The sequence below is a fragment of the Nocardia sp. NPDC058499 genome (genome assembly GCF_042719915.1).
In the GTDB taxonomy this organism is placed as follows: Bacteria; Actinomycetota; Actinomycetes; order Mycobacteriales; family Mycobacteriaceae; genus Nocardia.
Map to the genome: position 1 here is coordinate 323,492 of NZ_JBHXMZ010000004.1, position 113,370 is coordinate 436,861.

General features: G+C 67.5%; 107 protein-coding genes, 4 tRNA genes and 2 pseudogenes (1 of these 113 running past the window's edge). 74 read left to right on the forward strand and 39 right to left on the reverse strand.

Features of this window, described 5'->3' with window-relative positions; all coding sequences use genetic code 11:
* The first annotated feature begins 107 nt into the window (after positions 1-107).
* Positions 108-1,160 (forward strand): NAD(P)-dependent alcohol dehydrogenase, encoded by a 1,053-nt coding sequence (locus ACFWPH_RS15150; RefSeq protein WP_378751300.1) that lies wholly within the window; start codon positions 108-110, stop codon positions 1,158-1,160.
* 709 nt (positions 1,161-1,869) lie between these two features.
* Positions 1,870-2,985, forward strand: a complete 1,116-nt coding sequence (locus tag ACFWPH_RS15155) for a S1C family serine protease (RefSeq protein ID WP_378751302.1) — start codon at positions 1,870-1,872, stop codon at positions 2,983-2,985.
* Positions 2,986-3,005: 20 nt separating this feature from the next.
* Here the strand turns inward: ACFWPH_RS15155 and ACFWPH_RS15160 are convergent, their stop codons facing one another.
* The 10 genes from ACFWPH_RS15160 to ACFWPH_RS15205 all read right to left on the reverse strand — a co-directional run bounded on the left by ACFWPH_RS15160 (position 3,006) and on the right by ACFWPH_RS15205 (position 11,346).
* Positions 3,006-3,572, reverse strand: a complete 567-nt coding sequence (locus ACFWPH_RS15160; RefSeq protein WP_378751304.1) for a vitamin K epoxide reductase family protein — start codon at positions 3,570-3,572, stop codon at positions 3,006-3,008.
* The gene (locus tag ACFWPH_RS15165; protein ID WP_378751306.1) at positions 3,569-4,315 is read right to left on the reverse strand and encodes a DsbA family protein; all 747 of its coding nucleotides are present in this window, start codon (positions 4,313-4,315) and stop codon (positions 3,569-3,571) included. The genes ACFWPH_RS15160 and ACFWPH_RS15165 overlap by 4 nt, the downstream gene beginning before the upstream one ends.
* A gap of 139 nt (positions 4,316-4,454) precedes the next feature.
* Positions 4,455-5,300 carry a polyphosphate kinase 2 family protein gene (locus tag ACFWPH_RS15170; protein WP_378751308.1) on the reverse strand — a complete coding sequence of 282 codons (846 nt, stop codon included), beginning with the start codon at positions 5,298-5,300 and terminating at the stop codon, positions 4,455-4,457.
* A 10-nt stretch (positions 5,301-5,310) separates the two neighbouring features.
* Positions 5,311-6,051, reverse strand: a complete 741-nt coding sequence (locus ACFWPH_RS15175; RefSeq protein WP_378751310.1) for an ESX secretion-associated protein EspG — start codon at positions 6,049-6,051, stop codon at positions 5,311-5,313.
* Complete coding sequence (locus ACFWPH_RS15180; protein ID WP_378751312.1) at positions 6,048-6,623, reverse strand: hypothetical protein; 576 nt, start codon at positions 6,621-6,623, stop codon at positions 6,048-6,050. Before ACFWPH_RS15180 ends, ACFWPH_RS15175 begins: the two co-directional genes overlap by 4 nt.
* Complete coding sequence (locus tag ACFWPH_RS15185; RefSeq protein WP_378751314.1) at positions 6,616-7,020, reverse strand: hypothetical protein; 405 nt, start codon at positions 7,018-7,020, stop codon at positions 6,616-6,618. The genes ACFWPH_RS15180 and ACFWPH_RS15185 overlap by 8 nt, the downstream gene beginning before the upstream one ends.
* A 149-nt stretch (positions 7,021-7,169) precedes the next feature.
* Complete coding sequence (locus tag ACFWPH_RS15190; protein WP_378751316.1) at positions 7,170-7,853, reverse strand: class I SAM-dependent methyltransferase; 684 nt, start codon at positions 7,851-7,853, stop codon at positions 7,170-7,172.
* Positions 7,850-9,091 carry a saccharopine dehydrogenase family protein gene (locus tag ACFWPH_RS15195; RefSeq protein ID WP_378751318.1) on the reverse strand — a complete coding sequence of 414 codons (1,242 nt, stop codon included), beginning with the start codon at positions 9,089-9,091 and terminating at the stop codon, positions 7,850-7,852. Before ACFWPH_RS15195 ends, ACFWPH_RS15190 begins: the two co-directional genes overlap by 4 nt.
* A gap of 38 nt (positions 9,092-9,129) precedes the next feature.
* Positions 9,130-10,533: an AarF/ABC1/UbiB kinase family protein gene (locus tag ACFWPH_RS15200; RefSeq protein ID WP_280459827.1), complete on the reverse strand. Its 1,404-nt coding sequence runs from the start codon at positions 10,531-10,533 to the stop codon at positions 9,130-9,132.
* 126 nt (positions 10,534-10,659) lie between these two features.
* Positions 10,660-11,346 (reverse strand): TetR/AcrR family transcriptional regulator, encoded by a 687-nt coding sequence (locus tag ACFWPH_RS15205; RefSeq protein WP_378751321.1) that lies wholly within the window; start codon positions 11,344-11,346, stop codon positions 10,660-10,662.
* A 574-nt stretch (positions 11,347-11,920) separates the two neighbouring features.
* On the opposite strand from ACFWPH_RS15205, the gene ACFWPH_RS15210 reads away from it, so the two are divergent.
* From ACFWPH_RS15210 to ACFWPH_RS15230, 5 genes are all read left to right on the forward strand, one after another.
* The gene (locus tag ACFWPH_RS15210; RefSeq protein WP_378751323.1) at positions 11,921-13,273 is read left to right on the forward strand and encodes a DUF445 domain-containing protein; all 1,353 of its coding nucleotides are present in this window, start codon (positions 11,921-11,923) and stop codon (positions 13,271-13,273) included.
* 97 nt (positions 13,274-13,370) lie between these two features.
* Complete coding sequence (locus tag ACFWPH_RS15215) at positions 13,371-13,865, forward strand: helix-turn-helix domain-containing protein (protein WP_378751325.1); 495 nt, start codon at positions 13,371-13,373, stop codon at positions 13,863-13,865.
* Positions 13,862-14,536 (forward strand): heparin-binding hemagglutinin, encoded by a 675-nt coding sequence (locus ACFWPH_RS15220; protein WP_378751327.1) that lies wholly within the window; start codon positions 13,862-13,864, stop codon positions 14,534-14,536. Before ACFWPH_RS15215 ends, ACFWPH_RS15220 begins: the two co-directional genes overlap by 4 nt.
* Positions 14,537-14,637: 101 nt before the next feature.
* Positions 14,638-14,901, forward strand: a complete 264-nt coding sequence (locus tag ACFWPH_RS15225; protein ID WP_378751764.1) for a DUF2516 family protein — start codon at positions 14,638-14,640, stop codon at positions 14,899-14,901.
* A gap of 65 nt (positions 14,902-14,966) precedes the next feature.
* A complete protein-coding gene (locus ACFWPH_RS15230; protein ID WP_378751329.1) occupies positions 14,967-16,013 on the forward strand; it encodes an alpha/beta fold hydrolase in 1,047 nt (348 codons plus the stop codon).
* A gap of 25 nt (positions 16,014-16,038) precedes the next feature.
* Here the strand turns inward: ACFWPH_RS15230 and purU are convergent, their stop codons facing one another.
* Together purU and ACFWPH_RS15240 are read right to left on the reverse strand one after the other, a co-directional pair.
* On the reverse strand, positions 16,039-16,923 hold the full coding sequence (purU, locus tag ACFWPH_RS15235; RefSeq protein ID WP_378751331.1) for a formyltetrahydrofolate deformylase: 885 nt from the start codon (positions 16,921-16,923) through the stop codon (positions 16,039-16,041).
* Between the two features lie 187 nt (positions 16,924-17,110).
* On the reverse strand, positions 17,111-17,644 hold the full coding sequence (locus ACFWPH_RS15240) for a GNAT family N-acetyltransferase (protein WP_378751333.1): 534 nt from the start codon (positions 17,642-17,644) through the stop codon (positions 17,111-17,113).
* A 98-nt stretch (positions 17,645-17,742) separates the two neighbouring features.
* On the opposite strand from ACFWPH_RS15240, the gene deoC reads away from it, so the two are divergent.
* Positions 17,743-18,411, forward strand: a complete 669-nt coding sequence (deoC, locus tag ACFWPH_RS15245) for a deoxyribose-phosphate aldolase (RefSeq protein WP_378751335.1) — start codon at positions 17,743-17,745, stop codon at positions 18,409-18,411.
* A 421-nt stretch (positions 18,412-18,832) separates the two neighbouring features.
* Here the strand turns inward: deoC and ACFWPH_RS15250 are convergent, their stop codons facing one another.
* The 4 genes from ACFWPH_RS15250 to ACFWPH_RS15265 all read right to left on the reverse strand — a co-directional run bounded on the left by ACFWPH_RS15250 (position 18,833) and on the right by ACFWPH_RS15265 (position 21,512).
* Positions 18,833-19,558 (reverse strand): DUF2993 domain-containing protein, encoded by a 726-nt coding sequence (locus ACFWPH_RS15250; RefSeq protein WP_378751337.1) that lies wholly within the window; start codon positions 19,556-19,558, stop codon positions 18,833-18,835.
* 130 nt (positions 19,559-19,688) lie between these two features.
* Positions 19,689-20,480, reverse strand: coding sequence for a class I SAM-dependent methyltransferase (locus ACFWPH_RS15255; protein WP_378751339.1), 792 nt, complete (start codon positions 20,478-20,480; stop codon positions 19,689-19,691).
* A complete protein-coding gene (locus ACFWPH_RS15260) occupies positions 20,456-20,965 on the reverse strand; it encodes a DUF2505 domain-containing protein (protein WP_378751341.1) in 510 nt (169 codons plus the stop codon). The genes ACFWPH_RS15255 and ACFWPH_RS15260 overlap by 25 nt, the downstream gene beginning before the upstream one ends.
* A 58-nt stretch (positions 20,966-21,023) precedes the next feature.
* On the reverse strand, positions 21,024-21,512 hold the full coding sequence (locus ACFWPH_RS15265; RefSeq protein ID WP_378751343.1) for a DUF2505 domain-containing protein: 489 nt from the start codon (positions 21,510-21,512) through the stop codon (positions 21,024-21,026).
* A 90-nt stretch (positions 21,513-21,602) separates the two neighbouring features.
* On the opposite strand from ACFWPH_RS15265, the gene ACFWPH_RS15270 reads away from it, so the two are divergent.
* A complete protein-coding gene (locus ACFWPH_RS15270) occupies positions 21,603-22,643 on the forward strand; it encodes a UDP-N-acetylmuramate dehydrogenase (protein WP_378751766.1) in 1,041 nt (346 codons plus the stop codon).
* 88 nt (positions 22,644-22,731) lie between these two features.
* Here the strand turns inward: ACFWPH_RS15270 and ACFWPH_RS15275 are convergent, their stop codons facing one another.
* The gene (locus tag ACFWPH_RS15275; RefSeq protein ID WP_378751345.1) at positions 22,732-23,466 is read right to left on the reverse strand and encodes an SDR family NAD(P)-dependent oxidoreductase; all 735 of its coding nucleotides are present in this window, start codon (positions 23,464-23,466) and stop codon (positions 22,732-22,734) included.
* 180 nt (positions 23,467-23,646) lie between these two features.
* On the opposite strand from ACFWPH_RS15275, the gene ACFWPH_RS15280 reads away from it, so the two are divergent.
* From ACFWPH_RS15280 to ACFWPH_RS15315, 8 genes are all read left to right on the forward strand, one after another.
* Positions 23,647-24,471 carry an alpha/beta fold hydrolase gene (locus tag ACFWPH_RS15280; RefSeq protein WP_378751347.1) on the forward strand — a complete coding sequence of 275 codons (825 nt, stop codon included), beginning with the start codon at positions 23,647-23,649 and terminating at the stop codon, positions 24,469-24,471.
* A 115-nt stretch (positions 24,472-24,586) separates the two neighbouring features.
* Positions 24,587-25,927, forward strand: coding sequence for a D-inositol-3-phosphate glycosyltransferase (gene mshA, locus ACFWPH_RS15285; RefSeq protein WP_378751349.1), 1,341 nt, complete (start codon positions 24,587-24,589; stop codon positions 25,925-25,927).
* Complete coding sequence (locus ACFWPH_RS15290; protein ID WP_378751351.1) at positions 25,924-26,421, forward strand: YbjN domain-containing protein; 498 nt, start codon at positions 25,924-25,926, stop codon at positions 26,419-26,421. The genes mshA and ACFWPH_RS15290 overlap by 4 nt, the downstream gene beginning before the upstream one ends.
* Before the next feature lie 171 nt (positions 26,422-26,592).
* Positions 26,593-27,519, forward strand: a complete 927-nt coding sequence (locus tag ACFWPH_RS15295) for an ROK family protein (protein WP_378751353.1) — start codon at positions 26,593-26,595, stop codon at positions 27,517-27,519.
* Between the two features lie 559 nt (positions 27,520-28,078).
* Positions 28,079-28,816, forward strand: a complete 738-nt coding sequence (locus ACFWPH_RS15300; protein ID WP_062977960.1) for a phosphoglyceromutase — start codon at positions 28,079-28,081, stop codon at positions 28,814-28,816.
* A gap of 594 nt (positions 28,817-29,410) precedes the next feature.
* The gene (locus ACFWPH_RS15305) at positions 29,411-31,462 is read left to right on the forward strand and encodes a CocE/NonD family hydrolase (protein WP_378751356.1); all 2,052 of its coding nucleotides are present in this window, start codon (positions 29,411-29,413) and stop codon (positions 31,460-31,462) included.
* A 219-nt stretch (positions 31,463-31,681) separates the two neighbouring features.
* Positions 31,682-32,917, forward strand: a complete 1,236-nt coding sequence (locus ACFWPH_RS15310) for a sensor histidine kinase (RefSeq protein WP_378751358.1) — start codon at positions 31,682-31,684, stop codon at positions 32,915-32,917.
* Positions 32,914-33,603, forward strand: a complete 690-nt coding sequence (locus ACFWPH_RS15315) for a response regulator (protein WP_378751360.1) — start codon at positions 32,914-32,916, stop codon at positions 33,601-33,603. The genes ACFWPH_RS15310 and ACFWPH_RS15315 overlap by 4 nt, the downstream gene beginning before the upstream one ends.
* A gap of 37 nt (positions 33,604-33,640) precedes the next feature.
* On the opposite strand, the gene ACFWPH_RS15320 is transcribed toward ACFWPH_RS15315, so the two are convergent.
* Together ACFWPH_RS15320 and ACFWPH_RS15325 are read right to left on the reverse strand one after the other, a co-directional pair.
* A complete protein-coding gene (locus ACFWPH_RS15320; RefSeq protein WP_378751361.1) occupies positions 33,641-33,958 on the reverse strand; it encodes a hypothetical protein in 318 nt (105 codons plus the stop codon).
* A 135-nt stretch (positions 33,959-34,093) separates the two neighbouring features.
* Positions 34,094-34,960: a hypothetical protein gene (locus tag ACFWPH_RS15325; protein WP_378751768.1), complete on the reverse strand. Its 867-nt coding sequence runs from the start codon at positions 34,958-34,960 to the stop codon at positions 34,094-34,096.
* Positions 34,961-35,094: 134 nt separating this feature from the next.
* Between ACFWPH_RS15325 and ACFWPH_RS15330 the strand changes: the two genes are divergently transcribed.
* From ACFWPH_RS15330 to ACFWPH_RS15370, 9 genes are all read left to right on the forward strand, one after another.
* Positions 35,095-36,123 carry a hypothetical protein gene (locus tag ACFWPH_RS15330; protein ID WP_378751363.1) on the forward strand — a complete coding sequence of 343 codons (1,029 nt, stop codon included), beginning with the start codon at positions 35,095-35,097 and terminating at the stop codon, positions 36,121-36,123.
* Positions 36,120-37,799 carry a hypothetical protein gene (locus ACFWPH_RS15335; RefSeq protein WP_378751365.1) on the forward strand — a complete coding sequence of 560 codons (1,680 nt, stop codon included), beginning with the start codon at positions 36,120-36,122 and terminating at the stop codon, positions 37,797-37,799. Before ACFWPH_RS15330 ends, ACFWPH_RS15335 begins: the two co-directional genes overlap by 4 nt.
* 12 nt (positions 37,800-37,811) lie before the next feature.
* Positions 37,812-38,681: a sugar phosphate isomerase/epimerase family protein gene (locus ACFWPH_RS15340; protein ID WP_378751367.1), complete on the forward strand. Its 870-nt coding sequence runs from the start codon at positions 37,812-37,814 to the stop codon at positions 38,679-38,681.
* Positions 38,682-38,998: 317 nt separating this feature from the next.
* Complete coding sequence (locus ACFWPH_RS15345) at positions 38,999-39,901, forward strand: thioesterase family protein (protein WP_378751369.1); 903 nt, start codon at positions 38,999-39,001, stop codon at positions 39,899-39,901.
* A 124-nt stretch (positions 39,902-40,025) separates the two neighbouring features.
* Positions 40,026-40,844: a pyrroline-5-carboxylate reductase gene (proC, locus tag ACFWPH_RS15350; protein ID WP_378751371.1), complete on the forward strand. Its 819-nt coding sequence runs from the start codon at positions 40,026-40,028 to the stop codon at positions 40,842-40,844.
* 163 nt (positions 40,845-41,007) lie between these two features.
* Positions 41,008-41,238 (forward strand): helix-turn-helix domain-containing protein, encoded by a 231-nt coding sequence (locus ACFWPH_RS15355; RefSeq protein ID WP_086007797.1) that lies wholly within the window; start codon positions 41,008-41,010, stop codon positions 41,236-41,238.
* A 206-nt stretch (positions 41,239-41,444) separates the two neighbouring features.
* Complete coding sequence (locus tag ACFWPH_RS15360) at positions 41,445-41,546, forward strand: 30S ribosomal protein bS22 (protein ID WP_003402602.1); 102 nt, start codon at positions 41,445-41,447, stop codon at positions 41,544-41,546.
* Between the two features lie 184 nt (positions 41,547-41,730).
* Positions 41,731-42,813, forward strand: coding sequence for an NAD-dependent epimerase/dehydratase family protein (locus tag ACFWPH_RS15365; protein ID WP_378751373.1), 1,083 nt, complete (start codon positions 41,731-41,733; stop codon positions 42,811-42,813).
* The gene (locus ACFWPH_RS15370; protein WP_378751375.1) at positions 42,810-43,823 is read left to right on the forward strand and encodes a lysophospholipid acyltransferase family protein; all 1,014 of its coding nucleotides are present in this window, start codon (positions 42,810-42,812) and stop codon (positions 43,821-43,823) included. Before ACFWPH_RS15365 ends, ACFWPH_RS15370 begins: the two co-directional genes overlap by 4 nt.
* A gap of 418 nt (positions 43,824-44,241) precedes the next feature.
* Here ACFWPH_RS15370 and ACFWPH_RS15375 read toward each other — a convergent pair whose 3' ends face one another.
* Positions 44,242-45,264 (reverse strand): HAD family hydrolase, encoded by a 1,023-nt coding sequence (locus ACFWPH_RS15375; protein ID WP_378751377.1) that lies wholly within the window; start codon positions 45,262-45,264, stop codon positions 44,242-44,244.
* A gap of 108 nt (positions 45,265-45,372) precedes the next feature.
* On the opposite strand from ACFWPH_RS15375, the gene ACFWPH_RS15380 reads away from it, so the two are divergent.
* The 10 genes and pseudogenes from ACFWPH_RS15380 to ACFWPH_RS15425 all read left to right on the forward strand — a co-directional run bounded on the left by ACFWPH_RS15380 (position 45,373) and on the right by ACFWPH_RS15425 (position 54,262).
* A complete protein-coding gene (locus ACFWPH_RS15380) occupies positions 45,373-45,636 on the forward strand; it encodes a glutaredoxin family protein (protein WP_378751379.1) in 264 nt (87 codons plus the stop codon).
* 248 nt (positions 45,637-45,884) lie between these two features.
* Positions 45,885-46,844 (forward strand): redox-sensing transcriptional repressor Rex, encoded by a 960-nt coding sequence (locus ACFWPH_RS15385; RefSeq protein WP_378751381.1) that lies wholly within the window; start codon positions 45,885-45,887, stop codon positions 46,842-46,844.
* Complete coding sequence (locus tag ACFWPH_RS15390) at positions 46,841-48,268, forward strand: glutamyl-tRNA reductase (protein WP_378751383.1); 1,428 nt, start codon at positions 46,841-46,843, stop codon at positions 48,266-48,268. The genes ACFWPH_RS15385 and ACFWPH_RS15390 overlap by 4 nt, the downstream gene beginning before the upstream one ends.
* Positions 48,265-49,446, forward strand: coding sequence for a hydroxymethylbilane synthase (gene hemC / locus ACFWPH_RS15395; RefSeq protein WP_378751385.1), 1,182 nt, complete (start codon positions 48,265-48,267; stop codon positions 49,444-49,446). Before ACFWPH_RS15390 ends, hemC begins: the two co-directional genes overlap by 4 nt.
* Positions 49,443-51,005 carry a bifunctional uroporphyrinogen-III C-methyltransferase/uroporphyrinogen-III synthase gene (locus ACFWPH_RS15400; RefSeq protein WP_033247002.1) on the forward strand — a complete coding sequence of 521 codons (1,563 nt, stop codon included), beginning with the start codon at positions 49,443-49,445 and terminating at the stop codon, positions 51,003-51,005. The genes hemC and ACFWPH_RS15400 overlap by 4 nt, the downstream gene beginning before the upstream one ends.
* Before the next feature lie 56 nt (positions 51,006-51,061).
* A pseudogene (locus ACFWPH_RS15405) lies at positions 51,062-51,284 on the forward strand (bifunctional uroporphyrinogen-III C-methyltransferase/uroporphyrinogen-III synthase); the annotation flags it as partial.
* Between the two features lie 258 nt (positions 51,285-51,542).
* On the forward strand, positions 51,543-52,526 hold the full coding sequence (hemB, locus tag ACFWPH_RS15410) for a porphobilinogen synthase (protein WP_378751388.1): 984 nt from the start codon (positions 51,543-51,545) through the stop codon (positions 52,524-52,526).
* On the forward strand, positions 52,514-53,023 hold the full coding sequence (locus ACFWPH_RS15415; protein ID WP_280416307.1) for a hypothetical protein: 510 nt from the start codon (positions 52,514-52,516) through the stop codon (positions 53,021-53,023). The genes hemB and ACFWPH_RS15415 overlap by 13 nt, the downstream gene beginning before the upstream one ends.
* Positions 53,024-53,378: 355 nt before the next feature.
* Positions 53,379-53,888: a hypothetical protein gene (locus tag ACFWPH_RS15420; RefSeq protein WP_378751390.1), complete on the forward strand. Its 510-nt coding sequence runs from the start codon at positions 53,379-53,381 to the stop codon at positions 53,886-53,888.
* A gap of 128 nt (positions 53,889-54,016) precedes the next feature.
* The gene (locus tag ACFWPH_RS15425) at positions 54,017-54,262 is read left to right on the forward strand and encodes a hypothetical protein (RefSeq protein WP_378751392.1); all 246 of its coding nucleotides are present in this window, start codon (positions 54,017-54,019) and stop codon (positions 54,260-54,262) included.
* A gap of 10 nt (positions 54,263-54,272) precedes the next feature.
* Here the strand turns inward: ACFWPH_RS15425 and ACFWPH_RS15430 are convergent, their stop codons facing one another.
* Positions 54,273-54,668, reverse strand: a complete 396-nt coding sequence (locus tag ACFWPH_RS15430; RefSeq protein ID WP_378751394.1) for a hypothetical protein — start codon at positions 54,666-54,668, stop codon at positions 54,273-54,275.
* 172 nt (positions 54,669-54,840) lie between these two features.
* Between ACFWPH_RS15430 and hemL the strand changes: the two genes are divergently transcribed.
* The 7 genes from hemL (at position 54,841) to ccsB (ending at position 61,537) form a co-directional block, all read left to right on the forward strand.
* Entirely contained in the window at positions 54,841-56,175 is a 1,335-nt protein-coding gene (gene hemL / locus ACFWPH_RS15435; RefSeq protein ID WP_378751396.1) for a glutamate-1-semialdehyde 2,1-aminomutase, read from the forward strand.
* Between the two features lie 146 nt (positions 56,176-56,321).
* Positions 56,322-56,948, forward strand: a complete 627-nt coding sequence (locus ACFWPH_RS15440; RefSeq protein ID WP_378751770.1) for a histidine phosphatase family protein — start codon at positions 56,322-56,324, stop codon at positions 56,946-56,948.
* 232 nt (positions 56,949-57,180) lie between these two features.
* Positions 57,181-57,735: a TlpA disulfide reductase family protein gene (locus tag ACFWPH_RS15445; RefSeq protein ID WP_280463365.1), complete on the forward strand. Its 555-nt coding sequence runs from the start codon at positions 57,181-57,183 to the stop codon at positions 57,733-57,735.
* Positions 57,732-57,983, forward strand: coding sequence for a hypothetical protein (locus tag ACFWPH_RS15450; protein WP_378751398.1), 252 nt, complete (start codon positions 57,732-57,734; stop codon positions 57,981-57,983). Before ACFWPH_RS15445 ends, ACFWPH_RS15450 begins: the two co-directional genes overlap by 4 nt.
* A complete protein-coding gene (locus ACFWPH_RS15455) occupies positions 57,980-58,864 on the forward strand; it encodes a cytochrome c biogenesis CcdA family protein (RefSeq protein ID WP_378751400.1) in 885 nt (294 codons plus the stop codon). The genes ACFWPH_RS15450 and ACFWPH_RS15455 overlap by 4 nt, the downstream gene beginning before the upstream one ends.
* Entirely contained in the window at positions 58,861-60,477 is a 1,617-nt protein-coding gene (locus ACFWPH_RS15460; protein WP_378751402.1) for a cytochrome c biogenesis protein ResB, read from the forward strand. Before ACFWPH_RS15455 ends, ACFWPH_RS15460 begins: the two co-directional genes overlap by 4 nt.
* A 91-nt stretch (positions 60,478-60,568) precedes the next feature.
* Entirely contained in the window at positions 60,569-61,537 is a 969-nt protein-coding gene (gene ccsB, locus ACFWPH_RS15465; protein WP_378751404.1) for a c-type cytochrome biogenesis protein CcsB, read from the forward strand.
* A 507-nt stretch (positions 61,538-62,044) separates the two neighbouring features.
* On the opposite strand, the gene ACFWPH_RS15470 is transcribed toward ccsB, so the two are convergent.
* Both ACFWPH_RS15470 and ACFWPH_RS15475 read right to left on the reverse strand, forming a co-directional pair.
* The gene (locus ACFWPH_RS15470) at positions 62,045-62,245 is read right to left on the reverse strand and encodes a hypothetical protein (protein WP_378751406.1); all 201 of its coding nucleotides are present in this window, start codon (positions 62,243-62,245) and stop codon (positions 62,045-62,047) included.
* A 162-nt stretch (positions 62,246-62,407) separates the two neighbouring features.
* A complete protein-coding gene (locus tag ACFWPH_RS15475; RefSeq protein ID WP_280416297.1) occupies positions 62,408-62,623 on the reverse strand; it encodes a BldC family transcriptional regulator in 216 nt (71 codons plus the stop codon).
* Positions 62,624-62,783: 160 nt separating this feature from the next.
* On the opposite strand from ACFWPH_RS15475, the pseudogene ACFWPH_RS15480 reads away from it, so the two are divergent.
* The 3 genes and pseudogenes from ACFWPH_RS15480 to ACFWPH_RS15490 form a co-directional block, all read left to right on the forward strand.
* Positions 62,784-63,143, forward strand: a pseudogene (locus ACFWPH_RS15480) (DUF4229 domain-containing protein); the annotation flags it as partial.
* Positions 63,144-63,211: 68 nt separating this feature from the next.
* Positions 63,212-64,297, forward strand: a complete 1,086-nt coding sequence (locus ACFWPH_RS15485; RefSeq protein WP_378751408.1) for a PLP-dependent cysteine synthase family protein — start codon at positions 63,212-63,214, stop codon at positions 64,295-64,297.
* A 129-nt stretch (positions 64,298-64,426) separates the two neighbouring features.
* A complete protein-coding gene (locus tag ACFWPH_RS15490; protein ID WP_378751410.1) occupies positions 64,427-67,879 on the forward strand; it encodes a BTAD domain-containing putative transcriptional regulator in 3,453 nt (1,150 codons plus the stop codon).
* An 18-nt stretch (positions 67,880-67,897) separates the two neighbouring features.
* Here ACFWPH_RS15490 and ACFWPH_RS15495 read toward each other — a convergent pair whose 3' ends face one another.
* Together ACFWPH_RS15495 and ACFWPH_RS15500 are read right to left on the reverse strand one after the other, a co-directional pair.
* On the reverse strand, positions 67,898-68,722 hold the full coding sequence (locus ACFWPH_RS15495) for an ABC transporter permease (RefSeq protein WP_378751412.1): 825 nt from the start codon (positions 68,720-68,722) through the stop codon (positions 67,898-67,900).
* Positions 68,719-69,702 carry an ATP-binding cassette domain-containing protein gene (locus ACFWPH_RS15500; RefSeq protein WP_378751414.1) on the reverse strand — a complete coding sequence of 328 codons (984 nt, stop codon included), beginning with the start codon at positions 69,700-69,702 and terminating at the stop codon, positions 68,719-68,721. The genes ACFWPH_RS15495 and ACFWPH_RS15500 overlap by 4 nt, the downstream gene beginning before the upstream one ends.
* 107 nt (positions 69,703-69,809) lie before the next feature.
* Between ACFWPH_RS15500 and ACFWPH_RS15505 the strand changes: the two genes are divergently transcribed.
* The 3 genes from ACFWPH_RS15505 to ACFWPH_RS15515 all read left to right on the forward strand — a co-directional run bounded on the left by ACFWPH_RS15505 (position 69,810) and on the right by ACFWPH_RS15515 (position 71,448).
* The gene (locus tag ACFWPH_RS15505; RefSeq protein WP_195058543.1) at positions 69,810-70,031 is read left to right on the forward strand and encodes a helix-turn-helix domain-containing protein; all 222 of its coding nucleotides are present in this window, start codon (positions 69,810-69,812) and stop codon (positions 70,029-70,031) included.
* Positions 70,032-70,598 (forward strand): Clp protease N-terminal domain-containing protein, encoded by a 567-nt coding sequence (locus ACFWPH_RS15510; protein WP_280459821.1) that lies wholly within the window; start codon positions 70,032-70,034, stop codon positions 70,596-70,598.
* Between the two features lie 469 nt (positions 70,599-71,067).
* Positions 71,068-71,448, forward strand: a complete 381-nt coding sequence (locus tag ACFWPH_RS15515) for a phage holin family protein (protein WP_062978010.1) — start codon at positions 71,068-71,070, stop codon at positions 71,446-71,448.
* A gap of 4 nt (positions 71,449-71,452) precedes the next feature.
* Here ACFWPH_RS15515 and ACFWPH_RS15520 read toward each other — a convergent pair whose 3' ends face one another.
* Complete coding sequence (locus tag ACFWPH_RS15520) at positions 71,453-72,325, reverse strand: 1,4-dihydroxy-2-naphthoate polyprenyltransferase (protein ID WP_378751418.1); 873 nt, start codon at positions 72,323-72,325, stop codon at positions 71,453-71,455.
* Between the two features lie 139 nt (positions 72,326-72,464).
* Here ACFWPH_RS15520 and ACFWPH_RS15525 point away from each other — a divergent pair, with 139 nt between their 5' ends.
* Entirely contained in the window at positions 72,465-72,752 is a 288-nt protein-coding gene (locus tag ACFWPH_RS15525) for a hypothetical protein (RefSeq protein ID WP_378751420.1), read from the forward strand.
* Positions 72,753-73,144: 392 nt separating this feature from the next.
* Here the strand turns inward: ACFWPH_RS15525 and menE are convergent, their stop codons facing one another.
* The 3 genes from menE to ACFWPH_RS15540 form a co-directional block, all read right to left on the reverse strand.
* Positions 73,145-74,308 (reverse strand): o-succinylbenzoate--CoA ligase, encoded by a 1,164-nt coding sequence (gene menE / locus ACFWPH_RS15530; RefSeq protein WP_378751422.1) that lies wholly within the window; start codon positions 74,306-74,308, stop codon positions 73,145-73,147.
* Between the two features lie 296 nt (positions 74,309-74,604).
* Complete coding sequence (locus tag ACFWPH_RS15535) at positions 74,605-74,988, reverse strand: VOC family protein (protein WP_378751424.1); 384 nt, start codon at positions 74,986-74,988, stop codon at positions 74,605-74,607.
* Between the two features lie 97 nt (positions 74,989-75,085).
* Positions 75,086-75,979 carry a 1,4-dihydroxy-2-naphthoyl-CoA synthase gene (locus tag ACFWPH_RS15540; protein WP_378751426.1) on the reverse strand — a complete coding sequence of 298 codons (894 nt, stop codon included), beginning with the start codon at positions 75,977-75,979 and terminating at the stop codon, positions 75,086-75,088.
* 106 nt (positions 75,980-76,085) lie between these two features.
* On the opposite strand from ACFWPH_RS15540, the gene ACFWPH_RS15545 reads away from it, so the two are divergent.
* From ACFWPH_RS15545 to ACFWPH_RS15565, 5 genes are all read left to right on the forward strand, one after another.
* On the forward strand, positions 76,086-76,742 hold the full coding sequence (locus tag ACFWPH_RS15545; RefSeq protein ID WP_378751428.1) for a PaaI family thioesterase: 657 nt from the start codon (positions 76,086-76,088) through the stop codon (positions 76,740-76,742).
* A gap of 185 nt (positions 76,743-76,927) precedes the next feature.
* A complete protein-coding gene (locus ACFWPH_RS15550; RefSeq protein ID WP_378751430.1) occupies positions 76,928-77,374 on the forward strand; it encodes a DUF6918 family protein in 447 nt (148 codons plus the stop codon).
* A gap of 179 nt (positions 77,375-77,553) precedes the next feature.
* Positions 77,554-79,185: a 2-succinyl-5-enolpyruvyl-6-hydroxy-3-cyclohexene-1-carboxylic-acid synthase gene (gene menD, locus ACFWPH_RS15555; protein ID WP_378751432.1), complete on the forward strand. Its 1,632-nt coding sequence runs from the start codon at positions 77,554-77,556 to the stop codon at positions 79,183-79,185.
* A 288-nt stretch (positions 79,186-79,473) separates the two neighbouring features.
* Positions 79,474-80,082, forward strand: coding sequence for a TIGR03086 family metal-binding protein (locus tag ACFWPH_RS15560; protein ID WP_378751434.1), 609 nt, complete (start codon positions 79,474-79,476; stop codon positions 80,080-80,082).
* Between the two features lie 392 nt (positions 80,083-80,474).
* Positions 80,475-81,155, forward strand: a complete 681-nt coding sequence (locus ACFWPH_RS15565; RefSeq protein WP_280416660.1) for a GAP family protein — start codon at positions 80,475-80,477, stop codon at positions 81,153-81,155.
* A 26-nt stretch (positions 81,156-81,181) separates the two neighbouring features.
* Here the strand turns inward: ACFWPH_RS15565 and ACFWPH_RS15570 are convergent, their stop codons facing one another.
* A complete protein-coding gene (locus ACFWPH_RS15570) occupies positions 81,182-81,802 on the reverse strand; it encodes a TetR/AcrR family transcriptional regulator (protein ID WP_378751437.1) in 621 nt (206 codons plus the stop codon).
* A gap of 80 nt (positions 81,803-81,882) precedes the next feature.
* Here ACFWPH_RS15570 and ACFWPH_RS15575 point away from each other — a divergent pair, with 80 nt between their 5' ends.
* The gene (locus ACFWPH_RS15575) at positions 81,883-82,935 is read left to right on the forward strand and encodes an aldo/keto reductase (protein WP_378751439.1); all 1,053 of its coding nucleotides are present in this window, start codon (positions 81,883-81,885) and stop codon (positions 82,933-82,935) included.
* On the opposite strand, the gene ACFWPH_RS15580 is transcribed toward ACFWPH_RS15575, so the two are convergent.
* From ACFWPH_RS15580 to ACFWPH_RS15595, 4 genes are all read right to left on the reverse strand, one after another.
* Positions 82,929-87,278 carry a molybdopterin-dependent oxidoreductase gene (locus ACFWPH_RS15580; RefSeq protein ID WP_378751441.1) on the reverse strand — a complete coding sequence of 1,450 codons (4,350 nt, stop codon included), beginning with the start codon at positions 87,276-87,278 and terminating at the stop codon, positions 82,929-82,931. The two genes, ACFWPH_RS15575 and ACFWPH_RS15580, sit on opposite strands and share 7 nt — an antisense overlap.
* A 127-nt stretch (positions 87,279-87,405) precedes the next feature.
* Positions 87,406-88,113, reverse strand: coding sequence for a demethylmenaquinone methyltransferase (locus ACFWPH_RS15585; protein ID WP_378751443.1), 708 nt, complete (start codon positions 88,111-88,113; stop codon positions 87,406-87,408).
* A gap of 357 nt (positions 88,114-88,470) precedes the next feature.
* Positions 88,471-89,613, reverse strand: a complete 1,143-nt coding sequence (locus ACFWPH_RS15590) for a glycosyltransferase family 4 protein (RefSeq protein WP_378751445.1) — start codon at positions 89,611-89,613, stop codon at positions 88,471-88,473.
* A 5-nt stretch (positions 89,614-89,618) separates the two neighbouring features.
* Positions 89,619-90,107: a DUF3592 domain-containing protein gene (locus ACFWPH_RS15595; protein ID WP_280416667.1), complete on the reverse strand. Its 489-nt coding sequence runs from the start codon at positions 90,105-90,107 to the stop codon at positions 89,619-89,621.
* A gap of 673 nt (positions 90,108-90,780) precedes the next feature.
* On the opposite strand from ACFWPH_RS15595, the gene ACFWPH_RS15600 reads away from it, so the two are divergent.
* The gene (locus ACFWPH_RS15600; protein WP_378751447.1) at positions 90,781-91,287 is read left to right on the forward strand and encodes a DUF2505 domain-containing protein; all 507 of its coding nucleotides are present in this window, start codon (positions 90,781-90,783) and stop codon (positions 91,285-91,287) included.
* 183 nt (positions 91,288-91,470) lie between these two features.
* Here ACFWPH_RS15600 and ACFWPH_RS15605 read toward each other — a convergent pair whose 3' ends face one another.
* Genes ACFWPH_RS15605 through ACFWPH_RS15615 form a run of 3 tightly spaced genes read right to left on the reverse strand, consistent with a single transcriptional unit; the run spans position 91,471 to position 93,672 of the window.
* The gene (locus ACFWPH_RS15605; RefSeq protein ID WP_378751773.1) at positions 91,471-91,923 is read right to left on the reverse strand and encodes a VOC family protein; all 453 of its coding nucleotides are present in this window, start codon (positions 91,921-91,923) and stop codon (positions 91,471-91,473) included.
* A gap of 18 nt (positions 91,924-91,941) precedes the next feature.
* Complete coding sequence (locus tag ACFWPH_RS15610; RefSeq protein WP_378751449.1) at positions 91,942-92,394, reverse strand: helix-turn-helix transcriptional regulator; 453 nt, start codon at positions 92,392-92,394, stop codon at positions 91,942-91,944.
* A gap of 6 nt (positions 92,395-92,400) precedes the next feature.
* Entirely contained in the window at positions 92,401-93,672 is a 1,272-nt protein-coding gene (locus tag ACFWPH_RS15615) for a geranylgeranyl reductase family protein (RefSeq protein WP_378751451.1), read from the reverse strand.
* A gap of 135 nt (positions 93,673-93,807) precedes the next feature.
* Here ACFWPH_RS15615 and ACFWPH_RS15620 point away from each other — a divergent pair, with 135 nt between their 5' ends.
* Together ACFWPH_RS15620 and htpX are read left to right on the forward strand one after the other, a co-directional pair.
* A complete protein-coding gene (locus ACFWPH_RS15620) occupies positions 93,808-94,830 on the forward strand; it encodes a polyprenyl synthetase family protein (RefSeq protein WP_378751453.1) in 1,023 nt (340 codons plus the stop codon).
* 287 nt (positions 94,831-95,117) lie between these two features.
* Positions 95,118-95,990, forward strand: coding sequence for a zinc metalloprotease HtpX (gene htpX, locus ACFWPH_RS15625; protein WP_378751455.1), 873 nt, complete (start codon positions 95,118-95,120; stop codon positions 95,988-95,990).
* A gap of 6 nt (positions 95,991-95,996) precedes the next feature.
* On the opposite strand, the gene ACFWPH_RS15630 is transcribed toward htpX, so the two are convergent.
* On the reverse strand, positions 95,997-96,488 hold the full coding sequence (locus ACFWPH_RS15630; RefSeq protein ID WP_280414279.1) for a YajQ family cyclic di-GMP-binding protein: 492 nt from the start codon (positions 96,486-96,488) through the stop codon (positions 95,997-95,999).
* Positions 96,489-96,695: 207 nt separating this feature from the next.
* On the opposite strand from ACFWPH_RS15630, the gene ACFWPH_RS15635 reads away from it, so the two are divergent.
* From ACFWPH_RS15635 to ACFWPH_RS15705, 15 genes are all read left to right on the forward strand, one after another.
* A tRNA-Tyr gene (locus ACFWPH_RS15635) sits at positions 96,696-96,781 on the forward strand.
* A 186-nt stretch (positions 96,782-96,967) separates the two neighbouring features.
* A tRNA-Thr gene (locus tag ACFWPH_RS15640) sits at positions 96,968-97,040 on the forward strand.
* Between the two features lie 69 nt (positions 97,041-97,109).
* Positions 97,110-97,182, forward strand: a tRNA-Met gene (locus ACFWPH_RS15645).
* Positions 97,183-97,226: 44 nt separating this feature from the next.
* Positions 97,227-97,397, forward strand: coding sequence for a 50S ribosomal protein L33 (gene rpmG / locus ACFWPH_RS15650; protein ID WP_011211653.1), 171 nt, complete (start codon positions 97,227-97,229; stop codon positions 97,395-97,397).
* 350 nt (positions 97,398-97,747) lie between these two features.
* Positions 97,748-98,770, forward strand: coding sequence for a fused (3R)-hydroxyacyl-ACP dehydratase subunits HadA/HadB (locus ACFWPH_RS15655; RefSeq protein ID WP_378751775.1), 1,023 nt, complete (start codon positions 97,748-97,750; stop codon positions 98,768-98,770).
* Between the two features lie 279 nt (positions 98,771-99,049).
* Positions 99,050-99,122: transfer RNA gene (locus ACFWPH_RS15660), tRNA-Trp, on the forward strand.
* Positions 99,123-99,154: 32 nt separating this feature from the next.
* The gene (gene secE, locus ACFWPH_RS15665) at positions 99,155-99,520 is read left to right on the forward strand and encodes a preprotein translocase subunit SecE (RefSeq protein WP_378751457.1); all 366 of its coding nucleotides are present in this window, start codon (positions 99,155-99,157) and stop codon (positions 99,518-99,520) included.
* A 120-nt stretch (positions 99,521-99,640) separates the two neighbouring features.
* The gene (gene nusG, locus ACFWPH_RS15670) at positions 99,641-100,417 is read left to right on the forward strand and encodes a transcription termination/antitermination protein NusG (RefSeq protein ID WP_378751459.1); all 777 of its coding nucleotides are present in this window, start codon (positions 99,641-99,643) and stop codon (positions 100,415-100,417) included.
* Between the two features lie 86 nt (positions 100,418-100,503).
* Positions 100,504-100,938: a 50S ribosomal protein L11 gene (gene rplK, locus ACFWPH_RS15675; protein WP_033246964.1), complete on the forward strand. Its 435-nt coding sequence runs from the start codon at positions 100,504-100,506 to the stop codon at positions 100,936-100,938.
* Positions 100,939-101,096: 158 nt separating this feature from the next.
* Positions 101,097-101,816, forward strand: coding sequence for a 50S ribosomal protein L1 (rplA, locus tag ACFWPH_RS15680; RefSeq protein ID WP_378751462.1), 720 nt, complete (start codon positions 101,097-101,099; stop codon positions 101,814-101,816).
* Positions 101,817-102,201: 385 nt separating this feature from the next.
* Positions 102,202-102,741: a 50S ribosomal protein L10 gene (rplJ, locus tag ACFWPH_RS15685; RefSeq protein ID WP_033246962.1), complete on the forward strand. Its 540-nt coding sequence runs from the start codon at positions 102,202-102,204 to the stop codon at positions 102,739-102,741.
* A 75-nt stretch (positions 102,742-102,816) separates the two neighbouring features.
* Positions 102,817-103,197 carry a 50S ribosomal protein L7/L12 gene (gene rplL / locus ACFWPH_RS15690; RefSeq protein ID WP_378751464.1) on the forward strand — a complete coding sequence of 127 codons (381 nt, stop codon included), beginning with the start codon at positions 102,817-102,819 and terminating at the stop codon, positions 103,195-103,197.
* A 312-nt stretch (positions 103,198-103,509) separates the two neighbouring features.
* Complete coding sequence (locus ACFWPH_RS15695; RefSeq protein WP_174375623.1) at positions 103,510-104,598, forward strand: ABC transporter ATP-binding protein; 1,089 nt, start codon at positions 103,510-103,512, stop codon at positions 104,596-104,598.
* A gap of 542 nt (positions 104,599-105,140) precedes the next feature.
* Complete coding sequence (locus ACFWPH_RS15700; protein WP_378751466.1) at positions 105,141-108,665, forward strand: DNA-directed RNA polymerase subunit beta; 3,525 nt, start codon at positions 105,141-105,143, stop codon at positions 108,663-108,665.
* Between the two features lie 105 nt (positions 108,666-108,770).
* Complete coding sequence (locus ACFWPH_RS15705) at positions 108,771-112,724, forward strand: DNA-directed RNA polymerase subunit beta' (RefSeq protein ID WP_378751468.1); 3,954 nt, start codon at positions 108,771-108,773, stop codon at positions 112,722-112,724.
* Between the two features lie 231 nt (positions 112,725-112,955).
* On the opposite strand, the gene ACFWPH_RS15710 is transcribed toward ACFWPH_RS15705, so the two are convergent.
* Positions 112,956-113,370 carry the 3' portion of a TetR/AcrR family transcriptional regulator gene (locus tag ACFWPH_RS15710; protein ID WP_378751470.1) on the reverse strand. 263 nt of this gene lie beyond the right edge of the window, so 415 of the gene's 678 nt are visible here — the last part of the coding sequence; its start codon lies off the right edge, out of view — the gene reads right to left on this strand; the stop codon is at positions 112,956-112,958.

Below are 113,370 nucleotides of genomic sequence, written 5' to 3' on the forward strand. Positions count from 1 at the left end.
GTTCAGCACTCGACGCAATGCGGCGCAGCCGCGAGCATCGAGTGCTGAACGACCACGCAAAGGGGGGCCAAAACCCGCGCGGCCGAAGGCCGCGCCAAAATTACAGCATGAGTAGTGTTGCCGCGTATGCCATGGCCGGGCCCGATGCCGCGTTCGAGAAGGTCACCATCGAGCGCCGGGAACTGGGGCCGCACGATGTGCTGATCGATATCGCCTACGCCGGGATCTGTCATTCCGATATCCATACCGCGCGTAATGAATGGGGTGGCGCCGGATATCCATGCGTTCCGGGGCACGAAATCGCCGGTACGGTGGCGGCGGTCGGGTCGGCGGTGAGCCGTCATCAGGTCGGTGACCGGGTGGGGGTCGGTTGTATGGTCGATTCCTGCGGGGTGTGCGAACCGTGCCTCCAGGAGGAGGAACAGTACTGCCTGCGCGGTGCGGTGATGACCTACAACAGCCGCGTCCCCGAAGAGGTGCAGCCCGGCGGGCACACCCTGGGCGGTTACGCCACTCAGGTCGTGGTGACCGAGAACTTCGTGCTCGGAATTCCGGAGGGTATCGACCTGTCTGTGGCAGCGCCGCTGCTGTGCGCCGGGATCACCGTGTATTCGCCGCTGCGGCATTGGGAGGCCGGGCCGGGTAAGCGGGTTGCGGTTATCGGAATGGGCGGTCTCGGGCATATGGCCGTGAAGATTGCCGCGGCGCTCGGTGCCGAGGTGTCGGTTCTCAGCCATTCCCTGAGCAAACAGGAAGACGGGAAACGATTCGGCGCCCAGCACTACTACGCCACCAGCGATAAACAGATCTTCCGGGATCTGCGCAGCCACTTCGACCTGATCATCAACACCGTTTCCGCCGATCTGCCGATCAACGACTATATGAAACTGCTGCGCCTGGACGGCACGCTCGTCGTGCTGGGGCTGCCGGAGCAGCCGCTGACGGTGCAGCCGAAGGTGTTGGCCGGGCGGCGGCGGTCGCTGGCCGGGTCGATGATCGGCGGTATCGCGCAAACACAGGAAATGCTGAATTTCTGCGCCGCTCACGGAATCGGTGCGGAAATCGAGGTTATTTCCGCGGACGAGATCGACGGTGCCTATGAGCGGGTTGTGGCCAGTGATGTGCGGTACCGATTCGTGATCGATACCGCGACCATATGATGCCCGGCCCGGGGTGAATTCGGCCGGCCCCGGGCGCCTGGATCGACCGCTGTCGAACAATGTGGGCTTCTCCACGGAGGCCTTTCTCCACATGTGGAGAAGCCTGTGGAAAACCCCGCCGGGCTTGTGGATGGGCGGGCGTAGTTGTGGATGGATTTCCGAGGGCATTCGAGGGCCGAGACCGTGAATCTATTGATTCGATGACCGATGGATAACGGCCGGGGCGCGATTTCCGCCCCGGCTTTTTCTCGCTTTCCGTACGGGAAAACGACCTGTCAGCGGGTTGTTTCGGCCGCCGTTGCCGTGCACCGCCGGCCCACCGCTGTGACGCGGGCGTGACCGTGGCCGGCGTCTGGATAACGAATCCACAGGTCAGGCCGCAGGTTGTGCTCAGGCGTCACCCCCCCTGTGGATAACTGGGGAAGCCTGTGGATAACTTCTCCACCCGCAGGTAGTAGCGCGGCTCGACCGAATAAATCCTCCCGGCGCCCGCCGACTTGGGAGACACTTGAGCCATGGCTTCGCCCGATCCGAACGCGCCCAGCGGCGCCGCCGAGTCTTACGAGGCCCTGCAAGGTTTTGGCCCGCGTGGTCGTTCAGCGCTCGATGCAATGCGGCGCAGCCGCGAGTGTCGAGTGCTGAACGACCACGCCAAGGGGGGCCGAAACCCGCGCCGCCGAAGGCGGCGCAAATAAACACAGGAGGCTCGTTGGACGACCAGTGGCAGGGCACCGGGCCCGGGCGGCCGGGTGGCGGCGGGCGTGTGCTCGTCACCGTGTTCGCCGTCGTGCTGGCACTCGGGGCTCTTTTCGGGTACCGGGGTGAGCTGCCCGGGCTCGCCCGCCCGGGGCCGGATGTGGCGGTGGCTCCGGCACGGCCGATGCCGCGGCCGCCGATGGACACCGACGACGTCACCCGGGACGTCTCGCCGGTGCTGGTGAACATCACCGCCACCACCCGGGCGTTCGGGGCGGCAGCGGCCGGATCGGGCATCGTTCTCACCGGCGACGGCCAGGTGCTGACCAGTCATCATGTCGTCAAGGGTGCGAAAGCCGTCCAGGTCAGCCGGGTCGCGGACGGGGCGGTGTACAACGCCCAGGTCCTCGGGTACGACGCCCGCGCCGATATCGCGTTGCTCTCGCTCACCGGAGCCGCCGGCCTGGCGTCCGCCCGGATCGGCAGCTCGTCCGATCTGCGGGTCCGGGACGAGGTCGTGGCGATCGGCAATGCCGGTGGCAGCGGTACCGCCACCGCCGTTCCCGGCCGGGTCAGCGATCTGGACAGCACGATCATGGCGGTGAACGAACAGGATTTCTCGCGCCAGGCGCTCACCGGGATGCTGGAGATCGAGGCGCCCGTCACCTCCGGGCAGTCCGGGGGTGCGCTGGCCGATCACACCGGTGCGGTGGTCGGCGTGATCGCCGCGGCCTCCGGGGAGCGGGAGCCGCCGCCGGGAGATGCCGCCGACCCACCGAACGGGTACGCGGTCCCGATCGATGCGGCCATGCGGGTGGTGCGCCAGATCCGGTCGGGAACGCCCACCGAATCGGTGCATATCGGCCCCGCCGCGACCCTCGGTGTGGTGATTTCCGATGCGAGCCCGCGCGGTGCGCGCATCGATATGGCGATCCCGGGACTACCCGGCCAGAGCGCGGGGCTGGCCAGCGGTGAGATCGTGACCTCCATCGACGGCCGGGCGGTTACCAGCGCCCGGGCGCTGCGCACGGCCATCGATACGCGCCGGCCGGCCGAGGTGGTGCGGTTGGGGGTGCTGGAAACCGACGGTGACAAGCGGGTCGTATCGGTGCGGTTGGCGCCTGGATAGGGCCCGCCCGCGGCCGGTGATCAGAACAGCGACAGCCAGTAGTCCTGGAATCGCAGGAACACCAGCACCAGCACCAGCGCGTAGAACACGGCCACGAAGGTCCAGCGCCATTCGGCGACCACCCGCAGCGCCCCGCGGTCGTTACCCCACAGCTGTCCGGTGAGCACCGCGAGCAGCGGGGTGATGATCGCCCAGACCACCATGCAGTACGGGCACAGCGCGTTGATCCGGTACAGGCTCTGGAAGATCAGCCAGCAGATGAACAGGGTGCCCGCCGCCGTCCCCAGCCACAGACCCGCCCAGACCCAGCGGGGCAGGCCGACCCCGGCGACCGACAGCACCGCCAGCGTGACGACCACCGAGAACCCGACCACGCCGATGATCGGGTTCGGGAACCCCAGGACTTGCGCCTGATCGGTGACCATCACCGACCCGCAGGACAGCACCGGGTTGAGGCTGCACGACGGGACATACCCGGGTTCGCTGAGCAGTTTGAAATCTTCGACCAGCAGGACCAGCGACGCCACCCAGCCGGCCAGGCCGGTCAGGAGCATGATCCAGGCGGCCCGCGGCGAGGTCGTGATCACCGGCCCGCAGCCGCCTGGATCGCGGTGGTCAAGGCAGCGGTGTCGAAACCGGTCTTGTCCTGGTTGAGGGTGAGATTCACCTGCTCACCGTTGACGAACACGGTCGGCGTTCCATCGATACCCTCGGCCAACGACTGGTCCGACATCTCCGCGACGTAGTCGTTGTAGGTGCCGTCGCTGATGCACTTGTCGACCGCGGGGTCGGTGTAACCGGCCTGGTGCGCGATATCGATGAGCTGCTCGTCCGACAGGCCCGCCCCGCCCTCGGGCGGCTGATTCCGGAACATCAGCTCCAGCCAGTCCGGGTATTTTTCGGTGCCCTGGTCCGCGACGCAGTAGGACGCGTTCGCCGAACGGGTGGAGTAGTTGGTGCTGGACATCTTGTCCAGATACCCGACGATGTTGTATTCGATCTGCGCGGTGCCGTCGGCCACCGACTGCTTCAGTAGCTCGCTGTGATCGGCTTCGAATTGCTGACAGACCGGGCACTGCATATCGGCGACGATGCGTACCGTCGCGGGGGCCTCGGGCTGCCCGATCCGGATGGCGCCGTTCTCGGTGGCCGCGGCCGGTACCGGTCCGTCGTAGTCGGAACCGGAGTTGCGCACGGCCAACCCGATCCCGATCGCGGCCACCAGTGCCACCAGGACCGCGGTGACGCCGACCTGTATCGCGATCTTGCGATTGCGTTCCGCGCGCTGGGCTGCCGCCAGCGGATTCGGCCGCCCGGGTTTCTTGCTCACCGTGCGTTCACCACGCCTTTCGCTACCTGGATGCCCCACCCGGTGGTAGGCCCGGCGGGGGCGGCCGGATACCCGGCGCACCGCCCCCATCATTGCCCGGCTTGCTGAGAGTTTCCACAACCCGCCGCGTGCGGTCCGGTCAGGCGCGCTCTAGGCGGCGTAATTCGGCCGCCGGATCGAACGTGGGGGGCGGCCAGTTCAGGTCCAGTCCGCGCATGGCTTCGATCAGCAGTTCGGTGACGGCCAGCCGGGCGTACCATTTCGCATCGGCCGGTACCACGTACCAGGGTGCGTACTCGGTGCCGGTGCGGTCCAGTATCGCCTGGTAGGCCTGCTGGTAGGCGGGCCAGTAGCCGCGTTCGTCGATATCGCCGGGGCTGAACTTCCAGTATTTGTCGGGTCGCTGCAGGCGTTGCCGCAGCCTGGCCTTCTGTTCGTCCAGGGAGACGAACAGCGCGACCTTCACCAGCGTCGTACCGTTGTCCACCAGTTCCCGTTCGAACCGGTTGATCTCCTCGTAGCGTCCCTGCCAGACCTCCTCGGGGACCAATCCGTGCACCCGCGCGACCAGCACGTCTTCGTAGTGCGACCGGTCGAACACGCCCAGCTGCCCACCGCGGGGCAGGGCGCGGCGGATCCGCCACAGAAAGTGGTGCTGTTTCTCCTCCTCGGTGGGCACACCGAAGGCGGCGTGGTCCACGCCCTGCGGGTCCACCGAGCCGATCACGTGGCGCACGATCCCGCCTTTGCCGGCGGTATCCATTCCCTGCAGGACCAGCAGCACGCTGCGCCGATCACCGGAGCGCCCGTTGGCGTAGAGCTTCTCCTGTTCGCCGGCCAGTACCCGGCCGCGTTCGGTGAGCAGCCGTTTACCCGCCGGCTTGTCGCCCTGGAAACCGGGTCGGGCGGAGGTGTCGAGGCCGGCGATCCGCAGGCCGTCGGCGCGCAGTGCCCGGCTCGCGGGTTCGTTCCAGTACTCGGCCATCGCAGCAGTATCACAGGCGGGGCGTTCTGGCGCGGATACCGGCCAGACCGAGCAGTTTCCCGGCGAATTCGGTATCGCCGACCGGGTCCAGGATCAGGACGTCGGCGGTGGTCAGCAGATAGCGTCCGTCACCGCGGATATCCAGCCAGCTGCGATGCCGGGTGGGCGGCGACATCGGATCGTCCGGGGCGACGGTGACGGTGAGGAAACCCCGGGAATCCACCGGTTCCCGCAGTGTTTTCCGGAACAGCGCCGCGTCACCGGCTGCGTCGCGACCGGGAATCGGCGCATCGGTGAGTACTGCTTCCTGCGGTTCGCGCAGCGGTCCGTGGGTGCCGCGGCGGGCCGAACCGATCAGCGCGACCAGCCGGCCACCGAGCTCGTGCGCTTGGCACATCTGCACGGTGACTCTGGTGGCGGTGGCGTGTAGGACGGCGGCGTGGTGCTCTATCACGGCGGCGAAGCCGAGGATCTGCTCGGTTTCCGGCGATTCGCCGTTACGGGGGAGCACCGAGCGTTCTCCGGAGAGGGTGACGGCGGTGGCGTCCGGGCGGGCGCAGAGCATGAGCGCGGCTGCCAGATCGGGGTCGGCCTGTCTGGCGAACCGCTGGGGTAATCGCAGGGCGGCCAGTTCGGATTCGGTGCGGACAACGCTGGCCGGTGCCAGGTTCACCGGGTAGGGCCGGCGCTCCAGGCCCGTCTCGGCGGCCCAGACGTAACTGAATTCGTCGGGGGTGAATATCCATTTCACCGGTGCGGGCTCCCACGATCGGCGCCGGTGGACGTATCGGGGAACCTGGGCACCCGATCCCCGGAAGCCGGGAGTGTGGACAGGTAGATGGTGGTCATCGCCTCCTGCGCGTCGGCCGTGGCCGCGGCCGAGGCGATATCGTGGTCCATCCGCCGCCGGCCGCCGTGAACGGCCTCGGCCGCCGGGTCGTCGAGCGGGCGGTACGGTTGCGGAGCGACCAGCGCGGCCCGCAGTGTTTGCGCCGCATCGGAATTACCCGTCATGATCCGCTGCAGCGCCCGGCAGACATTGTGGGTCGCCTCACCGGTGCGGATGAAATCCTGGGTGGCCTGCCACGCGGCGGTCGCCGTGTGTCCGGACCAGCCGCCGAATTCCCGGCGCGCGGTGTCGGCGAAGGTCGCGAAGGCTGCGGCCACGGCGTCGGCGTTCGATTTCCAGGCAGTGGCCGATGCGCCGAGGGCGGTGGGGTCGAGTACCTCGTGGACGCGGTCCCAGATCTCCTGATGGGTGAAGCTGCCGAAGCATTCGCGTTCGGGCGCGAAAGGCGGATCCAGTTCGGCGAATTCAGCCATTTCCACTCCCTTCGGCTTGCGCGGCGACGGCGAGCGCGGCCCGGTTCGCGAGATCGGCCTCGGTGAGCCGGCCCGCGGCCGCCAGATAGGCCGCTTTGAACCGGAGGGCGGTTTCCTGCAATGCCGTGAGGGTGTCCAGGTACTCGATGGACTTACCGGCGAAGCCGGCGGCGAGGGCGTGCCCGGTGGGCAGATCGGGAAAACCCGCGGTACCGGGGGCCGCGGCGAGTTGCCGGCCCCCGGCCCGGGCCGCTTCCAGATCCGAGACCAGCGCATCGCAGGCGGCCGCGAGGCGCAGGGCGACATCGTCGGTGAGGGTGAAGGAATCCGTGCCGCCGGCCGTGGCCGCGGCGTACAACCGCCGGGCCACACCCTGGCCCAGTTCCGGGAGCGACATCTGGAATCTCCCTTCCGGACCGGTGGTACGACCCGTGACTCTACCGACGGGTAGCCCGCGGTGCCCGCGAAGACCTGCCGTGGCGGGGGATCGCACTGTGAAATGGCGCACGAGACAGGTGTTTTGCACAGCGCGGCCGCGTCGCCGCGTCAGACCCCGCTGTTCGAGGTGGCGGACCGTCCCTCGTGCCGCGGGGCGCCGGCCGCCGGCTTCACCGCGGTGAGGTACTGCAGGAACCGGTGCATCTGCTGATCGATATCGACCAGCCCGGCCGCGGCGAACAGATCGGGGAAGGTCTGGCCGCCGAACATGCGCAAACCGCTGACCGCGGCGGTGCGCCGGGTCAATTCGCCGAACGCGTTATCGGGGCGGTAGCTGGTGGTGACCGCCAGCCGGCCACCCGGGGCCAGCACCCGGATCATCTCCCGGGCCGCGTCCAGTGGGTCGGGGATCAGGTACAAAGCGCCGAAACAGCAGACGGCATCGAAGGTGCCGTCCGCGAACGGCAGATACCGGGCGTCGCCGCGCACATAACCTGCCCGCGGCCCGGCATTGTCGGCCAGTGCGCGGGCCAGCATCGGCGGTGAGTAATCGATACCGGTCACATATCCGTCCGCGGGCACGTGCTCGCTGAGATAACGCGTGAAATTACCCGGTCCGCAGGCGATATCCAGAACGCGCCGGGCTGTGCCCAGCCGCAGCGATTCCACCGCGAAGCGGCGATCGGCCCCGGTGCTGCGACCTGAGGCTAGGTAGAAAAGCGTGGGCCGCCAGGCCCGTTCGTACACCGCCGCCAGCGCCGGGGCGTTCATCGTGCGCCGGGCGAGATTCATACCAGCGGCTCCACATCGATGGTCATTCCGGCGGCCCGCAGGCGTTCGGTCAGGACATCGCCCATGGCGGCGGCCGGGGTGAGGATGCCCGCGATATCCGGTTTCGGGTCGAACGCCAGCGCCAGCCCGCTCTCGCCGAGCAGGACCGCGGTCGCCTTGTAACCCGGATCGCCCTGGCCGGCGAAGGTCGCGAGATAGCGTGCGCCCGAGGTGGTGCGGGTATAGGTGCGCATCCGGAACCAGCCGTTCTCCCGGGTCCGCTCGCCGGGACCGGTACCGGGCGCGGGCAGGATCCGGTCCAGCAAGGCGCGGCCGGCGCGGAACCGGGACAGCAGGCCACCGGCCGCGATACCCGCCACCACACCGCCGGAGATACCGGCCGCAACCACGGGCGCCAGCCGCGAATTACCCGCGCCCATGGTTTCGCGGTAGCGGAAGTTCTTGCCGTACACCCAGCCGAGCAGGCCGTTGCTGCGGCGCACGATCTTCGTGTTGTGGGCGGCCATGACGAATGTGCCCACCCAGCCGTTCAGACTCGGGTCGATCTCGCGGGCCCGTTCCAGGACGAGATCGGATTGCCGGCCGACCTCGGGATCCATGGATTTATCGGGGCTCAGCGAATACGGATGGCTCAGGACCGCGCCCTTGGATTTGTCCGCGGCGACAGCCTCCATCATCGCGCGCCCCGAATCGATCGTGCCGCCGCTCACCCCGCCGCGCAGGGTGGCGATCAGCGTGGTATCGCCGAGTTCGCCGGTATTGTCCGCGACCGTACGACGGTAGAGCTGGTAGACACTCAGATCCGACGGCACCGAATCGTAGCCGCAGGAATTCACGATCTTGGCGCCGGTGCGCGCGGCCTCGTCGTGATACGAGTCGATCGCCTCCCGGATGAACAGCGGTTCACCGGTCAGGTCCGCGTAATGCGTGCCGGCTTTCGCGCAGGCGGCGACCATCGGCATCCCGTACCGCAGATACGGGCCCACCGTAGTGATCACCGCGGTGGTGCGGGCGGCCAGCGCGTCCAGGGAATCCTGGTCGGTACTGTCGGCCACCACCAGACCCCACTCGTGCGCGCCGATCTCGTCGCGGACGGCCGCGAGCTTGTGTTCGGAGCGCCCCGCCAGCGCGATCCGCGCCGTCGCTGGGGCGGCGCCCAACAGGTACTGGGCGGTGAGTTTGCCGACGAAACCGGTCGCGCCGAAAACGACCAGGTCGAATTCGCGTGTATCCGTCATGAAATGAACCCCTCGTGGATGTGCTGTCGTGGACGCGGTCAGCCGGTGCGGCGCCTACCGCGTTTGCGCGGCCGGCGCCGGTCCAGCCATTCCCGGTGGATCCGGCCGAGTTCGGTGACCGGCTCGTCGCCGTACAACCATTCCCGGGCGATCCGATGCCAGTTCGCCGTGGCCTCCAACTGTCCCAGCATCCCGAAGGTCAGGAAATCGGCGCGCCGCGAGAACAGATGTTCCGGGGGTAGATTCTGCTGTTTCATCCCGGTGAATTCGCTCGAGCGCGGGTCGACGGCGAGGAGGAACGCACCGCTGGCCAATTCCGGGGTGATGGTGAGTTCCTGGTCCACCAGACACCATTCGGATGCCGAGAGCACATATTCCAGGCATTCCTCGACGCCGATCTCGTCGGTCGAATCGATGACCCCGCGCTGGACCATCAGATCCCGCAGATCCGCACCGCGATCCTCCGCGGCCGCACACAGGCAGATCGCCTCGAACCGCACATGTTCCGGATCCATCCGGTTGAACAGCCCGAAATCCAGGAAACCGACCCGGCCGTCCTCGGCGAGCAGGACATTCCCGGGATGTGGGTCGCCACAGAATTCGTTGAACGTGAAAAGCGAACCCACATAGAAGCGGTAGATGATCTCGCCGACGCGGTCGCGTTCGGCCCGCGGCATGGCGCGAATATCCTCGAAGGCCGTTCCGGCCAGATATTCGGTGACCAGCACCCGCTGCGTACTGTGCTCGAGCACCGGCTGTGGAACCACGATGAACGGGTGGCCGGCGTAGAGCGCCGCGATATCGCGCTGGGTTTCGGCCTCGATGTGATAGTCGAGCTCGGATTCCATGTTCAGCCGCAGCTCGTCGAGTACCGCGGGGGTCACCCAGGGCATGGCCGACTGCAGGACCCGCCGGAACATGGTCAGATTCTTGAGGTCGGCCCGCACGGCGGCATCGATCCCCGGGTACTGCACCTTCACCGCGACCTGCCGGCCGTCGTGCAACCGCGCCAGATACACCTGCCCGATCGAGGCGGCGGCGATCGCCTCCGGTTCGAACTCGGCGAACACCGCGTCCAGCGGCTGCCCGTAGTCCTCCTCGATCACCGCGCGCATCGCCTCGAACGACACCGACGGCGCGGCATTACGCAGAACCGCCAGCCGTTTCTGGAATCGCTCGCGGTGATCCGGCGGGACCAGGTCGAGATCGAGCACCGACATCATCTGGCCCAGCTTCATGGCCACGCCCTTCATGGTGCCCAGCACCATGACCAGCTGTTCGGTACTGCGCAGAATCGACTCCTCGGCCATCCGCGCCCGCACCGCCTCCGAGCGGCCGCGCATCGAGAGCCGGGCGCGCTGGGTGCGCACCATCGACCCCGCGGCGACCGCGCCCAGTTTGGTGCCGCGGGCCAGCCGGGAAGTCGGCACTTGTTTCGCCATCGAGGTACCTCCGTTGGTGCCGACGCGCGCCTACGGTGGCCGGAGAACTCAGCCGGTTCTCCGCCGCCGCACGGCAATCAGACTAGCCAAACCGGCGGGGTTGTCGAGCCCGGCGAGCCGGGTGGCTCAGACGGCCTGGTCGCCGGAGGGGATCGGCGGCAGCACGTGTTCCTGGGCGCCGAACTTGTCGCGTGAACCGCCGGCGCGGGCCATCCCCTCGATGGCGCTCCACACCATCATGGTGAGGTAGTCGATCACCTCGTCGCGATCCATCGACTGGTTGGTGGTCCACCAGTGGGTGGCGAGCTGGATACCGCCGACGATCACGTACGACCACAGCATCACCCCCTCGGTTTCGATACCGAGGGCGCTGCCGCGTTCGGTGATGGCGGCCGCCACCACCTCGGCGAACAGCCGCTCGAAATCGGCCAGCGAGGACGGGTCACCGGAACCGGTGCCCATGATGAACCGGTAGACCTCGGGGTCTTCGTCGACCGCACCCACGTATTCGGCCAGCGCGGAACGCACCAGCTGGTACTCGTCGGCGTCCAAACTGATCGCCCCGTACACCCGGGGCATCAGGGTGATCTCGATGAACCGCTGCATAGCGGCATTGACCAGATCGTTCTTATCGGCGAAATAGCGGTACAGGACGGTTTTGGAGACGCCGATCTCGGCGGCGATCTCGTCCATCCCGGCACTACCGCCGCGGGTACGCACCGCCGCCAGCGTGCCGTCGACGAGTTCCTCCCGCCGATTGATCTTGTGCTGGCGCCAGCGGCGTTTCCGCCCGTCGGTCCGCGGGGCACGCACCGGCGCCGATCGATCGGCGGGATTCCCGATATCGAGCAGGTCATCGGTGGACAGCGTGGGCTCCTAGGTCCGTACGGTTCGGTGCCTCCACTGTAGGCTGTGTTATTTCGGCGCGCTGGCGCGCGCGGGTTTTGGCCCCTTTGGTCCATGCGTTCAGCACGCGATACTCGCGCCTGCGGCGCATTGTCTCGCGTGCTGAACGCATGGACGGGCCAAAACCTCTGAGGGCCTCGCTGGACTCGGTGGCCGCCGTTGGTCACGTTCACGTGGTTCGTTCCAGGGGAAGCCTTGATCTCCCCCTTTTCCAAGCATCCGTATGGGTCACGACTCCGGGGTGGGGCCCGCCCGGTTCTGGAGCGACGGAGCGGGGGAGCGAAGCGGAGGAGCGGAGGAGTGAAGAACCGGGCCTCCAAGGGCCCCACCCTCGAGACGCGGAGCGTCTCCAAAATTACAGCCCGCCCCTTCGCGGATGCTCCACTGCGAGAGACGGAGGGTCTACTCCGAGACCGGCATCACGAGCCCCCCACCCCCGCGCTGCCGGAGCCGCCGGCGAACAAACAGCAGAATGGGGGGTATGCAGAAAGCGACCGGCAGCAGTGCGGTGCTCGATTCCGCTCCCGCGACTCCCGGCCCCGGCGGTTCGGCGCAACCACCGGGCGTCTTCTCGACACTCACCGATGACGCGGCCAAACGGCGTGACCTGCGGCGGATGAAGGTCGTGGCCACCGGGCTGCTGGCGGTGGCGACCGTCATCTACCTGGTGTGCCGCTGGCTGGAGTCACGCGGTGGTGCCGGTGACTGGGTGGGCTATGTGCGGGCCGCGTCGGAGGCGGGGATGGTGGGCGCGCTGGCCGACTGGTTCGCGGTGACGGCGTTGTTCAAGCATCCGCTGGGCCTGCCGATTCCGCATACCGCGATCATCCGGCGTAAGAAAGACCAGCTCGGCGCCAGTCTGGGCAACTTCGTCGGCACCAATTTCCTCTCGCCGGAGGTGGTCACCGCGAAGGTGAACTCCGCCCAGATCCCGTGGCGGGTAGGGCGCTGGATGGCGAATCCGGCCAATGCCGCGCGGGTGGCGGACGAGAGTTCGACGATTCTGCGTGCGGTGGTCGGAGTGCTCCGGGACGAAGACGTGGAGCAGGTGATCGATAACACGATCGTGAAACGGATCGCCGAACCGCAGTGGGGTCCGCCGATCGGCCGGGTGCTGGCCGAACTGCTGGCCGACAACCGCCAGCTGCCGCTGGTGGATCTGCTGGCCGAGCGCGCCCACCAGTGGGCGCTGGGTAGTCAGGAGACGGTCGACCGGATCGTCATGGGGGAGGCCCCGCAGTGGGCGCCGAAGTTCGTGAACGTGCTGCTCTCGGAGAAGGTGTACCGCGAGCTCGTCGAATTCACCTGGAAGGTGCGTTCGACCCCGGATCACGAGGTCCGGCTGGCTGCGAACCGGTTCCTCGAGGAATTCGCCCATGACCTGCAGTACGACGAGGCGATGATCGCCAAGGCGGAGCGGATCAAAACCCAGATCATGGGGCGGGAGGAGATCACCGGCCTGGCCGAGGCCACCTGGCGGGCGGCCAAGCGGCTGATCCTGGAATCCGCCGACGATCCGGACAGCACGTTGCGCCGGAAGGTGGCGGAGAACGTGCAGCAGCTGGGTGAGCGGTTGCGCGACGATACCGATGCCCGCGCCAAGGTGGACGGGTGGATCGAACGCGGGGCCCGCTATCTGGCCGCCAACTATGCCGACGAGATCGCCACCATCGTCAGCGATACCGTCGCCCGCTGGGATGCGGAAGAGGCCAGTAAGAAGATCGAGGTCCAGGTGGGTCGTGACCTGCAGTTCATCCGTATCAACGGCACGGTGGTGGGCAGTCTCGCGGGTCTGTTGATCTACACCGTCTCCCATCTGATGTTCGGCGGATGACGCCGGCGCGGGAGTATTCGGATTCTGCTAGCAGAAGTGCTTGCTATTGCTAGCACCCTGTTCTATCGTTGCGTACGTACAAGCCAGAAGGTGAGTGATGGCCGAAGAGCCCCACGTTTCCGCTCAGTACACCGACGATCCGGCGGCCACCGCCGGCGGCGGCGACAAGGCAGCCCGCGTGGTGAACGCGGCGCAGGACATCGGCGGGTTCATCCGGGCACAACGCGAGGCCGCGCAGGTCTCGCTGCGACAGCTCGCCCAGCTGGCGGGGGTCAGCAACCCGTATCTCAGCCAGATCGAGCGCGGTTTGCGAAACCCCTCCGCCGAAGTGCTCACGCAGATCGCCAAGGCGCTGCGGGTCTCTTCGGAGGTGTTGTACGTGCGCGCCGGCTTCCTAGAGCAGCGGGCGCACAGTCCCGTCCGGGATGCCCTGCTGGCCGATACCGCGATCAGCGAGCGGCAGAAGCAGGTCCTCCTGGACATCTACGAATCGTTCCGCCGGGAGAACGGGCCGGAGGAAACGATCGCCCGGGACAGCGTTGTTCCACCACCGAACACCGACGCTCCGCCACGCCAGGAGAACGATAAATGACCGAGAAGAACACCACTGTGAAACCGCTGTTCGCCACCGTCGGTGCCACGGACGCCGTCTACGCCGCTGTTCTCGACGCGGTGACCCAGGTGCGGGAACGCGCCACCGACGTCAACGGCCGTGTCGACGAGGCCCGCGAGCGGTTCGCCGGCCTGCCCGCCGATGTGCAGACCCAGTTCGAGCAGATCCGGGCGCGGCTTTCCGAGCTGCCCTCGGAACTGCCCGAGGATCTGGCCGAGCTGCGCGAGAAGTTCACTTCCGAGGAGCTGCGCAAACTGGCCGAGCAGTACTACCGCCAGGTGCTCGACCTCTACTCCGATCTGGCCGTCCGCGGTGAGGAAACCGTGGAGCGGCTGCGCGCGAACCATCTGGTCGAAGAGCAGGTGGGCCGGGTCGAGAGCCTCTACAAGGACGCCAGCGGCCGGGCCGAGGAAGTGATCGACCGGGTGTCGGGCCTGATCGCCCGGTCCGGCAAGACTCCGGCGGAGGCTGCGCCGGTGGTGGAGGCGGAAGCTCCTTCCGCACCCGACGTCGTCGACGCCGAAGTGGTGGAGCCGGCCCCCGCGCCCGAACCGGCTCCGGCTCCGGAACCGGCGAAGAAGGCGCCCGCGGCCAAGAAGACCGCCGCGAAGAAGACGCCGGCCAAGAAAGCCGCCCCCAAGTCGGTCTGACCTGCCGATGTGGGCTCGCGCCCCCGTGCACCTGTGGTGTACGGGGGCGCTGCTCCTATCATGGTGGGGTGCAGCAGGTGTATGGCTTGACCGGGTGGATCATGGCCGCGCTGTGGCTACTGGCGATCAGCGCGACTGTGTTCGCGCTGGTGCATGCCGTGCGCCAGCGTTCGGACGCGTTCACCGCGGTCGACAAACTGACGAAACCGATTTGGCTGGGCATTCTCGGCGCGGCCGCGCTGCTGATGCTGCTCAGTTTCCCCTCGCTGGGGTTGCTGGCGTTCATCGCCATTATCGCGACCGGTATCTACCTCGCCGATGTGCGGCCGAAGGTGGACGAGGTTCAGCGCGGTCCCCGCTGGTAGGTGTCCGGCTGGCGAGGTCCACTCCTGCGCGTTACTGTGTCAGTTAGTAACACAAAGGAGTGTCGATGCGTGCGATGATGTCGGAATTCTGGGGCGCCCTCGCTCATCAAATCGATGGAATCTTCGAGGTGCACCGGGCCGGCCTGCGCAGCCGCGGCGGATACCGCAACCCCGCGCTCAACCCGCCGAGCACGGAACATCAGGTCATCGACGTGCGGGCCGCCGACGGAGCCCGGCTGCGCGTGCACGCCTACGGTCCGGAAGACGCGCAGCCCATGGTGTTGATCCACGGCTGGACCTGCTGCCTCGAATACTGGAACCCGCAGATCAACGCCTTCGCCGGGGAGTACCGGGTGATCGCCTTCGATCTGCGCGGGCACGGGGAAAGCGAATTCGGCCGGCCCGATCAGCTGGACTGCCACCTGCTCGCCGACGATCTCTGCGCGGTCCTCGACGCCGTGCTGCGGCCGGGGCAGCGGGCGGTGGTCGTCGGGCACAGCCTCGGCGCGATGACAGTGCAGGCATGGGCCGGAAAATATCCACAGCGAGTGCTCGATCAGGCCGTGGCAGTCGTGCTGGCCAACACCGGGCCGTATGCCCTGGTGGACGAGACCACCGTCGTGCCGTTCTTCAACCGGCCGCTACCGCTGCTGAACCGGAAGGTGCCGTTGCCGATGTGGCTCGGGCGGGGCGGTCTGAGTGCCCGGATCGTCTTCCCGCCGATCGCGCCGGTCCGCTGGGTGTTCGCGCGGCAGATCATGAGCCTGGACGCCGAACCGGAAACCATCGACTTCGGATTGAATATCGTGCGGTCCTGCCGCTCCTGGGTGCGGTCGGAATTCGGCCGGCTGCTGGCGGAGATGGATCTCGGCGATGCTGCCCGTCAACTGATGGTGCCGACCACCGTCGTCGCGGGTACGGCCGACGATATGACACCCGCCGTACACGCCGAGCAGATCGCGGAATGGCTGCGGGAAAGGGGCAACCTTGCCCGGTTCGTACTGCTGCCCACCGGGCATCTGGGCACTGTCGAAGCGATCGATCGCTTCAACGAGATCCTCGGTGAGGTGCTCGCCTCGGTGCGTGCGCCGGCCGAAGAAGCCGTCGGCTGACCGCGCGCACCGGTGGCAGGTCCGCTCAGGAGAAGACGACGGTGCGCTTGCCGTGCACCAGTACCCGGCTTTCCAGATGCCAGCGCAGCCCGCGGGCCAGTACGACCCGTTCGATATCGCGCCCCTGGCGGACCATATCGCTCACTCCGTCGGCATGATCCACACGGATCACGTCCTGTTCGATGATCGGGCCCGCGTCCAGTTCCGCCGTCACATAGTGGCAGGTGGCGCCGATCAGTTTGACGCCGCGCGCGAAGGCTTGATGGTACGGGCGGGCACCGACGAAGGACGGCAGGAAACTGTGGTGGATATTGATGGCCCGCCCGGCCCAGTGCGCACACAGTCGTTCCGGTAGCACCTGCATGAACCGGGCGAGCACCACCGCATCCGGATCGTGTTTGTCCACCAGCTCGCGGACCTGCTCGAAAGCCGGTCCGCGTTCGGCCGGATCCTTGGGGAAGGGCACGTGATGGAACGGGATGCCGTGGGCTTCGGTCATGGCGGCCAGATCCAGATGGTTGCCGATCACCGCCTCGATCGTGGCGGGTAGTTCCCCCGAGGTCGCGCGCCCGAGCAGATCGTGCAGACAGTGACCTTCCTTGCTGACCAGTACCACCGCCCGCCGGCGGAGCCCCGAATCGTGGACCTGCCATTCCGTGTCCGGGCCGAGCTCATCGGCGATGTGTCCGAACCGTTCCCGCAGTTCCTCGACCCCGAACGGCACGGTCGACGCCTTGATGGACTGCCGGGTGAAGAACCAGCCGGTCTCCAGGTCGGAGTGATAACCGGCCTCCAGGATGGACCCGCCGAACTCGGCGATGAACGAGGTGATGGCGGCAATGATGCCCGGGCGGTCACGGCAGCCCAGGGTCAGCACATATCGGCGATCGTCGGACACGGCGGAAACCATGAGGTGAGCCTAGCCGTGTCGTCCGACGCTCCCGCGGCGCGCGGGCAGCAACTGTGCAGGGTTTCACTGAACTCCGCAGGACCGCGGGGTTCGCAGCGGTGGTGCGCCGGTTCTGTGTGCCGGTGCCGGCCGAGGTGCGGCCGTCTTGCCCGATCAGCGGGTTCGTCCCGGTACGAGCCGGTTGCGCTCAGAGGGCGTAGAACGGGTCGGCATAACGGAACTCGCCGAGGATCTGGGAGTCGTAGGCAGTCAGCGGGCGCACCTGGAAATGACTGGCCCACTCGGGCTGGTCGGGGATGATGCCGAGGCGTTCGGCCGGTTGGAACCCGAAACGCGGGTAGTAGTCGAGACTGCCGAGCAGGCCGATGAGGGGTTCGTCGAGGGCGTCGGCGGCGCCGACCACCGCATGCAGGAGCGCGGAACCGATACCGCGGTGCTGCCGGTCGGCGAGCACCCCGATCGGGCCCAGCGCGAGCACCGGGAACGGGCCCACCGTGGCCCGGGTGACACAGACATGGCCGACCACCGTATCGCCGGACACCGCGACCATGGACAGTGTCGGAATCCAGCCGGGATCGCTGCGCAACTCGGCCATGAGCGCCACTTCGGGAGGATCCTGCGTACCACCTCCACCGGAGGTGGCGTACTGGGCAGCGAACGCGCTGCGGTGTACGGCGGCCACGGCGGTGGTGTCGACGCCACGTTCGCGACGGATCAGCAACGTCGTCCTCTCATATGTGCCCGATTGCGATACGAGTGTTCCCGACGAATAAGAGGCCCGCAACGGAATTCGGACCGGGTGTGCCAGACTCTCGTCCCATGGCCGATTCCGTATCGCTGACCCGGTCCGAGGTGGCCGCAATGATCGACCACACGCTGCTCGCCCCGGAAGCGACCAGCGCGGATGTTACCGCCCTCGTGGCCGAGGCCCGGGAGCTCGGCGTGTACGCGGTATGCGTTTCGCCGGCCATGCTGCCGGTGCGGGCGCCCGGCGTGGTGGTGGCCACGGTCGCGGGGTTTCCGTCCGGGAAACACCATTCGCTGATCAAGGGCGCAGAGGCTCGGCTCGCGGTGGATCAGGGGGCGGCGGAGGTCGATATGGTCATCGATATCGGCGCGGCGGTCGCGGGCGATTACGCCGCCGTGCTCGCCGATATCATTGTGGTTCGCGAGGCGATCGACCAGCGCGCGGTGCTGAAGGTGATCATCGAATCGGCCGCGCTCACCGACGCAGCGATCGTCGAGGTGTGCCGGGCCGCCGAACAGGCCGGCGCCGATTTCGTGAAAACCTCCACCGGCTTCCACCCCGCCGGCGGCGCCGGCCCCCACGCAGTCCGGTTGATGGCCGAAACCGTCGGCGGCCGCCTCGGAATCAAGGCCAGCGGCGGCATCCGCACCGCCGAGGCCGCCGCCGAACTGATCACCGCAGGCGCCACCCGTCTAGGGCTTTCCCGCAGCCGAGCAGTCCTGGACGGCTTCCCCGAATGAAATCGCCGTCGCCGCTGTAATCACCCCAAGCCGTGGCCCACGAACCCGGCAACCTCCCCACCACCGCGGTCACACCCGCCACGGACGCCCTCTTCCACGAATGGGTCATCCCCCCGGGGGGTGGGGCCCGCCCGGTTCTGGAGCGACGGAGCGGGGGAGCGAAGCGGAGGAGCGGAGGAGTGAAGAACCGGGCCTATAAGGGCCCCACCCCTCGAGACGCGGAGCGTCTCCAAAATTACAGAGCGTCTCCAAAATTACAGCCCGCCCCTCAACGGATGGTCTGCCCCGATAACAGGTTCACGGGGTCTCCAGCCCACGTAATGGAGCGTCACCAAAATCACAGCGCACCACCTGATAACGGATCGTCCATCCCGGGTGCCAGGGGCAGCCGCACCCCGACCCCGCGCCGCCGAATTCACCCTCAGCAGGAAGTACTACCCTCCGGCGGCGCCGGCAATTCCGCCTGCCCACCCTTCAGGTCGATTTCGACACCGTTATCGGTGACCCGCAACTCCGTCGGCTCCAGCCCCAGCGGGTAGACCTGCATACTCTCGGTCAGCAGGTTCACCACCCCCTCGGCCAGATCCTCCGGTACCCCGATCCCCAGGAACTGCGCCTGCCCGACCTCCAGTTGCACTTTCCCGTCCACGATCTGCGGCGTGATCTGGAGTTCACCCAGCCCGCCCAGCACCGCCATGGTGAGTTTCCCGGAGTCCGGATCGGACCGGACCTCGCTGACGAGGCCCTGCAGCGTCTGGGTCATTCCCTCGTTGCTCCAGCTGACGTCGGCGTTCGAGCTGCCGATCGTGCTACCGCTGTTACTGCCCTCCGGCATCTGGATATCGTGGAACTGCGCGTGTACCTGCATATCGACCGCGGGGCCGAATTCGGCTCCTTCGCTGTCGACGTCCATGCGCGAAACCTTCCCGTCCACCATGGTGACGAGTAGGGGTTTGGCACCGAAGCCGACGTTGATCTGCGAGCCCATCTCCTTCTCGAACTGGCTGCTGATACAGCTTGCGATCCGGTGCCGCGCATAGGCTTCACCGCCGATCAGCGCGGCGGCCACCAGTACCGCGGCGGTGATCACGGCGATGACCGCGGTCCGGCGACTGACCTTCGGTACCGATAGGTTCTTGGTGGGCATGCACGCGATTGTTCCGCATTATTCTGTGCCGGCTCTGAGGCCCGGGTGTGGGCAGATGGTGAACGTGGCGACGTCAGCGGCGGTTGGGCGGCAGGGTTTGTGAAATGGGACACACGGCGTGGCTCGCATGTCAGGTGGGCGCGACGGCGGTCCAGGGGACGGTGAGGATGTTGTCGCGCATCCGGCGGCGCCGGTCGTGGACCGGCCAGCCCTGTTCGCGCAGCAGTTCGGCGGCGGCGCGCCAGCGGATCCGCGGGCCGAATACGGCCAGCGGTGCGGTATGTGCCCAGGCCAGGTCGGCCGCCGACAGCAGCGCATGGATGCGTTCGCCGGGGATATTGCGGTGGATGAGCGCTTTGGGGAGCCGTTCGGCGAGGTCGGACGGGCGTTCGACGGTCAGCGGGTCCCACGCCAGCGTGAGGCTGCGCGGGCCCGCCCCGTCGAGGAGCACCCAGGCGCAACGCCGGCCGAGTTCGTCGCAGGTCCCTTCGACCAGCAGCCCGCCCGGTGCCAGGCCCGACACGATCGTCGCCCAGGCCTCGGCGACCGCCGATTCCGGATATTGGCGCAGCACGTTGAATGCGCGCACGAGATTCGGCCGCAGGCCCGCCAATTCGAAGCCGCCGCGGGCGAACCGCACACCGTCGCGGGCGGGTACGACGCGGGCCGGGTCGATTTCCAGGCCCACCACCTGGATATCGGTGCGGACCGTGCGCAGGCGCGCGGCCAGTTCCAGCGTCGTCCACGGTTGCGCGCCGTAACCGAGATCCACCACGAGCGGGTCGGCGGCGCGGTGCAGTACCTCGGTGATCTGCGGATCGTGGACGAGCCGGCGGTCACTACGGCGAAGCCGGTTCGTTCCGGTGGTACCCCGGGTGACCGTGCCGAGGGGGGTGTTCAGAGTTTTCGGTCGTCCAGCCACTTCTGGGTCACTTCGGCCTCGGCGCGGAACAGATCGACCAGATTCACCAGCATGAGCTGTTCCAGCCGCGGCCCCATCATCGGGATGAAAACCTTCGCATTCGAGGAGATGCGCATGGTGCATCCGGTATCGGTGGGGAACAGGCGCATGGTCCCGGTGAGGCTGCCGGGGCCGGCCGGGATGGAGGCGGAGTACTCGCCTTCGACCTCCGGGCCGAACGGGCCGTAGCTCTCTTTGCGGGTGATGACCATATCTTTGCGCATCACCGTCTGCGCGACCTCTGGCAGCATTTCGCGGGGCAGGATGTGATGCAGCACCACATCGATCCCGTCCTCGCTCGCGTCGATCGAGACCACCTCGTTGGGCGAGTACTTCCGCATTTCGACCATCCGGGCTTCCCAGTAATCCCGGTTCTTCAGCGCCGCATACACGTCTTTGGTGGTGTGCAGCGGGTAGCGGGCGGAATAGTCCAGTCGGCGAGCCATGCGCGGTAGGTTACCGTCCGGTTGCGCCGGTGCGGGCGGAGAGGCCGGGCAGCCGCCGCTACCCCTGTTCGGCGATCCAGCCGTTGGTGAATTCGGTCTCTTCGGCCAGCAGCTCGGTAAGACGTTCCCCGATGGCCTCTTCGATCTTGCGACCGAACAGCGGAACCTTCACCTCGATCGACCCGGAGATCTCGGCGACGGCGCCGGTGGGTTCGTCGGTGGCGGTGATGGTGCCCCGCACCTCCGCGGGCGCGCCCTCCACCCGGGCCTCGAAACTACCGGTGGTCCCGGACCACAGTTCGGTGCGCGGAATCATCAGATCGCCGGGGTGCACGGCGGTGATGGCGGGCGGCAGCAGATCGGCCGGAATGGACTGCACGACCTCGATACGAACCTGTTCGCCGTCCAGATTCAGGGAAACGAACCGGGCGCCCGGCCCGCCCACCGCGGCGATACGCTCCTGCCAGTACTTCTCGGTGCGGAACGCTTCGCGCACCGCGGCAACCGGGTGAGAGTAGCGAGCCGTATACGCCAGCGCTGTAGCCATGACCGAACACGCTACCGTCTGGTCGTGCGAACTTCTCGGGTTGTCTCCGCGGACGAACTGCGGCAGCTGCTGGCCGGAACGGGTGCGCTGGTGCGCCCCGCGGTACCCCTGGCGCAGCTGACGACGCTGCGGGTCGGGGGCCGGGCCACGATCGCCGAATGCGCCGGCACCGATGCCCTGGTGGCGGCCGTCCGTGCGCTGGACGCGGCCGGGGTTCCGGTGCTGCTGCTCGCCGGCGGATCCAATCTGCTCGTGTCCGACGACGAGGTGCCCGGGGTGGTGGTGCGGATCGCGACCGAGGGCGTCGAACTGGGCGCCGATTCGGTGACAGCGGACGCGGGTGCGAACTGGGACGCAGTGGTCGCGAAAACCGTGCGGGCCGGGTTCGGGGGCTTGGAATGCCTGTCGGGGATTCCGGGATCGGCCGGGGCCACGCCGGTGCAGAACGTCGGCGCTTACGGCGTGGAGGTCGCGGATCTGTTGCGCCGGGTGCAGCTGCTGGACCGGGCGAGCGGCGAAACCCACTGGGCCGAACCCGGTGACCTAGGGTTCGGATATCGGACGAGCCGGCTCAAACACCGATCCGATGCGGTGGTGCTGGCGGTGGAGTTCGCCCTCGACCCCAGTGGGGTCAGTGCCCCGCTGCGCTATCGGGAACTCGCACAGCGGCTGGGCGCTGCGGAAGGTGAGAGCCGCCCGGCGGCCGCCGTCCGCGAAACGGTTCTCGGCCTGCGCGCCGGGAAGGGGATGGTGCTCGATCCCGCCGACCACGACACCTGGAGCGCCGGTTCCTTCTTCACCAACCCCGTGATCGCCCACGACCGGGTGGACCGGGTGCGCGCCACGATCCGCGAACAGCTCGGTGAGGTGAAGGTCCCCGAATTTCCCGCCGACAACGGGGTGAAATTCTCGGCCGGCTGGCTGATCGAACGAGCCGGCTTCGCCAAGGGCTTCCCAGGCCCGGATGCCGCCGCCCGGCTGTCGACCAAACACACGTTGGCCCTCACCAACCGCGGCGCGGCCACCGCCGCCGATATCGTCGCGCTCGCTCGCACGGTGCGCGATGGTGTGGCCGACCGGTTCGGGATAACCCTGCTACCGGAGCCGGTAACGGTCGGCGTGGAAATCTGACGCCCGCCGGCCGGCCTACGCGCGAGCGGGAACGCACCTCGTGCCGGCCGCTCCGTTCAACAGCGTCGCCGCGCGCCTGCGGAGCGGGTCAGCTACGCCGGGCGAAGCGGCCTGGGTCGGCCTGGTCGCGGGGTTTGACGATGATCTGGTCCAGGTTCACGTGCGGGGGGCGGCTCGCGGCGAAGGCGACGATTTCGGCGATGTCCTGGGCGACGAGCGGGTCGATACCTTCGTAGACCTTCGCGGCGCGCTCGGTGTCACCGTCGAACCGGACCACGGAGAATTCCGTTTCCACCGCGCCGGGCGCGATCTCGGTGAGGCGGACCGGTTGCCCGAGCAGTTCACCGCGCAGGGTGCGGTGCAGCACGGCCTGGGCGTGTTTGGCCGAGGTGTAGCCGGACCCGTTGTCGTAGGCGTGGAACGCGGCGACCGAGGTGATGGTGACGATCAGGCCGTCGCCGGAGGCGATGAGTTTCGGTAGCAGGGCCTTGGTCATCCGGAGGGTGCCCAGCACATTGGTCTCCCACATCCAGCGCCAGTCGTCGAGATCGGCCTCGGCGACAGTGGCCAGCCCTTTCGCGCCGCCCGCATTGTTGACCAGGACGTTCGCGCTGTCGACCGCTTCGGTGAACGCCGCGACCGATTCGTCGGACGTGACATCGAGCTCGAGCGCGGTACCACCGATCTCGGCCGCCAGCTGCTGCAGCCGGTCGACCCGCCGAGCCCCCACATGCACGTGGTACCCCTGCTTCGCGAGTTCCCGTGCCGTGGCTTCCCCGATCCCCGAGCTGGCCCCGGTGACAACAGCGGTGCGTATACCCATGGCCCCGATCCTAATTACCGCCCTCCGCCCCAGTGCCTCAGCGGCCCACCCCAATGGTTCGGGGCCCGTCTCGTTCTGGAGCGACGGAGCGGGGGAGCGAAGCGGAGGAGCGGAGGAGTGAAGAACGAGACCCGTAGGGCCCCGAACCCCGCGCCGCCGGAGGCGGCGCAAAATAGCACTGTGATCAAGGAAGCGCGCAGTATCGACGGGACCGGCATCGTTTATCGGATCGACGGGCCCGTGGACGCGCCGCCGCTGGTGCTGGTGCACGGCTGGTCGGCGGATCTGCGTTGTTGGGGGCGGGTGTTCGACGAGTTCGCCGCGGATTTCCGGGTGATCGCGGTGGATCTGCGCGGGCACGGATATTCGGGGGCGCCGGAGTCGGGTTACGACGAGCCGAAGAACTGGGCCGGTGATATCGCAGCGGTACTGGCGGCGGAATCGATCGACTCGGGTGCGGTGCTGCTGGGGTGGTCCTACGGCGGGATCGTGCTCAGCGATTACCTCGCCGAGTACGGCAGCGGTGCGATCGCGGGCGTGGTCTACACCGGGGCCATGGCCAATATCGGCCGGGGTGTGCCGGGCGCCGAGGTCGGCGAGGCCATGCAGCAGGCGATCCCGGGTGTATTCGAGGAGAGCCCGGGGCGGGCGATGCGCGGGTTCTCCGCATTCGGGAATGCCAATACCGGGCCAGGCGCGGACAAGGGCGCGGACGCGCAACGGTTGTACGGGGCGAGCCTGGCGACCCCACCGTTCGTCCGGAAGGCCCTGTTCTACCGGTCGGCCGACAACACCGAGACACTGCGCCGGCTGGAAATCCCGGTGCTGGTGCTGCACGGTTCGGCCGATCCGGTGGTACCGGCCGCCGACGGCCGCTATATCGCCGAAACCGCGCCCAGGGGCCGGGCCTCGATCTGGGAGGGCGCTCAGCACGGGCTGTTCATCGAGGATCCGGACCGGTTCGTCACCGAGGTCCGCGATTTCATCCGGGAGTGCGGTGCTTGATCGCCGTCGGCCCCGATACACATGGGGCGCGCGTAAACGGCGCGAAATCCGGTATCTGTGATCACTTTCACCTCGCGGGAAGGAGCCGCCGGGTCGCTGTGTTGCACCGTGCAATATGGACATCGTGAGTGAACGCCCGGACCGACGGCCGAACCGTATCGCCGTACTGACGGTGCACACCTCACCACTGGCCCAGCCCGGCACCGGCGACGCCGGCGGTATGAACGTCTACGTGCTGCAGACCGCCGAACAACTGGCCCAGCGGGGAACCGAGGTGGAGATTTTCACCCGGGCCACCTCCTCCGATCTGCCGCCTGTGCAGGAAGCTGCGCCCGGTGTGCTGGTGCGCAATGTGGTGGCGGGTCCGTTCGAGGGCCTGGACAAACACGATCTGCCGACCCAGCTGTGTCCGTTCACCGCGGAGGTGCTGCGCCAGGAGGCCCGGCAGGTACCCGGCTATTACGACCTGGTGCATTCGCATTACTGGTTGTCCGGTCAGGTGGGCTGGCTGGCGCGGGATCGCTGGCGGGTACCGCAGGTGCATACCGCGCATACGCTGGCCGCGGTGAAGAACGCCGCGTTGGCCGACGGGGATTCGCCCGAGCCGGTGACCCGGGAGATCGGGGAGAAGCAGGTGATCGCCGAGGCCGACCGCCTCACCGCCAACACTGCCCGGGAGGCCCGGCAGCTGGTCGAGCTGTACGGTGCGCTGCCCGAACGTATCGATATCGTGCCGCCCGGTGCGGACCTGACCCGCTACCGCCCCGGCGACCGCGCGGCCGCGCGGACCGAACTCGGTCTGGCCGCCGACGAGGAGATCGTCGCCTTCGTCGGCCGCATCCAGCCGTTGAAGGCGCCGGATGTGCTGGTCCGCGCGGTGGCCGAGGCGATCCGGCGCCGGCCGGGCCGCAAACTGCGGGCGCTGATCGTCGGCGGTCCGTCGGGTACGGGGCTGGAACGCCCGGACGCCCTCATCGAACTCGCGGACCAGCTCGGTATCAGCGACCATGTGACTTTCCTGCCGCCACAGCCCGCCGACCGGCTGGTGCTGGTTTATCGGGCCGCGAATCTGGTGGCGGTCCCGAGCTACAACGAATCGTTCGGTCTGGTCGCACTGGAGGCGCAAGCCGCCGGAACCCCGGTGCTCGCGGCCGCGGTCGGCGGTCTGGGTACCGCGGTCCGGCACGAGCACAGTGGGCTGCTGGTGGCGGGACATCGCATACCCGATTGGGCCGGCGCCCTGGAATACCTGCTGGACGATCCGGTCCGGTTGAATCTGATGGGGGAGCGCGCGGTGGCGCATGCCGCGGATTTCTCCTGGGCGCATACCGCGGAGAAACTGCTCGCAAGCTATACCGCCGCATTGTCCGGCTCCGGCCGTGCTCCCACTATCCTCGGCGAGAACCAGGCCAGATCGCGGGCGCTGTGGCGGCGCCGGACGGGAGTGCTTCGATGAGCGAGGTGCCGGAGACCGCGCGGATCGTCGAGGAGACATTGCGCGACCGCGAGATCGAATACACCCGCCCGGCCGACGATGTGTTCGTCGCGGTGCTGCCCGGCGAGCGGAAACTGAAAACCAATGTGATGCTCACCGTGGGCGGGCACGGAGTGCGGTTCGAATCGTTCGTCTGCCGAAAACCCGACGAGAACTTCGAAGGCGTCTACAAATTCCTGCTGCGCCGCAACCGGCGGCTCTACGGTGTCGCCTACACGCTGGACAAGGTGGGCGATATCTACCTGGTCGGCCGCGCCGCAACCCATTCGGTGACGGCCGAGGAACTGGACCGTATCTTCGGCCAGATCCTCGAAGCGGTGGACGGTGACTTCAACACGCTGCTCGAACTCGGTTTCGCCGAATCCATTCGCCGGGAATGGAAGTGGCGGGTCTCGCGCGGTGAATCACTGAAGAACCTGCGCGCGTTCGAGCATCTGGTCGACGGAAACTCCTGAGCGGGCTACCGCCACCACCGATCGCCGGGCCGCTGGACCGCGGCCACGCATGAAGTTCCGGCCGGCCGTCGACCATCCGGCGGGGGTGGGTGACAATCGGCGAATCGGAATCTCGTGAGACGCCCGGGCGGGAGCCGGCCGGCGCCGCGGACGGGCTGGTTGGGAGGCAGGGTGGCAGTTCTGGCGCTCGATATCGGGGCGACGAAATTCGCGGCGGGGCCGGTCGACGACAAGGGGCGTGTGTACGCGGTCCGGCGGGCGTCGGTGCCGGTGGTAGACGTGTGGGAAGTGTGCCGCGACCTGCTGCTGGCAGTTGCCGGCGGTGACACGGTGACGGCGGTGGGGATCGGATCGGCGGGGCCGGTGGATGTTCCGTCCGGGATCACTGCTCCGCTCAATATCCCGGAGTGGCGTTCCGGATTCGGCATCGTCGCCGCGGTCGAAGCGCTCTTCCCGGGCGCGACCGTACGATTCGCGATCGACGGCGCGTGCCTGGCTCTCGCCGAACGGGATTCGGGCGCGTTGCGCGGCGTCCGCAACGCATTGGCGATGACCGTATCGTCCGGGATCGGCGGCGGGATCCTCGTCGACGGGCGGGTTTCGCTGGGCCGCACCGGAAATGCGGGGCATATCGGGCATATCGTCGTGCCCGGCTGGGAGGTTCCCTGCGCTTGCGGTGGCGTGGGATGTGTGGAAGCCGTAGCGAGCGGGATGTCTTCGGCGCGCTGGGCGCGGGAACGCGGCTGGACCGGCGAGACCGGTGCCGAGCTGGCGCAGGCCGCCCGGGCGGGTGACCCGATCGCCCTGGCCGCGCTGGAGCGGGCCGGTACCGCGCTCGGTCAGGCGATCAGCTCCGCGGCCGGACTGCTGGATATCGATACGGTCGTCGTCGGTGGCGGTTTCGCCCATTCCGGCGCACCACTCTGGCGGCCGTTGCGCGCAGCGGTCGAGCGGCACGCCCGGCTGAACTTCGTGCGCGGGCTCCGGGTCGAACTGTCCCGGCTCGACGGCGGGGCCACCTTGGTCGGCGCCGGCGTTCTCGCCCACTCGGAAACGAACCCGTTCGGTGCCGAGGCCCCGGCTATTCAGGAGAGGTAACTCTCGTTCGATCGGCCCTCAATCGGGCCGCACCGAACTCGAGGCGACCGAGCCCCAACACCGGCACGAGCTCAGGTCACCACTCCCGGATGGTTCACCACCCCCCGGGGTGGGGCCCGCCCGGTTCTGGAGCGACGGAGCGGGGGAGCGAAGCGGAGGAGCGGAGGAGTGAAGAACCGGGCCCCCAAGGGCCCCACCCCTCGAGACGCGGAGCGTCTCCAAAATCACAGCCCGCCCCTTCGCGGATGGCCCCCGCGGTAGCAACGTCTATCCCAGGGGCCAGTCGGTTGGTCTGCCCCGGGAACGGGCTGGTTGGTCTGCCCCGGGAACGGGCTGGTTGGTCTGCCCCGGGAACGGGCTGGTTGGTCTGCCCCGGGAACGGGCCGGTTGATCCACCCCGAGAACGGGTCGGATGGTCCACCCTGAGAACCGGCCGGTTGATCCGTTTAGAGACCAGCCAGATGCTCTCCCCGGAGACCAGTGGCCGACGTCCACCGGCCCCGGCCCGCGGCCCCGGCCCGCGCCGCTGTCCTATACACCGCATGGCAGGATTACCCGTATGACCTACACCCTCGTTTTGCTGCGCCACGGCGAGAGCGAATGGAATGCCCTGAACCTGTTCACCGGCTGGGTGGACGTGCACCTCACCGACAAGGGCATCGCCGAGGGTAAACGCGCCGGTGAACTGCTGGCCGAACACGGCATCCTGCCCGATATCGCCTACACCTCGCTGCTCCGGCGGGCCATCTCGACCGCGAATTTCGCGCTCGACGCCGCCGATCGGCACTGGATTCCGGTGGTCCGGGACTGGCGGCTCAACGAGCGGCACTACGGCGCGCTACAGGGTAAGAACAAGGCCCAGATCCGCGACGAATACGGCGAGGACCAGTTCATGCTGTGGCGGCGTAGTTACGACACCCCGCCGCCGCCGATCGACCTCGACGACGAATACAGCCAGTCGGGCGACCCGCGGTACGCCGATATCGAGGTTCCGCGCACGGAATGCCTGCTCGATGTGGTGAACCGGATGGTTCCGTACTGGGAGTCGACGATCTCGCAGGAACTGAAGACCGGCAAGACGGTGCTGGTTGCCGCGCACGGTAATTCACTGCGTGCGCTGGTCAAACATCTGGACCGGATTTCCGACGACGATATCGCGGGGCTGAACATCCCGACCGGGATTCCGTTGCGCTATGAGCTCGACGAGGATATGCGGCCGGTGCGTCCGCGGGAGTACCTGGATCCGGAAGCCGCTGCTGCCGGGGCTGCTGCGGTGGCGAGTCAGGGCGGTCGCTGAGAGTTTTTGAAAAGCGCCGCAGCCTGTAACGGGTTGCGGCGTTTTGGTTTTCTGGCTGTGCCGGTGGTGTGGGGGCGGTGGAATCGTCGGTCTGTTCCACATTGGGGGATCGGCCTTGTTCGACACGCTGGCACGCAATGACGTGCTCGTCGTGAACTACCGGTTCGCGATCAGCTCAGGGTGGGTCGTGTTGTCGGGTAGACCCTGTTCTATGAGTAGACCGGGTAGACCGTAATGTCGGGTAGATGCTGTTCTTCGGGTAGACCCTGCTGTCGGTGCAGACGGTCCGGTTAAGGGTGGGGCTGTGATTTTGGAGCCGCTCCGCGGCTCGAGGGTGGGGCCCTTTTAGGCCCGGTTCTTCACTCCTCCGCTCCTCCGCTTCGCTCCCCGCTCCAGAACCGGGCGGGCCCCACCCGTGATCCGGAGTGTTTGTGAAACTTCCCGGTGGGGCGCGATTGTTTTGTGGCTGGATACCGAATTGTTTCGGGCGAAATCGGTTTCGGGCGGAATCTGTCCCAGAAACTCTCGTTACTCGCCGGTAACGCTGTGTATGCTCTCGATCATTCGACCGGCTCGAGAGATGGATCACGACCTATGAAGTTCGTGTTACGCGCCACTGTGGCAATGGCCGCCGTCGCGCTGCTGGTGCCGCTGCTGGGTGGCGGCGCCGCGGCAACGCCGGTGGTGACAGGACCGGATGGGGGAGCGGCGGGGGCGCAGTGGGCAGCCACCCATGACGGGCCGCAGCAGTACCCGAATATCCACATCACCTGGGATGTGCCCATCACGATGAGTGACGGCACGGTGCTGAAGGCGAATGTGTACCGGCCCGCCGATACCGCGTCGCGGCCGATCGACACCCGCACACCCGTGCTGGTGAATATGACGCCCTACACCAAGCTGGCGTCCAACCTCGTCGACCACATGGGTTCGGTGCCGGGTCTGTCCGATGCCGTGACCCAGCTGGCCCGAGATATCGATATGACCGGGACCCCGTTGTCCGGGCTCACCGATCTCACCAAGGCACTCGGTGGCGGCGCGATGCGGAACTTCGCCGTGGACCGGCAGCTGGTGAAGAGCGGCTATGTGCAGGTCGTGGTGGATGTCCGGGGTACCGGGTTTTCCCAGGGTGTATGGGACATGCTGCGGCAGCGGGAACAGGCCGATACGGTCGAGGTGATCGACTGGGCATCGCGGCAGCCCTGGTCCGACGGTCAGGTCGGGATGACCGGCATGTCGTATTCGGGGATCAACCAGCTCCAGGCCGCCGAGAAACATCCGCCCGCGCTGAAGGCGCTGTTCCCTGTGGTGCCGGGCAGCGATCTCGCCCAGGACGTGCTCATGCCCGGCGGCGGATTCGGCTTCAACTTCATCCCGCTGTGGATGATGGGTATCAACGCGACCAAATGGGTGCCGAATGTGGAATCCATAGTCAACGGCACCTTCGATCCGCGGTGGTTGCACGACCGGCTGTCCTCGCCGTTCACCTACCTGGATGTTTTCCTCAACGCCTACACCACCCCGCGTGTGGAGGATCTGGATCCGCGGTTACAGGAGATGATCCGCGGTGACAGCCCCGACCGGCAGGCCTGGCTGGGAGACCCGTCGAAAATCGAGGTGCCGACCTTTGTTACCGGTGGCTGGCACGATCTGTTCACCTACTCCGAATCGCAGATCTACAACCAGATGCCGCTCGCGCCCGGGCAGAAGCAGCTGCTCATGGGCGATACCTATCACATCAATTCGGGTAGTGAATCGGGTAAACCCGGGTTGCCGCCGCGGTTGGACGTGCTGCAGCGCGCCTGGTTCGACAGGTGGCTGAAAGGTATCGACAACGGGATCGATAGGTACGGGCCGGTGACCCTGCGGCAGCAGGGCGGGGGCTGGGTCACCCGGGACGGGTTCGGGGAGAGTGCCCCGGCCGGTCAGCAGGCCGAACACCGCCGGATGTATCTTTCCGCGGCGCCCAGCGGGACCGGCGGCCACAGCGTGCACGACGGGTCGCTGACCACCGTCGCCGACAGCTCCGCGCGGCTGACTGTCGCGCCGGGCCTCACCGGTTTGTGCTCCAACGATGCCGCCCAGGCCACCGCGGGTGTTATCGCGATCATCAATGCCTGCGGTGCGGATTCCCGGATTCAGGAATCGAACGGGCTGACCTTCACCAGTGCGCCGGTCGCCGAGGCCGTCGATGTTTCCGGGCCGATCGCGGTGCATCTGGAGACCGTCCACGATGCGGCCGACGGCTACTGGTCGGTGACCGTCAACGATGTGGCGCCGGACGGGCAGTCGCGGGTGTTGTCGTCCGGGCAGCTGATGGCCTCCCTGCGGGAGATCGACGAATCCCGCAGCAGCCGGTCGGCCAACGGTGACTACACCGATCCGCGGCCGTTCGTCACGATCGAAAACCGGCGGCTCACCGTGCCCGGTGAGGTCACCACACTGGATATCGCGGTACCCGCGATCGAGGCGCGGCTGGAGCCCGGGCATCGGCTGCGGGTGGACGTCTATGCCGGTAATCCTCCGAAGGGCGTGCCGCCGCTGCCGATGCTCCTCGACACCGGGTTCAAACCGCAGCATCTGCAGCTCGACCCGAACCGGCCGAGTTTCGTCAACGTGCCGGTGCGCGGAAACCCCGGTTGGTGATCACCCGGCGACGCCGAACGATGCGAACCCCGTTGTGTCCCAGACGCAACGGGGTTCGTCGTTATCGGGGGGTGGAACACGCCCGGATCGATTCGAAACCCGGTCCATGCCCAACAATGCGTAAACGCCCGGCGAACGCCGCCGTAATCGCCCGTGACCTGCGTGAAACTTCACCGACCCCGGGTTTGTTTACGCGTCGTCGACCGTACGATTCTTGATGTGAGCGTTCCCCAGGCCGTACTGCTGGCAGTCCTGGCGGCTGTCGTCGGACTGGCCGTCGGTGGACTGGTGATCCCGTACGTGAACGCCCGGACGGCGCAGCGCCGCCAGGCCGACTCGGGTCTCACCATGTCCCAAGTTCTCGACCTGATCGTGCTCGCCTCGGAAAGCGGTATCGCGGTCGTGGACGAATACCGCGATGTCGTGCTCGTCAATCCGCGCGCCGAGGAGCTCGGCCTGGTGCGCAACCGGTTGCTGGACGAACGCGCCTGGGAAGCGGTGGAGAAGGTACTGTCCACCGCCGAGTCGGCGGAATTCGATCTCACCGCGGACAAACCCACACCCGGCCGGGGCCGGATCGCGGTGCGCGGACTGGCCCGGCCGCTTTCCCCGGAGGAAACCAGTTTCACCGTCCTGTTCGCCGACGACGATTCCGAACAGGCCCGCATGGAAGCCACCCGCCGCGATTTCGTCGCCAATGTGAGCCACGAGCTGAAGACCCCGGTCGGCGCGATGAGCCTGCTGGCCGAAGCGCTGCTGGAATCGGCCGACGATCCCGAGGCCGTCCGGCATTTCGGGGAACGGGTCCTGGGCGAATCCAACCGGCTCGGGAAAATGGTCACCGAGCTGATCGCGCTGTCGCGCCTGCAGGGGGCGGAGAAACTGCCCGAACTCGAGGTCGTGGATGTCGATACGGTGGTCAGCCAGGCCGTGGACCGTTCGCGTACGGCCGCCGAAGCCGCCGGGATCACGGTCAGCACCGACCGGCCCAGCGGGCTCGAGGTCCGCGGCGACGAAACCCTGCTCATCACCGCCCTGTCGAATCTGGTGGAGAACGCCATCAACTACTCACCGCGCGGCTCGCATGTTTCGGTCAGCCGCTCGATCCGCGGTGACTATGTGGCGATGGCCGTCACCGACCGGGGGATCGGTATCGCCAAGGACGACCAGGAACGCGTTTTCGAACGCTTCTTCCGGTCCGATAAAGCGCGCTCCCGCGCGACCGGAGGAACCGGCCTGGGCCTGGCTATCGTGAAACATGTGGCCGCCAACCACAACGGTGAGATCACGCTGTGGAGCAAGCTCGGCACCGGCTCGACATTCACCCTGCGCATACCCGCGCACCAGGAGGCCGACGGTAACGGCGCCGCCGGTCTGCCCGCGTTGACGAAGAGAGAACCCAGCCCGCGGCCGTCCGGCCCGGGCCGATCGAATGGTGTGGAGGCACGCAGATGACGAGTGTGTTGATCGTCGAGGATGAGGAATCGCTGGCCGATCCGCTCGCCTTCTTGCTGCGCAAGGAAGGTTTCGAGGTCACGGTCGTCGGCGACGGCCCCTCGGCGCTCGCCGAGTTCGACCGTTCCGGCGCCGATATCGTCCTGCTGGACCTGATGCTGCCCGGGATGAGCGGTACCGATGTCTGCAAACAGTTGCGCACCCGCAGCGGTGTCCCGGTGATCATGGTCACCGCGCGTGACAGCGAGATCGACAAGGTGGTCGGGTTGGAACTCGGTGCCGACGACTACGTCACCAAACCGTATTCGGCGCGGGAACTGATCGCCCGCATCCGGGCGGTGCTGCGCCGCGGTGCCGGCGACGAACTGGATGCCGGTAGCGAGAACGGTGTGCTGGAGGCCGGTCCGGTACGGATGGATGTGGACCGGCATACAGTGCTGGTGAACGGCAACCCGGTAACCCTGCCGCTGAAGGAATTCGATCTGCTCGAATACCTGCTCCGCAACTCCGGCCGGGTCCTCACCCGCGGCCAGCTGATCGACCGGGTGTGGGGTGCGGACTATGTCGGCGATACCAAAACGCTCGATGTGCACGTCAAACGGCTGCGCTCGAAGATCGAAGGCGACCCGGCCCGCCCCGAACACCTGGTGACCGTGCGCGGCCTGGGGTACAAGCTCGAAGCCTGAGCGAGCGGGCCCGGCCCCGGCAGTCCTGTAGTAACCCTCACGGGAAGTAGATCCAGACCTCGCCCACGGGTGTGTCGTTGCGGTGGAGTGGCGCCCAGCCCAGGCCGTCCTCCTGGCTGCAGTCGTAGAGGGGCACGGTGGTGCCGTTGCCGCGGCAGACGATACTGCGCCGGGTTCCGTGCGGGCTGAGTACCAGCTGTTTGCCCGTATCGCGGGCGGCCAGCGCGTTCGGGGCACCCAGCGGAATGAATTCGGCGGTGTGGTCGGAGAACTGATGCGGGTCCGCGGCCGGTTGTGCGTATGCCCCGGCAGCGACGGCGGTCAGGCCGGCCGCGACGAGGACGACAGGGAACAAGGCGCGGGTTATCGAGGCAGCCGACGCGATGGGTTTCCTGCGGTCGGCCGAACCTGGTGCCGCAGGTGGAAATGCCGGTCGCCGTGCTGCAGCGAATCGCCCGACTTTCATGGCGCGGCCTCCGAATGGTGGGGGTTATCGCAGCTCGAGTCCCCGGATTTTATCCGGCCCGGGCGGTAAACCGTTGTGACGCGCCCGGACTTTGCGGCGGGCCTCGGTCGTCGCGGGGTGTTCCGCGATGATCGGGGTGCCCTCGCGGCGGCGCAGCTGCCGCTCCAGCTCCCGGTAGGCGGGCTCGCCCAGCAATTCGATGAGTTCGGCGCGGTAGGCCTGCCAGACCGGCCGCTCGCCGATATGTGCGTCGGGGGAGCCCGAGCAGTACCAGTCGAGGTCGATCCCCCCGGGCCCCCAGCCGCGCCGATCGTATTCGGTGAGGACCGTCCGCAGGATCTCCACACCGTCCGGCCGGGTCACCCATTCCTGGGTCCGGCGGATCGGGAGCTGCCAGCAGACGTCGGGTTTGACGGTATGCGGTTCCAGGCCCCGGCGTACGGCCATGATGTGCAGTGCGCATCCGGCCCCGCCCGGGAAATCCGGCCGGTTGAGGAAGATGCAGGCATCGTTGTGGCGCCGGGTCCGTTCGGCGGACTCGCCGTCGAGTTCGTCGGTTTCCAGGTAGGACTTGCGGCTGATCTTGCCCTTGTCGTTACGGGCTTCATCCATCAACTGCCAGTCGTCGGCGGTCAGCATCTTCACCGCTTTGCGCAGTCGTTTGCGATCGTCTTCGTCGGAGAGGAAGGCGCCGTGTGTGCAGCAGCCGGCGTCCGGTTGTTCGGCGAGAATTCCCTGGCAGGCCGGGGTGCCGAAAACGCAGGTCCAGTGGGAGAGCAGCCAGGTCAGATCGGCGGCGATCAGGTGTTGCTCGTCGGCCGGATCCACGAACTCCAGCCACTCTCGCGGGAAGTCGAGCGGCACTTCCCGGCTCGGCCGCATCTTCGGCATCGGAAGATCGGTCGGAGTGTGCCCCGCGGGGGTGGGCACCGAGTCGTTCGTGGCTGCGCCAGACGTCACAACCCCTAACGCTAACACCACGACCAGGTCGATTGCCGTTCAGGTTGACCAAGTACCGTGTCCGTGTGCGTCTAGGTGTCCTCGATGTCGGCAGCAACACCGTTCACCTACTGGTGGTGGACGCGCACAGGGGTGGTCATCCCATGCCGATGAGCTCGACGAAGGAGTCGCTGCGGCTCTCGGAGAGCATGGACGACGCCGGGCGGATCACCGCCGAAGGGGCGCAGAAACTCGTCGATACGGTGGCCGATCTGGCCAATCTGGCGATCACCTCCGGCTGCGCGGAACTGATGGCGTTCGCCACCTCGGCGGTCCGCGAGGCAACCAATTCCGACGAGGTACTGACGCGGATCCGTACGGAGACCGGCGTTGATCTGCGGGTGCTGGCCGGGGTTGACGAGGCACGGCTGACGTTCCTGGCCGCTCGCCGCTGGTACGGCTGGAGCGCCGGCCGGATTCTCAATCTCGATATCGGTGGCGGTTCGCTCGAGATGAGCAGTGGTGTCGACGAGGAAGCCGATGCCGCACTGTCGCTGCAACTGGGGGCCGGCCGGTTGACCCGCAAATGGCTGCCCGAGGACCCGCCGAGTAAAAGGCGGATCGGCATCCTGCGGGACTGGCTCGCCGCCGAACTGGTCGACCCCGCCAAACAGCTACTGGTGCCCGGTAAGCCCGATCTGGCAGTGGGCACATCCAAAACCTTCCGGTCGCTGGCGCGGCTCACCGGTGCCGCCCCCTCGGGCGCGGGGCCGCGGGTACGGCGGACGCTGACCAGTTCGGGACTGCGGCAACTGATCGCATTCATCTCCCGGATGACCGCCGCCGACCGCGCGGAACTGGAAGGGGTCAGCGCCGATCGCTCGCAGCAATTGGTGGCCGGGGCCCTCGTCGCCGAGGCCGCCATGCGCGCGCTTTCCCTCGATACGCTGGAAATTTGTCCGTGGGCGCTGCGCGAAGGGCTGATCCTGCGCAAACTGGATACCGATATGGATGGTGGACCACTGACAACGAACGCTCCGAACGCGGCGGCCGGTAACGGTTGGGCGCCCGGTGGCAGTACGTCGGCGGGCCCGGTCGAAACGGTGCCTTCATGAGCAGGAACTCCAATCAGCTGTCGGTCGCCGAACTCCTGGCCCGCAACGGCCAGCAGCCGAGCTCCGGCGGCGGCGGACGCAGGCGGCGCGGAGGCCGCGGTGTTTCGGTTTCCGAGCTGACCGGTGATCTTCCGGTCGTCGACGGCGGTACCGCGCACGCGGCCGCCGACGAGGACGAGGATCCGGCCGGAGCGCCTGCGGGCTATTCGTCCGCCGGTAACGGATACGCGCCGCACGACTATGCGGGTGAACAGGTTTCGGGCGGCGAGCCGAGCCAGTCGCCGATGTCCGGGCCGATCACGGTGTACAACCCGCTGGCCCCGCACCCGGACGACGGCCCGCCCGCGCGCCTGGGTGAGCCGGGTTCGTACCCGGCCGACGAGGCCGCACCGCGCCGCGGCCGGCGCCGGCGGGCAGAACCGGACGACGACGAGCCTCCGGCCGAGGCCTATCCGGGCGCCGATCCGGCCGCGGCGAATCAACCCTGGGAGACCGGCCCACCGCCGCCCGGCGGCGGCCGGGCGGCGCGCAGACGGGCAGCGGAAGCCGCCGAGGCCGCATCGGTGGTGGAGGATTCCCCGCCCCCCGCTGCGGACGCGCCGGCGGGGTACGGCTTGCCCCCCGCCGCCGGTGGTTTCGGTCCATTCCCCGCGCCGGCACCGACCGCGCCGCCGGAGTTCGGGCATCCCGATATGGGTCCGCCCTGGCCGGCGCCGGAGAGCGGACCCCCACGCCTGGGCCCGCCGTCACCCGCCACGGAGGCCTGGCCCGCGCCCGCGCCTGCTACCGAGGCCTGGCCCGCGCCCGCACCCGCCGACGATCCGCGGCCCAAGCTCGAACGCCGCCGCCGCGGTGCGCGCCCACTGCCCGAACCGGCACCCTGGCCGGAACCCGCTCCGGGGCAACCCGGCGAGCCGGCGAATGCGGACCAGGCGACCGCGGTGTGGTCGCTGGCCGAACAGAACCAGGGAGCACCGTCGGGCCCACCGGTTCTCGGTGCCCCGCCGCTCGAGAAGGTGGACCGGCGCCGCGGGAAACGCAACGAGCCCCCCGGCGCCCCGGTGCCGGGTTTCCCCGAGCCCGGCCCGCTGCCTTCGGATTTCGCGGCAGCCGACGGTTTCCGCAATACCGATATGTATGTCACGGATGTGCACGGCCCCATGCCGCCGGCGCCCGGTCCCATGCCGCGGGAACAGGGCACCGACACCGGCGATTTCGATCCGGACTCCGATTTCTACGCCCTCCCCGAGGACGAGCCCGACGACGAGCCCCGCAAGGGGCGCAACCGGCTCTCCCGTACCGGCAAACCGGGCACCGCGAGTACGAAATTCGGTGGGGCGAGTGGCAAACTTGCCGCCGCCCGCGCGCGGTTGGCCACCGGTGGGCGGGAACGTGACGATGCGGAAGCAGCGGATCCCCGCAAGCAATGGGTCATGCTGGGTGTCCAAAGTGTCGGCGCGGCCCTGGCCGGGATGCTGATGTTCAAGGGTTTCGAAATGCTGTGGGAGATGCAGCCACTGGCAGCGCTCGCGCTGGCCGTCGTGGTGATCCTCGGTCTTGTGGCCCTGGTACGGATCCTGCGCCGCACCGACGATATCTTCAGTACCGTGATCGCCGTGGTCGTCGGTGTGTTCGTGACATTGGGGCCGTTGGCATTTCTACTCAGTACGGGCTGAGCGAGGGCAACGATGGCAGGCAACACTCCCGCGGCCCGGCCGCGGGACGGGGGGATCAAGGTCGGTCTGTCGACTGCCTCTGTCTATCCGCAGAACACCGAGGCCGCCTTCCGTTATGCGGCCGAATTGGGTTACGACGGCATCGAATTGATGGTGTGGGCCGAACCGGCCAGCCAGAGTATCGATATCGTGCGTGGGTATTCACGGAAATACTCGGTGCCGGTGCTCGCGGTGCACGCGCCGTGCCTGCTCATCTCGCAGCGGGTATGGGGTGCCGACCCGGTCGCCAAACTCGCCCGCAGTGTGCGCACCGCCGAAGTTCTCGGCGCCGATACCGTGGTCGTACACCCACCGTTCCGGTGGCAGCGCCGCTATGCCGAGGGGTTCGCCGAACAGGTGGCCGATCTGGAGGGGCAGAGCTCGGTCGCCGTCGCCGTGGAGAATATGTTCCCGATGCGTGCCGATAAGTTGTTCGGCCGCCGGTCCGGCGATATCCGGCGCCTCGAACGCCGCGGCGGCCCCGGCCTGGCGCTGACCGCGTTCAGCCCCGGCTACGACCCCACCGAGATCGGTTTCCAGCACTACACGCTGGACCTCTCGCATACCGCGACCGCGGGCACCGACCCGCTGGACCTGGTCGAACGTATGGGTGAAGGCCTGGTCCACCTGCACCTGGCCGACGGCCGCGGCGCCGCCCACGACGAACACCTCATCCCCGGCGAGGGGACGCAGCCCTGCGCAGAGGTCTGCGCCGCACTGGTCGGCAACGGTTTCACCGGGCACGTGGTCGCCGAGATCAACACCCAGGAAGCTCGTACCACCGCGGCCCGTGCGGCCATGCTGACCCGCACCCTGGACTTCGCTCGCGAACAGCTGTGTTGATCCGCGCTCCGAAAGCCTGGCGGCCGCCCGCGGAGCTCTGTCATCGTGAGGGGCGTCATACAACGGGCGGCTTTCCGGACAGGAAGGCATACACCTCTCACAGGTCCCTCGGAAATCACCCGTAGGCTGTTCCCTCGGAACGGCACCACCGCGGCGCCGAGTCCAGCGAGGCCCTCGAAGGGTTTCGGCCCGTCCATGCTTTCCGCCCCGCGAGACAATGCGGCGCAGCCGCGAGTATCGCGGGGCGGAAAGCATGGACCAAGGGGGGCCGAAACCCCGCGGCGCCGCAGGCGCCGCAAATAAACACAGGAGTATTGATGACGACGGAAACGGAGCCCGGCACCGATATCGACCTGGTGCAAGCGGAGGCGCCGTTCAGCCGGGTCTGTGCTCTGACCGAGCTCGCCGCCGACGAACCGGGCGCCGGCCGCTATCGCGGCGTCGTCGACGAGATCTGGACGATCGGGCCGAAGGTGCACGGCGGCACGATGGTCGCGGGTTCGGCCGCGGCCGCGACCCGCTGGTTGCGGACCGTGGAACCGGATCGGGCGGCCATGGCGCCGCTGTCGGGTAGTACCGATTTCCTGGGTGCGCCCGAGCCCGGCGAGGTCCTCTACGAGGTGTCCATCCGTAAGGTGGGCCGGCAGATCTGCCTGGTGGATGTGACGTTGAACCAGCGCGGGCGACCGCTGGTGCGTACGGCGTTCACGTTCGGTCATCTCGACGGTCCCGAGCGGGTCCCCCTGTACACACCCACCCATACCGATCTGCCGGTCGAACCGGCCGCGGACGCGATCGGTTACGAACCGGGTTCCTCGATGGGCCGGATCGTGCACGTCGCCCGCGGTATGGACGCGTTCCTCGACCGGGACTGGGCGCGGTTCATCGACAACGAGCAGGGCGAACCCCGGTTGCGGATGTGGCTGCGGCCGCGGCCGCAGGATCAGGCCGATCCGGAGACCGCGTCCTATATCGCGATGATGGCCGCCGATATGTGCCCGCCCGTACCCACCAACCTCGGCTATTTCGGCTGGTCACCGACCGTGCAGATGACAACTTATCTGCGGCGGCGCCCGGCGCCGGGGTGGTTGCGGATCATCGCCACCACCCATGAGGTGAGCGGGGGCATGTTCGATTCGGACCAGATAGTCGTCGATTCCACCGGCGCGCTGGTGGCGCAGAGCCGCCAGCTTGCCCTCCTGCCCTCACCGAAGCGCTGACCGCCCGAACCCGCTGTCGCCGGTACCACCCGATACACCGCCGATCCGGAGATCACCTCCATGGTTCGAGGCCGAGGGGGCCCCGAACCCCCGGCGCCGGAGGCGGCGCATAGATACTGTCCTCATGACACGTATTGCGGTGATCGGCGGTGGCCGGATCGGTGAGGCCTTGATTGCCGGCTTGCTGGAGGCCGGGCGAGCCGTCAAAGACCTCGTGGTCGTCGAAACCCATGCCGACCGGGCAGAACTGCTGGCGGGACGATTCGGGGTGCGGGTGACCGATACAGTCGCCGATGCGGCCGTCGGTGCCGATCTGCTCGTGGTCGCGGTGAAACCGATCGATGTGGACGCGGTGCTCACCGAACTCGGAAAAGCCGATCTCGGTGGTGAACGGGACCAGATCCTGGTGTCGCTGGCGGCGGGGGTGCCGACGGCCCGGCTGGAGAACAAACTCCCGGCCGGCTTCCCGGTGGTCCGGGTCATGCCGAACACTCCGATGCTGGTCGGTGAGGGGATGAGTGTGCTCGCCGCGGGGCGCTATGCCAAAGGTGAACAGCTGGAACTGGTGACCGAGCTGCTGAGCACCGTGGGCCAGGTCTGTGTGGTGCCCGAATCGCAGATGGACGCGGTGACCGCGGTATCGGGCTCGGGGCCGGCCTACTTCTTCCTCGTCGTGGAGGCGATGGTCGAGGCGGGCGTCGGACTGGGGCTCACCCGGGATATCGCCACCCAGCTCGTCACGCAGACCATGCTGGGTTCGGCGGCCATGCTGGCGGAATCGGGCCAGAGCGCCGTGGATCTGCGTGCGGCGGTCACCTCGCCGGCCGGAACGACCGCGGCGGCACTGCGTGAACTGGAGCGGTCGGGGCTGCGATCGGCCTTCCTGGAGGCGTTGCATGCGGCAAAACGACGTTCGGCGGAACAGGGTGGGTCCGCCGAATGACCGGATGACCCCCAGCGTATGAACCTGTTTTCTCACTCCCGTCGCAGTAATCCCACTGGTCCCGCTAAGCTTCAAGGAGCACGTGCGTGTCTGTTCCGCCGGTGGGGAAGCCGGCGGCGCGGACGTGCCGGAGGTCAGTGGTGCGATGATGTCTTCTAACAAGATGTCCGCTGGTGGCGGCGGTGGTTCGTCGCCAGGACAATCAATACTCGGTGGTGGGACGCAATTTCTCACCGTCGCCGAGGTGGCAGATCTGATGCGAGTATCGAAGATGACGGTGTACCGGCTGGTGCATTCGGGCGAGTTACCGGCGGTACGCGTCGGCAGATCGTTCCGAGTGCACGCGAAGGCGGTGCACGAATATCTGGAGACGTCCTACTTCGATGCCGGGTGAAGGCGGTTACCGGCCCCGTCCGGTGGGCCGGTAACATCAACCCTCGCTGTGTTGGATCGGTGGCTGCTGTCGGCCTGCCTTCGGGCGGTCGTGGCCGGCCGCCGCGTCCAGGGCTGAGTGCTCAGCCGCGAGCAACCGGGCGTACGGCCGGATAGTTGACGTAAGCGCGCGCGTGACGCGCCGAGGAGAGAACGCGAGGACACCCTATGGGTTCTGTGATCAAGAAGCGCCGCAAGCGCATGTCGAAGAAGAAGCATCGCAAGCTGCTTCGTCGTACCCGCGTGCAGCGGCGCAAACTCGGCAAGTAAGCGCGAGCGCGCCTCGTATACGGAAAAACCCGCTACCATTCGGTGGCGGGTTTTTCATTGCGTTTCGGTGGGCTGAAGTTGGGGTTAGATCCCCGTAAAGCGCGGCGGGGATCGCGGTCACGGCCGCTAGTCTGGTACGTGGAACATTGAGCGGGGGATCCGATGCTCGAGGTGGGACGGTCCGGTGCAGGTGGACGCTGATGTGAACGGCAACTACAGGCCCAGGGTGGTGCTGGTGACCGGCGCCAGCCGATACTTCGGCGGAAATGTCGCCTGCCGATTGGCGGCCGACCCCGATATCGAACGTGTTGTCGCAGTCGATGTACTCACCCCAGGCCCGCCGCTGCGCCGCCGGATGGGCCGGGCCGAATTCGTGCGCGCCGATATCCGGAACCCGTTGATTCGTAAGGTTATCGAACGTTATCGCGTCGATACCGTGGTACATACCGCGATTTTGTCGCAACCGCCGTCGGGTGGCGGCGGCCGGGCGGCGATGAAAGATATGAACGTGCTCGGCGCGATGCAGTTGTTCGCGGTCTGCCAGAAATCACCGACTGTGCGCCGGGTGGTGTTGCGCTCGAGTTCCGGGGTATACGGCGGCAGTGCGAAGGATCCCGCGAAATTCACCGAAGAAATGAGCGCGCGCACACCACCGGGCGGCTGGTTCGCCCGGGATACGATCGAGGTCGAGGGTTTCGCCCGCGGCCTGGCCCGGCGTCGGCCGGATATCACCACCACCACCTTGCGCCTCGCGCCGATCATCGGCCCCGGCCTGGGCGGGCGGGCCGCGCAACTACTGCGTTCGCCGATCACGCCGACCGTGCTCGGCCGGGATGCGCGGATGCAGTTCCTGCACGAGGAAGACGCCGTAGCGGCACTGGTCCATGCCACCGCGGCGGGGCCGGGCGGTACCTTCAATATCGCCGGCGACGGAGCCTTGGCACTTTCTCAGGCGATACGCCGTGCGGGCCGGGTCGCGATGCCGGTACCGTGGTCGGTGTTCCGCACCGTCGGCCGGACCCTGATGGGCCCGGTGATGCGTGATTTCAGTTCCGAGCAGCTCGATTATTTCCTTTTCGGTTGTGGTCTGGACACGACGCGTATGCGCGCCGAACTCGGGTTCGAGCCGCGCTGGACGACGGTACAGGCGTTCGACGACTTCACCGGGGGCGCAGCGTTGCGGCCCGTAGTCGATCCACTGTGGATCGACGCCGCAGAAAACAAACTGCTCGGCCTGCTGAGGGCCGGTACGGGAGCACATACATGAACGACGTCGCCAAAGTTATCCGGTTACAAGATCTTTCCGCCGTGCCGCGGCCCCGGCCGTCCGCGCGGGAGTGGGCCGATTCCGCCGACCGGTCGGTCACCTCACTGACCGACCGGCTGACTCCCCCCACCCCTCCGCCGCCGCGGTCGTTCGGAGATCTGCTGCGCGACGCCGTCGGCAAACAGATCGGGCGTACCGCCGAGTTCGCCCGTCGCCGGCTCACCGGCGACTATCAGGTCGACGAGTTCGGCTTCGACGAACATCTGCTCGAATCGGTGCTCCTACCCGCCATGCGACCGCTCGCCGAGAACTGGTTCCGGGTCCAGGTGAACGGTATGGAGAACCTTCCGGAAGCCGGTGGCGCGCTGATCGTGGCCAACCATGCCGGTACCGTCCCGCTCGACGGGCTCATGCTGCAGCTCGCCGTGCACGATCACCACCCCAAACAGCGGGCCCTGCGCCTGCTGGCGGCCGATCTGGTCTTCGAGATGCCGATGGTGGGCTCGCTCGCCCGCAAGGCGGGACACACTCTGGCCTGCCGCCCGGACGCCGAACGCCTCCTGCGGTCCGGCGAGATCACCGGGGTCTTCCCGGAAGGGTTCAAAGGTGTCGGCAAGCAGTACGCCGACCGCTACAAGCTCCAACGCTTCGGCCGCGGCGGCTTCGTGGCAGCCGCGGTGCGCACCGGGATGCCGATCATCCCGTGCTCCATCGTCGGGTCGGAGGAGATCTATCCGAAACTCGCCGATATCAAACCGCTCGCCCGGCTGCTGGGGTTGCCGTATTTCCCGGTGACCCCGACCTTCCCGCACCTCGGCCCCTTGGGCGCCGTCCCGCTGCCCTCCAAGTGGTACATCGAATTCGGCACTCCCATCAGCACCGCCGAATACGAAACCGAGGACGCCGACGACCCGATGCTCATGTTCGAGGTCACCGACCAGGTCCGCGAAACCATCCAGCAGACCCTCTACAAACTGCTGATCCAACGCCGCAACACCTTCATGGGCTGAATCTTTGGCGCCGACTTCGTCGGCGCGGGGTTTTGGCCCCCCTTGGTCCCTGCTTTCCGCGCTCGATACTCGCGGCTGCGCCGCATTGTATCGAGCGCGGAAAGCAGGGACGGGCCAAAACCTTTCAGGGCCTCGCTGGACTCGGCGCCGCCGTTGGTTGCGTTGGGGTCGGGTAGTGGGTCCGGCATCGGCTTGCTGACCGGGTAGTGGGTCCAGCGTTGCCGCGTTGGGGTGGGTAGTGGTTCGGGTGGGTTTTCGGTGGGTAGCGGGCCCGCTTCGGCCGCTTTTCGGAAGTTCGATGCGGGTCGTCGGCCCGCTGCTCGACGGATTCGGTCGAGGCGGGTCGAGACACGATCACATCCGGCCCCGCTCCGTCCGGTCTGCTCCGTCCGGCCCGCGTACGCGCGGCCGGGCGCTACTACCGGCGCCGGCGGGTTACGGCGGCGGCGACGGCACCGCCGGCGGCGCCGAGGGCGAGAGCGGTGGGGACGCCGATCTTCGCGGCCTTGCGTCCCGTGCGGAAATCACGGATCTCCCAGCTACGGGCCTTGGCGACCTCACGCAGGTCGGAATCGGGGTTGATAGCGACCGCGGTGCCGGTGAGCGAGAGCATCGGCACATCGTTGTGGCTGTCGGAGTAGGCGGTACAGCGTTTGAGGTTGAGGCCCTCGCGGATGGCGAGCGCGCGCACGGCATGCGCCTTACCGAGGCCGTGCAGGATATCGCCGACGAGGCGGCCGGTGAATTTCCCGTCGACGCTTTCGGCGACTGTGCCGAGGGCGCCGGTCAAGCCGAGTCGTTTGGCGATCACCTGGGCGAGTTCGACAGGGGTCGCGGTGACCAGCCAGACCTGCTGGCCGGCGTCGAGATGCATCTGCGCCAGGGCGCGGGTTCCGGGCCAGATCTTGTCGGCGATGATCTCGTCGTAGATTTCTTCGCCCAGCGCCGCGAGTTCGGCGGTGGAGCGGCCGGCGATGAATTCCAGTGCTTTCTCTTTACCGGTGGCCATATCGGTGCTGTTCTCTTTGCCGGTGATCCGGAACTTCACCTGCTTCCACGCGATATCCGCCAGATCGGCGCTGCGGAAATATTTGCGCGCCGCCAGCCCGCGGGCGAAATGCACGATCGAGGCGCCCTGCACCATCGTGTTGTCGACGTCGAAGAATGCGGCGGCGGTGAGATCGCGCGGTACCTCGGGGATACCGGTATCACCGGCGCCGGCCCGTTCGGCGTCCTGGAGCGCCAGCGCCGCGTCGGCGCTGGCCTCACCGGCGACGTTGGCGCGGACCTCTTCCTCGCTGGGCCCGAACGGGCTGCGCGAGATACGTGCGAGCTGTTCGGTGAGGCCCTGGCCGAGCGGCCCCAGATTCCAGCGCACCGGAAGTTCTCCGAACCGGCCCGCGATGAACCCGGTTTTCCCCACCTTCGATCGTTCCGGCACCAGTACCTCCGCCTGTTCGCGCGAATCACGTCCACACTAACCGGACGCGCTCGCCCGGACCCACCGCAGTGGCGCGAACGGTACCGCCGGGCGGGTTGAATAGCGGTTATGATCAACCCGAGGACTCATGAGGTGACACTGCTGACCCGCGCCGGTTGCGCGCTGTGCGACGGGGCGCTGGAGCAGCTGCGAACGATATGCGCGGAATTCGGTCTCACCCCCGGTGTGGTGGATGTGGATGCCGCCGCGGGCACCGATCCGGCGCTGCGCGCGGAATACGGTGACCGGCTCCCCGTCGTGCTGCTCGACGGCCGGGAACACAGCTATTTCGATGTGGACGAGACACGTTTACGCAACGACCTCGGTCGTTGACCTTCCGCAATTTGTGGGCGCAGATCGTACAAGGCTCGGGCTCGACACAAAATGAGGCGAATTTCACCGACTTTGTGCATGGGTTCACAAGCAGTTACGGTGGTGGCACGCGAACCGCAGGCCGGGGCGAGTATCCGGCCGCCGGTAGCAGGTGAATCAACCCGATATCCGACCCCAGGCACATCAATCATGGCCGAGGTCGCCGAGCATCCCGGGCCGTCTGGCGGTCCGGACGAGGAGCCGAGGACGTGAGTGAGCACCATGAGACGCGCGGCGTCTCCGGCGATGCTCCCAACGTCACCACTCGAACACCGCAGAAGGACATCCCCCAGGCTACGGTGGCCCGGCTCGCCACCTATCTCCGGGTGCTCGCCCTGTTGACCGATGACGGTGTCGCCATCGTATCCAGTGAGGAGCTGGCTGTCGCGGCGGGTGTCAATTCGGCCAAACTCCGTAAGGATCTGTCGTTCCTGGGCCCGAACGGGGTGCGCGGTGTCGGCTATGACGTGGCCAGGTTGCGGGCCCGGATCGAAGATGTTCTGGGCCTGTCCGACGGGCATCGGGTGGTGCTGGTCGGTGCCGGCAATCTGGGGCGTGCACTGGTCGGATATCGCGGTTTCCGGCGGCGCGGATTTTCCGTGGTGGGCATCTTCGACAACGATCCCGAGGTGATCGGCCTGGAGGTCGAGGGCCTGCGGGTGCGCGACGCCGCCGATCTGGCCGGCGAGATCGCGCTGCTGCGCCCGACCATCGCGGTGATCGCCGTGCCCGACGACAGTGCCCAGCAGGTATGTGACGAGCTCGTGGCGGCCGGGATGCAGTCGATCCTGAGTTTCGCGTTGTGCCAGCTGACCGCGCCGGCCGGGGTCGAGTTGCGGCGGGTGGATCTCGCCGTGGAAATGCAGATGCTCTCGTTCGAACGGGTCCGCAACGCCGATCCCGACGAGTCGGCCGAGGGCTCTACCACCGCGAATGTGGCGGAGACCGCCACCGGTCCGGCGAATGAATCCGGTGCTGCCGACGTTGTACCGAACAGTGCCGTACCGGCCGCCCGTCCGCTGACCGGTTCCGGCCGGATCGCCCGCCGGGTGCCCGCGCACCCGACGCCGGGCCCCGCCGGACTGTCCCATTGCGCGGCGCAGGCCGCCCAGACGACCTCGCCTACGGCAACGGAGCCAACCAGCAAGGGATCGGTGGTCACACCATGAGCGTTCTTCTCGTCGGGATCTCCCATCGCAGCGCACCTGTTGCGATGCTGGAGAAGGTGGCGATCACCGATGCCGATCGGCCCAAACTGATCGACCGCATGCTGGCTTCGAGCCATATCTCCGAAGCGATGATCGTGTCGACCTGCAACCGGGTGGAGATCTACGCCGTCGTCGACGCGTTCCACGGCGGTCTCGCCGATGTCGGTGAACTGTTGACGGCGCATTCCGGGCTGCCCATGCCCGAACTCACCCGCCACGCCTACGTCCGCTACAGCGAGGCTGCCGCCGAACACCTGTTCGCGGTGGCCAGCGGGCTGGATTCCATGGTGGTCGGCGAACAGCAGGTGCTCAGCCAGATCCGCAGCGCCTACACCACCGCCGACGCCCAGCAGGCCATCGGGCGCACCCTGCACGAACTGTCGCAGCAGGCGTTGCGGGTCGGCAAGCGGGTGCATTCGGAAACCGGGATCGACCGGGCCGGTGCCTCGGTGGTGTCGGTGGCGCTGGATCGCGCGGCCACCGTGCTCGGCCCGCTGGCCGGCCGGACGGCGGCGGTGGTCGGCGCCGGTGCGATGGGCGGGCTGTCGGTGGCGCATCTGTCCCGCGCCGGAATCGACGAGATCCTGGTGGTCAACCGCACCATCGAGCGGGCCGAACGGCTGGCCGCGACCGCCGAATCGCACGGCGTGAAGGCCCGCGCCTACGAACTGTCCCGGCTGGCCGAGGCGCTGGTGGCCGCCGATGTGGTGATCACTTGCACGGGTGCGGTGGGTTCGGTGGTGACCCTGGCCGATGCGCACAACGCGCTCTCGCACTCCGAACGCCGTACGGGCCGGCCGCTGGTCTTCTGCGATCTCGGGCTACCCCGCGATGTCGATCACGCGGTGGCCGGGCTGCCCGGTGTCACCGTGATCGATATCGAAACCCTCCAGCGTGACCCGGCCGCGGGCGCGGCAGCCGACGATACGGCCGCCGCCCGGACCATCGTCGCCGACGAACTCGCCAAATACCTGGCCGGTCAGCGGATGGCCGAGGTCACCCCGACCGTCGCCGCGCTGCGGCAGCGCGCCGCGGAGGTGGTCGAGGCCGAACTGCTGCGGCTGGATTCCCGCCTGCCCGGACTCGCCGATCCGGACCGCGACGAAGTGGCCCGCACGGTGCGCCGGGTGGTGGACAAACTGCTGCACGCGCCGACGGTGCGGGTCAAGCAGCTGGCCACCACACCGGGCGGCGACAGCTATGCCGAGGCCCTGCGCGAGCTGTTCGAACTGAAGCCTGGAGCGGCCCAGGCCGTGGCGGCACCCATGGAGATCAGCCGCCCCGAACACAACGGCGCCGGCTGGATGGGCCTGGACGGCGACGTCGCCCTGGCCGACGATTTCACCCCCGGCAGCCACGACGACGAACAGGAGCGGTCGACATGACAGTCCTGCACGGCGAAGGCGCCCCCGCCGCGGGCCCCGGCGCCGGTGGCCGGCCGGCGTGGCGGATCGGTACCCGCGCCAGTCTGCTCGCCCGCACCCAGGCCGGTGATGTGCGCGAGGCACTCGTCGCGGCCGGGCAGCCGGCCGAACTGGTGCTGATCGAAACGCCGGGTGATCTGTCCACCGGGCCGGTCGAAGAGATCGGCGTCGGAGTTTTCACCAGCGCCCTGCGCGCCGAACTGGCCGCCGGAAATATCGATATCGCGGTCCATTCGTACAAGGATCTGCCCACCGCCGCCGATGAGCGTTTCGTACTCGCCGCGGTGCCGGCCCGCCAGGATCCGCGCGACGCGCTGGTCGCCCGGGACGGCATGGTGCTCGGTGAACTTCCGCCGGGCGCGGTGGTCGGTACCTCCGCGCCTCGCCGGATCGCGCAACTTCGCGCCCTGGGCCTGGGTTTGGACATCCAGCCGTTGCGCGGCAACCTGGACACCCGGCTGGGCAAGGTCACCGAAGGGGAGCTGGACGCGGTGGTTGTGGCCCGCGCCGGACTCGCCCGGATCGGCCGGCTCGACGCCGTCACCGAAGCGCTGGAACCCGTGCAGATGCTGCCCGCGCCCGCTCAGGGTGCGCTGGCCGTCGAATGCCGGGCCGCGGATACCGAACTGATCGAGCTGCTGGCAGCGCTCGACGATCACGGCAGCAGAACCGCCGTGACCGCCGAACGCGCCCTGCTCGCCGAACTCGAGGCGGGCTGCACGGCGCCCGTCGGAGCGATTGCCGAACTCGTCGAATCGTTGGATGACGACGGACGCATCGTCGAGGAACTGTCACTGCGTGGCTGCGCCGCCGCGGTGGACGGTTCCGATGTGATAAGGGCCTCGACGGTGGGAGCACCGGCGCAGGCCGCGGAACTCGGCCGCGCACTGGCCCGCGAATTGCTGGAGCTGGGCGCACGCGAACTACTCGCTGCCGAACCCGGCACCGCGGATTCACCCGCCGCGCCGGCCGAGAGCTTCACCACCCCGGTGGGAACGAGCACCGCCGCAGCGGATTCGAGCGCTGCCGCCCCGGAATCGGGCGGCACTACCGCAGCGCCACCAGGCGGCTCCGCCGCAGCGGGAACGAGCACCGCCACGGACTTCACCGAACCCAGTCCAATGGAGAACAACCGATGAGTCGAGCCAGCAAGAAGCATCCGGGGCGGATCCTGTTCGTAGGGTCGGGCCCGGGGGACCCGGCATTGCTGACCACCCGATCCCGCGAAGTGCTGTGCCGGGCCACCCTTGCGTTCACCGATCCCGATGTGGACGCCGGAGTACTCGCCCTGATCGGCACCGAGGTGGAAGCCGACGCCGAGGGGCAGCGCCCCGTGGACGTGCGGCCCGCCCTCGGCGACCCCGCCGAGGTCGCCAAGACCTTGATCGCCGAGGCGAAGGCCGGCCACGATGTGGTGCGGGTGGTCTCCGGCGATCCGCTGACCACCGATGCGGTGATCGCCGAGGTCACCACGGTCACCAGGTCGCATATCGTTTTCGAGGTGCTACCCGGTCTGCCGTCCGGTTCGGCGGTGCCCAGTTATGCGGGTATCGCGCTCGGCTCCGGGCATACCGAGGCCGATGTGCGCGGTGAGGTGGACTGGCCGGCGCTGGCCGCCGCCCCCGGCCCGCTGGTACTGCACGCGACCTCCGGCCACCTCGCCGAGACCGCGAGCGCGCTGGTGGAGCACGGTATGGCACCGCAGACCCCGGTCGCGGTGACCGTGCGCGGCACCACCCGCCAGCAGCGCACCATCGAGGCCACCCTGGCCACGCTGAACAGCACCGCCTCCGAACTGGTCGGTCCGCTGGTCGTCACCATCGGTAAGGCGGTGGCGCAGCGGTCGAAGATGTCCTGGTGGGAATCGCGGGCGCTCTACGGCTGGACGGTTCTGGTGCCGCGCACCAAGGATCAGGCCGGGGAGATGAGCGAACGGCTGGTCACCCACGGCGCCATCCCGAAGGAAGTACCCACTATCGCGGTGGAACCGCCGCGCAGCCCCGCGCAGATGGAACGCGCGGTCAAGGGGCTGGTGGACGGCCGGTACCAGTGGGTGGTGTTCACCTCCACCAACGCGGTGCGCGCGGTGTGGGAGAAGTTCGCCGAGTTCGGCTTGGACGCCCGGGCGTTCTCCGGTGTGAAGATCGCCTGCGTGGGCGAGGCAACCGCAGACAAGGTGCGTTCCTTCGGTATAAACCCCGAGATGCTGCCCAGTGGCGAGCAGTCCTCGCTCGGTCTGCTCGCCGATTTCCCGCCCTACGACGATGTGTTCGATCCGGTGAACCGCGTGCTGTTGCCGCGCGCCGATATCGCGACCGAAACCCTCGCGGAGGGTCTGCGTGAACGCGGCTGGGAGATCGACGATGTCACGGCCTACCGCACGGTGCGCGCCTCCCCGCCGCCCGCGGAGACCCGCGAGATGATCAAGACCGGCGGTTTCGACGCGGTCCTGTTCACCTCGAGCTCCACGGTCCGCAACCTGGTGGGTATCGCAGGTAAACCGCACGCCCGCACGATCGTGGCCTGCATCGGCCCGAAAACTGCGGAAACCGCGGTCGAATTCGGCCTGCGCGTCGACGTGCAGCCCGAGGTCGCCCAGGTGGGCCCGCTGGTGGAAGCCCTCGCCGAACACGCCGCCCGCCTCCGTGCCGAGGGGCTGTTGCCGCCCCCGCGCAAGAAGAGCCGCCGCAGCAGGTGATCTGCTGGGCGCGCGTGGGTCCGTTCCCCGGAGCGCTCCACGCCGCCCGGCCCTGTTCGTCGAGCTCCACGGGCCCGAACCTGGTGGGTATCGCAGGTAAACCGCACGCCCGCACGGTCGTGGCCTGCATCGACTCGAAAATGCGGAAACCGTAAGCGGATTCGTGCTGCATGTCGACGTGCAGCACGAGGTCCGCTGGTGGAAGCCCTCGCCGAACACGCCGCCCGCCTCCGGGCCGGGGGTCTGCTACCCCCGCCCCGGAAGAACAGCGGCCGCAGCAGGTGCTGCGCCGGGCGCACGCGGTCCCGTTTCCCGGAACGCTCTGCGGCGCCCGGTTCTACCCCGTCGAGGTCGACTGACCGAGCCTGCCGGTCGGGGCCGACCGATTCTGCGATGACGTGCGTCCGCAGAACACCCCCATCGGGCCGACCTTCATCGAAGGTTCACGACCGTGGTGCCGAGTTCGGCGAGGCCCTGAGAGGTTTTGGCCGAGGGGGCCGAACCCGCGCACCGAAAGCGCGCCAATAGACTCGACCCATGAGCGGAATCGAGCGCCCGCGGCGGTTGCGGCGTACCCCCGCGCTGCGGCGGCTGGTGGCCGAGACAAGTCTGGAGCCGCGGCATCTCGTTTTGCCGATGTTCCTCGCGGACGGGTTGTCCGAGCCGCGGGAAATAGGTTCGATGCCGGGTGTTTTCCAGCATTCGCCGGATTCGCTGCGTAAGGCCGCGGTGGAAGCGGCAAAGGCCGGTGTCGGCGGGTTGATGTTGTTCGGGGTACCCAAACCTGAGGACAAGGACCCGGAGGGTAGTCAGGCGGCCGCGCCGGAGGGCATCCTCAATCGCGGGTTGCGGGCGCTGGCCGCCGAGGTGGGCGACGCGACCGTGGTGATGGCCGATACCTGTCTGGACGAATTCACCGATCACGGGCATTGCGGTGTGCTCGACGCGGCGGGTGCGGTCGATAACGACGCCACCCTGCTGCGCTACGTGGAAATGGCGCTCGCGCAGGCCGAGGCCGGGGCCGATCTGCTCGGGACGAGCGGGATGATGGACGGGCAGGTCGGCGCGATCCGGGAGGCCCTGGACGGGGCCGGGCGTACCGATACCGCGATTCTGGCGTATGCGGCGAAATACGCTTCGGCGTTCTACGGCCCGTTCCGGGAGGCGGTGGCCTCCTCGTTGCAGGGCGATCGGCGCACCTATCAGCAGGACGCCGCGAACCGGCGCGAATCCATCCACGAACTCGACCTGGATCTGGAGCAGGGCGCGGATATCGTCATGGTGAAACCGGCCATGGCCTATCTGGATATCCTGCGGGATGTGGCGGACCGTTCGCCCGTACCGGTCGCGGCCTATCAGATCTCCGGGGAGTATTCGATGATCACGGCGGCCGCCGAACGCGGCTGGATCGATCGGCGCGCGGCGATACTGGAATCGCTCACCGGTATCCGCCGCGCCGGTGCGGATATTGTGCTCACCTACTGGGCGACCGAGGCGGCGCGCTGGCTGTGTCGGTCGTGAATCCGCCCGCGGATGTGGTCACCGCGCGGCAATTGTGGTGGGGCGTAATCGGTTTGGGTCTGGTCCAGCTTTTCGTTTCGCTGGCCGATACCTTGCTGAACCGCGAGCGGTTCACTGCCGAGTTCCGGGAACGGATGCAGTCGGCGGATCAGCAGTTCGCGCCGGCGACGATCGATCTACTCGTCACCGTGGGGGCTGTGCTCGGTGTGGTGCTCGGGGCATTGATCGCCGCATTGGGGGTCGCGGTCGTCCATCAGCTGGGCAAGGGCAAGCTATGGGCGCGGACGCTGCTGACCTTCGTCGGGATCTGGCTGGTGATCATGGGCGTCGCCGCGTTGTTCTCCATCGGCGCGGTGGAGAGTGCCGGTCAGGTGCTGTCCGGGGCAGTGTCCATCCTGCAGGCCGTCCTGGCGGGCGGAGCGATCTATCTGTGTCAGCGGCCGGAGGCCGCGAAATGGTTCATACCGCCCGGTCCGGGTGCGCCCGGAAAGTTGTGAAATCTCCCGACCGGCTTCCTGACCTGCAGCTCGATACCGTCCTCGGGTAGGCGGCGCATCCACATAACGAACGTCGAGTTTGTTCCCGGTATTCCGGCATGTATGGTGAGGGCTGTCACAGACGACATGCGAACCGGTGGTCACGGGTACCCGTCCAGTAGGACGAAATCCCGGGCCGGTTTTCCGGGGATCGGAGGCAACGATGCGAGTGGTGATCCAGCAGCCGCAGAGTATTCGGCGGGATATGCTCGTCCTGACTCTTCTGATCCTGTTCGGTGTTCTCACCGTCGCGGTATTGCTGATTCCCAGTATCGTCGGCTGATTCGAGTGTTCTCGGTTTCCGGTTCGCGCCGGTATGTCTGAACGATCCGGCACCGCAGCCGATACCGCAGAGGTGCTCTTCACCGAACCGGGCGCCCGGTGGCGTGCGGTGGCCTACGGCCCACTGATCTGCGCGGTCCTGCTGGCGGTCGAACTCGCCGCAGGTGTCACTCCCCATTGGTTCGCTCTACTGTTCTGCGCCGCGCTGATCACCGGGTTCGCGGTTCTGCAGGTCTATGCGGCCCGCACGCACGTGAGTGTGGAAGTAACCGGCGGTTTCCTGCGTAACGGCGCGGAGACGACCCCGATCCGGTCCATCGCCGCGGTACTTCCGGCCGATTCGGATGACCCATGGGAGGACGGCCGGGCGCTGGGCGAACTGACCGGAGTGCCGCGCCGGCGCACTGCCGTCGGTCTGCGGCGTACCGACGGCGAATTGGTCCGCACCTGGGCGAAGGACCACCGGGCCCTGCGTATCGCGCTGACCGAAGCGATCGCCCGGGCCGGCAGCGGTTCGGCAGGCGACACAGCCCGCGGCGATTGATTATCGGCCCGCGCGCGGGCAGCATCGGTGGTCACGGCCGGGCGAGATCGCGAATGCCCCGCGGCCTCTCCGGTAGCGGGGGAGTCGTAAGAACCGAGAAGTCGAGACAACAAGAGACGAGGAGACCCGTGAACCGATCGCTTGTCGTACCGGCTGTCGATCTCGCGGTGGCGGTGCTCGCGATCGGGTTGGCCGCCCTGTGCTGGGCGCAGGGCCTGCAGACCACCGACCTCCCCGCCACGGGGGATTATCCCGCCTACACCGCGACCCGCTACGTCGCGCCGTGGCTCTTCCTCGCGGGGGTACTGGTGACCGGCGCCGGACTCGCCGTCATCGACGCCGCCGCCCGGCTCCTGCGCCCCATGCGGAATTGAGCGGACCGGGTCAGTCCCACTGCTGGTAGATATCGAAAACGCGGCCGTGCGGGGCGCCCGGGACGTGGACGAACACGATTACCGAACCGCCGTTGTCGACCGATTCCAGCATCACCTGCCGAAGCGAGGCGTGCACGCCGCCGTCTTCGTCGCGGTAGAGGCGGGTGCCGCTGTGCAGACCGGCGCCGATCCGGGAAGCGGGCACGACCTGGTCCACCAGCGCCGGGACCGGGCCACCGGCCAGCGCCGCGGTTTCGGCCTGGTTGAGCCGGAGGCCGGCGCGCGCGTTGTCGGGATCCACAACCGGCTCGGCCGCGGCGGCCGTTCCCGCGCCGAATCCGGTCGCCAGGACACCACACGCGACCGAGACCGCGGCCAGTGCCGAACCTCTGATGGCAATACGCAAAACGACCTCCCCGGCCGGTGATTCACGGAGTTGTTACGACGGAACAGAACAGTACGCACTCCGGGCGAACCCTCGGTGTATTTGGTGTGGCAAGTGTCGGGGCGGCGGCGTGGGTCACCTATGGCGCACCCTGTCGTCGACGCCGCGGGGATGGGCTGCCAAACTGGAGGCCGTGAGTTCTCTGCGCGTGGCCGGTACGGCGGTGCCGGCCTCCAGTCAGCTTTTCCAGCGAGCCGAAGCGGTTGTCCCCGGTGGTGTCAATTCCCCGGTGCGGGCCTTCGGTTCGGTGGGCGGCACGCCGAGGTTCATCTCGTCCGCCCGCGGTTGCCATCTGGTCGACGCGGACGGTAACGAGTATGTCGACCTGGTGTGCTCCTGGGGGCCGATGATCCTCGGGCATGCGCATCCCGCGGTGGTCGAGGCGGTGCGCGCGGTCGCGGGCGACGGGTTGTCGTTCGGTGCGCCCACGGCCGGGGAGGTGGAACTCGCCGAACTCATCGTGGAACGGATCGCTCCGGTGCAGAAGGTGCGCCTGGTGAACTCCGGTACCGAGGCGACCATGAGTGCGGTGCGCCTGGCTCGCGGCTATACCGGCCGGTCCAAGATCATCAAGTTCGCCGGGTGCTATCACGGCCATGTCGACGCGCTGCTGGCGGACGCGGGATCCGGGGTCGCGACGTTCGGGCTGCCGACTTCGCCCGGTGTCACCGGCGCCCAGGCCGCGGACACCGTCGTGCTGCCCTACAACGATCTGGACGCCGTGCGTACGGCCTTCGAGCAGCATCCCGGTGAGATCGCCGCCGTGATCACCGAGGCCGCAGCCGGAAATATGGGTGCGGTGGCGCCGCTGCCCGATTTCAATGCCGGACTGCGCCGGCTCACCGCCGATAACGGCGCGCTGCTCATCATGGACGAGGTGATGACCGGGTTCCGGGTGAGCAGTGCGGGCTGGTACGGGCTCGAATCCGTGGCCGCCGACCTCTACACCTACGGGAAGGTGATGAGCGGCGGACTACCCGCCGCGGCGTTCGGTGGCCGGGCCGAGGTGATGGACCGGCTCGCTCCGCTCGGTCCGGTGTACCAGGCCGGCACGCTGTCCGGGAATCCGGTGGCGGTGGCGGCCGGGCTGGCCACGCTGCGCGCCGCCGACGAGCAGGTGTATGCGGCCCTGGACCGCAACAGCGAACGGCTCGGCATTCTGCTCACCGAGGCCCTCACCGGCGCGGGGGTCGCGCACCAGGTGCAGTTCGCAGGCAATATGGTGAGCGTGTTCTTCGCCGAAACTCCGGTCCTCGACTATGCCGCCGCCAAGGCGAGCCAGACCTGGCGATATCCGGCCTTCTTCCATGGGCTGCTGGACGGCGGGGTGTATGCCCCGGCCAGCAACTTCGAGGCCTGGTTCGTCTCCGCGGCCCTCGACGACGACGCCTTCGAGCGGATAGCCGCTGCGCTGCCCGCCGCCGCGGCAGCGGCCGCCGCTGCCACACCAGAAGGAACATCAGCGTGAGCCGATCCGATTCCGAGCGCGTCTCCGCCGGCCCCGCCGAAGCGGCGGACTCGCCCGACCGTATCGACTCCGCGACCCCCGCGACCGCGGCCGGGAGCGGGATCGCCGCCGAACCACCCACCTCCGGCGCCGACGACGCCGAATCCGTGGAAACCATCGTGCACGTGCTGCGCCACGGCGAAGTGCACAACCCGCGGGGCATCCTGTACGGGCGGCTGCCGGGCTTCGGTCTGTCGGTGACCGGACGCGCCCAGGCCGGTGCGGTGGCGCGGTCCCTGGCCGATCACGATGTCGCGCTGGTCATCGCGTCCCCGCTGCAGCGCGCGCAGGAGACCGCGGAACCGATTGCGGGCCGGCACGGACTGACCGTGCGTACCGACGAGAACCTCATCGAGGCCGGCAACACCTTCGAGGGATTGCGGGTCTCGGTGGGCGACGGCGCCCTGCGTAAACCCCGGCACTGGTGGAAGCTGCGCGATCCGTTCACCCCGTCCTGGGGCGAACCGTATCTGCAGATCGCGCACCGGATGCTCGCCGCGGTGAACAAGGCGCGGGTGGAGTCGACCGGCCGCGAAGCGGTGCTGGTATCGCATCAGCTTCCGGTGTGGACGCTGCGCCGGTTCCTGCAGGGTCAGCGGCTGTGGCACGATCCGCGCAGCCGGCAGTGCGGTCTGGCGTCGCTGACATCGCTGGTCTACCGGGGTGACACCCTGGTCGATATCGTCTACTCCGAGCCCGCCGGTGGGTCGGACCCGACGGTGCACGGCGCATGAGCGCGTCAGGCCCGGAGGCGGTAGCGCAGCGTAACCACGCAGGGCCCGCGGTCATGCGCAATGGACACAGCATGAGCGCGTCAGGCCCGGAGGCGGTAGCGCAGCGTAACCACGCAGGGCCCGCGGTCATGCGCAATGAATACAGCATGAGTGGGTCCGGCGTATGAACAAGGTCGCCTCGGCGCTCCGCGGCCGGCTGCTGCCGGCCCTCGCCGCGCTGGTGTGTCTCGCGATGGTTCCGGCCTGTTCGACCGGGACCGACGCGGTCGCGACGGGCGGCGGCACGTTCGAATTCGTTTCACCCGGTGGGCAGACCGAGATCTTCTACGATCCGCCGTCTGCTCGCGGCACCATCGGCGACCTTTCCGGACCGGATCTGATGTCGGACGACGACAAGACGATTTCGGTGGACGATTTCCCCGGACAGGTGGTCGTGATCAATATCTGGGGGCAGTGGTGCGGCCCGTGCCGTGCCGAGGCGCCCGCGCTCGAACAGGTCTACGAGCAGACCAAGGATCTCGGGGTTGCTTTCCTCGGGATCAATGTCCGCGACAATCATCGGGACAAGGCTCGCGATTTCGTTACCGACAACAACATCGGTTATCCGTCGATCTACGACCCGCCAATGCGCTCACTGCTGGCGCTCGGTGGCATCCCGACCAGCGTCGTTCCCACCACCGTGGTGCTGGATCGGGACCATCGGGTAGCGGCGGTGTTCCTGCGCGCCCTAATTGCCGAGGATCTTATGCCGGTGGTGCAGCGCATCGCCGCGGAGGGAGCATCATGAGGAGTTTGCGGTCTCGAGGCGTACGCCGGTACGGGGCGACCCGCCCGCCGCGCGGCGTCCGTGCCGAGGTACTGGTGAAATCGTCGCTGGGCTCCTGGGAGCTACAGCCGGCCGAAACCACCGGTAGCGACCGGAAGGTGGCGAATTCGCGGCCCTCGGGCGCGCGTGGTTCGACCGCGCCGGCCGGCCGGGCCGGCGACCGGCGGGCGAACAATCCCGAATCGGAACCGGAGCGTAGTTCGAGTTGATTGTGCTGGCAGGAGTGGGGGAGTCATTTCAGCAGACAGCGGCCACGGGGCCGCTGCTGTTGGCCCTCGGCGCCTGCCTGCTGGCCGGTCTGGTGTCGTTCGCCTCGCCGTGCGTAGTGCCGTTGGTGCCGGGGTATCTGTCGTATCTGGCCGGTCTGGTGGGCGCCCAGGCGCCGCCGGTGACGGTCGACCAGGCCCGTCGTGACCGCGCCGCGGCCGCTACCGGTTCGGGTTCCACCGCCGTGCTGACCGGAACCGCGGCACCCGAGGAAACCGGTCCCGCGCCGGATACGGGACGTTTGCGGGTGGCCGGTGCGGCCGGGCTGTTCGTCGCCGGTTTCACCGTGGTGTTCGTCCTGGCCACGGCCACTGTTTTCGGGCTCATCCAAACGCTGAACGTGAACCGTGAGCTGCTGCAGCGGCTGGGCGGTGTGGTCACCATCGTGATGGGCCTGGCCTTCCTCGGGCTCATCCCGGCATTGCAGCGCGATACCCGGATGGCGCCGCGCCGGTTCACCGGGATCGCCGGTGCCCCGCTGCTCGGTGGGGTGTTCGCGCTCGGCTGGACGCCGTGCCTGGGGCCGACCCTGTCCGGTGTGATGGCGGTGGCCGCGGGTACCGAAGGCACCACCGCCGTGCGCGGGGTCGCGCTGATCGTCGCGTACTGCGCCGGGCTCGGGTTGCCGTTCGTGGTGCTGGCGTTCGGGTCGGCGAGTGCGCTGCGCGGTGTGGGCTGGCTGCGGCGCAATACCCGGACCATCCAGGTGGTCGGCGGGCTGCTGCTCGTGGCGGTCGGGGTGGCGCTGGTGACCGGGGCGTGGGATCTGTTCGTCGGCTGGGTGCGCGACGGTTTCGTCGCAGAGGTGACGTTGCCGATATGACCGTGACCGACCTACCCGAGGCGACCCCCCGTCCGCCCCGGCAGTCCCCGTTGGGCCGTGCCTGGGCGTTCGTGCGTAACACCTGGCGTGGGCTCACCAGTATGCGCACCGCACTGGTGCTGCTGTTCCTGCTGGCCCTGGCCGCGATACCCGGTGCGCTGCTGCCGCAGCGGAGCCTGAACGAGCAGAAGGTCGACGAGTACATCGCCGACCGCCCGGTCCTCGGGGAGTGGATGGACCGGTTCGAACTGTTCGATGTGTTCTCCAGTTTCTGGTTCACCGCGGTGTACGTGCTGCTGTTCATCTCGCTGGTGGGCTGCATCCTGCCGCGCACCGTGGACCACTACCGCGCTCTGCGCACCCCGCCGGTGCGGGTACCGCGCAATCTGGCCCGGCTACCGCATCACCATCGCGTGGTCGTCGACGGTACCGCCGCGGAGATCACCGACCGGGCCCGCGCCGGATTACGCGGCTGGCGCACCGAGATCCGCCCCGGGGAGCGCGAGGGTGAGGTGACGCTCTCGGCGGAGAAGGGCTACACGCGCGAACTCGGCAATCTGGTCTTCCATCTCGCGCTGGTGGCGCTGCTGGTGGCCATCGCGGTGGGCAAACTGTTCGGCTACGAAGGCAATGTGATCGTGATCGCCAACGGCGGGCCGGGCTTCTGCACGACCTCGCCGGCGGTTTTCGATTCGTTCCGCACCGGCAACGTCAACGACGGCACCGGGATGACCCCGATGTGTGTCAAGGTGAAGAATTTCCGTGCCGACTATCTGGAAAACGGTCAGGCCGAGATGTTCACCTCCGATATCTCGTATCAGGCGGGCGACGATCTGGCGACGAATACCTGGCGGGATACGACCATCCAGGTCAACCATCCGCTGCGGGTCGGCGGCGACCGGGTCTATCTGCAGGGACACGGGTACGCCCCGACGTTCACCGTGACGTTCCCGAACGGCGAGACCCGCACCGAGACCGTGCAGTGGGCGCCCAACGACGCCACCACCTTCCTGTCCAGCGGTGTGTTGCGTATCGATCCGCCCGGTGGGATGTATGCCACGGATGCGGAGCGGCGGCAGAACCAGATCGCGATCGAGGGCCTGTTCGCACCGACCGCGAGTTTCCACGGGAAGCTGCTCACCTCGGTGTATCCGGCTATGACAGATCCGGCGGTCGCGGTGGATATCTACCGCGGTGACACCGGTCTGGATACCGGCCGGCCCCAGTCGATCTTCGCGCTCGATCAGGAAATGGTGCGGCAGGGCCGGCTCGACAAAGAGGCCCGGGTGAACCTGCGGCCCGGTGAATCGACCACTCTGTCCAACGGCACCGAGGTCCGGTTCGACGGGGCCGAGGAGTTCGCGAATATCCAGGTCTCGCACGATCCGGCGCAGCAGTGGGTGCTGGTGAGCGCGGTGGTCATGATGGCCGGTCTGCTGGTATCCCTGCTGATTACCCGGAGGCGGGTCTGGCTGCGGGTGACTCCGGAGGGTACCGTGGACCAACGACGCGTCGTAGTAGAGATGGGTGGGCTCGCCCGCACCGACCAGGCCGGTTGGGGCGGGGAATTCGATCGCCTGCGGCACCGCCTGCTGGACACGTCCGACAGGTGAACGCGGGCCCGGCGGTAGTCGGCGCGCCACGCCATGCAGGTCAGGCGTCGGTGCCCGTAAGGCACCGCGGTACGAACACGGGAGAACAAGGATGTCGATCGACGACACTCTCGCACGCTACAGCGACCTCGCCTATGAAACGGCGACCGTTGTGTACGCGCTGGTGCTGTTGCTGCTGATCGTGCAGTACGCCTCCGCCCGGGCCCGCCAGGTGAGCGAACGGGAACTGGTCCCGGCCGGGGGAGTCGCCGCGGGCAGTGATACGCCGGGCAAGGTCAGCGAGGAGCCGCGTACGCCGCTGTCCGAGCGTCTCGGCAATATCGCCTTCTCGGTGCTGTTCGTGGCGGTCGGCCTGCAGATCGCCTCGATCGTGCTGCGTGGTTTCGCGACCGGCCGGTTCCCGCTGGGCAATATGTACGAGTTCGTATCCATGGCGACTGCCGCGGCCGCGGTGGTGGGGCTCGTGTTCATGCGCGACCAGCGCTACCGCGCTATGTGGGCGTTCCTGCTGGTGCCGGTGCTGATCCTGATGTTCCTCGCCGGAACGGTGCTCTATTCCGATGCCGCGCCCGTGGTGCCGGCGCTGCGGTCGTTCTGGCTGCCGTTGCACGTCACGATCGTCAGTATCGGCAGTGGGGTGTTCCTGGTTTCCGGTATCGCCAGCCTGCTGTTCCTCTACCGGCTGCGGCAGCCCGAGGGGGCGGAATCGGGCAATATCCTCGGTGCCGTGGCGCGCCGGCTCCCCGATGCGCGCACCCTCGATCGGCTGGCCTACCGGACCACGATCATCGGCTTCCCGCTCTTCGGTGCGGGTGTCATCCTCGGCGCGATCTGGGCCGAGGCGGCCTGGGGACGGTTCTGGGGCTGGGACCCGAAGGAAACGTGCTCGTTCATCGCCTGGGTGCTGTATGCCGCGTATCTGCATGCCCGGGCAACGTCGGGCTGGCGGGATACGAAAGCTGCGTGGATCAATGTGGCCGGATTCGTGGCGATGCTGTTCAACCTGTTCATCATCAATCTGGTCGTTTCGGGTTTGCACAGCTACTCCGGCCTGACCTGATTCGGCCCGCACTTCCGTAACGATTCGAACCGCCTTCATTCGACACGGCATTACCGCGCCGATGATCGTTACTCCACTGCAATGCTGAGTTGCTATTGTTCCGTCGGTAACAGCTGAATTGCATACAGCCCGGTAGCTCTCGCGAAAATCGGGTGTGAACGGTCATTTCCCCTCCACCACGCGGATAAAGCCGCGTCGAACAGTGAGGAGAGCGGCAGTGGATTCGGAGAATATCAGTTCGGATACCGGCGTCGACGTGGATTGTTGTACATCCGAGACCGCGAACTCTGCGAACTCCGCGATCATCTGCGGTCTCGAGCCGGATTCCCTCGTGAGATTGGTACAGACCGCTGTCGGGCTGCCGGCCGAGGCGCTGGATCGCCTGGCCGGAGTTGCCGATAAATTACGGGCGGTGGAAGGTTTACCGCAATTGGACAGTACGGCCGATTAGGCGCGCGTCATCGGCTGTCCGGACCGATTCCCGGTGTCTTTGTCCTCGGCGCGGAATCAATGCTCGGTGGAATCCGAATCGCCGTCCGTATGTTTCTGCGGGCGCGAGATACGCCAGAGGAATTCGGGATCGTCATCCGGTCCGACCACACGTTTACGGGCGGGTCCCGGGGCCGATGCGGGGCCCGCGGGGCCGAATGCTTTCCAGCACAGCACTGCGATCACCACGATCGCGATGAGTGCCAACACGTAGATCACGTGGCTCACCTCCTCTATCGAGGTTAACTCCGGAACTGCCGGAGGGTGAGTTCGCCGCCCACGGCGGGCGGCTCACACCGGAGGAACCGCTACGGGTCGCACTCGGCCGCGCCACTGCCGGCCGGCCGAGTCACCCCCGTTCCGGTGCGGTGCGTATCCGGATCAGGCGCCCTGCACGGTTGCCTCGGTGGTGAGCGATTCGAGCAATCGCATCACCTCCGATTCGCGGAACCGGCGATGGCCACCCGGAGTGCGCAGGGAACCGAGCCGTCCCGCGTGTGCCCAGCGGGTGACGGTCTTGGGGTCTACGTGGAACAGGGAAGCAACCTGGCCGGGGGTCAGCAGGTTCTCCTGGGCCCCGACGGCAATCGCGGTCATGGCAAACCTTTCTGTTTCGTCACGTTTTCTCATCGGATTCCGACATAGTGGCACCGCGACCCCCGGGTGTTCGAACCACCTACTGTTGGTAAAGCGGAGGTAATGGACAAATCGGATGTGCCCGTGCGGCGGGTGCAGGCCGGTCGCTTACGCTGGTCAGGTGAGTGACGCGAACCCTTCCGAGGAATCGACCGCCCCGCAGCCCGGGACGTCGCCCGGCCGGCGACTCGCCCGCAACCTGGCGCTCTACACGCTGGCCCGGCTGGTACTGGTCGTGATACTCACCGCCGTGATCATGGCGGGTGCGTGGGTGGTTTCGGTACAGGTGCCGTTGATCGTGGCGATCCTGTTCGCCATCGTGATCGCCATGCCGCTCTCGCTCACCCTGTTCAAGGGGCTGCGCGTACAGGTGAACTCCGATATCGCTGCGGTCGACGAACGCCGCCGCCGGGACAAGGCGCAACTGCGGGCCCGCTTGCGCGGCGAAGCAGACCCGGCCGGGACGGGTGAAACCGAACCCGGCACATCCGGTAAACCACCGAAAGGTAAGGCCGAAGGAGAGGAACCGGGCGGCACCGGCGGTGCGGCGTGAAAACCTGCACTCGCGGTAACCCGCGGGACTGGGCCGATAACGCGGTACGGCTCATCGACGCCGACGCGCAGCGCAGCGCCGATACCCATCTGCTGCGCTACCCGCTGCCACCGGAGTGGAATATCCGGCTCTACCTCAAGGACGAATCGACCCATATCACCGGCAGCCTGAAACACCGGCTGGCGCGGTCGCTGTTCCTGTACGGACTGTGCAACGGCTGGATCACCGAGGGCACCACCATCGTGGAGGCCTCCTCGGGATCGACGGCGGTGAGCGAGGCGTACTTCGCCAAACTGCTCGGGCTGGATTTCGTGGCGGTGGTCCCGGCGCGTACCTCGCCGCAGAAGATCGCCCTCATCGAAGCGCAGGGCGGGCGGTGCCACTATGTGGAACGCCCCCCGGATATGTACACCGAGGCGGCGCGGCTGGCGGCCGAATGCGGCGGTCACTACCTCGATCAATTCACAAACGCCGAACGCGCCACCGACTGGCGGGGCAACAACAACATCGCCGAATCGATCTTCGACCAGTTGCGGCTGGAAACCGATCCCGTCCCGGAATGGATCGTCGTCGGCGCCGGAACCGGCGGAACCAGCGCGACCATCGGCCGCTACCTGCGCTACCGCCGGCATACGACCCGGCTGGCCGTTGTCGACCCGGACAACTCCGCGTTCTACGGCGCCTACGAAACCGGGGCCCGCGACTACACGACCGGCCTGCCCTCCAGGATCGAGGGGATCGGGCGGCCGCGGATGGAGCCCTCGTTCGTCCCGGAGGTGGTGGACCGGATGATCCACGTACCCGACGCCGCATCGATCGCCGCGGCCCGGTTCGCGAGTGCCGGGCTGGGCCGGAAGGCCGGCGGGTCGACCGGTACGAACTTCTGGGGTGCGTGCGCGTTGATCGCGGAGATGCGGGCGGCCGGACGCGGCGGCAGCGTGGTGACACTGCTGTGCGACGGCGGCGAACGGTACGCGGGTACCTACTACGACGACGAATGGGTTGCCGCCCAGGGCTGGGATCTGGCGGGCCCTACGGCGGCGCTGGAGGAGTTCGTCGCGACCGGCCGCTGGTCCGGCTGATACCTGCGTGCGCCGCGGAGCGCCGCCCGGATTTCGGCGCGGTCCGCTGCGGTGAATGCAGGCGCAGCCCGCTGTGGTGGGGCTCGGGCGCGGCTCGCCGCGGGGGCAGGCGCATACGATGACACCGGTATGGTTCTCGATCCGGGCCGCTCGGGCGGCCGATATGCCGTGACGCCGGTATCGGCGGACGATCCGCTCGTGGTCACCCTCCTGGGCCGGATCGCGCTGCGCCGCGACTCCACGCTGGTGGAGGTACCGGGCAATCGGGCGCGTTCGCTGCTGGTCGCACTGGCCTTGCGGCCGGGCCGGACCCGTAGCGCCGCCGCCCTCATCGACGAGGTCTGGGGAGACGAACCGCCGCGGGCACCGGCGAACGCGCTGCACACCCAGATCTCCCGGTTGCGGTCGGCGTTACCGGACGGGGTGCTGGAGGCCGGGCCGGGCGGCTACCGGCTGGCGCTGCGCGCGGACCAGGTCGACCTCACCGCGGTGCGGGAGCTGGCGGGGCAGGCGCGCGCCCAGTTGACCGCAGGCGAGGTGGAAGCGGCCCAGCGCAGTATCGACCGGGCCCGCGCGCTGTGGTCGGGGGAACCGGGTGCGGATCTGCCCGCCGGCCCGCTCGCCGGCGAACTGGCCGCCGCGGCCGCGGCGCAGGGCGAGGTACTCGACGAGGTCGAGCGGGAGACCCGCGCGGCAACAGGCGATCTCGACGGCGCGATAGCGGTGGCCCGGCGGCAACTGCGCCGCCGGCCGACCGCCGAGGCGGTCGCGCATACGCTCATGCGGCTGCTGGCCACGGCCGGTCGCGACAGCGAGGCGCTCGGGGTGTTCGCCGATCTGCGGGCAGCGCTCGCCGGTGAACTCGGCACCGACCCCGGGCCCGCGATCACCGAGTTGAATACCGCCGTTCTGCGCGGTCGATTCACACCGCGGCAGGAGACTTCGTCCGCGCCCGGCACCGGCTCGGCGGCCCGGGTGCCGTCGGCGGTCGGCGTACGGGCGGCGCCCAACGCATTGCTCGGCCGGGCGGACGATCTGGCCGCACTGTCCCGGCTGCTGCGGGGTTCCCGGGTCACCACCGTGCTCGGGCCGGGTGGTGCCGGGAAGACACGGGTCGCCAACGAGCTCGCGCACCGGGAAGCCGGAAACCAGCCGGTGGTACTGGTGGAACTGGCCTCGGTCCGGCCCGGTGGTTCGACGGCAGAGGCTGTGGTGGATATCGAATCGGCCACGGCCGCGGCCATGGGGCTCGGTGAGGTCAGGCGGGAGCCGGGACTGCCGTCGCCGGTTGCCCGGCCCGATACCCGCCGGCGATTACGGGACGCGCTGTCGGCCCGGCCCATGCTGCTCGTACTGGACAATTGCGAGCATCTGGTCGACGCTGCGGCGACGGTCGTGGCGGATCTGGTGGGCAGCTGCCCGCAGCTCACCGTGCTCACCACCAGCCGGGCGCCGCTGGCCATCACCGCCGAGACGGTGTATCCGCTGGGGCCGCTGGCCAGCGATGCCGCCGGTTCTCCGGCCACCGAACTGTTCAGCGCACGGGCGCGGGCAGTGCGCCCGTCCGTACGTCTCGATATGGAAGTCGTAGCGCGGCTCTGCCGCACACTCGACGGGCTGCCGCTGGCGATCGAACTCGCCGCCGCCCGCGTGCGCACGATGAGTGTCGAGGATATCGAGCGGCGGCTGGACCGGCGTTTCGCGTTGCTGCGCAGCGGGGACCGGACGTCACCGGAACGCCATCGCACCCTGCACGCGGTCATTGCCTGGAGCTGGAATCTGCTGGAACCGGACGAGCAGGTCACGTTGCGCCGGATGTGCCGTTTTCCGGGGGGTTTCACACTCGCGGCAGCCGAAACGGTCGCCGGCGGTGCGGCGGCCGGCGATCCCCCGGCGGCGGCCGGTGCCGGGGCGATATCGGCCGCCGGCGATGCAACACCGGTCGGTGATATCGCGGCGGCGGTGGACGGGCTGGTCGGGCAGTCACTGCTGACCGTCGTCGAGGCCGAGGGTGCCGGGCTGCGCTACCGGATGCTGGAAACCGTCCGCGAATTCGGTGAACAAGAACTTGTGGCGGCAGATACCGGGCCGGGGTCGGAAATCGATCTGGTGGAAACCCGGATGGCGTGCTGGGCGCGGGATTTCGCGGTGCTGATGGCCGAATGCTACGGCCGCGGTGACGAGCTGGGGCCGGCGTTGACCGTGGCGGTGGAACTGGACAATCTGGTCACCGTCCTGCGTCGCGCCGAATCGGCCGGCGACGCGCAGACCATGTATGTGGTCTTCCCGGTCGCGGCCATGCGGTGGATCATGCACGGGGCGAACCTCGAACTCATGGGCTGGATCCCCCGGGTGCTCGCGATGGCGCCACCGGTGGCTTCCCGTGGGGTGTACGCGGAACTGGAAACAGCCTGCCACGTCGTGGTGGCCATGCATCTGGCCTTCATGGACCGCAGTCTCCGGCAGCTGGCACTGGTGCGGAGCCGGGCCCGGCTACTGCTGCGGGGCGATACCGGCCTGCGTGCGTCGTTCCGGTTTCTCGCCCAGCTGCTGACCTGCCCGCCCGATTCGCTCCGGCTGGCCCGGCTGCTGGCGCGCGCGACCCGTTCGCCCGACCGGCACACCAGATCATTGGCGCTGATGGCCCGCACCAATATCTGGGAGAACATGGGCCGCATCCACGAATCGAGCCGCGACGCCCGCGCGGCCGTGCCGGCCGTGACCGAAGCGGAGGTGTGGAGCCGGGCGATGCTCGCCCAGCATCGGGGGTCACTGGCCGGGCAGGTCGCGCAGTATCGCGAATCGGTTGCGTTCTACGAGGAAGCGGCGGAGCTGTTGCACCGGATCCGCGCCTACGAGGAAAGCCTGGAAGTCCATTCGTATCTGGCGGCATCGCTGGCCGGCAGCGGCGAACCGGCGCGGGCCCGGCGGGAACTCGCCACCGCGCTGGGGTTCTCCGGTTCCGGTGGGGCAGATTTGGCGGTGGTCGACGATCCGGGGATCCACCGCAATCACCGATTGTCGACGATCGCCGCCGTACTGGCCGGGATCGAGCTCGTCGACGGCGAAATCGATGCCGGACTGCGGCATTTCCGGCGTGCGCTCGAATTGATCGGCTGGCCGGTCCAGGAAACCACACCGGGCCCGGGTCTGTTGCTGACCGGGTCGGCGGCGCTGGCGGCGCATGTGCTGTACGAGCGCGGTGATGTGGTCGCGCGGCTGGTGCCCGAGCTCATCGATCTGGCGCCGCGACGATTCGGTTATGTGCTGGACCTGCCGCAGCTCGGCGCGGTGGCCTGTGCCGCCGGCTCGGGTCTGCTCATGCTGGGCGAACACGAGGCGGCCGGGGTGGAACTGCTGGCACTGGCGCCGCGGGTGGTGTCCCGGCAGGACTATCCCGTGCTGCGGTGGGACCGGCACCGTGACCTGTGGCGCGACCGGGTAGGGGCCGATCGGCTGAACGGGGCCGTCACCGCCGCGAGTGGGTTGCGCCGCGCCGTGGCCGCCGCACGGATCGTGGAACTGATCCGCGAGGTGAGCACGCATCTACCGGACCCGCTCGCCCGGCCCGCGGCAGGCTGAACGGGTCCGGGACGGCGGTCAGGCGCGGCGCATATAGGACCGCACGGTCAGTGGCGCGAAGATCGCGACGATCACCGCGGCGCCCACCAGCGACCAGACCACATGCATACCGATATGCCCGGTGTTCATCAGCTCCCGGCAGGCCCACACCAGATGCGAGACCGGGTTGACGTCGATGAACGCCTGCAGCCAGCCCGGCATCGTCTCCTTCGGGACGAACGCGGGTGAGGCGAAGGTCAGCGGGAACATCACCAGCATCGAGTAGCCCTGCACCGCAGAAGCTTTGTTCGCGATGACACCGAAGAACGCCCAGATCCAGCTCGTGGCGAACGAGCAGACGACGACCAGCGCGACGGCCGCCGCGACACCCGCGGCATTCGGCCGGTACCCCATGAGCAGGCCCATGACGACGGTCAGCACCGAGGCGATACCGTAGCGGACCATATCGGCGGTGAGTGCCCCCGACAGTGCCGAGATCCGCGCTATGGGCAGGGATTTGAACCGGTCGAATACGCCTTTCTCCATATCCTCCTTCAGCTGTACTCCGGTGACCACCGAGGTCATCACCACGGTCTGCACGAGAATGCCCGGAATGATCACCGGCAGATAGCTCTGGACATCGCCGGAGATGGCGCCGCCGAAGATATAGGTGAACATCAGGGTGAAGATCACCGGCTGGATGACCACGTCGAAGAGTTGTTCGGGGTTGTGTTTGATCTTCAGGAGCCCGCGATAGGCCATGGTCAAGGTGTTGTCCACGGTCCGGCGCAGACCGACCCGGCCGGTCGGCGGGGGCACCGGCCGCGCCGGCGCGGTGGTGGGTTCGATGAGGGTGGTGGTCATGCCGCCGTCCGTTCGGTATCGGTATCGGCCGGGTGGCCGGTGAGGGTGAGGAAGACTTCGTCGAGACTGGGTTTGCTCACGGTGATCTCGTCGACCGCGATGTTGCGTTCGCGCAACCGGACCAGCAGTTCGGTGGTGTCGTTGGGGTCGGGCAGGGCGGCGGTGAGCCGGCCGGCCTCGGGGGTGGGCTGCGGTTCGCTGCCCAGTACTTCGGCGATGATGCGGCGGGCGGTATCGAGCTGGGAGCTCACCGCCAGCGTGAGATGCAGTGAGGAACCGCCGATAGAGGATTTGAGCTCGTCGGCGGTGCCGTCGGCGATCACCCGGCCGTGGTCGATCACCGCGATCCGGTCGGCGAGCTGGTCGGCCTCGTCGAGGTACTGGGTGGTGAGCAGCACCGTCGCACCGTTGCGGACCAGCTTGCGGATGGTTTCCCACATCTGGGCGCGGGTGCGCGGGTCCAGGCCGGTGGTGGGTTCGTCGAGGAACAGCAGCGGGGGTGTCGCGATGAGGCCGGCGGCCAGGTCCAGCCGGCGGCGCATACCGCCGGAGAAGTTCTTCAGCGCTTTTCCGGCGGCCTCGGTGAGCGCGAATTCCTCCAGGAGCTCGGCGGTCCGGCGGCGAGCCGCGGGCCGGCTCAGCCCGAGTAGCCGGGAGAAGATCATCAGGTTCTCGGTGGCGGTCAGGTCCTCGTCCACCGAGGCGTATTGGCCGGTCACCCCGATGAGTGAACGGACGGTGGACGGTTCGCGCAGTACATCGTGACCGAAAACCTGCGCGTTGCCGCCGTCGGGCCGCAGCAGGGTTGCGAGCATGCGGATGGTGGTGGTCTTACCGGCGCCGTTCGGCCCCAGGACGCCGTAGACGGAGCCCTGCGGTACCGCCAGGCTCACTCCGTCGACGGCGCGCTGGGTGCCGAACACCTTGACCAGGCCCGTCGCCTCGATGGCGAGCGGCGCCGCTGATACGTGATTCGTCATGGTGACCACGGTTGCGTCCCCGTCTTGCACGGCCCTTGCGCGGCGATTGCGGCGGCCTTTCGTCAATTTTTGTTGACATCGGGCGAATCGTCAATCAAAATTGACGCATGACGGAAGCAACCACACTGGCCGCGGCGGCGGGCAGCCCGGACCCCGCGGTGGGGTTACGGGCGGTTCTGGCGCTGCGCAGGCTGCTGGACCGGCTCGAGGCCATCCAGGTCGGCAACGCCCGGGATCAGGGCTGGTCCTGGCAGGCCATCGCCGACGCACTCGAGGTCAGCAAACAGGCGGTTCACCAGAAGTACAACCGGAAAGGCAGGAGCCGATAGATGTTCGAGAGATTCACCAAAAGTGCCCGGTCGGCGGTCGTCGCGGCCCAGGAACACGCCCGCGAACTGCGGTCGCCCGATATCCGCGTCGAGCATCTGCTGCTCGGTCTGCTGGACGAGGCCGAACCGGCCTTACGCACTCTGCTGGAGCGTAACGGGATCGCCCACGACACCGCGCTGAACGAACTCACCACCGCGGCCCGCGCCGAACCGCTCGGCGCGGAAGACGCCGAGGCATTGCGCTCCATCGGGATCGACCTCGACGCGGTACGCGAAAGCCTGGAAGCCAATTTCGGCGCCGACGCCCTCGACCGTGCCATCCCACCGGAGGAATCCCGCGGCCGTATGCGGTTCGGGCATATCCCGTTCAGCCGCGATGCCAAGAAAGCCCTGGAACTTTCGCTGCGAGAGGCCGTGGCGCGCAAGGACAAAACCATCGAGTCCGGGCATATCCTGCTCGCCATCCTGCGCGCCCCCACCCCCGCCGCCACTGAACTCCTCGGCGGTGCCGACGCACTCACCGGGCTACGCGAGCAGATACACACCCACCTGGACCGAGCGGCCTGAACCGGCCACCCCACCCCCGCGGGGACTTCACCGGCGACCACGATCGCGGCTCGACCTCGGTACGAGTAGGCGGCCCAGCGCCCGCAACACCGGCTCGAATCAGTCGGTCGAGGGCGCCCCCACGTAACCAAGGGCGCCGCCGAGTCCTACGAGGCCCTGAAAGGTTTCGACCCACGACCAACCAACGTAACCAAAGGTGCAGCCGAGTTCAGCGAGGCCCTGAAACGTTTCGGCCCACGAATGAACCCGACGCGACCAGCGGCGCAGCCGAGTCTTACGAGGCCCTGAAAGGTTTTGGCCCGTCCCTGCTGTCAGCGCTCGAGGCAATGCGGCGCAGCCGCGAGCATCGAGCGCTGACAGCAGGGACCAAGGGGGGCCAAAACCCCGCGCCGCCGGAGGCGGCGCCATCAACACAGCCAAAACCCGCGGCGCCGCAGGCGCCGCAAGACAAGCACAGTTAGCATGGGGCATGCAGCTTGTGCTCCGGTTGATCGGGACCGCTTTCGCCATCTGGCTGGCCGCGTTGTGGGTCGGCAAAATCGAGATCGCTTCACCCCCGGATCAGGGCAACGGGGCGAAAATCGTTGTACTGCTCGCGGTAGCGGTGGTGTTCACGCTGGTGAATGCCTTCGTGAAGCCGATCGTGAAACTGTTGTCGCTGCCGTTGGTGATCGTGACCCTCGGTTTGTTCCTGCTGGTGATCAACGCGTTGATGCTGTGGCTCACGGCGTGGATCACCGAGGCCACCGATTACGGTCTGCGTATCGACGGTTTCTGGGCCGCGCTGCTGGGGGCGATCATCATCACCATCGTGAACTGGGCGATCGGCATCATCCTGCCGGACGACTGAGCGGTCAGGCGCCGAACCCCAGGGCCAGGGCGCTGAGCACCGACCAGGCCAGCATGGCCAGACCCGAATCGCGGAGGGCGGGGATGAGCTCCAGTCCGCCTTTGTCCGCCCGGACCGGGGCATTGGCGCGGACGGCCAGGGGGACGGCCAGCAGTCCCACCAGTGCCCAGGGGGTGCGGGCGGCCAGTATCAGGGTCATCACGAACGGTGCGGCCAGCAGCGCCAGATGTAGCGTCCGGGTGCGGGTATCGCCGAGTTTCACGGCCAGGGTCGTTTTCCCGGTTTCGGTATCGGTCGGGATATCGCGCAGGTTGTTCGCCACCAGTACCGCGCTGGAGAACGCCCCGACTCCCACCGCGAGCGCGAACCCCGCCCAATCGACCCGCCCGGCCTGGACGAACTGGGTGCCGAGGACCGCCACGAGCCCGAAGAACACGAAAACGGCGATTTCCCCGAAACCGCGGTAGCCGTACGGTTTGCTGCCGCCGGTGTAGAACCAGGCGCCCGCCAGGCAGACCGCACCGATCAGGATCAGCCACCAGGCCGACAACACGGCCAGGATCAGGCCCAATACCGCACCCAGCGCCAGGCTCGCGACCGCCGCGCCGCGTACCGTTGTGGGCGAGGCCACGCCGGAGCCCACCAGGCGCAGCGGGCCGACGCGTTCGTCGTCGGTGCCGCGGATTCCGTCGGAGTAATCGTTGGCGAAATTCACCCCGATGATCAGCGCCATCGAAACTCCCAGCGCCAGCAGCGCTTTCCACCAGACCGCACCGTCGATGGCGGCCGCGGCGCCGGTTCCGGCGAGAACGGGGGCGATCGCGTTCGGCAGAGTCCGGGGCCGGGCGCCCTCGATCCATTGTGCTGCGGTAGCCATCCCCGAAGCCTAATCCGGTGCGCCGCCGGAACGGTACTTGCCGGATCGGCCGTACGAGGGCATTGTCGAGTTCGTTGGACTGATCTTCCACTCGGCGGGTAGTCGCCCGGCGAGGCCATAACGGAGGAGAGGAGCCACTATGGCGGAGCGCAAGCTTTCCCGGACGGCCGGACCGGGTACCTTCGATGCGGTGCCCGAGGCCGATCGTGCCGAACAGGACGCACCGGCCTACCCCGACGACGCCCCGTACACCGATATCGACCCGCGTTCGGTCCCGGACGATATCCCGGTGCCGGAGGAGGCGGTGGCGCCCTCGGGGGGCACCCGGGACGTATGGAACGCGGACCCAGTCGATATCGCCGAACAGTCCATCCCGGTGCCGATGGGCGATGACTACGACGGTGCCTACGCCGACGAGGAGCCTTGACGGGCTGCGCCAGAGACGCTGAGCTGTGTTCATCGCGAGCGGCCGGGCGCGAGCCGGCACGGTAGACGAACGGCGGACTCGTTACCGCCCGCCGGGCTCGACGGGCACGCACTACAGCGCCCAGACGGTGTCGGTGCCCCGCATCGTCGGCGAAATCCGCCAGGGGTCTGCTCGAACGTCCAGCAGGGCGCCGCGGAACAGAGCCACCCGTGGCCCGAGATTGCGTGGAGCCACGTCTATCGGGTGGACCGATCCGGCGCCGGAGTACTGATCCTGGTCGCCGACGGCCTGGTTCCCATGTGGGCGGCCCCGTGAGGCGCCGGCGATCAACGGAAGGCCGGCTGCGTGAGCCGTCGCGTTTCAGCTCGGTACGCGGTGCGGAACCGGTCCGCTCAGGACGCCGATCCCGCGAGCAGGTATTTGCGGAGCTCGGCGCGGTCGGGCTTACCGGGGCCCAGCAGTGGGATGTCGTCGACGAGCGTGAGTTCGCGGGGCGCGGCGGCGGTATCCAGTTCCGCCAGCACGTGGTCGCGGAGTTCGTCCAGCGTGGGCGCGGCACCCGGTACCGGCACCACCGCGACCACGACCCGCTGACCCAGGCGCTCGTCGGGCAGGCCGAGGACCACGCATTCGGAGACCGCGGGATGGGTCGCCAGGACCGCCTCCACGACTTGCGGTAGCACCAGCAGGCCGCCGGTGGAGATCGCTTCGTCCAGCCGGCCCTGAACCTTCAGGACACCGTCGGTGAAAACGCCCGCGTCGTCGGTGCGGAACCAGCCGGGCTCCGCGAAGGCGGGATGGTCGGGCATATTGCGATAACCGGCGGCCAGCATATCGCCGCCGAGCAGGATACGGCCGCCCTCGATGCGCACCCGGGCACCGCGCAGCGGGACACCGTCGTAGACGCAGCCGCCGCAGGTTTCGCTCATCCCGTAGGTGCGGACGATATTGATTCCGGCGGCGCGGGCCCGCTCGTAGAGCGGCAGCGGGGTCGCGGCGCCGCCGATCAGCACCGCGTCCAGTTCGGCCAGTGCGGCGGTCGCGGCGGGGGCATCGAGGACCTTGACCAGCTGGGTCGGTACCAGCGAGGTGTAGCGGCGTTCCCCGCGCATACTCGCGATCGCCCCGGTGAGGGCCTCGGGCAGGAAGCCGCCGGAGACATCCACCACGGTCGGTTCCGTACCTGCCAGCAGCGAACGCAGCAATACCTGCAGTCCGGCGATGTGATGGGTGGGCAGCGCCAGCAGCCAGCTACCCGGGCCGCCGAGCCGTTCGTGGGTGGCGTCGCCGCTGGCGCGTAACGCGGATGCGGTGAGCATGGCGCCCTTCGGTACACCTGTGGTCCCGGAGGTGGTGACGACCAGCGCGATATCGTCGTCGATCGGTTCGCCGGGTGCGAGCGCGTCACCCAGCCGGCGGGCCTCGCGCCGATCACTGGCGGGCACCGGCAGCCAGGCGGCCGAACCGCTGTCGTCGAGCACCTGCCGCAGGTGCGGGAGCACATCGCTGACCCCACCGCCGGTGGGTATGGGCAGGGTACGCAGGGTTTTCGTCACGGCCGCGCCTTGTCCCCGGCAAACCGGAAAACCATGGTGCGCTCGCTGTACTCGCTCACGGCTGCGATGGTGTCACGTCGGCCGGGCCGCGGACAGGAGGGGCCGGTGCTGCCGGTGCAGGGCGCCGGAGCCGGATGTCGGTATGGGGCTGGGCCAGGCATGGAACTGCGATTCACTCGTCGGACGGTACGAAAGCGGTCGCACCGGGCGTCGGTGATCGGGCGGCCATCCGATCGTATCGTCGCTCGGTGGGCCATGAGTTGGCAACCCGGCAGAAAACCGGAGCCGGGTCCCGGTCAGCGGTTGTCCCGCCGTAGCGGATGCTCCTCCGGGATCTCGACCAGCACGATCGGCACGCCGTCCGGATCCTTCAGCCACATCTCGATCAGCCCCCAGGGCTCGGTCACCGGGGCGCGCTCGATCGCGACCCCGCGCAACGTCAACTCGACCGCGACAGCCCCCAAATCACGGACCTGCAACCAGATCGCCCCCGCGAAACCCTGCGGATCGGTCTCCGCGGCGCCGTGGCCCGCGACCTCGATCAGCGACTGCCCGGCGAAGAACACCGTGCCGCCCGGGTACTCCCGGAAGGTCGCCAACCCCAGTGAGTCGCGATAGAACGCCAGGGTGGTGGCGTAATCGCGGGGGCGCAGGATTATCCGGCTGCTGAGGATGTCCATCACCGGCAAGTCTAGGGGCAGACCGGCCGTTGCCGCCGGACCTCACGCACATCCGGGTAGGCCACCGTCCTACCCGAATGCCCTGCGTGCCGTGGGTTCAGAAGTACCAGGGGTAGGGGCTCCAGTCGGGGGCGCGTTTCTCCAGGAAGGAGTCGCGGCCTTCGACGGCTTCGTCGGTCATATAGGCCATCCGGGTGGCCTCACCGGCGAAGAGCTGCTGGCCGACCAGTCCGTCGTCGGCGAGATTGAACGCGTATTTGAGCATGCGCTGCGCCTGCGGCGATTTCCCGTTGATCGCCGCGGACCATTCGAGGGCGACGTCCTCGAGTTCGGCGTGGTCGACGACGGCGTTCACCGCGCCCATGGCGTGCATTTCCTCGGCGGTGTAGGCGCGGCCGAGGAAGAAGATCTCGCGGGCGAACTTCTGGCCCACCAGTTTGGCCAGGTAGGCGCTGCCGTAACCGCCGTCGAAGCTGCCGACGTCGGCGTCGGTCTGTTTGAACCGGGCGTGTTCGCGGCTGGCCAGGGTGAGGTCGCAGACCACGTGCAGGCTGTGCCCGCCGCCGGCGGCCCAGCCGTTGACCAGGGCGATCACCACTTTCGGCATGAACCTGATGAGCCGCTGCACCTCGAGGATGTGCAGGCGTCCGGCGCGGGCCTTGTCGACCGTTTCGGCGGTGTCGCCGCTGGCGTACTGGTAGCCGCTGCGGCCGCGGATCCGCTGGTCTCCGCCGGAGCAGAAGGCCCAGCCGCCGTCCTTGGGGCTCGGACCGTTACCGGTGAGCAGGACCGCGCCGACATCGGAGGTGGTGCGGGCGTGGTCGAGTACCGCGTAGAGCTCGTCGACCGTATGCGGCCGGAAGGCGTTGCGCACTTCGGGACGGTCGAATGCGATCCGGACGGTGCCCTGTTCGGTATGCCGGTGGTAGGTGATATCGGTCAGGCCCGCGAACCCGGCCACGTCGCGCCACAGCGTCGGATTGAACGTCATGGGGGTGATTACATCAGGCGCGGTGGGGCCGCCGGTGTGGCGTTGACTTCACCACAGTTCGGCCGAATTGTTTGGACGCCGTAAAATCCCGGGTTACGGTGCCTATATGACCGAGCAGACCCGACCGAGGATCGACGAAACCGCTGTCGACGAGGATCGGTACGAGAGGCACGGGGGGTTTCCCAAGATCGTCCCGGCCGAGGTCGGCCCGGAATACGGTGAATTCGTGGCGGGTATGCGCACCCTGCAGGACCTGACGGTTTCGGTCGACGCCACGGACGAGGTCTATCGCGAAGCCCGCGACCGGGTCAACGCACTGATCGAACTGCTCGAACCGTATCGCGCGCCGGAACAGCAGGGTCCCGCCGGCCGGGCCGTCGAACTGCCCGGCCGCGGCAGCCTGCTCCTGCTGCCCTGGAAGACGGTGTCGGCCGGACCCGACGGCATCGTGATGAAGGGTGTGTTCCGCCGGTTCCATCTCGGCGGGAACTCCGCCGCGCACGGCGGTGTCCTGCCGCTGCTGTTCGACGACCTCTTCGGGATGACCGTCCACTACGCCGGGCGGCCGATCAGCCGGACCGCCTTCCTGCACGTGAACTACCGCAAGGTGACCCCGCTCGACACTCCGCTGACAGTGCGCGGCCGGGTCGAGCGCATCGAGGGGCGCAAAACCTTCATCAGCGCCGAACTGGTGGATGAGGAGGGGACCGTCCTGGCCGACAGCGAAGGTCTCATGGTGCAGCTCCTGCCCTGGCAGCCCTGACCCGGCCGGTTCGGACCATCGGCCGCGGTGTTGCCGGATCGCTTGCTGCTGCACCTGGTTCGGTCGAACGTCGGAGTATTCCTCCTACGCTCCGTAGACAGTTACGGGCGGAAATGCATTCGTGTGGGCGATGCGTATAGTTGCGTTGCCCGTCCATACGAGTACTGATCCGGAGGATCCTTAAATTGGTTGCAGCACTGTCTGAATCACTGCTTGACGAGGCTACGCGCCCGGCCTTCCTCGCCGACGCCGTCCAGGTCCTGGACGCCGAGGTCTCCGATAAGGGTGGTGCCTCGGGTCTGGCCGTGAAGGGTGGGTACGCGGCGGTCAAGAAGATCAGCCCGTCCATCGTTCCCGACGCCCTGGAATCGCTGGCCCCCAAACTGCTCGAGCAGCTGGAGCCGTACTGGAACGAGTACAAGGCCGGCGCATCGGGCAGCTTCGGCGAACTGCTCGCCGCCAAGGGCGACGAGGTTGCCGAGGCCCTGCTGACCGTCACCGATGCGCGTGCCGCGGCCTCCAGCCGGCCCGCCCTGCAGAAGGTGTACAACTCGATGCGTTCCTCGGCCAAGAAGAATGTCATCGAGGCGCTGCCGCGCGTCGGCGACCTGGTGCAGAAGCACGCCGGGTAACTTTCCGCGCGTAGCGATCCGGCCGCGCGTCAGCGCGGCCCGTGGGGGCCTCGACGACGAGGTCCCCAACGGGGGGTATTCCAGGGGGTTCCGGGAGGCCGGGTTCTGTCCGCGAGCGGCCTCGCCGATGTGAGCAGGGTGACGCAGACGCGGCCGCCGGGGTCTGACAGTCTGGAGTCGTGAATCCGTCAACTGCGCAAGCCCGGGTGGTCGTCGACGAACTCGCCCGTGGTGGGGTGCGGGAAGTGGTGCTGTGCCCCGGTTCGCGTAACGCTCCGCTGGCCTTCGCACTGCAGGCGGCCGACGCGGCGGGGCAGCTGCGGCTGCATATGCGCGTCGACGAACGGACGGCCGGATTTCTCGCGGTCGGCCTGGCCGTCGCCTCGGGCGCCCCGGTGCCGGTGGTGATGACCTCGGGCACCGCGGTCGCCAATCTCGGCCCGGCGGTCCTGGAGGCCAATTACGCCCGGGTCCCGCTGATCGTGCTCAGCGCCAACCGGCCCTACGAAATGCTCGGTACCGGCGCGAATCAGACCGTCGAACAGCTCGGCCTGTTCGGCAGCCAGGTCCGGGCGACCATCAGCCTCGGCCTCGCCGAAACCGAATTCGGTGCCGAGTATCCACGGCAGAACAGCGTGTGGCGATCCGCGGTGTGCCGGGTACTGGCCGCCGCGCGGGGCACCCGTTCGGGCAACGCCGGCCCCGTCCATTTCGATATCCCACTGCGAGAACCGCTGGTCCCGGAGCCGGGCGGCACGGAATCCACCCCGGCCGGGCGCAGTGTGGACCAGCCGTGGACGGCCACCCAGTACGCGACCCTCGACGTTCCACTCGATATCGACCTCACCCCGGATACCGTCGTGATCTCCGGCCACGGCGCCGGACTGCGCGCCGAGCTCGCCGATCTGCCCACGGTGGCCGAACCCACCGCCCCCGTGCACGGCCCGGCCCTGCACCCGCTGGCGCTGCCGCTGCTGAAACCGCGGCAGGCGATCATCACCGGCCGCCCGACTCTGCATCGGCAGGTGTCGAAGGTGCTGGCCGACCCCGAAGTGACGGTGTACGCGCTGACCACCGGCCCGCGCTGGCCCGATGTCTCGGGCAATGTGGTCGGCACCGGCACCCGGGCGGTGACCAGCGGCGCACCGACCGCGCAGTGGCTGGACCGCTGCCGGGAACTGGACCGGCGGGCCCGCGCCGTGGTGCGCGACGAGCTGGATCGCCATCCCAAACCCACCGGGCTGCACGTGGCCGCGGTGATCACCGACGCATTGCGGGAAGGCGATCAGCTGCTGCTGGGCGCCTCGAATCCGGTCCGCGATGCCGCGCTCGTCGCGGCGCCGAAGCCGGGCGTGCGCGTGCTGTCGAACCGCGGCGTCGCGGGTATCGACGGAACGGTGTCTTCCGCGGTCGGCGCCGCCCTGCACCACCGCGGCCGGACCATCGCCCTGATCGGTGACCTCACCTTCCTGCACGATGCGTCCGGCCTGTTGATCGGCCGCGGTGAACCCCGCCCCGACGACCTCACCATCGTGGTCGCCAACGACGACGGCGGCGGTATCTTCGAACTCCTCGAACAGGGCGACCCCCAGTACGCCGGTGTTTTCGAACGGGTTTTCGGTACCCCGCACGGGATGGACCTCTCCGCACTCTGCGCGGCGTACCGGATCCCGCACCGGCAGGTGGGCCCGGACGAACTGGCCGCCGAACTCGCGGGTTCCGGGTCCGGTTTCCGCGTGCTCGAGGTCCTCACCGATCGCTCCGGGCTCCGTGAGCTGCACGCCGCGGTCCGCGCCAGGATCGATTCCTGAACCCCGCGCGGACGAGCTCGGCCTCGGGACCGCGCAGCGCCCGAGCGGAACACGGACTCGACGGCCGTTTCGTGGTCGCGCTGCTGTGTCCGGTGGATAACCCGTACGGCGCGCAGGATCGAAGCGCAGGTAGCAGGCAAGCCTCCGTGACCTGTTCGACGCGAACCGGCTACCCGAAACGGTGCTGCCGCCGGTCGGGTTGATTCACGAACTGCCCCGGCGCGCGGCCGATGAGTTTGTGTCCGCGGTCTCGTCTGGACTACAGCAGCCCCGGATCGAGGAGACCGTATGCACCCGGAATTCGACCTGTCGCCCGCGGCGGACGCGCTGGCCGATATCGTCACCGCGATCGACGACACCCAGCTCGACGCGCCCACGCCCGCCGATATCCCCGTCCGCGCGTTGCTCGAGCATGTGGACGGTTTGGCGGAGGCGTTCCGCGCCGCGGCCGCCAAGGAATCACTCGGCGCCTCGGCCGCGCCCGAATTCGGTTCCGATGCTGCGCTTTCCGCCGAGTGGCGGACTGTCGTACCGGCTCGGCTGCGGGCACTCGCGCAGGCCTGGCACGAGCCCTCGGCGTGGGAAGGGGATACCGAAGCGGGTGGGGTCACGATGCCGGCGCCCGTCGCCGCCCGGGTCGCCCTGGACGAGATCGTCATCCACGCCTGGGATCTGGCGCGCGCCACCGGCCAGGAACTGAAAGTGGGCGATTCCGATCTAGCCGTTCTGCTGGATTTCTTGAAGGACACACCCGTGGAGGGCACACCCGGCCTCTTCGGCCCGATCGTGCCGATCGGGTCCACGGCGCCGGTATTGCACCGGGTACTGGGATTCACCGGGCGAGACCCCTTCTGGCTCCCTCGGCATGGCGAGTCGACGAACCGCGTCTCGGGGTAGGTTCCGGGCGTGTGACCACCCGAGCTGCGGCGCATATGGCGTCTGCGCGCCGGAGGACTCCGGAGACCGCGGGGGTGGGCCGGCGATCCTGCGCGGCGGGCCGCGGATTTCTGTCGCTGTAATGAAGTCCGCCGAGCCGGTGGGGCATTGTCGGGATCCGGCTGTCGACCGACCACGGACACTGCCGCTGCTCGGCCGCCCACGGGATCGGAGCCCCCGAACGGCACCGCGCGGGGGCAGCGCGACCACGGCGGGGGCTTGTGGCGTGCCGTCGGCAGCCGCGATAGCCGGCGAAACACGGATCACTGTGCCCGAGGTGGGCCGGCGGGCTGCCTGTGGCGGTTACCGGCGGCGCGCGATACCGGTGCGTGACCGCGTAGGCTGGCGGCGCCATGATCGCTCTACTGCTCGCCCTCGCCGGGTTCGCGTTCATAGATTCGCTCGATCTCCTGCTGGTGGGGGTTACCGCGGCGATCGTCGTGGACAGCAGGCTTGCCCGGAAATCACCGGTACCCGGTGGGGCGAGTTTCATCGCCGGGGTTTTCGCGGTCACCACGACTTTCGGGCTGCTGGCGGTGCTGGGGATCGATTTCCTCACCGATCTGGTGGATTTCGAGCTCACCCCGACCATCCGTACCTGGGGGGCTTTGGCTTTCGGTCTCGTCCTGCTCGTGATCGCCGCCGTGCCTGCCGGTGCGCAGGCCGAACCTCCGGCGTGGACGGTGACCATCCGGCGGCGCCCCTGGCTGCTCGGTATGGCAGGTATGGTCATCGGCCTGGCGCAGGCGCCGACGGCAATTCCGTACCTGGCCGGGTTGGCGTTGATTTCGGCCCGGGACCCGCTGCCGGCGGTGTGGCCGCTGATCGTCATCGCCTATTGCGCGCTCGCGCTGCTACCGCCGCTGGTGGTGCTCGCCCTGGCGACCCGGCGTACGCGGCGGGCTCAGCGTGTGTACCGATCCGTTCTGCGGGTGGTCACGAGTTATGGCCCGTTGTCGGTGCGTATCGTCTTCGTCCTGCTGGGGCTGGGCCTGATCGGGGCCGCGGCCCTCGATTACGAGCATCTCTGGTGACGGGCAGGCCGGCCGGTGGCAGGCGATCAGGTTCCGCTGCGCACGAATACCCCTGCCGCGGCCGCGTGTACCGCGGCCTCCGCCGCGACCTGTGCCGCCTGGTCATCGATCTGGTCGCCACTGGCCAGCAGACGGTAGTACAGCGGTCCCGAAACGGCGGTGAGCACCGCGCGGGGGTCGGTGCCGGGTGGCGCCTCGCCCCGGTCGATGGCGTCGGCGATACAAGGTGACCATTCGGTGAGCCGCACATCGTAGAAACGGCGGAGTGCAACCGCTGCGGCTTCGTCGACGCTCGCGGCGGCGATCACCGCACGGAAGAGGCGGCTCTGCCGGGGGTCGGTGAGGGTTTCGGCGACCAGGCGGGCGTTCGCCGCGAGGTCGCCGCGCAACGAGCCCGTATCCGCGCGCGGTAGTGATTGTTCGGCCATATCGACGAGCAGATCGGCGGTCAGCCCGGCCGGTGTGCGCCAGCGCCGGTAGACCGTTGTCTTCCCTACTTCGGCACGGGTGGCGACCTCGGCCAGGTCGAGCCGCGCGAAGCCGTGTTCGGCAAGCAGGTCGCCGGCCGCCTCGAGTACTGCAGCGCGGACGCGGGCGGTGCGGCCGCCGGGGCGAACCGATCCGGGACCGGCCTCCTCGAGTGTCATAAAGGAACTCCAGTTTCATTTAGTCGTCTATCGGTGTATCTTCGAGTATTAATGACACTGTAGACCCATTAGGAGTCGAGATGGAATACCGCCGCCTGGGAGCCTCCGGCCTGATCGTCCCCGCACTGAGCTTCGGCGCCGGCACCTTCGGGGGTCGCGGGGAACTGTTCGGCGCCTGGGGCGATACCGACGTCGAACAGGCCCGCCGCCTGGTGGATATCAGCCTGGACGCCGGCGTCACGATGTTCGATACCGCCGATGTGTACTCCGACGGAGCCTCCGAGGAGGTGCTCGGCGCCGCCATCCGCGGCCGGCGCGACCGCCTGCTGCTGTCCACCAAGGCGAGCCTGCCCACCGGACCCGGCCCGTTCGATGCGGGTTCGGGCCGGACCCGGCTGATCGGCGCCGTGGAAGCCGCGCTGCGCCGGCTCGGGACCGAACATATCGACCTGTTCCAGTTGCACGCGTTCGACGCCCGGACCCCGGTCGAGGAGGTCCTGCACGCGCTCGACGATCTGGTCCGCGCCGGCAAGATCCGTTACCTGGGCGCCTCCAATTTCGCCGGCTGGCAGCTGATGAAATCGCTGGCCGCCGCCGATCGGCACGGGCTCACCCGCTATATCGCCCACCAGGTGTACTACTCGCTGGCCGGACGCGACTACGAATGGGAGCTGATGCCACTGGGTGTCGCCGAAGGTGTGGGCGCGGTGGTCTGGAGTCCACTCGGCTGGGGCCGGCTGACCGGCAAGATCCGCCGCGGCCAACCGCTGCCCGCGGGCAGCCGGCTGCACCGCACGGCGGAGGCCGGCCCGCCGGTGGACCAGGAACATCTCTACAACGTCGTCGACGCCTTGGACGAGATCGCCGCCGAAACCGGCCGGACGGTCCCGCAGATAGCGCTGAACTGGCTGCTCTCCCGTCCGACGGTCGGCACGGTGATCGTCGGTGCCCGCAACGAGGAGCAGCTACGCCAGAATCTCGGCGCCGTCGGCTGGAAACTCACCGCTGATCAGATCGCGCGGCTGGACGCGGCCAGCGCACTCACTCCGCCCTATCCCTACTACCCTTACTACCGCCTGCCCGATTTCACCCGCCTGAACCCGCCCGCCGTGCCGGTGGCAGCGGTTCAGTAGACGTCACGGACGTAACGCTTCTCGGCCACCAGCTGCTTCTTGAATGCCAGGGCGCCGTCCTCGTCGAGTTTGCCGTGGACGCGGGCGATGCGCAGCAGGGCATCGTCGACATCCTTGGCCATCCGGGCGGCGTCACCGCAGACATAGAAGTGGGCGCCCTCGCGCAGCCACGACCACAGTTCCGCACCGTGTTCGATCATCCGGTGCTGCACGTAGATCCGTTCGCGCTGATCACGGGAGAAAGCCAGATCCAGCCGCGAGAGATGGCCGGTCCGGAACATATCCTCGAGTTCGGTGCGGTAGTAGAAGTTCTGCGCCGCGTGCTGGTCGCCGAAGAACAACCAGTTCTTCCCGGTGGCGCCGAGGGCGCGGCGTTCGTACAGGAAACCCCGGAACGGCGCGATACCGGTGCCCGGGCCCACCATGATCATCGGCACGCTCGGATCCAGCGGTGGCCGGAAATGCGGGGCACGCTGCAGGAAGATCGGTACGGCCGCGGCGGCGCGATCGGCCAGGAAAGTGGAACAGACGCCGCCGCGCCGGGCCGCCGAGCCCGCGATCCGCGGATCGCCGTAGCGGACGATCCCGACGGTCAGCTCTACTTCCCGCGGGCTGACCAGCGGGCTGGAAGAGATCGAATACTGGCGTGGTTGCAGCTTTTTCAGAATGTCGAGCCACTCCACGAGGTCGGCGTGGATCGGGAAATCGCGCAGTACGTCCACCAATTGCCGGTCCCACAGATAGCCGGCCAGTTCGTTGCGGTTATCGCGGCGCAGCAGTTTGGCCAGCCGGTTGCTGGGATTGCGGCCGGCTATGAATTCGAGCAGGTCCCGGGAGACCCGGGCGATATCGAAATGGGTGCGCAGCGCCTGTTCCAGCGGCATCTCGGTATCGCCCGCGGTGACGGTCCGCCCGGCCGCCAAACCCGCCGCGTCGAGGAACTCACCGACCAGCGACGGGCAGTTGCTCGGCCATACCCCGAGTGAATCACCCACCTCGTAGCGTGCGTCCGTATCGCCGAGATCGAAGGCTATCCGCCGGACCTCCTTGGTGGAGTCGGGAATTGTCAGCACCTCGTTGCGGACCAGTGGTGCCGGGACCGGTAGTGCCCTGGTGAACGGAGCCGGCGCCGGATGCCCGGGGTGTACGGGTGCCCCGCGCTCCAGCAGACCCGTCGCGGTGGCCACGCCGGAACCGGTTCGCCCGCTCGGACTCGCGCCGGCGAACCCTCCCTCCGGCCGCGCGAGGATGTCGCCCCCGGGAGCTCGGCCTCCGACGCTGCCGGCTGTGACCGCGGCGAAGCCGTATTCGGTACCCGCGGACCCGGTCGCGCTCGCCCCGAAACCGGCGGCGGGCGTGCCGGATCGGGTGACCGTGCGTGCGGGGAACTCCGCACCGGAGTTCCCGCTGCCGCCGCCCGGCTCCGGGGCGCCGCCGAGTACCGCGATCACCTCGTCGAGCCAGTCCGAACCGGGCCCGGCGAAATCCGGTTCGCAGTCCACCCGCGGTAGCAGCCGGGTCGCGCCACGTTCGGCGAACGCCGTATCGAGCCGCCGGCCGTGGCCGCAGAAATCGTCATAGGAGGAATCGCCCATGGCGAACACCGCGAAACGTACGCCCGTGAGCCGGTTCGCGCTCTCGTCGAGCCGGGTCCAGAAATCGGCGCCGTTGTCCGGCGGGCCGCCGTCGCCGAACGTACTGCTGATCACCAGGACATCGCCCGTCAGCGCGGTGAGGTCGCAGGAATCCATATCGATCGGCCGCGGCCGGTACCCGGATGCGGTGAGCCGCTGCGCCGCGGTGGCTGCGAATTCCTCGGCATTGCCGGTCTGCGAGGCCCACAGCACCGTCACGGCCGGGCTCGGTGGTTCCGGTGCCGCCGAATCCGGATGGCCGGCGCGCGAATACATACCGGCCAGCAGTCCGTCCACCCAGAGCCGGCTCTGCCGCGACACCGGCGCGGTCTCCGGGAGCACCGGCTGCCCCGCCACCGGCAAGGATTGCAGCGCCGCGAGATATCCACCGAGGTAGATCCGCTCGGTTTCGCTGAGGGTGGGGGAGGTCGCCGCATCCAGCCCGAGAATCGTCGCGAGCGGATGGTCCCCGGGGCTCGCCGCGAGTTCTTGCCGGCTGTCGGTAATCGCGGGCGTTTCGGCGGATACCACCGGCGCGACCCGGCGCAGCGCGACGGCGCAGGCCTTGAACTCCGGTTGCAGCGAATCGGCGTCCACCGCGTCGTTGGTGACGGCGTTGACGGTCAGGTATTCGCCCTGTTCGTCGTTCCAGTGGAAGGGCGCGAAACATCCGCCGGGAAGTACCCGGTCGCTGATCCGCACGGGGAGAACGGCGCGGCCGCGCCGGGAGGTGATCTCCACCTGGTCGCCCGCGGCCAGCCCCAGTTCGCGGGCGTTGTCGGGATGGACCTCGGCGAACGGTTCCGGGTTCAGTTTGCCGAGCTTGTCGATCCGGCCCGTCTTGGTCATCGAATGCCACTGATGTTGCAGGCGACCGGTGTTGAGCAGGAACGGGTAGTCGTCATCCGGCATTTCCGCCGGCAACATATGCGGGCGCGGCCAGAAGACCGCTCGCCGGCCAGAGGTGGGGAAGGCCAGGCGTGGCCGGTGCCCGGTGTCGTCGACGAAGGGCTCCCCGCCGGACCCGTCGTTGCGGTAGCGGATCGGGTTGCGGCGCTGTGCCGGGTCCGGGCACGGCCACTGCATGGGGCCCTCGCGCAGCTCGTCGTGACTCATCCCGCGCAGGTCGTAACCGGTGGCCGGATTGGCGAAGCCACGGATCTCGTCGAACACCTCGGCCGCGGAGCCGTATTCGAAACCGGAGAAGCCCATGGCGGTCGCCACCTGGGCGATGAGCTGCCAGTCCGGGCGCGCCGCGCCGGCCGGTTCGACCGACTGCCGCTGCAAGGTCACGGTGCGTTCGGAATTGACCATCGCGGCATCGGCCTCGGCCCACAGTGTGGCGGGTAACAGGAGGTCGGCATAGGTATTGGTGGCGGTATCGGTGTAGGCATCCTGGGTGATCACCAGTTCGGCGGCCTCCAGGCCCGCGATCACCGTTTTGCGATTTGCCACCGTGGCCACCGGATTGGTGCAGATGATCCACGCTGCTTTGATCGTGCCGCCCGCGAGCTGCCGGAACATTTCCACGGTGCCCGGTCCGGCCTCGGCGCGAATGGTTCCCGGCGGTAGATCCCACGCCGTTTCCACGAATGTCCGGTCGGCGGGGGAGAGCACGCTGCGCTGGCCGGGCAGCCCGGGACCCATGTACCCCATTTCCCGGCCGCCCATGGCATTCGGCTGCCCCGTCAGCGAGAAGGGCCCGCTACCCGGGCGGCAGATGGCGCCGGTAGCCAGATGCAGATTGCACAGTGCGTTGGTGTTCCAGGTGCCGTGGGTGGACTGATTCAGCCCCATCGTCCACAGGCTCATCCATTCGCCCGCCGCTCCGATCCAGCGGGCGGCGGTGCGGATATCCGCCTCGGCCAGGCCCGTGATCGCGGCGACCCGATCCGGAGTGTAGGCGGCGAGGAAATCGGGCATTGCGGCCCAGCCCTCGGTGTGCTCGGCGATGAACTGCTCGTCGATATCACCCTCCTCGACCAGCAGGTACAGCAGTCCGTTGAGCAGCGCGAGATCGGTTCCGGGCCGGATCTGCAGGAACAGGTCCGCGCGGGCGGCGGTATCGGTACGCCGCGGGTCCACCACGATCAGCTTCGCGCCGGATTTGAGCCGCTCGGACATGCGCAGGAAGAGGATGGGATGGCAATCGGCCATATTCGCGCCGATGACGAAGAACAGGTCGGCGTGGTCGAGATCGTCGTAGGAACCGGGCGGGCCATCGGCCCCGAGCGACTGCTTGTATCCGGTGCCGGCGCTCGCCATACACAGCCGGGAATTCGCCTCCATGTGCACGGTCCGCAGATACCCTTTGGCGAGTTTCGTCGCCAGGTACTGCGCTTCCAGCGACATCTGCCCGGAGACATACAGCGCGATCGCGTCCGGCCCGTGCTCGTCGAGGATCGCCCGTAACCGCGTCGCGGCCTCGGCCACCGCCTCGTCCACCCCCACCGGCTCCGGTTCGGTCCCGCGCCGGGGCCGGCGGTACGCGGTGGTCATCCGGCCCGGCGTCCGCATCAGTTCGAGGTGGGTGGCGCCCTTCGTGCACAGCCGCCCGGCGTTCGCCGGATGCAGTTTATCGCCACTGACCCGGGCGATCACCGGAGCGCCGGTGGCATCCGGAGTCGTGGTGACCTCGATGCCGCAGCCCACCCCGCAGTACGAGCACGCCGTCCTGATCGTGCCCGCCTCCGCGCCTGACTCGCCCATGCCGTATCCCTCGGACATGTTTCCGATGGTGCCCGCGAGCCGTTTCCTCGGGTTTGCCCGATGTTATCGCCGCATCACATTCCACTTCACCGGCGAAAATCACAGCTGTGAGGAAAATGAACCGGCGTCAGCTCCCGAGCTTGTAGCCGCGGTGCAAGGCGACCACCCCGCCGGTGAGGTTGCGCCATTTCACTCCCGCCCAGCCGGCGTCGGCGACCCGGCGGCCCAGCTGCCGCTGATTCGGCCAGGCCCGGATGGATTCGGCCAGGTAGACGTAGGCGTCCGGATTACTGCTGACTGCCCGCGCGACCCGCGGGAGCGCCTTCATCAGGTACTCCATGTAGATCGTCTTGAACACCGGGATCACCGGGGTGGAGAACTCACAGATCACCAGCCGGCCCCCGGGTTTGGTGACACGCAGCATCTCCCGCATCGCCAGATCGGTATCGGCGACATTGCGCAGGCCGAACGAGATCGTCACCGCGTCGAAGGAGTTGTCGGCGAACGGCAGCGCCATGGCATCACCGGCGACCATCGGGACCTTACGGAACCGTCCCGCGGCGAGCATGCCCTGGGAGAAATCGGCGGCCACGCACCAGGCACCCGATTTGCCCAGTTCCACGGTGGAGACACCGGTCCCGGCCGCCAGATCGAGGATCTGCTCACCGGGACGCGGGGCGATGGCCCTACGGGTCATCCACCGCCAATAGCGATCCTGCCCGGCCGAGATCACGGTATTGGTCAGATCGTATCGTCGCGCCACCCCATCGAACATCGAAGCGACCTCGTGCGGTTGCTTGTCCAGCGAGGCCCGAACCGATTGCGTTTTCGCCACAGCCCGACCCTACTCGGCGCCACTGTCACTTCGGCGGGCCGACCGCGGTCAGATCGGCGGGCCGATCGATGTCACATCGCGGGTCGGATCAGGGGGTTGCCGGCGGCCGATCAGGGTGATGCTGCGGGGCGATTCGTACTCCGGACGCTGTGCGCGCGTGTGACAGCGAGCCGCCAGTGTCCGGTGGCCGACCGGTCGGCCACACTGCTCGTCCGGCCGGCGAGCTCGCCTACATCACCTATCGGGCTACCCGGAGTCCAGCCCAGTGCAGCCGTCCGATCGGCTGCGCGCTCGGCCGGCGGCAGTCGATTCCTCGCGGATCGGCGAGCCGGGCACCGCGTTGCCCTGGCAGGCCGATCAGGCCGAACGCGACAGCTGGTATTCGGTGCCGAGCACGTCGGCGTAGTGACCCATGAGTTCGGTGCACAGGGCCGGCCAGGTGCGATGCAGCACCGATTTCCGGGCGGCTGCACCGAACCGGGCGCGCACCCGGGGATCGCGCAGGGCGGTGACGGCGCCCGGCAGCAGTTCGGTGAATTCCGCGACCGGTAGCAGGTAGCCGTTGCGGCACGGGGCGATGAGGTCGCGTGGGCCGCCGGCGTCGGGACCGATCACGGGAACGCCGCTGGCCAGTGCCTCCTGGACACCCTGGCAGAAGGTTTCGTGTTCGCCGGGGTGCACCATCACATCCAAACTGGCGTAGGCCTGCGCCAATTCGTCGCCGGCGAGTTCACCGGTGAAGATCGCGCCCGGCAGCGTTGCGGCCAGTTTCGGCCGCTGCGGTCCGTCACCGACGATCACCAGTTGAACGTCCGGATCGCGGGCCAGGACCGCGAGCCGCTCCACATGTTTCTCCGGCGCCAGCCGGCCCACGAATCCCACCACGAGCCGATCGTTTCCGCCGAGCCACTCGTCGCGTAGTCGCGGCTGACGGGCCGCCGGGGTGAACCGTGCCGCGTCGACCCCACGCGCCCACCGGTGAACTCGTGGAATCCCGTGCCGGGCCAAACTCTCCGCCGCGGCGCTCGACGGTGCCAGGGTGCGGGCCGCGCCCTCGTGGATGCGCCTGGTCCAGCCCCAGGCCGCGCGCTCGGCCAGTCCCAGTCCGTAGCTCTTGGCGAAACCGGCCACATCGGTCTGGTACACCGCGACCGTGGGCAGGTCCAGTCGTAGCGCGGCGGCCAGACCGCCGGCGCCCAGCAGGAAAGGCGACGCCAGATGCACCACATCGGCGCCGAAATCGTCCAGAATCCGCACCATCCCCGGCTGCGGCAGCCCTACGGGCAGCGAACTGATCTTCGGCACCATCACCGCCGGCACCCGGTGCACCGGGAATCTGCCGTGGTGCCGCGGCGCGGGGGGACGCCCGCGCAGCGTATCGGGCGCGATGACGAATGCCTCGTGTCCGTGGCGGTCCAGATGATCGAGCACCCGCAGGACCGAGTTCACGACGCCGTTCATATTCGGGAGGAAGGACTCGGCAACGATGGCTACGCGCACACGGGTCAGTCTGCGGGGTCGGGGGATCCCGGGACGCGTCGTCGATATGACACCGGATCGAAGATCCGGCGAACACTCATCGAACCGGTTTCCGCACGCAACAGCAGCCACAGAGTGGGCAGCGTCAGCGCCCAGACGGTGGCGAGCACGGACAGCGCCGGCGGTATCGCTACCCGCACATCGCGGCCGGCCACCCGTACCAGGTCGGGGTCGGCGCGGTTGTATTCGACGTTGATGCGTTCGCCCGCGGTCAGGTTGGTCGGGTACAGCACACCCACTTTGGGATTGTGGGTCACACCGTCCGGGGTGACGTACATCACCGCGGATCGCAATCGTCCGGCGGACAGCACCTCACCCGTTGTTTCGCCCTTGTCGGATTCGATCAGGTAATCGTTGCGCCAGGCCGCGAGAACCAGCAGCACCACCAGCACGCTCACCGAAACGGCGGCGATCAGCACGCCGACGCGTATCCGCCGCAGCCGTTCGGCCCGCACCGAAGAATCGGCCGGCGCGGATTCTGTGTGCACATCCCCCGCCGGGGCGGTTTCCGCGGGCTCCGGCTCGGCCGGTTCACCCAGTTCGTGCACGGGATCGGGCGGCTCGGCCACATCAGCTTGGTCGGGCACGCTACCTCCTTCCGGATTCGATCCCTGTCGGCGTCCGCGACCGGGCGGTGCCGGGCGGTTGCCGCGCCGGCGAAAGCCATGAGACCCGGTTGCCGAGGCGGTGCCCGGGTCGCGGCACCGCAACAGCCTAACGGCGTGGCGTCCGGACCTGGGTTCCGGTTGGATCGGGCGTCGAGTTGCCGGTGGCTGAGCACGGCGTCGCCGGAAATAAGGGGGGTATCGCGGGGTGTAGTGGACGGTGGCGGCGAGCACGTCCACTGCGGGTTCGGTGGCGGCTTCAGGACTCGGGGCAGTCCCGCGACGGACGTGCCGACGGTGGTCGCGCCGGTCGGCGCGAATTGCGTAACCCACACCCGGCGGATTCGCGGCACGGGAAGAGTGCGGTGCGAGTCGGAGGGGCATGCACAGGACGTATGCGGTCGAGTTACTCCGATGGCCGAACGGGACCTCGCGTGCGGGGTAATGCTTGTGAAGTGGCGTGCTGTCCACGGCTGGAGCGAGGGGCAGGTGAGTGCGGCAGGTTCGGCTACTGTGGGCGCTCATGGCCCGTAAATTCGGCTTCACGCTGACCTATCCGATCCCGGTCGCCGAACTCCACGCCGCGCTCACCGGGGAAGAACTGTGGCGCGACCGCTTCGCCGGCGCGCAGACAGCCACGCTCGACCTGACCCATCCGGGCGGGCCGGGCACCATCCGGCTCGCGATGAGCGAGAAGATCCGCCCGGACAAGATCCCCGGCATCGTCCGCAAGGTCCTCAAGAGCGATCTGGTCGTCACCCGCGTGGACAACTGGCAGCCGCTGACCGGTGACACCGCCGAGGGCACGTTCGAAGGCACCTCGTCGGCGATCTCCTCGGAGATGACCGGAACCTACCGGCTCCGGTCCGCCGGTGACGGGTCGGAACTGGAGGTCTCCGGTTCGGTGAAGGTCAAGGTCCCCTTGGTCGGCGGCGCCATCGAACCCCTGGCCGAACAGCTGCAGCGGCGAGTGGTGGAAAGCGAACGCAAATTCATCCTGAAATGGTTCGCCGAGCGCGCAAACGCCTGATACGCCTGTGCCGGTTGCCCGGCCCATCCTGCTTCCGCCTGTGAGTATCGCGGGCGGAAGCAGGGACCGCGGGGCCACAACCCCGGTCGCGTCGGTCCGCCGAGGTCATAGTGCCTCAGCGCGCAGGCTGGGTCCGGAGTTCGTCGATCGTCGATGCCTCGCTCCGTGACCGGCGTCCGCACCTCAGAGTTCTTCGCAGGGAGCTTCCATCGCGGCGGACGGGTCGAACTCCTTCGGCTCGACCATGACCAGCCAGTTCCCGGAGTTGTCGCGGAAAACGGCCTCCACACCGTAGGGCCGCTCCGCCGGCGGTTGTACGAAATCCACGCCCTTGGCCGTCAACTCCTTGTAGGCCTGCTGGCAGTCCTTCGTGGTGAGCCCCAGCGAACCGTGGGTGCCGTTGGCCAGTGACCGCCGGATCGCCTCGGCGAGGTTTTCGTCCAGCGGCGGGCCGGGCACCATCAGGGTCACCTCGAGTTCCGGATGGTCCGGTTGGGCCACGGTCACCCAGCGGAAACCGTTGTCGCCCATCTGCACATCGGCCGTCTCCACGAATCCGAGGGTGTCGATGTACCAGTTCTTCGCCTCGGTCTGATCGGTCACGTACACCGTGACCAGCGAAATGTTGGTGATGATCGGGGTCATGAGAGGAGCCTAAGCGCGCCGCGAACGCCGTGGCTTCTCCGAAATTGCGGTGTCCGGGCGGCGGTCGGACAACCCGTGCATGAATACATAACAGCCGGGGATCCGCGGCGCGCCGTCGGCGAATTTCGCCTGGTACTCCGACGGTGAAACCCCCACCAGTTCGGTGAACTTGCGCGAGAACGATCCCAGGCTGGTGTATCCGACGAGCAGGCATACCTCGGTCACCGTCGTATTGGTGGCGCGGAACAGGTCCTGGGCCCGCTCGATCCGGCGCTCGGCCAGATACAGTGCCGGCGTGCGGCCGTAGGTCGCGGCGAAACAGCGCAGGAAGTGATACTTCGAGACCCCCGCAGCCGCGGCCATCCCGTCCAGGTCCAGCGGCTGTGCGTATTCGCGGTCGATGAGATCACGCGCCCGGCGCAGATGCGGGAGCAGATCCTCGGGTACCGGCCGCGCTGCCATGGTGGCCTACCCGAACGGAACGAGTTCGTCGAAACGCATCGACGCGCGCCCGGCGGTACGCCACGCCCGCGCCGTCAGGTCCAGATCCTCATCGGTGACCAGATTGCCCATCACTCGAACTGCGGTACGCTGCAACAGTTTCGAGCGCATCACCGGTGGCCCGCCCACCGGCACCATTCGCGGGTGGGTCGCCAGCCCGGCGATCCGGCGGGCCACCGAGTAGGTGCGCCCGTATTTGCGGCGCAGCACATCCGGCCACAACCGGGTCAGGTCGGGTTCGTCCAGGAGACCGGCGAGTATGTGCCCGCCCTCCAACCCGTAGTCGATACCTTCGCCGTTCAGCGGGTTCACACAACCGGCGGCGTCACCCACCAGCACCCAGTTGCGGCCCGCGATACCGGAGACGGCCCCGCCCATCGGCAGCAGCGCCGAGGACACCGCCCGCAGCGGACCGGTGAGCTCCCATTCGTCGCGACGCTGCGCGGTGTAGTGCTCCAGCAGGGGTTTCAACGCGATATGCGAGGGCCGCTGTTCGGTCGCCAGCGAACCGACGCCGATATTCACCTGACCGTTGGCGAGCGGGAACACCCAGCCGTAGCCGGGGACCAGTTCGCCTTGCGCGTTACGCAGCTCCAGATGCGAGGTGATCCACTGGTCGTCGCTGCGCCCGGACGCTATATAGGCGCGCGCGGCCACCCCGTACGCGTATTTGCGGTGCCAGGTCCGGCCGAGTTTCTTACCCACCGGAGAGCGGACACCATCGGCCACGATCAAGGTCTCACAGCGAATCTCGGCGGTCTGCTCGCCGGTGCGCACCACCACCCCGGCGACCCGGTCACCATCGCGTACCACGTCGACGACCTTGGTGCCGTCGAACATCCGGGCCCCGGATTTCACGGCAGTTTCGCGCAGTTTGTCGTCCAGTTCGGTACGCGGTATCGCACTGCCGTAGGTCGGGAAGGAACCGGCCGGCCACGGCAGCAGCGCCTCGCGGCCGAATCCGGTCATCCGCAAACCGTGGTTGACGGTATGTGCGCGCACCCATTCACCCAGACCCAGATGTTCGAGCTCCGCGGTGGCGCGCGGGGTCAGCCCGTCCCCGCAGGTCTTGTCACGAGGGAACACCGCGGAATCGAGCAGCAGCACATCGCGACCCGCCCGGGCCGCCCAGGCCGCGGATGCGGAACCGGCGGGTCCGGCACCCACTACCAGCACCTGCACGTGTGCGGGCAGCGGCCCCCGGTCGCGATCGGCTGGTGTGGCTTCGGGTGCACCCATGCGGACAATAGTTACAGGCCGCGGTCTGCGATGTCGATGGCGGTACGGTCAATACAGTGACGGTGTTCATGGGCGCTGCGGCATGGACACGCTAGGTTCATCACCGTGGGGTCGGACGCGTCCTTGGGAGAAGGTATGAGCACATCTGCTGTGAGCGAAGCCGGCACGGTGGTGGCGGGGGTGGACCTCGGAGACGCCGCCCTCGCCGCGACAGTGCGCGAGGGGCTCGACCGGGTGGAGGGGTTACTGGTCGAGGAATTGTCGGACGGGGCGTCGTTCCTGCAGGAAGCCGCGCTGCATCTGGCCAGGGCCGGGGGTAAGCGGTTCCGCCCGCTGTTCACCATCTTGACCGGCCAGCTCGGCCCGCGCCCCGACGATCCGGAGCTCATCACCGCGGGCACGGTCGTCGAACTGGTACATCTGGCCACGCTCTACCACGACGATGTGATGGACGAGGCCACCATGCGGCGCGGCGCACCGAGCGTGAATTCGCGCTGGGGTAACAGCGTGGCGATCCTGGCCGGTGACTATCTGTTCGCCCATGCCTCCCGCCTCACCTCCACCCTCGGCCCGGATGCGGTGCGCATCATCGCGGAAACATTCGCCGAACTGGTCACCGGCCAGATGCGCGAAACCATGGGTGCCCGCGAAGCCGCCGATCCCGTCGCGCACTACCTGAAGGTGGTCTGGGAGAAGACGGGTTCGCTGATCGCAGCCTCCGGCCGCTTCGGCGGTACGTTCTCCGGCGCCGATCTCGACCACGTGGAGCGTCTCGCTCGCCTCGGCGACGCGGTGGGCACCGCCTTCCAGATCTCCGACGACATCATCGATATCTCGTCGGTCTCCGCGCAGTCGGGTAAAACCCCCGGCACCGACCTGCGCGAAGGTGTGCATACGCTCCCGGTCCTTTACGCCCTCCGGGATCCCGGCTCCGACGGCGACCGCTTGCGCACCCTGCTGGACCATCCCCTCGAATCGGATGAGGAGGTGGCCGAAGCTCTCGAGCTGCTCGGCCGTTCCCCGGGGATGACGCAGGCCAAGGACAAACTGCGGGAGTACAGCGATATCGCTCACGCGGAACTGAAGGCGCTTCCCGCGGGTCCGGCGAACGATGCCTTGGTGCGGCTGGTCCAGTACACGACCGAGCGGGTCGGCTGAGCCGATTCTTCGTTGCGTCGGCGCACGGGGTTATGGAGGGGGGACCCCTCGCCCCAATCGGTTGCGTGGGGCCTCGGGCGGCTCGGGGCCTGTTACGTGTATCGCTGACCTCGAGGCGCTGCTGGGCAGGGCCGGTTCGGTGCCGCCCGCATTGCCCGGCCCGGGACAGGTTCGGCCCGACGCGCGGCGTGGACGCCGGAACTCCGGCGCCGACTCGGTCGTTGAGCACGTGTAGCGGTTCTGGCCGAAATTCGCGCGTCTGAGCGCGTCACCTATACAGGAGTGCTATGCACGGGCACGGGTTTGCGAATGGGTTCAAAACGTTCGGGCTCATGGTCGGTCTTTCCGCGCTCATCGTGTTGGCGGGCGCAGCGTTCCGGAACACCACCATTCTGGTGATCGCGGTGCTACTCGCCGTGGCGATGAACGGTTATGCGTATTTCAACAGCGATAAACTCGCGCTGAAAGCGATGCGCGCGCAGCCGGTGAGTGAGCTCGAGGCGCCGGTGATCTATCGCATCGTGCGCGAGCTGGCAACCACTGCGCGGCAACCCGTGCCGCGCCTGTACATAAGTCCTACGAATGCGCCGAATGCGTTCGCGACAGGGCGTAATCCGCGCCATGCGGCGGTGTGCTGTACCAGCGGTATCCTGCAGATTCTGGACGAGCGGGAATTGCGGGCGGTGCTCGGGCACGAACTGTCCCACGTCTACAACCGGGATATTCTGATCTCGTCGGTTGCCGGTGCGATGGCGGCGGTGATATCCGGTCTGGCGAATTTCGCCTATTTCGCGGCCGCGTTCGGCGGTAATCGGGGCGGTTCCGGCCCGAATTTCATCGGAGTGCTGCTGGTATCGCTGCTGGGGCCCATTGCCGCGGGCCTGATCAAGATGGCGGTTTCGCGTTCCCGCGAATATCAGGCCGACGAATCGGGCGCGGAGTTGACCGGTGATCCGCTGGCACTGGCTTCGGCGCTACGCAAACTGGAGCGCGGGGTACAGGCGGCGCCGCTGCCGCCCGAACCCCGGCTCACCGCACAATCGCATCTCATGATCGCCAACCCGTTCCGGGCCGGTGATCGGATGGCCCGGTTGTTCTCCACACATCCGCCGATGTCCGACCGGATCGCACGGCTGGAACAGATGGCCGGGCGGCGCTGAGCGGTTCTAGCGGTAGTTCACGAACTGCAGCGCAATTCCGAAATCCTCGCCCTTCAGCAGGGAGATCACGGCCTGCAGATCATCGCGTTTCTTGCTGGTCACGCGCAGTTCGTCGCCCTGGATCTGCGCCTTGACGCCTTTCGGGCCTTCGTCGCGGATCTTCTTGGAGATCTTCTTCGCATGTTCGGCGTCGATGCCCTGGATCAGCGAGCCGGTGACCTTGTAGGTTTTGCCCGACGCGACCGGTTCGCCGGCATCGAAGGCTTTGAGGGAGATATCCCGGCGGATCAGCTTCTCCTTGAAAACCTCGAGTGCGGCTTTGACGCGCTCCTCGGATTCGGCGGTGAGCACCACTTTGTCCTCGCCCGACCATTCGATGCCCGCGCCCGTTCCCCGGAAGTCGTAACGCGTGTTCAGTTCCTTCTCGGCCTGATGCAGCGCGTTGTCGACCTCCTGCCGTTCGACCTTGCTGACGATATCGAATGATGAATCGGCCACACTGCGCTCCTGTTCGCTGTTGGATCACCCTGAGTGCCTACGCAAGCTACCTCGTTCGCGAAGCGGCACAGCATGAGCGGGTCGGGCGATCGTGTCGATCCGTCGATCGGGCGATCTGGCCAGCCGGTTTGCGTTCCGGGTGCGGGTTCGTTGTATTCTGCTCAGCGCACTCGAAAAGTGATCGCGAGATCGCCGGGTGCGGTTCCAGGCAGGTTGCCCGAGCGGCCAATGGGAGCAGACTGTAAATCTGTCGGTGAAAGCCTACGTAGGTTCGAATCCTACACCTGCCACCACGAGCCCCCGCCGGTGAAATCCGGCGGGGGCTCTGTCGTTTCCGGAGTGGCGCCGACCGTTCCGATACAACCGGAAAACGTGCTCTGACCACCCGGTTTGGTGCTGTCGGCGGTAAGTGTGTACTCTCGTTCAAGTCTTCGAGGCAACGGGCGGGAGATCATCCGGTTCCGCTGCGGAGAAGTCGCGCCCCCTTAGCTCAGTCGGTAGAGCGTTTCCATGGTAAGGAAAAGGTCAACGGTTCGATTCCGTTAGGGGGCTCGCCGGATTGCCGGTGGTGTCCGACTCGGCGTTCCAAGCCGCGACGTCGCCGTTGCAGATGGCGCGTAAGGCGGTGTAGCTCAGTCGGTAGAGCAAACGACTCATAATCGTTGTGTCGCCGGTTCAAGTCCGGCCATCGCTACCCATACTGATTGACCCTCTGGTTGACCGGAAAGAAGGCATATCGTGGCCGCGAAGTCCACCGATGTCCGGCCAAAGATCACCTTGGCCTGCGAGCAGTGCAAGCATCGCAACTACATCACCAAGAAGAACCGGCGCAACGACCCGGATCGGCTGGAGCTGAAGAAGTTCTGCCCGAACTGCGGTACGCACCGCGCCCATCGCGAATCCCGCTGACCCTTGGCATGTGGCGTCGCTGCTCCGGTGGCGACGCATCACCTGCCGGGGCGGGCCGGGTGGCGCCGATCGAGACGATATGCGGGTTTCGCATCGTCGTGCTCGCCGCGCCGTGACGCGCCTGTTCGGCTCGCTACAGCTATGGTTTTCTCCTGGGCGGGCCTTCCCGCCCGCTCGCGGTCGGCAATGGGCCGCGGTTTTGATCGGGCGGCTGTGCGGTCTCCCTCTCGGCTACGCCGGCTACCACCTACTGGACTGACGTCCAGCCGCCAAGCAGACTCCGTGCTGCGGGGTCAGATAGGTACAGTCCTCCCGTGACAACGAACACCGGAACAGACGAAGTGGCCGCGATGGAAGCGGAGTTCGATCCCGCCGCCCATGCGGCCGCTATGGTCGGGCACCACTACCGCGTCGACGACTATTACGAGGTCGGCCGCGAGAAGGTCCGCGAGTACGCCCGTGCCGTACAGGACAGCCACCCGGTGCACTGGGACGAAGATATCGCGCTGGAGTACGGCTACGACGGTCTGGTCGCCCCGCTGACCTTCATCTCTCTCGTCGGAATCCTGGCGCAGCGCAAACTCTTCGAGACGGTCGTCACCGGCTACGACCTGAGCCAGATCATGCAGACCGACCAGATCCTGGAATTCCACCGCCCGATCCTGGTGGGTGACCGGTTGACCTGCGATGTCTACCTGCATTCGTTCCGCCAGGCCTTCGGCGGCGACATCATCGTCACCAAGAACATCGTCACCGATCAGCATGACGAGGTGGTGCTCACCACCTACACCACCCTGGTCGGCCGCAGCGGCGGTGATATCGATCCCAACTTGAACGATGCGGTGCGCAAGGTCCTGATGCACGGGATGGAAGCCTCCATGCCGGACCACACGCCCCGCTCGCATCCCGCCCCGCCGGCCCCGGCGGCGGAGAAGGCCGTGGCCACCCGGTTCGCGCGTTCCTTCGACGAAGTCTCCGCCGGCGACGAGCTGCCTACCCGGATCGTGCGGCTCACCCGTGGCGATCTGGTGAACTACGCCGGTGTCTCCGGCGACGCCAACCCCATCCACTGGAGCGACGAGGTCGTGAAGCTGGTGGATCTGGAGACCTGCGTCGGCCACGGCATGCTCTCCATGGGCCTGGGCGGCGGGTTCGTCACGTCCTGGCTGGGCAATCCGGGCGCGGTCAAGGAGTACAACGTCCGGTTCACCAGTCCGGTGTTCGTGAGCGCTACCGAACCGGCCGAGGTCGAGTTCAGCGGCAAGATCAAATCCGTCGATCCGGAAACCCGGACCGCGGTGATCGCCATCGTGGCCAAATCCGGTGGACGCAAGATTTTCGGCCGGGCCACAGCGACTGTCCAGTTGTCCTGACCTGGTCGAGCGCCCCTGATTGGCTTCCGTAGCCAGCCGTGCCGTACACTCGGGTTTCTGGGGTCACCAGCCGATGCGCGCTGCTCTGCAAGGCTGGTTCCAGGCGGGGTTCTCGAGCATCGGCCGCACGGGCTGAGTAGGCTCGGGTCGAACCGGACGAGCCGGTCCCGCCGACGGGGCCGGCATCTGCCGGAGCGGCGCGCGTGTTGTGTGACCACGGCACCGATAATTGAATACCGCAGTGTGGCTGGATCGCACGCAAGTGTCCGGTTCGGCCGAAGGGGCGTAGCTCAAATGGCAGAGCAGCGGTCTCCAAAACCGCAGGTTGCAGGTTCAAGTCCTGTCGCCCCTGCCCAGGATGCCCGGCGATGAGAGAGGATCGACGTGACCGACGAGCGGGATGACACCGCCGCCGCGCAGCGGCCGAGCGGAAAGCGCTCCGCTCGGCGGGGTCGGTCCGCCACGTCGGGCGCGTCCGATACCGGTTCGATCGCGACCATCGATCGGGCGGCGCGTAAGGACGAGAAGAAGTCCGGCCGAGCCGATCGGGAGCGGTCCCGGAATCCGTTCAAGCGTTTGTTCAAGTTCCTGCGTGAGGTGATCGCGGAACTGCGGAAGGTTATCTGGCCCAACCGGAAGCAGATGATCACCTATACGACCGTTGTTCTGGTGTTCGTGATCTTCATGGTCGCGTTCATCAGCGGGTTGGATCTGGCGTTCATCAAGGGTGTCGACTGGTTGTTCGGCTAGCCAGGCGATATCGGCGCCGGTGCCCCGATCCGCGCCCGCGGGCCGGACGCCAGACAAGACCGCCGCGCCCGAACCCGGCACGCAGAGGATGCACGTGACGACACAGGAAGCGAGTGCCCAGTGAGCACCCCGGAGAACGACACCACCGACGAGTTCCCGGTCGACGATCAGACGGCCGAGGAGGCCGCTGTACACGTCGAGGAGCCGGCGTCCGATGCCGCGCCCGAGGCTGCCGACGAGGCCGCACCCGCATCCGCCGAGGAAGACGAGCCGGATCCGGTCGAGCAGATGAAGGCCGTGCTGCGGCGTGCTCCCGGCGATTGGTATGTCATCCACTCCTACGCCGGCTACGAGAACAAGGTGAAGACCAACCTCGAGACCCGTGTGCAGAACCTGGACCTGGAGGATTACATCTTCCAGGTCGAGGTGCCCACGGAAGAGGTCACCGAGATCAAGAACGGTCAGCGCAAGAGCGTCAACCGCAAGGTGCTGCCGGGTTACATCCTGGTCCGGATGGATCTGAACGACGAGTCCTGGGGCGCGGTGCGTAACACCCCCGGCGTCACCGGATTCGTCGGTGCGACCTCGCGCCCCTCGCCGCTGACCATCAACGAAGTGGTGAAATTCCTGGTCCCGGCCTCCCAGCAGAAGAAGGCGCCCGCGCCCGCTGCTGCCGCGACTTCTTCGGAAACCGCCGGCGAGACCCCGGCCAAACCGGCCATCGAGGTCGATTTCGAGGTCGGCGAATCGGTCACGGTGATGGACGGCCCGTTCGCGACGCTGCCCGCCACCATCTCCGAGGTCAACGCCGAACAGCAGAAGCTCAAGGTGCTGGTCTCGATCTTCGGTCGCGAGACGCCGGTCGAGCTGGAATTCACCAAGGTCGCCAAGATCTAGCGGCGGCGCCTGTGCCTCCCGGGGCGGTTGTGTCCCGGGCCGGACCTTGCAGAGCGCAAGGAACACCACACAACTAGGAAAGAAAGATGCCCCCCAAGAAGAAGAAGCTCGCCGGGATCATCAAGCTTCAGATCCAGGCCGGCGCGGCGAATCCGGCTCCGCCGGTGGGCCCGGCGCTCGGTCAGCACGGCGTCAACATCATGGAGTTCTGCAAGGCCTACAACGCCGCGACCGAATCGCAGCGCGGCAATGTGGTGCCGGTCGAGATCTCGGTGTACGAGGATCGGTCCTTCGACTTCAAGCTGAAGACCCCGCCTGCCGCCAAGCTGCTGCTGAAGGCTGCCGGTGTGCAGAAGGGTTCGCCCGAGCCGCACCGCAACAAGGTCGCCACGGTGACGATGGATCAGGTGCGCGAGATCGCCAAGACCAAGCAGGAAGATCTGAACGCCAACGATATCGATCAGGCGGCCAAGATCATCGCCGGCACCGCGCGCTCGATGGGTATCACTGTCGAAGGCTGAGCGTCAGCGCCGGAGGCGGTAGCGCAGCGTAACCACGCAGGCGTAGCGAAGCCTTCCATCAGGCACTGAGGCTGAGGGTCGTCGTCGATCCTGCATTCGGTGGGAGGGCCGGCCAGGCCCGATAACCACAGCTGAACCACGGACAAGGACAGAGAAACATGGCAAAACGAAGCAAGGCGTATCTCGCCGCGGCCGAGAAGGTCGATCGCGACAAGCTGTACTCCCCGCTGGCCGCCGCGCGGCTGGCCAAGGAGACCTCCACGACCAAGACCGATGCGACCGTCGAGGTCGCCGTGCGGCTCGGTGTGGATCCCCGTAAGGCCGATCAGATGGTGCGCGGCACGGTGAACCTGCCGCACGGTACCGGTAAAACCGCCCGCGTCATCGTGTTCGCGGCCGGTGAGAAGGCCGCCGAGGCCGAGGCTGCCGGTGCGGACGCCGTCGGCGCCGAGGACCTGATCGAGCGGATCCAGGGCGGCTGGCTGGACTTCGACGCCGCGATCGCCACCCCCGACCAGATGGCCAAGGTCGGCCGGATCGCGCGTGTCCTGGGCCCGCGCGGCCTGATGCCGAACCCGAAGACCGGTACGGTCACCACCGATGTGACCAAGGCGGTCAACGACATCAAGGGTGGCAAGATCAACTTCCGCGTCGACAAGCAGGCCAACCTGCACTTCGTCATCGGTAAGGCGTCCTTCGACGACAACAAGCTGGTGGAGAACTACGGCGCCGCGCTGGACGAGATCCTGCGGGCCAAGCCGTCGACGGCCAAGGGGCGTTACGTCAAGAAGGTGACGGTTTCGACGAACACCGGACCGGGCATCCCGGTGGACCCGAACCGCACCCGCAACCTCCTCGACGAGGACGCGACTGCGTAAGGCGCTCGGCAAGTACATCGATAGCGGTGGGAACGGGACAACCGTTCCCACCGCTATCGTCGTTTCGGAGCCGTCGGATGGGCCGTTTTGCCAGGACAGGGCTCCAGCAGGTACGCTTATGCAGGTTGTCGACCAGTTCGACACCACCCAATCTGTTCTACCGAAGACCGTAGGTCTGCCGGTCCCGTATGGGATCGGCCGAAGGTCCGGCGAGAGTGCCGGCGGCCCACGCAGGGAGAGCCGAGGCCGGTAGTGAGCACAGGATCATCACTGTGCCGGATACTTTTTCGCGCCCCGGAACGCTCTGCGTTCGGGGCGCTTGTTCTTTCGCCGGCCCCTGATGCGGTAGGGCAATCCCGAACCGACATCAGAGAGGAGGCGAAGTATGGCGAAACCCGAGAAGGTTACCGCGGTCGCGGAGATCACTGAGCAGTTCAAGGGCTCGACGGCAGCAGTTATCACGGAATACCGTGGCCTGTCCGTCGGTGCCCTCACCGAACTGCGCCGTGCGCTCGGTGCCGACACCACGTACTCCGTCGCCAAGAACACCCTGGTGAAGCGCGCCGCGGCCGAGGCCGGTGTGGAGGGCCTGGACGATCTGTTCGTCGGACCCACCGCGATCGCGTTCATCTCCGGTGAACCCGTCGAGGCGGCCAAGGCGCTCAAGACCTTCGCCAAGGATCACAAGGCGCTGGTCATCAAGGGCGGCTACATGGACGGTGCGCCGCTGTCCGTGTCCGAGGTCGAGCGGATCGCCGATCTGGAGTCCCGCGAGGTGCTGCTGGCCAAGCTGGCCGGTGCCATGAAGGGCAACCTGGCCAAGGCCGCCGGTCTCTTCAACGCTCCTGCTTCGCAGGTGGCCCGCCTGGCCGCCGCGCTGCAGGACAAGAAGCAGGCCGAAGGTGGAGACGCCGCCGCGGAGTGACACCTTCCGCATTTCCCGCGGAACGGTCGATCCCGGCTCGCCCGCACAGACATTCACTATCGAAAGGAAACAACAATGGCCAACGTTGACGAGCTGCTCGAAACCTTCGGCAACATGACCCTGCTCGAGCTGTCGGACTTCGTGAAGAAGTTCGAGGACAAGTTCGAGGTCACCGCTGCTGCTCCGGTCGCCGTCGCGGCCGCCGGTGCTGCCCCGGCCGCCGCCGAGGCCGCCGAGGAGCAGGACGAGTTCGACGTCATCCTCGAGGGTGCCGGCGATAAGAAGATCCAGGTCATCAAGGTGGTCCGCGAGATCGTTTCCGGCCTGGGCCTGAAGGAAGCCAAGGACCTCGTCGAGGGCGCCCCGAAGCCGATCCTGGAGAAGGTGGCCAAGGAAGCCGCCGACGCCGCCAAGGAGAAGCTGGAAGGCGCCGGCGCCAAGGTTTCGGTCAAGTAATTCCGAGCTGTGGCTACTGAGCGTGGGCGAGGGCCCTGCGTGGTGGCGCTTCGCTGCCGCCTCCGGTCCTGACCGGTCCACGCTGCGGCATCAGAAATGGGCGGTTCCTGCGGGAGCCGCCCATTTTTTTTGTTTGCTGGTTAACCGCGATTCTGCGGTGTGGGGACCTCCGGTGATGGTTACTCTTCAGTCAGGTCGGGTGTGTTACCGCGGTCCCATGAGTTACAGTGGCCGGACCCACTGTGACGTGACGCACCGCTACCGGGTCAGCGGTGCAAAGTGGGTAGCTCGCTGAGAAATGTGGAGGTTGGCGTGGGCGTCGAGGTCAGGACCGAGGGTGCAACCAAGTCGTTCGGTTCACAGCGGATTTGGCAGGACGTTTCTATAACCCTGCCTGCCGGTGAGGTCAGCGCGCTGCTGGGCCCGTCGGGTACCGGTAAGTCCGTATTCCTGAAATCGCTCATCGGCCTGCTGCGGCCGGAGCGTGGATCCATTTTCATCGGTGGTACCGATATCACCACTTGTTCGAACAAGGAGCTCTACGAGATCCGCAAACTGTTCGGCGTGCTGTTCCAGGACGGCGCGTTGTTCGGTTCGATGAATCTCTTCGACAACGTGGCTTTCCCGCTGCGCGAGCACACCAAGAAATCGGAGTCCGAGGTCCGCAAGATCGTCATGGAGAAGCTGGAAATGACCGGCCTCCTCGGCGCCGAGGGCAAACTGCCCGGCGAGATCTCCGGCGGTATGCGTAAACGTGCCGGTCTGGCGCGCGCGCTGGTGCTCGATCCGCAGATCATCCTGGTCGACGAGCCCGACTCGGGCCTGGATCCGGTGCGTACTTCGTATCTCAGCCAGTTGCTGATCAATATCAACGCCCAGATCGACGCCACGATCCTGATCGTGACGCACAACATCAACCTGGCGCGGACGGTACCCGACAACATCGGCATGCTCTTCCGCCGCCAGCTGGTGATGTTCGGCCCCCGTGAGGTGCTGCTGACCAGTGATGAGCCGGTGGTGAAGCAGTTCCTCAACGGTCGCATGATCGGGCCCATCGGTATGTCCGAGGAGAAGGACGAAGCCCAGATGGCGCGCGAGCAGGCCCTCGTGGACGCCGGGCACCATCACGGCGGAGCCGAAGAGGTCGAGGGCATCATCCCGCAGATGAAGGCGGAGCCCGGTATGCCGGTACGGCAGGCCGTCCAGCGGCGGAAGAACCGGGTGCGCGAGATCATGCACACCCTGCCGCACGCCGCGCAGTCCGCCATCCGCGAATCGCTCGACGAGGCGGACGAGACGATGGTCATGTCCTACAACTCCGGGCAGCAACTCGGTGCGGGTGATCAAGGTAACGATTTCCCGGGTTCGGACTTCGACACCATGCAGTACCCCAAGGTCTGATCAGCTCGCTGGCGAGAAGCAGCGCGTCGGGTTTCGCACCCGGCGCGCTGTTCGTTTTCCTCGCCCGGGCGACGCGCTCGCGCCGCACCGGCCCGTGTCGGGACCGTTGCCGGTGATCTTGTAGTGCGACAGGCGATCCGGCAGACCACCAGGTCGGCACGGGCACTTGACGAGTTTCGCCGGACCAGTCACGCTATTGGAGGCAGCATCAGTTGCCTCGGTAGTGCACGACCACCCACGCCGAATCGCCTGCCTCGGCGGCCCGGCCGTGGCCCGGAACGCAGCCAGCGAAACCGGCCCGGCGCGTCAGCCGCGCAGCGGTTCGTGGGGGTGGTACTTTGACACCTCCGTATAGGTAGGTGTAGGTTTGGACGTTGCGCTGGCTGCCTCCTGTCCATACCTTGATCGCACTACGAAAGTTCCACCCTTCCGGTGTTGCTTCCGTTGTTTGCTGTTCGAGTCTCGTTCGGGTCGTGACCAGCGAGAATCCCAAAATGTAGCAGACAAGCGACGGTCGCGGACCACCACGCGACGCGCGTGAGGTGCTGGAAGGACGCATCTTGGCAGTCTCCACCCAGACAAGCGCCAATACGAAGCTGGGAGTTTCCGGAGGTATCCCCGGGGCTCCGTTGCGGGTGTCTTTCGCGAAGCTCCGGGAGCCGCTGGAGGTGCCCGGACTTCTCGATCTACAAACGGAATCTTTCGCCTGGCTGGTCGGCACGCCGGAATGGCGTGAGCGGGCAGCCGCTCGCGGCGACGGCGGGCTGGTCGGCGGGCTCGAAGAAGTCCTCGAGGAGCTCTCTCCGATCGAGGATTTCTCGGGCTCGATGTCCCTGTCCTTCTCCGATCCACGCTTCGAAGAGGTCAAGGCCTCTCTCGACGAGTGCAAAGACAAGGACATGACCTACGCGGCGCCGTTGTTCGTCACCGCGGAGTTCATCAACAACAACACCGGCGAGATCAAGAGCCAGACGGTCTTCATGGGTGATTTCCCGATGATGACCGATAAGGGCACCTTCGTCATCAACGGCACCGAGCGTGTCGTGGTGTCCCAGCTGGTCCGTTCGCCGGGCGTCTACTTCGACCAGTCGGTCGACAAGAGCACCGAAAAGGATCTGCACAGCGTCCGGGTCATTCCGAGCCGCGGCGCCTGGCTGGAGTTCGATGTCGACAAGCGCGATACCGTCGGTGTGCGCATCGACCGTAAGCGCCGTCAGCCGGTCACCGTTCTGCTCAAGGCCCTCGGCTGGACCAACGAGGAGATCGCCGAGCGTTTCGGCTTCTCCGAGATCATGATGTCCACCCTGGAGAAGGACAACACCGCCGGCCAGGACGAGGCACTGCTCGATATCTACCGGAAACTGCGTCCGGGCGAGCCGCCGACCAAGGAATCCGCGCAGACCCTCCTCGAGAATCTGTTCTTCAAGGAGAAGCGCTACGACCTGGCCCGGGTCGGCCGGTACAAGGTCAACAAGAAGCTGGGCGTGAACGCCGGCGTCCCGGTGACCGGTTCGGTGCTGACCAAGGACGATATCGTCGCCATCATCGAGTATCTGGTTCGTCTGCACCAGGGTGATCGCACGATGACGGTCCCCGGCGGCGTCGAGGTCCCGGTCGAGGTCGACGATATCGATCACTTCGGTAACCGTCGTATCCGTACCGTCGGTGAACTGATCCAGAACCAGATCCGCGTGGGCCTGTCCCGGATGGAACGTGTCGTGCGTGAGCGCATGACCACCCAGGACGTCGAGGCCATCACGCCGCAGACCTTGATCAACATCCGTCCCGTCGTGGCGGCGATCAAGGAATTCTTCGGCACCTCGCAGCTGTCGCAGTTCATGGACCAGAACAACCCGCTGTCCGGCCTGACCCACAAGCGCCGCCTCAACGCGCTGGGTCCGGGCGGTCTGTCGCGTGAACGCGCCGGCCTCGAGGTCCGCGACGTCCACCCGTCGCACTACGGCCGCATGTGCCCGATCGAGACCCCGGAAGGCCCGAACATCGGCCTGATCGGCTCGCTCGCGGTGTATGCGCGGGTCAACCCGTTCGGCTTCATCGAGACCCCGTACCGGAAGGTCATCGATGGCCTGGTCACCGACGAGGTCGTGTACCTGACCGCCGACGAAGAGGACCGGCACACCCGTGCCCAGGCCAATTCGGTGGTCGGCGCCGACGGGCGTTTCGTCGACGATCGCATCCTGGCCCGTAAGGGCAACGAGGAGATGGAGTTCGTCTCCCCGGCAGAGGTCGACTACATGGATGTCTCGCCGCGCCAGATGGTGTCGGTGGCGACCGCCATGATCCCGTTCCTCGAACACGACGACGCCAACCGTGCCCTCATGGGCGCGAACATGCAGCGCCAGGCCGTGCCGCTGATCCGTTCCGAGGCGCCCGTGGTGGGTACCGGTATGGAACTGCGCGCCGCGGTCGACGCCGGCGATGTGGTCGTGAACGAGAAGCCCGGTGTGGTGGAGGAGGTTTCCGCCGACTACATCACCGTCATGCACGACGACGGCACCCGCCGCAGCTACCGGATGCGTAAGTTCGCCCGCTCCAACCAGGGCACCTGCGCCAACCAGCGGCCGATCGTGGACGAGGGCCAGCGGGTCGAGTTCGGTCAGGTCCTGGCCGACGGGCCGTGCACCGAGAACGGTGAGATGGCGCTGGGCAAGAACCTGCTCGTCGCGATCATGCCGTGGGAAGGCCACAACTACGAGGACGCGATCATCCTGTCGCAGCGCCTCGTGGAGGACGACGTCCTCACCTCGATCCATATCGAAGAGCACGAGATCGACGCCCGCGATACCAAGCTGGGCGCCGAGGAGATCACCCGGGATATCCCGAACGTCTCCGACGAAGTGCTGGCCGATCTGGACGAGCGGGGCATCGTGCGTATCGGTGCCGAGGTCCGCGACGGCGACATCCTGGTCGGCAAGGTCACCCCGAAGGGCGAAACCGAGCTGACCCCCGAGGAGCGGCTGCTGCGCGCGATCTTCGGTGAGAAGGCGCGCGAGGTGCGCGATACCTCGCTGAAGGTGCCGCACGGCGAATCCGGCAAGGTCATCGGTATCCGGGTGTTCTCCCGCGAGGACGACGACGATCTGCCTCCGGGCGTGAACGAGCTGGTCCGGGTGTACGTCGCGCAGAAGCGCAAGATCCAGGACGGCGACAAGCTGGCCGGCCGCCACGGCAACAAGGGTGTTATCGGCAAGATCCTGCCGACCGAGGATATGCCGTTCCTGCCGGACGGCACCCCGGTCGACATCATCCTGAACACCCACGGTGTGCCGCGTCGTATGAATATCGGCCAGATCCTGGAAACCCACCTCGGCTGGATCGGCAAGGCGGGCTGGAAGGTCGATATCGCCACCGACGGCACCCGCCCGGATTGGGCGCAGGCGCTGCCCGAGCAGATGCTGGGTGCCCCGGCCGACTCCAATATCGCCACCCCGGTGTTCGACGGTGCGCGTGAGGAGGAGCTGACCGGTCTGCTCGCCTCGACCCTGCCCAACCGCGACGGTGAGCGCATGGTCAACGACGACGGTAAGGCAGAGCTGTTCGACGGCCGGTCCGGCGAACCGTTCCCGTATCCGGTGGCCGTCGGCTATATGTACATCCTGAAACTGCACCATCTGGTCGACGACAAGATCCACGCCCGCTCGACCGGCCCGTACTCGATGATCACGCAGCAGCCGCTGGGTGGTAAGGCGCAGTTCGGTGGTCAGCGTTTCGGCGAAATGGAATGCTGGGCCATGCAGGCCTACGGCGCCGCCTACACCCTGCAGGAACTGCTGACCATCAAGTCCGACGACGTGGTGGGCCGCGTGAAGGTCTACGAGGCGATCGTCAAGGGCGAGAACATTCCGGAGCCGGGCATTCCGGAATCGTTCAAGGTTCTGCTCAAGGAACTCCAGTCGCTATGCCTCAATGTCGAGGTGCTGTCCTCCGACGGTGCCGCGATCGAGATGCGCGACGGCGACGACGAGGACCTGGAGCGGGCGGCGGCCAACCTGGGCATCAACCTGTCCCGGAACGAAGCGGCCACCGTCGACGATCTGGCGAACTAGGGCGTCGGCCGGGTGCCGTAGTCACGACTCGGCACCCGGCTGGTGCGTTCGAACCAATAGAGAACTTTTGCTCGTATTCGACCCGCACAGGGGAAAGGAAGTTACGTGCTAGACGTCAACTTCTTCGATGAACTCCGGATCGGCCTGGCCACCGCCGAGGACATCCGTAACTGGTCCTACGGCGAGGTTAAGAAACCGGAGACCATCAACTACCGCACGCTCAAGCCGGAGAAGGACGGCTTGTTCTGCGAAAAGATCTTCGGTCCCACCCGGGACTGGGAGTGCTACTGCGGTAAGTACAAGCGCGTCCGCTTCAAGGGCATCATCTGTGAACGCTGCGGCGTCGAGGTGACCCGCGCCAAGGTGCGCCGTGAGCGGATGGGTCATATCGAACTGGCCGCCCCGGTCACCCACATCTGGTACTTCAAGGGTGTGCCGAGCCGGCTCGGTTACCTGCTCGACCTGGCGCCGAAGGATCTGGAAAAGATCATCTACTTCGCCGCCTATGTCATCACGGCTGTCGACGACGAGATGCGGCACAACGAGCTGTCGACCCTCGAAGCCGAGATGGAGGTCGAGAAGAAGACCGTCACCGATCAGCGCGACGCCGACCTCGAGGCCCGGGCCCAGAAGCTCGAGGCCGACCTGGCCGAGCTGGAGGCCGAGGGCGCCAAGTCCGATGTCCGCCGCAAGGTGAAGGACGGTGGCGAGCGCGAGATGAAGCAGCTCCGCGACCGCGCCCAGCGGGAGCTGGACCGGCTCGAGGAGATCTGGAACACCTTCACCAAGCTGGCCCCCAAGCAGCTGATCGTGGACGAGGTGCTCTACCGCGAACTGCAGGACCGCTACGGCGAGTACTTCACCGGCGCGATGGGTGCGGAATCCATCCAGAAGCTGATGGAGAACTTCGATATCCAGGCCGAGGCCGAGAACCTGCGCGAGACCATCCGCAGCGGTAAGGGTCAGAAGAAGCTGCGCGCGCTCAAGCGGCTCAAGGTCGTGGCTGCCTTCCAGACCAACGGCAACTCGCCGATGGGCATGGTGCTCGATGCCGTTCCGGTGATCCCGCCGGAGCTGCGGCCGATGGTTCAGCTCGACGGTGGCCGGTTCGCCACCTCCGACCTGAACGACCTCTACCGTCGCGTGATCAACCGCAACAACCGCCTCAAGCGACTGATCGATCTCGGTGCGCCCGAGATCATCGTCAACAACGAGAAGCGGATGCTGCAGGAGTCCGTGGACGCGCTGTTCGACAACGGCCGTCGTGGCCGGCCTGTCACCGGCCCGGGTAACCGCCCGCTGAAGTCCCTGAGCGATCTGCTCAAGGGTAAGCAGGGCCGGTTCCGTCAGAACCTGCTCGGTAAGCGCGTCGACTACTCCGGTCGTTCGGTCATCGTCGTCGGTCCGCAGCTGAAACTGCACCAGTGCGGTCTGCCGAAGCTGATGGCGCTGGAGCTCTTCAAGCCGTTCGTGATGAAGCGGCTGGTCGACCTGAACCACGCGCAGAACATCAAATCCGCGAAGCGGATGGTGGAGCGGCAGCGGCCGCAGGTGTGGGATGTGCTCGAAGAGGTCATCGCCGAGCATCCCGTGCTGCTGAACCGTGCGCCGACCCTGCACCGCCTCGGTATCCAGGCCTTCGAGCCGCAGCTGGTGGAAGGTAAGGCCATCCAGCTGCACCCGCTGGTCTGTGAGGCGTTCAACGCCGACTTCGACGGTGACCAGATGGCCGTGCACCTGCCGCTGTCGGCGGAGGCGCAGGCCGAGGCCCGCATCCTGATGCTGTCCTCGAACAACATCCTGTCGCCGGCGTCCGGCCGCCCGCTGGCCATGCCCCGCCTGGACATGGTGACCGGCCTGTACTACCTGACCCGCTTCGACGAGGGCGCCAAGGGCGAGTACCAGCCGGCCACCGCCGACGGGCCGGAGACGGGCGTGTACTCCTCGCCGGCCGAGGCGCAGATGGCGGTCGATCGTGGTGAGCTGACCGTGCGGTCGAATATCAAGGTTCGGCTGACCGACCAGCGTCCGCCCAAGGACATCGAAGCGGAGCTGTTCCCGGAGGGATGGCGGCGCGGCGACGCGTGGACCATCGAGACCACGCTGGGCCGGGTGCTGTTCAACGAACTGCTGCCCGGGGACTACGCGTTCATCAACGAGCCGATGCCCAAGAAGCGGCAGGCGACGATCATCAACGATCTCGCCGAGCGGTACCCGATGATCGTGGTCGCGCAGACCGTCGACAAGCTCAAGGACGCCGGCTTCTACTGGGCCACGCGTTCGGGTGTCACCGTCTCCATGTCGGACGTGCTCGTTCCGCCGGAGAAGGCCGAGATCATGGAGCGCTACGAAGCGCAGTCCGATCAGATCGAGAAGAAGTACCAGCGTGGTGCGCTCGATCATCAGGAGCGCAACAACGCCCTGGTCAAGATCTGGCAGGAAGCGACCGAAGAGGTCGGTAAGGCGCTGCGCGCGCACTATCCGGCCGATAACCCGATCATCACGATCGTCGATTCGGGCGCTACGGGTAACTTCACCCAGACCCGTACCCTCGCGGGTATGAAGGGCCTGGTGACGAACCCGAAGGGTGAGTTCATCCCGCGGCCGATCAAGTCCTCGTTCCGTGAGGGCCTGACCGTTCTCGAGTACTTCATCAACACCCACGGTGCTCGTAAGGGTCTGGCCGATACCGCCCTGCGTACCGCCGACTCGGGTTACCTGACCCGTCGTCTGGTGGACGTCTCGCAGGACGTGATCGTGCGCGAAACCGACTGCTCCACCGAGCGCGGCATCGTCGTGCATATCGCGGAGAAGCAGCCGGACGGCACCATGATCCGCGACCCGCACGTGGAGACCTCCGCCTACGCCCGGACGCTCGCGTCCGACGCGGTGGACACTGCCGGCAACGTGGTGGTGGGCAAGGGTGCCGATCTCGGCGACCCGGCCATCGAGGCGCTGCTGGAAGCCGGTATCACCGAGGTCCGGGTCCGCTCCGTGCTGACCTGCGGCACCGGCACCGGTGTCTGCGCGGTCTGCTACGGCCGTTCGATGGCAACCGGCAAGCTGGTCGATATCGGCGAGGCCGTCGGTATCGTCGCCGCCCAGTCCATCGGTGAGCCCGGTACCCAGCTGACCATGCGTACCTTCCACCAGGGTGGTGTCGCGGGTGACGACATCACCGGTGGTCTGCCGCGTGTGCAGGAGCTGTTCGAGGCGCGTGTGCCCAAGGGCAAGGCGCCTATCGCCGAGGTGTCGGGCCGGATCCGGCTGGAGGACGACGACCGCTTCTACAAGATCACCATCATCCCCGATGACGGTGGCGACGAAGTGGTCTACGACAAGCTGTCCAAGCGTCAGCGTCTGCGTGTCTTCAAGCACGACGACGGTACCGAGCGTCTGCTGTCCGACGGCGATCACGTCGAGGTCGGCCAGCAGTTGCTGGAAGGCGCGGCGGATCCGCACGAGGTGCTGCGCGTGATGGGTCCCCGGCAGGTGCAGATCCACCTGGTCCACGAGGTCCAGGAGGTCTACCGCTCGCAGGGTGTGTCGATCCACGACAAGCACATCGAGGTCATTGTCCGCCAGATGCTGCGCCGGGTGACGATCATCGATTCGGGCGCCACCGAGTTCCTGCCCGGTTCGCTCACCGAGCGTGCCGAGTTCGAGGCGTCCAACCGCCGGGTCGTCGCCGAGGGCGGCGAGCCTGCGGCCGGCCGTCCGGTGCTGATGGGTATCACCAAGGCGTCGCTGGCCACCGATTCGTGGCTGTCGGCGGCGTCCTTCCAGGAGACCACCCGAGTGCTGACGGATGCGGCGATCAACTGCCGCTCCGACAGGCTCATCGGCCTCAAGGAGAACGTGATCATCGGTAAGCTGATCCCGGCCGGTACCGGTATCAACCGGTACCGCAACATCCAGGTCCAGCCGACCGAAGAGGCCCGTGCCGCGGCGTACGCGGTGCCGTCCTACGACGACACCTACTACAGCCCCGAGGGCTTCGGCGCCACCACCGGTGCCGCGGTTCCGCTGGACGACTACGGGTTCAGCGATTACCGGTAGTCGGTTCGTTCGGTAACACCCACATCGGCCCCGCACCGTTTCGGTGCGGGGCCGATTGCGTTCGTGCCGACCGGCCGGAGCGGAGGCCGGCCACAGCCGGTTGCGGCGCTTGCCGGTGAATCCGGTGCGGATCCGGCCCCTGTGGTACTCAGTTGTCGCAGAAGCGAGTACAGGACCGTTGCCGGGTTTCACTTGCACGCTTAGCGGGCGTGGGGGCGGGGACTATGCGGTTTACTCGGCGGTCGTGTACCGCTGTAGCCCATCGAAGAGGGCATTCAGTCCGAATGCGTAACTGCTGTCGGGGCTTTCGTTGTACCCGGTACCGGCGGCGGATTCGATGCGGGCACGTAGGCGGGGGAAACGGCGGGCGACCTCGGTGGCGGAGTCGAGGGCTTCGGTGAGTTGCGCGTCCGGATCGGCGCCTTTGGCGGAAAGGCGCCGACGCAGCGAGATATTCGCCGCCGCGCCCACGGCATTGCCGAGGACGAACATGAAGACCGTGGCCGCGGCGCGGTCGGCTTCGGCGGGCGCGAAGCCGGCGTTGTCGTAGACGGCGAGGGCATGGTCGTCGTGGCGGGACTTGTTGTCGCCGTACAGCAGATACGACGCCTGTGCCTGTACCAGCCAAGGATGCCGGTTCATCATC

What these genes read in the sequence shown, in the direction of transcription:
- ACFWPH_RS15150 (WP_378751300.1), top strand. Translation starts at nt 108, where the DNA reads ATGAGTAGTGTTGCCGCGTATGCCATGGCCGGGCCCGATGCCGCGTTC.
- ACFWPH_RS15170 (WP_378751308.1), bottom strand. Translation starts at nt 5,300, where the DNA reads ATGGCCGAGTACTGGAACGAACCCGCGAGCCGGGCACTGCGCGCCGAC.
- ACFWPH_RS15180 (WP_378751312.1), bottom strand. Translation starts at nt 6,623, where the DNA reads ATGGCTGAATTCGCCGAACTGGATCCGCCTTTCGCGCCCGAACGCGAA.
- ACFWPH_RS15185 (WP_378751314.1), bottom strand. Translation starts at nt 7,020, where the DNA reads ATGTCGCTCCCGGAACTGGGCCAGGGTGTGGCCCGGCGGTTGTACGCC.
- ACFWPH_RS15190 (WP_378751316.1), bottom strand. Translation starts at nt 7,853, where the DNA reads ATGAATCTCGCCCGGCGCACGATGAACGCCCCGGCGCTGGCGGCGGTG.
- ACFWPH_RS15195 (WP_378751318.1), bottom strand. Translation starts at nt 9,091, where the DNA reads ATGACGGATACACGCGAATTCGACCTGGTCGTTTTCGGCGCGACCGGT.
- ACFWPH_RS15200 (WP_280459827.1), bottom strand. Translation starts at nt 10,533, where the DNA reads ATGGCGAAACAAGTGCCGACTTCCCGGCTGGCCCGCGGCACCAAACTG.
- ACFWPH_RS15210 (WP_378751323.1), top strand. Translation starts at nt 11,921, where the DNA reads ATGCAGAAAGCGACCGGCAGCAGTGCGGTGCTCGATTCCGCTCCCGCG.
- ACFWPH_RS15215 (WP_378751325.1), top strand. Translation starts at nt 13,371, where the DNA reads ATGGCCGAAGAGCCCCACGTTTCCGCTCAGTACACCGACGATCCGGCG.
- ACFWPH_RS15220 (WP_378751327.1), top strand. Translation starts at nt 13,862, where the DNA reads ATGACCGAGAAGAACACCACTGTGAAACCGCTGTTCGCCACCGTCGGT.
- ACFWPH_RS15225 (WP_378751764.1), top strand. Translation starts at nt 14,638, where the DNA reads ATGGCCGCGCTGTGGCTACTGGCGATCAGCGCGACTGTGTTCGCGCTG.
- ACFWPH_RS15230 (WP_378751329.1), top strand. Translation starts at nt 14,967, where the DNA reads ATGCGTGCGATGATGTCGGAATTCTGGGGCGCCCTCGCTCATCAAATC.
- purU (WP_378751331.1), bottom strand. Translation starts at nt 16,923, where the DNA reads ATGGTTTCCGCCGTGTCCGACGATCGCCGATATGTGCTGACCCTGGGC.
- deoC (WP_378751335.1), top strand. Translation starts at nt 17,743, where the DNA reads ATGGCCGATTCCGTATCGCTGACCCGGTCCGAGGTGGCCGCAATGATC.
- ACFWPH_RS15250 (WP_378751337.1), bottom strand. Translation starts at nt 19,558, where the DNA reads ATGCCCACCAAGAACCTATCGGTACCGAAGGTCAGTCGCCGGACCGCG.
- ACFWPH_RS15260 (WP_378751341.1), bottom strand. Translation starts at nt 20,965, where the DNA reads ATGGCTCGCCGACTGGACTATTCCGCCCGCTACCCGCTGCACACCACC.
- ACFWPH_RS15265 (WP_378751343.1), bottom strand. Translation starts at nt 21,512, where the DNA reads ATGGCTACAGCGCTGGCGTATACGGCTCGCTACTCTCACCCGGTTGCC.
- ACFWPH_RS15275 (WP_378751345.1), bottom strand. Translation starts at nt 23,466, where the DNA reads ATGGGTATACGCACCGCTGTTGTCACCGGGGCCAGCTCGGGGATCGGG.
- mshA (WP_378751349.1), top strand. Translation starts at nt 24,587, where the DNA reads ATGGACATCGTGAGTGAACGCCCGGACCGACGGCCGAACCGTATCGCC.
- ACFWPH_RS15290 (WP_378751351.1), top strand. Translation starts at nt 25,924, where the DNA reads ATGAGCGAGGTGCCGGAGACCGCGCGGATCGTCGAGGAGACATTGCGC.
- ACFWPH_RS15300 (WP_062977960.1), top strand. Translation starts at nt 28,079, where the DNA reads ATGACCTACACCCTCGTTTTGCTGCGCCACGGCGAGAGCGAATGGAAT.
- ACFWPH_RS15305 (WP_378751356.1), top strand. Translation starts at nt 29,411, where the DNA reads ATGAAGTTCGTGTTACGCGCCACTGTGGCAATGGCCGCCGTCGCGCTG.
- ACFWPH_RS15315 (WP_378751360.1), top strand. Translation starts at nt 32,914, where the DNA reads ATGACGAGTGTGTTGATCGTCGAGGATGAGGAATCGCTGGCCGATCCG.
- ACFWPH_RS15325 (WP_378751768.1), bottom strand. Translation starts at nt 34,960, where the DNA reads ATGCCGAAGATGCGGCCGAGCCGGGAAGTGCCGCTCGACTTCCCGCGA.
- ACFWPH_RS15335 (WP_378751365.1), top strand. Translation starts at nt 36,120, where the DNA reads ATGAGCAGGAACTCCAATCAGCTGTCGGTCGCCGAACTCCTGGCCCGC.
- ACFWPH_RS15340 (WP_378751367.1), top strand. Translation starts at nt 37,812, where the DNA reads ATGGCAGGCAACACTCCCGCGGCCCGGCCGCGGGACGGGGGGATCAAG.
- ACFWPH_RS15345 (WP_378751369.1), top strand. Translation starts at nt 38,999, where the DNA reads ATGACGACGGAAACGGAGCCCGGCACCGATATCGACCTGGTGCAAGCG.
- proC (WP_378751371.1), top strand. Translation starts at nt 40,026, where the DNA reads ATGACACGTATTGCGGTGATCGGCGGTGGCCGGATCGGTGAGGCCTTG.
- ACFWPH_RS15355 (WP_086007797.1), top strand. Translation starts at nt 41,008, where the DNA reads ATGTCCGCTGGTGGCGGCGGTGGTTCGTCGCCAGGACAATCAATACTC.
- ACFWPH_RS15360 (WP_003402602.1), top strand. Translation starts at nt 41,445, where the DNA reads ATGGGTTCTGTGATCAAGAAGCGCCGCAAGCGCATGTCGAAGAAGAAG.
- ACFWPH_RS15370 (WP_378751375.1), top strand. Translation starts at nt 42,810, where the DNA reads ATGAACGACGTCGCCAAAGTTATCCGGTTACAAGATCTTTCCGCCGTG.
- ACFWPH_RS15380 (WP_378751379.1), top strand. Translation starts at nt 45,373, where the DNA reads ATGATCAACCCGAGGACTCATGAGGTGACACTGCTGACCCGCGCCGGT.
- ACFWPH_RS15390 (WP_378751383.1), top strand. Translation starts at nt 46,841, where the DNA reads ATGAGCGTTCTTCTCGTCGGGATCTCCCATCGCAGCGCACCTGTTGCG.
- hemC (WP_378751385.1), top strand. Translation starts at nt 48,265, where the DNA reads ATGACAGTCCTGCACGGCGAAGGCGCCCCCGCCGCGGGCCCCGGCGCC.
- ACFWPH_RS15400 (WP_033247002.1), top strand. Translation starts at nt 49,443, where the DNA reads ATGAGTCGAGCCAGCAAGAAGCATCCGGGGCGGATCCTGTTCGTAGGG.
- hemB (WP_378751388.1), top strand. Translation starts at nt 51,543, where the DNA reads ATGAGCGGAATCGAGCGCCCGCGGCGGTTGCGGCGTACCCCCGCGCTG.
- ACFWPH_RS15420 (WP_378751390.1), top strand. Translation starts at nt 53,379, where the DNA reads ATGTCTGAACGATCCGGCACCGCAGCCGATACCGCAGAGGTGCTCTTC.
- ACFWPH_RS15445 (WP_280463365.1), top strand. Translation starts at nt 57,181, where the DNA reads ATGGTTCCGGCCTGTTCGACCGGGACCGACGCGGTCGCGACGGGCGGC.
- ACFWPH_RS15450 (WP_378751398.1), top strand. Translation starts at nt 57,732, where the DNA reads ATGAGGAGTTTGCGGTCTCGAGGCGTACGCCGGTACGGGGCGACCCGC.
- ACFWPH_RS15460 (WP_378751402.1), top strand. Translation starts at nt 58,861, where the DNA reads ATGACCGTGACCGACCTACCCGAGGCGACCCCCCGTCCGCCCCGGCAG.
- ccsB (WP_378751404.1), top strand. Translation starts at nt 60,569, where the DNA reads ATGTCGATCGACGACACTCTCGCACGCTACAGCGACCTCGCCTATGAA.
- ACFWPH_RS15475 (WP_280416297.1), bottom strand. Translation starts at nt 62,623, where the DNA reads ATGACCGCGATTGCCGTCGGGGCCCAGGAGAACCTGCTGACCCCCGGC.
- ACFWPH_RS15490 (WP_378751410.1), top strand. Translation starts at nt 64,427, where the DNA reads ATGGTTCTCGATCCGGGCCGCTCGGGCGGCCGATATGCCGTGACGCCG.
- ACFWPH_RS15495 (WP_378751412.1), bottom strand. Translation starts at nt 68,722, where the DNA reads ATGACCACCACCCTCATCGAACCCACCACCGCGCCGGCGCGGCCGGTG.
- ACFWPH_RS15500 (WP_378751414.1), bottom strand. Translation starts at nt 69,702, where the DNA reads ATGACGAATCACGTATCAGCGGCGCCGCTCGCCATCGAGGCGACGGGC.
- ACFWPH_RS15505 (WP_195058543.1), top strand. Translation starts at nt 69,810, where the DNA reads ATGACGGAAGCAACCACACTGGCCGCGGCGGCGGGCAGCCCGGACCCC.
- ACFWPH_RS15510 (WP_280459821.1), top strand. Translation starts at nt 70,032, where the DNA reads ATGTTCGAGAGATTCACCAAAAGTGCCCGGTCGGCGGTCGTCGCGGCC.
- ACFWPH_RS15515 (WP_062978010.1), top strand. Translation starts at nt 71,068, where the DNA reads ATGCAGCTTGTGCTCCGGTTGATCGGGACCGCTTTCGCCATCTGGCTG.
- ACFWPH_RS15520 (WP_378751418.1), bottom strand. Translation starts at nt 72,325, where the DNA reads ATGGCTACCGCAGCACAATGGATCGAGGGCGCCCGGCCCCGGACTCTG.
- ACFWPH_RS15525 (WP_378751420.1), top strand. Translation starts at nt 72,465, where the DNA reads ATGGCGGAGCGCAAGCTTTCCCGGACGGCCGGACCGGGTACCTTCGAT.
- ACFWPH_RS15535 (WP_378751424.1), bottom strand. Translation starts at nt 74,988, where the DNA reads ATGGACATCCTCAGCAGCCGGATAATCCTGCGCCCCCGCGATTACGCC.
- ACFWPH_RS15540 (WP_378751426.1), bottom strand. Translation starts at nt 75,979, where the DNA reads ATGACGTTCAATCCGACGCTGTGGCGCGACGTGGCCGGGTTCGCGGGC.
- ACFWPH_RS15545 (WP_378751428.1), top strand. Translation starts at nt 76,086, where the DNA reads ATGACCGAGCAGACCCGACCGAGGATCGACGAAACCGCTGTCGACGAG.
- ACFWPH_RS15560 (WP_378751434.1), top strand. Translation starts at nt 79,474, where the DNA reads ATGCACCCGGAATTCGACCTGTCGCCCGCGGCGGACGCGCTGGCCGAT.
- ACFWPH_RS15565 (WP_280416660.1), top strand. Translation starts at nt 80,475, where the DNA reads ATGATCGCTCTACTGCTCGCCCTCGCCGGGTTCGCGTTCATAGATTCG.
- ACFWPH_RS15570 (WP_378751437.1), bottom strand. Translation starts at nt 81,802, where the DNA reads ATGACACTCGAGGAGGCCGGTCCCGGATCGGTTCGCCCCGGCGGCCGC.
- ACFWPH_RS15575 (WP_378751439.1), top strand. Translation starts at nt 81,883, where the DNA reads ATGGAATACCGCCGCCTGGGAGCCTCCGGCCTGATCGTCCCCGCACTG.
- ACFWPH_RS15580 (WP_378751441.1), bottom strand. Translation starts at nt 87,278, where the DNA reads ATGGGCGAGTCAGGCGCGGAGGCGGGCACGATCAGGACGGCGTGCTCG.
- ACFWPH_RS15600 (WP_378751447.1), top strand. Translation starts at nt 90,781, where the DNA reads ATGGCCCGTAAATTCGGCTTCACGCTGACCTATCCGATCCCGGTCGCC.
- ACFWPH_RS15610 (WP_378751449.1), bottom strand. Translation starts at nt 92,394, where the DNA reads ATGGCAGCGCGGCCGGTACCCGAGGATCTGCTCCCGCATCTGCGCCGG.
- ACFWPH_RS15615 (WP_378751451.1), bottom strand. Translation starts at nt 93,672, where the DNA reads ATGGGTGCACCCGAAGCCACACCAGCCGATCGCGACCGGGGGCCGCTG.
- ACFWPH_RS15620 (WP_378751453.1), top strand. Translation starts at nt 93,808, where the DNA reads ATGAGCACATCTGCTGTGAGCGAAGCCGGCACGGTGGTGGCGGGGGTG.
- htpX (WP_378751455.1), top strand. Translation starts at nt 95,118, where the DNA reads ATGCACGGGCACGGGTTTGCGAATGGGTTCAAAACGTTCGGGCTCATG.
- ACFWPH_RS15655 (WP_378751775.1), top strand. Translation starts at nt 97,748, where the DNA reads ATGGAAGCGGAGTTCGATCCCGCCGCCCATGCGGCCGCTATGGTCGGG.
- rplK (WP_033246964.1), top strand. Translation starts at nt 100,504, where the DNA reads ATGCCCCCCAAGAAGAAGAAGCTCGCCGGGATCATCAAGCTTCAGATC.
- rplA (WP_378751462.1), top strand. Translation starts at nt 101,097, where the DNA reads ATGGCAAAACGAAGCAAGGCGTATCTCGCCGCGGCCGAGAAGGTCGAT.
- rplJ (WP_033246962.1), top strand. Translation starts at nt 102,202, where the DNA reads ATGGCGAAACCCGAGAAGGTTACCGCGGTCGCGGAGATCACTGAGCAG.
- rplL (WP_378751464.1), top strand. Translation starts at nt 102,817, where the DNA reads ATGGCCAACGTTGACGAGCTGCTCGAAACCTTCGGCAACATGACCCTG.